Annotated in this window: 95 protein-coding genes, 2 tRNA genes, 1 other RNA gene and 1 other annotated feature (1 of these 99 running past the window's edge); of the genes, 64 read left to right on the plus strand and 34 right to left on the minus strand. The window is 46.3% G+C overall.

Annotation, left to right across the window (positions count from 1 at the left end; translation table 11 throughout):
- The 5 genes from leuC to VNE01S_RS04305 all read right to left on the minus strand — a co-directional run.
- A partial coding sequence (leuC, locus tag VNE01S_RS04285; protein ID WP_061781627.1) for a 3-isopropylmalate dehydratase large subunit occupies window positions 1-946 on the minus strand: 946 nt, incomplete at its 3' end.
- 134 nt (window positions 947-1,080) lie between these two features.
- Window positions 1,081-2,172, minus strand: a complete 1,092-nt coding sequence (gene leuB, locus VNE01S_RS04290; protein ID WP_053396571.1) for a 3-isopropylmalate dehydrogenase — start codon at window positions 2,170-2,172, stop codon at window positions 1,081-1,083.
- Window positions 2,173-2,233: 61 nt separating this feature from the next.
- The gene (leuA, locus tag VNE01S_RS04295; RefSeq protein WP_053396572.1) at window positions 2,234-3,781 is read right to left on the minus strand and encodes a 2-isopropylmalate synthase; all 1,548 of its coding nucleotides are present in this window, start codon (window positions 3,779-3,781) and stop codon (window positions 2,234-2,236) included.
- A 297-nt stretch (window positions 3,782-4,078) separates the two neighbouring features.
- Complete coding sequence (locus tag VNE01S_RS04300; protein WP_053396573.1) at window positions 4,079-5,680, minus strand: ABC transporter transmembrane domain-containing protein; 1,602 nt, start codon at window positions 5,678-5,680, stop codon at window positions 4,079-4,081.
- Complete coding sequence (locus tag VNE01S_RS04305) at window positions 5,677-6,732, minus strand: P-loop NTPase family protein (RefSeq protein ID WP_053396574.1); 1,056 nt, start codon at window positions 6,730-6,732, stop codon at window positions 5,677-5,679. The genes VNE01S_RS04300 and VNE01S_RS04305 overlap by 4 nt, the downstream gene beginning before the upstream one ends.
- A gap of 149 nt (window positions 6,733-6,881) precedes the next feature.
- Here VNE01S_RS04305 and VNE01S_RS04310 point away from each other — a divergent pair, with 149 nt between their 5' ends.
- The 11 genes from VNE01S_RS04310 to ilvN all read left to right on the plus strand — a co-directional run bounded on the left by VNE01S_RS04310 (window position 6,882) and on the right by ilvN (window position 18,938).
- A complete protein-coding gene (locus VNE01S_RS04310) occupies window positions 6,882-7,280 on the plus strand; it encodes a hypothetical protein (RefSeq protein WP_156309897.1) in 399 nt (132 codons plus the stop codon).
- Between the two features lie 17 nt (window positions 7,281-7,297).
- A complete protein-coding gene (locus VNE01S_RS04315; protein WP_053396576.1) occupies window positions 7,298-7,960 on the plus strand; it encodes a response regulator transcription factor in 663 nt (220 codons plus the stop codon).
- A 1-nt stretch (window position 7,961) separates the two neighbouring features.
- Window positions 7,962-9,323 (plus strand): ATP-binding protein, encoded by a 1,362-nt coding sequence (locus VNE01S_RS04320; protein ID WP_162208413.1) that lies wholly within the window; start codon window positions 7,962-7,964, stop codon window positions 9,321-9,323.
- On the plus strand, window positions 9,313-10,107 hold the full coding sequence (locus tag VNE01S_RS04325) for an SH3 domain-containing protein (protein WP_053396578.1): 795 nt from the start codon (window positions 9,313-9,315) through the stop codon (window positions 10,105-10,107). Before VNE01S_RS04320 ends, VNE01S_RS04325 begins: the two co-directional genes overlap by 11 nt.
- A 103-nt stretch (window positions 10,108-10,210) precedes the next feature.
- Complete coding sequence (locus VNE01S_RS04330; RefSeq protein WP_053396579.1) at window positions 10,211-11,251, plus strand: porin; 1,041 nt, start codon at window positions 10,211-10,213, stop codon at window positions 11,249-11,251.
- Between the two features lie 147 nt (window positions 11,252-11,398).
- Complete coding sequence (locus VNE01S_RS04335) at window positions 11,399-11,923, plus strand: phosphatase PAP2 family protein (protein WP_053396580.1); 525 nt, start codon at window positions 11,399-11,401, stop codon at window positions 11,921-11,923.
- A 9-nt stretch (window positions 11,924-11,932) separates the two neighbouring features.
- The gene (locus tag VNE01S_RS04340; RefSeq protein WP_053396581.1) at window positions 11,933-12,979 is read left to right on the plus strand and encodes an MJ1255/VC2487 family glycosyltransferase; all 1,047 of its coding nucleotides are present in this window, start codon (window positions 11,933-11,935) and stop codon (window positions 12,977-12,979) included.
- A gap of 371 nt (window positions 12,980-13,350) precedes the next feature.
- On the plus strand, window positions 13,351-14,310 hold the full coding sequence (leuO, locus tag VNE01S_RS04345) for a transcriptional regulator LeuO (RefSeq protein WP_053396582.1): 960 nt from the start codon (window positions 13,351-13,353) through the stop codon (window positions 14,308-14,310).
- 162 nt (window positions 14,311-14,472) lie between these two features.
- The gene (locus tag VNE01S_RS04350; RefSeq protein ID WP_053396583.1) at window positions 14,473-16,281 is read left to right on the plus strand and encodes an AMP-dependent synthetase/ligase; all 1,809 of its coding nucleotides are present in this window, start codon (window positions 14,473-14,475) and stop codon (window positions 16,279-16,281) included.
- 436 nt (window positions 16,282-16,717) lie between these two features.
- Window positions 16,718-18,442, plus strand: coding sequence for an acetolactate synthase 3 large subunit (locus VNE01S_RS04355; protein WP_053396584.1), 1,725 nt, complete (start codon window positions 16,718-16,720; stop codon window positions 18,440-18,442).
- Between the two features lies 1 nt (window position 18,443).
- Window positions 18,444-18,938, plus strand: coding sequence for an acetolactate synthase small subunit (ilvN, locus tag VNE01S_RS04360; RefSeq protein WP_053396585.1), 495 nt, complete (start codon window positions 18,444-18,446; stop codon window positions 18,936-18,938).
- 73 nt (window positions 18,939-19,011) lie between these two features.
- Here the strand turns inward: ilvN and serA are convergent, their stop codons facing one another.
- The 5 genes from serA to zapA all read right to left on the minus strand — a co-directional run bounded on the left by serA (window position 19,012) and on the right by zapA (window position 22,331).
- Complete coding sequence (serA, locus tag VNE01S_RS04365; RefSeq protein ID WP_053396586.1) at window positions 19,012-20,241, minus strand: phosphoglycerate dehydrogenase; 1,230 nt, start codon at window positions 20,239-20,241, stop codon at window positions 19,012-19,014.
- A 238-nt stretch (window positions 20,242-20,479) separates the two neighbouring features.
- Window positions 20,480-21,136: a ribose-5-phosphate isomerase RpiA gene (rpiA, locus tag VNE01S_RS04370; RefSeq protein WP_053396587.1), complete on the minus strand. Its 657-nt coding sequence runs from the start codon at window positions 21,134-21,136 to the stop codon at window positions 20,480-20,482.
- Between the two features lie 61 nt (window positions 21,137-21,197).
- Window positions 21,198-21,785 carry a 5-formyltetrahydrofolate cyclo-ligase gene (locus tag VNE01S_RS04375; RefSeq protein WP_053396588.1) on the minus strand — a complete coding sequence of 196 codons (588 nt, stop codon included), beginning with the start codon at window positions 21,783-21,785 and terminating at the stop codon, window positions 21,198-21,200.
- Between the two features lie 32 nt (window positions 21,786-21,817).
- Window positions 21,818-22,001, minus strand: a non-coding RNA gene (gene ssrS, locus VNE01S_RS04380) — 6S RNA.
- A 21-nt stretch (window positions 22,002-22,022) separates the two neighbouring features.
- On the minus strand, window positions 22,023-22,331 hold the full coding sequence (gene zapA, locus VNE01S_RS04385) for a cell division protein ZapA (protein WP_053396589.1): 309 nt from the start codon (window positions 22,329-22,331) through the stop codon (window positions 22,023-22,025).
- Window positions 22,332-22,557: 226 nt separating this feature from the next.
- Between zapA and VNE01S_RS04390 the strand changes: the two genes are divergently transcribed.
- The 3 genes from VNE01S_RS04390 to VNE01S_RS04400 are packed head-to-tail and all read left to right on the plus strand — an operon-like array spanning window position 22,558 to window position 25,576.
- Window positions 22,558-23,133, plus strand: coding sequence for a YecA/YgfB family protein (locus tag VNE01S_RS04390; protein ID WP_053396590.1), 576 nt, complete (start codon window positions 22,558-22,560; stop codon window positions 23,131-23,133).
- 12 nt (window positions 23,134-23,145) lie between these two features.
- The gene (ubiH, locus tag VNE01S_RS04395) at window positions 23,146-24,324 is read left to right on the plus strand and encodes a 2-octaprenyl-6-methoxyphenyl hydroxylase (RefSeq protein WP_053396591.1); all 1,179 of its coding nucleotides are present in this window, start codon (window positions 23,146-23,148) and stop codon (window positions 24,322-24,324) included.
- A 25-nt stretch (window positions 24,325-24,349) separates the two neighbouring features.
- Window positions 24,350-25,576, plus strand: coding sequence for an FAD-dependent 2-octaprenylphenol hydroxylase (locus VNE01S_RS04400; protein ID WP_053396592.1), 1,227 nt, complete (start codon window positions 24,350-24,352; stop codon window positions 25,574-25,576).
- A 52-nt stretch (window positions 25,577-25,628) separates the two neighbouring features.
- Here the strand turns inward: VNE01S_RS04400 and VNE01S_RS04405 are convergent, their stop codons facing one another.
- The 3 genes from VNE01S_RS04405 to ygfZ all read right to left on the minus strand — a co-directional run bounded on the left by VNE01S_RS04405 (window position 25,629) and on the right by ygfZ (window position 27,882).
- Entirely contained in the window at window positions 25,629-25,835 is a 207-nt protein-coding gene (locus VNE01S_RS04405; RefSeq protein WP_053396593.1) for a DUF1107 domain-containing protein, read from the minus strand.
- A 612-nt stretch (window positions 25,836-26,447) separates the two neighbouring features.
- Window positions 26,448-26,924 carry an aminoacyl-tRNA deacylase gene (locus tag VNE01S_RS04410; protein WP_156309903.1) on the minus strand — a complete coding sequence of 159 codons (477 nt, stop codon included), beginning with the start codon at window positions 26,922-26,924 and terminating at the stop codon, window positions 26,448-26,450.
- Window positions 26,917-27,882, minus strand: a complete 966-nt coding sequence (gene ygfZ, locus VNE01S_RS04415) for a tRNA-modifying protein YgfZ (RefSeq protein ID WP_053396595.1) — start codon at window positions 27,880-27,882, stop codon at window positions 26,917-26,919. The genes VNE01S_RS04410 and ygfZ overlap by 8 nt, the downstream gene beginning before the upstream one ends.
- 221 nt (window positions 27,883-28,103) lie before the next feature.
- Here ygfZ and VNE01S_RS04420 point away from each other — a divergent pair, with 221 nt between their 5' ends.
- The gene (locus VNE01S_RS04420; protein WP_053396596.1) at window positions 28,104-28,364 is read left to right on the plus strand and encodes an FAD assembly factor SdhE; all 261 of its coding nucleotides are present in this window, start codon (window positions 28,104-28,106) and stop codon (window positions 28,362-28,364) included.
- On the plus strand, window positions 28,333-28,731 hold the full coding sequence (locus VNE01S_RS04425; RefSeq protein ID WP_156309898.1) for a protein YgfX: 399 nt from the start codon (window positions 28,333-28,335) through the stop codon (window positions 28,729-28,731). Before VNE01S_RS04420 ends, VNE01S_RS04425 begins: the two co-directional genes overlap by 32 nt.
- 27 nt (window positions 28,732-28,758) lie before the next feature.
- Here the strand turns inward: VNE01S_RS04425 and nadB are convergent, their stop codons facing one another.
- Window positions 28,759-30,378, minus strand: a complete 1,620-nt coding sequence (nadB, locus tag VNE01S_RS04430) for an L-aspartate oxidase (protein ID WP_053396598.1) — start codon at window positions 30,376-30,378, stop codon at window positions 28,759-28,761.
- Between the two features lie 403 nt (window positions 30,379-30,781).
- On the opposite strand from nadB, the gene rpoE reads away from it, so the two are divergent.
- The 14 genes from rpoE (at window position 30,782) to VNE01S_RS04500 (ending at window position 43,045) form a co-directional block, all read left to right on the plus strand.
- A complete protein-coding gene (rpoE, locus tag VNE01S_RS04435; protein WP_053396599.1) occupies window positions 30,782-31,360 on the plus strand; it encodes an RNA polymerase sigma factor RpoE in 579 nt (192 codons plus the stop codon).
- A gap of 26 nt (window positions 31,361-31,386) precedes the next feature.
- Entirely contained in the window at window positions 31,387-32,013 is a 627-nt protein-coding gene (locus VNE01S_RS04440) for an RseA family anti-sigma factor (RefSeq protein ID WP_053396600.1), read from the plus strand.
- Entirely contained in the window at window positions 32,010-32,975 is a 966-nt protein-coding gene (gene rseB / locus VNE01S_RS04445; protein ID WP_053396601.1) for a sigma-E factor regulatory protein RseB, read from the plus strand. Before VNE01S_RS04440 ends, rseB begins: the two co-directional genes overlap by 4 nt.
- Complete coding sequence (locus VNE01S_RS04450) at window positions 32,972-33,442, plus strand: SoxR reducing system RseC family protein (RefSeq protein ID WP_053396602.1); 471 nt, start codon at window positions 32,972-32,974, stop codon at window positions 33,440-33,442. Before rseB ends, VNE01S_RS04450 begins: the two co-directional genes overlap by 4 nt.
- Window positions 33,443-33,579: 137 nt before the next feature.
- The gene (lepA, locus tag VNE01S_RS04455; RefSeq protein WP_053396603.1) at window positions 33,580-35,373 is read left to right on the plus strand and encodes a translation elongation factor 4; all 1,794 of its coding nucleotides are present in this window, start codon (window positions 33,580-33,582) and stop codon (window positions 35,371-35,373) included.
- 87 nt (window positions 35,374-35,460) lie between these two features.
- Window positions 35,461-36,357 (plus strand): signal peptidase I, encoded by an 897-nt coding sequence (lepB, locus tag VNE01S_RS04460; protein ID WP_053396604.1) that lies wholly within the window; start codon window positions 35,461-35,463, stop codon window positions 36,355-36,357.
- A gap of 15 nt (window positions 36,358-36,372) precedes the next feature.
- Complete coding sequence (gene rnc / locus VNE01S_RS04465) at window positions 36,373-37,050, plus strand: ribonuclease III (RefSeq protein WP_053396605.1); 678 nt, start codon at window positions 36,373-36,375, stop codon at window positions 37,048-37,050.
- Window positions 37,043-38,020, plus strand: coding sequence for a GTPase Era (gene era, locus VNE01S_RS04470; RefSeq protein ID WP_053396606.1), 978 nt, complete (start codon window positions 37,043-37,045; stop codon window positions 38,018-38,020). The genes rnc and era overlap by 8 nt, the downstream gene beginning before the upstream one ends.
- A gap of 93 nt (window positions 38,021-38,113) precedes the next feature.
- Window positions 38,114-38,839, plus strand: coding sequence for a DNA repair protein RecO (gene recO, locus VNE01S_RS04475; protein ID WP_053396805.1), 726 nt, complete (start codon window positions 38,114-38,116; stop codon window positions 38,837-38,839).
- Window positions 38,836-39,567, plus strand: coding sequence for a pyridoxine 5'-phosphate synthase (pdxJ, locus tag VNE01S_RS04480; RefSeq protein WP_053396607.1), 732 nt, complete (start codon window positions 38,836-38,838; stop codon window positions 39,565-39,567). Before recO ends, pdxJ begins: the two co-directional genes overlap by 4 nt.
- A gap of 5 nt (window positions 39,568-39,572) precedes the next feature.
- Window positions 39,573-39,953: a holo-ACP synthase gene (gene acpS / locus VNE01S_RS04485; protein WP_053396608.1), complete on the plus strand. Its 381-nt coding sequence runs from the start codon at window positions 39,573-39,575 to the stop codon at window positions 39,951-39,953.
- Window positions 39,954-40,102: 149 nt separating this feature from the next.
- Entirely contained in the window at window positions 40,103-41,377 is a 1,275-nt protein-coding gene (locus VNE01S_RS04490) for a hypothetical protein (protein ID WP_053396609.1), read from the plus strand.
- Window positions 41,378-41,385: 8 nt separating this feature from the next.
- Window positions 41,386-41,796: a hypothetical protein gene (locus VNE01S_RS04495; protein ID WP_053396610.1), complete on the plus strand. Its 411-nt coding sequence runs from the start codon at window positions 41,386-41,388 to the stop codon at window positions 41,794-41,796.
- Between the two features lie 94 nt (window positions 41,797-41,890).
- On the plus strand, window positions 41,891-43,045 hold the full coding sequence (locus VNE01S_RS04500; RefSeq protein ID WP_306304696.1) for a GGDEF domain-containing protein: 1,155 nt from the start codon (window positions 41,891-41,893) through the stop codon (window positions 43,043-43,045).
- Window positions 43,046-43,124: 79 nt separating this feature from the next.
- Here the strand turns inward: VNE01S_RS04500 and barA are convergent, their stop codons facing one another.
- Entirely contained in the window at window positions 43,125-45,905 is a 2,781-nt protein-coding gene (gene barA / locus VNE01S_RS04505; protein WP_053396612.1) for a two-component sensor histidine kinase BarA, read from the minus strand.
- A 172-nt stretch (window positions 45,906-46,077) separates the two neighbouring features.
- Here barA and rlmD point away from each other — a divergent pair, with 172 nt between their 5' ends.
- From rlmD to eno, 5 genes are all read left to right on the plus strand, one after another.
- Window positions 46,078-47,397 (plus strand): 23S rRNA (uracil(1939)-C(5))-methyltransferase RlmD, encoded by a 1,320-nt coding sequence (gene rlmD / locus VNE01S_RS04510; RefSeq protein ID WP_053396613.1) that lies wholly within the window; start codon window positions 46,078-46,080, stop codon window positions 47,395-47,397.
- A 69-nt stretch (window positions 47,398-47,466) separates the two neighbouring features.
- On the plus strand, window positions 47,467-49,686 hold the full coding sequence (relA, locus tag VNE01S_RS04515; RefSeq protein WP_053396614.1) for a GTP diphosphokinase: 2,220 nt from the start codon (window positions 47,467-47,469) through the stop codon (window positions 49,684-49,686).
- Between the two features lie 120 nt (window positions 49,687-49,806).
- Complete coding sequence (gene mazG, locus VNE01S_RS04520; RefSeq protein ID WP_053396615.1) at window positions 49,807-50,598, plus strand: nucleoside triphosphate pyrophosphohydrolase; 792 nt, start codon at window positions 49,807-49,809, stop codon at window positions 50,596-50,598.
- A gap of 219 nt (window positions 50,599-50,817) precedes the next feature.
- Window positions 50,818-52,458 (plus strand): CTP synthase, encoded by a 1,641-nt coding sequence (gene pyrG / locus VNE01S_RS04525; protein WP_053396616.1) that lies wholly within the window; start codon window positions 50,818-50,820, stop codon window positions 52,456-52,458.
- A 78-nt stretch (window positions 52,459-52,536) separates the two neighbouring features.
- Window positions 52,537-53,835 (plus strand): phosphopyruvate hydratase, encoded by a 1,299-nt coding sequence (gene eno, locus VNE01S_RS04530; RefSeq protein WP_053396617.1) that lies wholly within the window; start codon window positions 52,537-52,539, stop codon window positions 53,833-53,835.
- A 278-nt stretch (window positions 53,836-54,113) separates the two neighbouring features.
- Here the strand turns inward: eno and VNE01S_RS04535 are convergent, their stop codons facing one another.
- On the minus strand, window positions 54,114-55,325 hold the full coding sequence (locus VNE01S_RS04535) for a multifunctional CCA addition/repair protein (protein ID WP_053396618.1): 1,212 nt from the start codon (window positions 55,323-55,325) through the stop codon (window positions 54,114-54,116).
- A gap of 90 nt (window positions 55,326-55,415) precedes the next feature.
- Between VNE01S_RS04535 and VNE01S_RS04540 the strand changes: the two genes are divergently transcribed.
- Both VNE01S_RS04540 and VNE01S_RS04545 read left to right on the plus strand, forming a co-directional pair.
- Window positions 55,416-57,026: an AAA family ATPase gene (locus tag VNE01S_RS04540; protein WP_053396619.1), complete on the plus strand. Its 1,611-nt coding sequence runs from the start codon at window positions 55,416-55,418 to the stop codon at window positions 57,024-57,026.
- Window positions 57,026-57,772, plus strand: a complete 747-nt coding sequence (locus VNE01S_RS04545) for a general secretion pathway protein GspB (protein ID WP_053396620.1) — start codon at window positions 57,026-57,028, stop codon at window positions 57,770-57,772. The genes VNE01S_RS04540 and VNE01S_RS04545 overlap by 1 nt, the downstream gene beginning before the upstream one ends.
- Before the next feature lie 67 nt (window positions 57,773-57,839).
- Here the strand turns inward: VNE01S_RS04545 and VNE01S_RS04550 are convergent, their stop codons facing one another.
- From VNE01S_RS04550 to VNE01S_RS04560, 3 genes are all read right to left on the minus strand, one after another.
- Window positions 57,840-58,451: a TIGR04211 family SH3 domain-containing protein gene (locus VNE01S_RS04550; RefSeq protein ID WP_053396621.1), complete on the minus strand. Its 612-nt coding sequence runs from the start codon at window positions 58,449-58,451 to the stop codon at window positions 57,840-57,842.
- Between the two features lie 151 nt (window positions 58,452-58,602).
- A complete protein-coding gene (locus tag VNE01S_RS04555; protein ID WP_053396622.1) occupies window positions 58,603-59,865 on the minus strand; it encodes an inorganic phosphate transporter in 1,263 nt (420 codons plus the stop codon).
- A gap of 131 nt (window positions 59,866-59,996) precedes the next feature.
- On the minus strand, window positions 59,997-60,677 hold the full coding sequence (locus VNE01S_RS04560; RefSeq protein WP_053396623.1) for a TIGR00153 family protein: 681 nt from the start codon (window positions 60,675-60,677) through the stop codon (window positions 59,997-59,999).
- A gap of 205 nt (window positions 60,678-60,882) precedes the next feature.
- Here VNE01S_RS04560 and VNE01S_RS04565 point away from each other — a divergent pair, with 205 nt between their 5' ends.
- Window positions 60,883-62,400, plus strand: coding sequence for a CYTH and CHAD domain-containing protein (locus VNE01S_RS04565; protein ID WP_053396624.1), 1,518 nt, complete (start codon window positions 60,883-60,885; stop codon window positions 62,398-62,400).
- Between the two features lie 39 nt (window positions 62,401-62,439).
- On the opposite strand, the gene VNE01S_RS04570 is transcribed toward VNE01S_RS04565, so the two are convergent.
- Window positions 62,440-63,204, minus strand: a complete 765-nt coding sequence (locus VNE01S_RS04570; RefSeq protein WP_053396625.1) for a potassium channel family protein — start codon at window positions 63,202-63,204, stop codon at window positions 62,440-62,442.
- A 113-nt stretch (window positions 63,205-63,317) separates the two neighbouring features.
- On the opposite strand from VNE01S_RS04570, the gene VNE01S_RS04575 reads away from it, so the two are divergent.
- The 3 genes from VNE01S_RS04575 (at window position 63,318) to hldE (ending at window position 69,091) form a co-directional block, all read left to right on the plus strand.
- Complete coding sequence (locus VNE01S_RS04575; RefSeq protein ID WP_053396626.1) at window positions 63,318-64,574, plus strand: methyl-accepting chemotaxis protein; 1,257 nt, start codon at window positions 63,318-63,320, stop codon at window positions 64,572-64,574.
- 133 nt (window positions 64,575-64,707) lie between these two features.
- Window positions 64,708-67,548 carry a bifunctional [glutamate--ammonia ligase]-adenylyl-L-tyrosine phosphorylase/[glutamate--ammonia-ligase] adenylyltransferase gene (glnE, locus tag VNE01S_RS04580; RefSeq protein ID WP_053396627.1) on the plus strand — a complete coding sequence of 947 codons (2,841 nt, stop codon included), beginning with the start codon at window positions 64,708-64,710 and terminating at the stop codon, window positions 67,546-67,548.
- A 112-nt stretch (window positions 67,549-67,660) separates the two neighbouring features.
- The gene (gene hldE / locus VNE01S_RS04585) at window positions 67,661-69,091 is read left to right on the plus strand and encodes a bifunctional D-glycero-beta-D-manno-heptose-7-phosphate kinase/D-glycero-beta-D-manno-heptose 1-phosphate adenylyltransferase HldE (RefSeq protein WP_053396628.1); all 1,431 of its coding nucleotides are present in this window, start codon (window positions 67,661-67,663) and stop codon (window positions 69,089-69,091) included.
- Between the two features lie 112 nt (window positions 69,092-69,203).
- On the opposite strand, the gene arcA is transcribed toward hldE, so the two are convergent.
- A complete protein-coding gene (gene arcA / locus VNE01S_RS04590; RefSeq protein WP_053396629.1) occupies window positions 69,204-69,920 on the minus strand; it encodes a two-component system response regulator ArcA in 717 nt (238 codons plus the stop codon).
- 327 nt (window positions 69,921-70,247) lie between these two features.
- On the opposite strand from arcA, the gene VNE01S_RS04595 reads away from it, so the two are divergent.
- Together VNE01S_RS04595 and VNE01S_RS04600 are read left to right on the plus strand one after the other, a co-directional pair.
- Window positions 70,248-70,637, plus strand: a complete 390-nt coding sequence (locus tag VNE01S_RS04595; RefSeq protein WP_053396630.1) for a DUF3293 domain-containing protein — start codon at window positions 70,248-70,250, stop codon at window positions 70,635-70,637.
- 29 nt (window positions 70,638-70,666) lie between these two features.
- Entirely contained in the window at window positions 70,667-71,152 is a 486-nt protein-coding gene (locus VNE01S_RS04600) for a putative 4-hydroxy-4-methyl-2-oxoglutarate aldolase (protein WP_053396631.1), read from the plus strand.
- On the opposite strand, the gene VNE01S_RS04605 is transcribed toward VNE01S_RS04600, so the two are convergent.
- Entirely contained in the window at window positions 71,149-71,610 is a 462-nt protein-coding gene (locus tag VNE01S_RS04605; protein WP_053396632.1) for a translocation/assembly module TamB domain-containing protein, read from the minus strand. The genes VNE01S_RS04600 and VNE01S_RS04605 overlap by 4 nt on opposite strands.
- 253 nt (window positions 71,611-71,863) lie before the next feature.
- Here VNE01S_RS04605 and thrL point away from each other — a divergent pair, with 253 nt between their 5' ends.
- The 4 genes from thrL (at window position 71,864) to thrC (ending at window position 76,739) form a co-directional block, all read left to right on the plus strand.
- On the plus strand, window positions 71,864-71,941 hold the full coding sequence (thrL, locus tag VNE01S_RS19565; RefSeq protein WP_281178087.1) for a thr operon leader peptide: 78 nt from the start codon (window positions 71,864-71,866) through the stop codon (window positions 71,939-71,941).
- Window positions 71,877-71,996: a sequence feature (Thr leader region), on the plus strand. It overlaps the preceding gene by 65 nt.
- A 29-nt stretch (window positions 71,997-72,025) precedes the next feature.
- The gene (gene thrA, locus VNE01S_RS04610; protein WP_053396633.1) at window positions 72,026-74,485 is read left to right on the plus strand and encodes a bifunctional aspartate kinase/homoserine dehydrogenase I; all 2,460 of its coding nucleotides are present in this window, start codon (window positions 72,026-72,028) and stop codon (window positions 74,483-74,485) included.
- A 17-nt stretch (window positions 74,486-74,502) separates the two neighbouring features.
- Window positions 74,503-75,459, plus strand: a complete 957-nt coding sequence (thrB, locus tag VNE01S_RS04615) for a homoserine kinase (protein WP_053396634.1) — start codon at window positions 74,503-74,505, stop codon at window positions 75,457-75,459.
- Window positions 75,456-76,739, plus strand: a complete 1,284-nt coding sequence (thrC, locus tag VNE01S_RS04620; protein ID WP_053396635.1) for a threonine synthase — start codon at window positions 75,456-75,458, stop codon at window positions 76,737-76,739. Before thrB ends, thrC begins: the two co-directional genes overlap by 4 nt.
- A 61-nt stretch (window positions 76,740-76,800) precedes the next feature.
- On the opposite strand, the gene VNE01S_RS04625 is transcribed toward thrC, so the two are convergent.
- The 4 genes from VNE01S_RS04625 to mtnN form a co-directional block, all read right to left on the minus strand.
- Window positions 76,801-77,421, minus strand: coding sequence for a TRIC cation channel family protein (locus VNE01S_RS04625; protein WP_053396636.1), 621 nt, complete (start codon window positions 77,419-77,421; stop codon window positions 76,801-76,803).
- Window positions 77,422-77,492: 71 nt separating this feature from the next.
- On the minus strand, window positions 77,493-78,314 hold the full coding sequence (gene btuF, locus VNE01S_RS04630; RefSeq protein ID WP_053396637.1) for a vitamin B12 ABC transporter substrate-binding protein BtuF: 822 nt from the start codon (window positions 78,312-78,314) through the stop codon (window positions 77,493-77,495).
- Entirely contained in the window at window positions 78,315-79,268 is a 954-nt protein-coding gene (locus tag VNE01S_RS04635; RefSeq protein ID WP_053396638.1) for a cobalamin biosynthesis family protein, read from the minus strand.
- Window positions 79,269-79,282: 14 nt separating this feature from the next.
- Window positions 79,283-79,978 (minus strand): 5'-methylthioadenosine/S-adenosylhomocysteine nucleosidase, encoded by a 696-nt coding sequence (gene mtnN, locus VNE01S_RS04640; protein ID WP_053396639.1) that lies wholly within the window; start codon window positions 79,976-79,978, stop codon window positions 79,283-79,285.
- Window positions 79,979-80,163: 185 nt separating this feature from the next.
- Here mtnN and rpsO point away from each other — a divergent pair, with 185 nt between their 5' ends.
- The 5 genes from rpsO to VNE01S_RS04665 all read left to right on the plus strand — a co-directional run bounded on the left by rpsO (window position 80,164) and on the right by VNE01S_RS04665 (window position 85,796).
- The gene (rpsO, locus tag VNE01S_RS04645) at window positions 80,164-80,433 is read left to right on the plus strand and encodes a 30S ribosomal protein S15 (RefSeq protein WP_005380094.1); all 270 of its coding nucleotides are present in this window, start codon (window positions 80,164-80,166) and stop codon (window positions 80,431-80,433) included.
- 299 nt (window positions 80,434-80,732) lie between these two features.
- A complete protein-coding gene (gene pnp, locus VNE01S_RS04650) occupies window positions 80,733-82,865 on the plus strand; it encodes a polyribonucleotide nucleotidyltransferase (RefSeq protein ID WP_053396640.1) in 2,133 nt (710 codons plus the stop codon).
- A gap of 106 nt (window positions 82,866-82,971) precedes the next feature.
- Window positions 82,972-83,895 (plus strand): lipoprotein NlpI, encoded by a 924-nt coding sequence (gene nlpI, locus VNE01S_RS04655; RefSeq protein ID WP_053396641.1) that lies wholly within the window; start codon window positions 82,972-82,974, stop codon window positions 83,893-83,895.
- Window positions 83,896-84,002: 107 nt separating this feature from the next.
- Window positions 84,003-84,416 (plus strand): MarR family winged helix-turn-helix transcriptional regulator, encoded by a 414-nt coding sequence (locus VNE01S_RS04660; RefSeq protein ID WP_053396642.1) that lies wholly within the window; start codon window positions 84,003-84,005, stop codon window positions 84,414-84,416.
- A gap of 42 nt (window positions 84,417-84,458) precedes the next feature.
- Window positions 84,459-85,796, plus strand: coding sequence for an MATE family efflux transporter (locus VNE01S_RS04665; protein WP_053396643.1), 1,338 nt, complete (start codon window positions 84,459-84,461; stop codon window positions 85,794-85,796).
- 45 nt (window positions 85,797-85,841) lie between these two features.
- Here VNE01S_RS04665 and VNE01S_RS04670 read toward each other — a convergent pair whose 3' ends face one another.
- The 3 genes from VNE01S_RS04670 to VNE01S_RS04680 form a co-directional block, all read right to left on the minus strand.
- The gene (locus VNE01S_RS04670) at window positions 85,842-86,720 is read right to left on the minus strand and encodes a U32 family peptidase (protein WP_053396806.1); all 879 of its coding nucleotides are present in this window, start codon (window positions 86,718-86,720) and stop codon (window positions 85,842-85,844) included.
- Window positions 86,721-86,740: 20 nt separating this feature from the next.
- Entirely contained in the window at window positions 86,741-87,754 is a 1,014-nt protein-coding gene (ubiU, locus tag VNE01S_RS04675) for a ubiquinone anaerobic biosynthesis protein UbiU (RefSeq protein WP_053396644.1), read from the minus strand.
- A gap of 115 nt (window positions 87,755-87,869) precedes the next feature.
- Window positions 87,870-89,909 carry an EAL domain-containing protein gene (locus VNE01S_RS04680; protein ID WP_053396645.1) on the minus strand — a complete coding sequence of 680 codons (2,040 nt, stop codon included), beginning with the start codon at window positions 89,907-89,909 and terminating at the stop codon, window positions 87,870-87,872.
- A gap of 178 nt (window positions 89,910-90,087) precedes the next feature.
- Here VNE01S_RS04680 and ubiT point away from each other — a divergent pair, with 178 nt between their 5' ends.
- The 10 genes from ubiT to truB all read left to right on the plus strand — a co-directional run bounded on the left by ubiT (window position 90,088) and on the right by truB (window position 98,299).
- Complete coding sequence (ubiT, locus tag VNE01S_RS04685) at window positions 90,088-90,615, plus strand: ubiquinone anaerobic biosynthesis accessory factor UbiT (RefSeq protein ID WP_053396646.1); 528 nt, start codon at window positions 90,088-90,090, stop codon at window positions 90,613-90,615.
- Window positions 90,599-91,102 (plus strand): GNAT family N-acetyltransferase, encoded by a 504-nt coding sequence (locus VNE01S_RS04690; protein WP_053396647.1) that lies wholly within the window; start codon window positions 90,599-90,601, stop codon window positions 91,100-91,102. Before ubiT ends, VNE01S_RS04690 begins: the two co-directional genes overlap by 17 nt.
- 279 nt (window positions 91,103-91,381) lie before the next feature.
- The gene (gene secG, locus VNE01S_RS04695) at window positions 91,382-91,717 is read left to right on the plus strand and encodes a preprotein translocase subunit SecG (protein ID WP_053396648.1); all 336 of its coding nucleotides are present in this window, start codon (window positions 91,382-91,384) and stop codon (window positions 91,715-91,717) included.
- Between the two features lie 17 nt (window positions 91,718-91,734).
- Window positions 91,735-91,818 (plus strand) — tRNA-Leu (locus VNE01S_RS04700).
- Between the two features lie 58 nt (window positions 91,819-91,876).
- Window positions 91,877-91,953: transfer RNA gene (locus tag VNE01S_RS04705), tRNA-Met, on the plus strand.
- 203 nt (window positions 91,954-92,156) lie between these two features.
- On the plus strand, window positions 92,157-92,612 hold the full coding sequence (gene rimP / locus VNE01S_RS04710; RefSeq protein WP_053396649.1) for a ribosome maturation factor RimP: 456 nt from the start codon (window positions 92,157-92,159) through the stop codon (window positions 92,610-92,612).
- Window positions 92,613-92,636: 24 nt separating this feature from the next.
- Window positions 92,637-94,124 carry a transcription termination factor NusA gene (gene nusA, locus VNE01S_RS04715; protein WP_053396650.1) on the plus strand — a complete coding sequence of 496 codons (1,488 nt, stop codon included), beginning with the start codon at window positions 92,637-92,639 and terminating at the stop codon, window positions 94,122-94,124.
- A 23-nt stretch (window positions 94,125-94,147) separates the two neighbouring features.
- On the plus strand, window positions 94,148-96,850 hold the full coding sequence (gene infB, locus VNE01S_RS04720) for a translation initiation factor IF-2 (RefSeq protein WP_053396651.1): 2,703 nt from the start codon (window positions 94,148-94,150) through the stop codon (window positions 96,848-96,850).
- Window positions 96,851-96,965: 115 nt separating this feature from the next.
- The gene (rbfA, locus tag VNE01S_RS04725) at window positions 96,966-97,361 is read left to right on the plus strand and encodes a 30S ribosome-binding factor RbfA (protein ID WP_053396652.1); all 396 of its coding nucleotides are present in this window, start codon (window positions 96,966-96,968) and stop codon (window positions 97,359-97,361) included.
- On the plus strand, window positions 97,361-98,299 hold the full coding sequence (gene truB / locus VNE01S_RS04730; RefSeq protein WP_053396653.1) for a tRNA pseudouridine(55) synthase TruB: 939 nt from the start codon (window positions 97,361-97,363) through the stop codon (window positions 98,297-98,299). The genes rbfA and truB overlap by 1 nt, the downstream gene beginning before the upstream one ends.
- A 60-nt stretch (window positions 98,300-98,359) precedes the next feature.
- Here truB and VNE01S_RS04735 read toward each other — a convergent pair whose 3' ends face one another.
- From VNE01S_RS04735 to gltB (VNE01S_RS04755), 5 genes are all read right to left on the minus strand, one after another.
- The gene (locus VNE01S_RS04735; RefSeq protein ID WP_053396654.1) at window positions 98,360-98,788 is read right to left on the minus strand and encodes a DUF1499 domain-containing protein; all 429 of its coding nucleotides are present in this window, start codon (window positions 98,786-98,788) and stop codon (window positions 98,360-98,362) included.
- A 115-nt stretch (window positions 98,789-98,903) separates the two neighbouring features.
- Window positions 98,904-100,316 (minus strand): glutamate synthase small subunit GltD family protein, encoded by a 1,413-nt coding sequence (locus VNE01S_RS04740; RefSeq protein WP_053396655.1) that lies wholly within the window; start codon window positions 100,314-100,316, stop codon window positions 98,904-98,906.
- Window positions 100,317-100,337: 21 nt separating this feature from the next.
- Window positions 100,338-104,801 carry a glutamate synthase large subunit gene (gene gltB, locus VNE01S_RS04745; protein ID WP_053396656.1) on the minus strand — a complete coding sequence of 1,488 codons (4,464 nt, stop codon included), beginning with the start codon at window positions 104,799-104,801 and terminating at the stop codon, window positions 100,338-100,340.
- Window positions 104,802-105,233: 432 nt separating this feature from the next.
- Window positions 105,234-106,703, minus strand: coding sequence for a glutamate synthase subunit beta (locus VNE01S_RS04750; protein WP_053396657.1), 1,470 nt, complete (start codon window positions 106,701-106,703; stop codon window positions 105,234-105,236).
- Window positions 106,703-111,244 carry a glutamate synthase large subunit gene (gene gltB / locus VNE01S_RS04755; RefSeq protein WP_053396658.1) on the minus strand — a complete coding sequence of 1,514 codons (4,542 nt, stop codon included), beginning with the start codon at window positions 111,242-111,244 and terminating at the stop codon, window positions 106,703-106,705. The genes VNE01S_RS04750 and gltB (VNE01S_RS04755) overlap by 1 nt, the downstream gene beginning before the upstream one ends.
- Window positions 111,245-111,775: 531 nt before the next feature.
- On the opposite strand from gltB (VNE01S_RS04755), the gene mnmL reads away from it, so the two are divergent.
- Complete coding sequence (gene mnmL / locus VNE01S_RS04760; protein WP_053396659.1) at window positions 111,776-112,720, plus strand: tRNA modification radical SAM protein MnmL/YtqA; 945 nt, start codon at window positions 111,776-111,778, stop codon at window positions 112,718-112,720.
- 345 nt (window positions 112,721-113,065) lie between these two features.
- Window positions 113,066-115,343, plus strand: partial view of an aerobic respiration two-component sensor histidine kinase ArcB gene (gene arcB / locus VNE01S_RS04765; protein WP_053396660.1) — the 5' portion only. It continues 65 nt past the right edge of the window; only the first 2,278 of its 2,343 coding nucleotides appear in the window; the start codon lies at window positions 113,066-113,068; its stop codon lies beyond the right edge, outside the window.

Genomic DNA, 115,343 nt, shown 5'->3' on the forward strand with positions numbered 1-115,343 from the left:
TTTCTACGGGATCGGCAAAGCTTTCTGGAGAAGGAATCGGAGCATCGACTGAAATTACCTGACCTGGGTTAGTCCCCCAAGTGACCTGCGGTTTAATGTCCGCTGCGTTCAATGTTACAACCGCATCAAATTCAGCGTCATCGTCTGTTTTTAGTGTTTTCCAGTACTCTACGGCTGCATCAAAGTCAGAGCCTTTTGGTGAGAACTTACGGTCTTTGATGTATTCGAACGTTGTTTCATCCGGTGCGATTAAACCTGCTTTAGCACCTAATTCGATCGCCATGTTACATACCGTCATACGACCTTCCATTGAAAGATCGCGGATGGCTTCACCACAGAACTCAACCACGTAACCGGTACCGCCAGCCGCCGTAGTTTCACCAATGATCGCTAGTACGATGTCTTTGGCGGTAATTCCCGGAGCCACTTTGCCTTTGACTTCGATCTTCATGGTTTTTGCACGAGCTTGTTTTAGCGTTTGAGTTGCCAATACGTGCTCAACTTCAGACGTACCGATACCGAAAGCCAGTGAGCCGAAGGCACCATGAGTCGCAGTATGTGAATCACCACAAACGATGGTCATACCAGGAAGGGTGATCCCTAGCTCAGGACCCATAACGTGGACGATGCCTTGGTATTTGTGATTGATGTCGTAAAGGGTAACGCCAAACTCTTCACAGTTCTTAGACAGCGTTTCCATTTGGATACGCGCCATTTCACCAGAGGCATTAATATCTTTAGTGGTGGTCGATACGTTGTGGTCCATCGTGGCAAACGTCTTGTTCACCTGACGGACTTTACGCCCTTTTTCGCGCAGACCATCGAACGCCTGAGGCGAGGTCACCTCATGCACTAAGTGGCGGTCGATATATAGGATCGGGTTTTCCCCTTCGGCTGCTACGGCAACGTGTGCGTCGTAGACTTTTTCGTATAGTGTTTTGCCCATGATTGCTTCCTTTCCTCGTCGTCCTTATCACTAAAACGGTGTTTGCGGCGTTCTAGCACCAATGACTGAGAGTTAAGCCATTGGTTTGTATCGCACAGAGCGAGGGTTTGTATTTATTATGAATTTGGTCTGTATTACGAGTTCAAGATGTACTCAGCGATCTTATCGCCCATCTCTGACGTCGATAGTGCTGGCTTATCTCCGGCTAGGTCAGCCGTCAACTCACCTGCTGAAAGTGCTTTGGATACCGCTGCTTCGATATCTTGCGCTGCCGCTTCTTCGCCTAGGCTATAACGTAACATCAGTGCTGCTGATAGGATTTGCGCCACCGGGTTAGCGATGTTTTTACCTGCGATGTCTGGTGCACTGCCGCCTGCTGGTTCGTATAGACCGAACTTGCTTTCGTTAAGGCTTGCGGAAGGTAGCATGCCCATGGAGCCAGTGATCATCGCACATTCATCAGAAATGATGTCACCGAAGATGTTTGAACAAAGCATCACGTCAAACTGAGCAGGATCTTTGATTAGCTGCATGGTCGCGTTGTCGATGTACATATGAGATAGCTCAACATCTGGGTAACCTTTCGCGATCTCTTCAACCACTTCGCGCCATAGAATAGAGCTTTGTAGAACATTCGCTTTGTCGATAGAGCACACTTTCTTGCTGCGTAGACGAGCGGATTCGAAAGCGATTTTCGCGATGCGTTCGATTTCAAAACGGTGATAAACCTCAGTATCAAACGCTTTCTCGTTGGCACCTTCGCCTTCACGACCTTTTGGTTGGCCGAAATAGATGCCACCGGTTAGCTCACGAACCACAACGATGTCAAAACCACGCTCAGAAATATCTGCGCGTAGAGGAGAGAATGCTTCTAAGCCTTGATGGATTTGAGCCGGGCGTAGATTACAAAACAGTTGGAAGTGTTTGCGTAATGGAAGTAGTGCACCGCGTTCAGGTTGATCATTAGGTGGAAGGTGTTCCCATTTTGGGCCGCCTACCGAGCCGAATAGTACCGCGTCAGATTCTTCACACGCTTTAACTGTACTCTCTGGCAACGGACAACCATGGTTATCAATCGCGATACCACCAACATCGTGTTGGTCGCGCTCGAACGAGATACCGTGTTTAGTTTGAATCGCATCCAGCACTTTATGTGCTTGTTCCATTACTTCTGGGCCAATGCCGTCACCTGGAAGAACGGCAATCTTATAGGATTTGTCTGTCATGTTAGTCCTTTAATTCTAATTATTTAGATGACTAGGGACGACTCACGTCCCTGGAGTCTGTCTATACTGTTGCGATTTTCTTTTGTTTGATCTCGGCAATCTGGTCGGCACGATGGATGCTGTTGATCACGTGCAGTAGTGCTTGACCTGACGCCTCGACAATATCGGTAGAAACCCCAGTACCATGGTACTTACGGCCTTTATAGTTCGCGATAATATCTGCTTGGCCAAGACCGTCTTCACCTTCACCTTTTGCGGTTAGGTCAAACTTATCCAACACAATATCATAACCTGTCACGCGATAGATACATTGGTAAAGTGCATCAACAGGACCATTGCCAACCGCTGCTTCACACTTCTCTTCGTCACCACATTGAATCTTGATGCTGGTTGTTGCCATCACGCTACCTGATTGAACGCTTAGGTAGTTCAATTTGTAGAAGTCGTCTTCTTCACGAAGGTTAGAGAAGTGCATCAATGCTTCTAGGTCGTAGTCGAACACTTGCCCTTTACGATCCGCCAGTTTCAAGAAGTCGGCGTACAATGCGTCTAGGTTGTATTCTTCCTCTTTATAACCCATCGCGTCCATGTGGCTCTTCACCGCGGCGCGGCCCGAACGGCTAGTTAGGTTTAGCGCTTGGTTCTTAAGGCCAATCGACTCAGGCGTCATGATTTCGTAAGTGTTTTTGTTCTTCAACATCCCATCTTGGTGGATACCTGAAGAGTGGCTAAAGGCGTTCGCGCCGACGATCGCTTTGTTGCTTTGGATCGGCATATTACATAGTTGGCTCACCAGCTTACTGGTGCGGTGGATCTCGTCATGTTTAAGGCCGGTATGAACGCCCAAAAACTCTTGGCGAGTCTTGATGATCATCGCGATTTCTTCTAGAGAGCAGTTGCCGGCACGTTCTCCGATACCATTGATCGTGCCTTCGATCTGGCGTGCACCTGCCTGGACTGCGGCGATAGAGTTGGCTACCGACATACCCAAGTCATCGTGGCAGTGAACCGAGATAATCGCTTTATCGATGTTCGGGACACGGTTAAATAGTGTTTGGATAATACCGCCAAATTCACTTGGTACGGTGTAGCCAACGGTATCTGGAATGTTGACTGTGGTTGCACCCGCATTAATCGCCGCTTCGACCATACGACATAGGTTGTCGATTGGTGTACGGCCAGCATCTTCACAAGAGAACTCAACATCATCGGTGTAGTTACGCGCATGCTTTACTGCTTTTACCGCCATGTCGACTACGTCGTCGTAACTACGGCGCAGTTTGTCTTCTACGTGGATGGTGGAAGTCGCCAAGAAGGTGTGGATACGGAACTGATCGGCCACTTTTAGGGCTTCGGCGGCGGCATCGATGTCTTTCGCAACGGCACGCGAAAGAGCACAAATTCGGCTGTTTTTAATGTTTTTTGCGATGGTTTGTACGGACTCGAAATCACCTGGAGAAGAGATAGGGAATCCCGCCTCGATCACATCAACGCCGAGCCTTTCAAGCGCATAGGCAATTTGCAGTTTCTCTTTAACCGTCAAGCTTGCTGACAACGCTTGTTCGCCATCACGCAATGTGGTGTCGAAAATAATGACCTGATCGTTCATGTGTGCTTCCTTATTTGATTTTTGATGCAATCTGCATCAGTTAATCGTTTACTTCCGGTATTTAGATATAAAAAAACCCGCATCGGATGCGGGTTTTAGGAAATCTTGTTTGTGGTTATTTTTCTTCCACAGCCTACCCGCGCGATGATGTCACGATAAGGAGGAGGCTCAGCAGAATAGAAAAATGAGTTGTCATTGTTATAGAAACCTATATCGGTGTTAAATAAACCACAAATTCGAGTTAACAAATTAGTACCGCACTCTCTCTGGCGCGTCAACCGTAAAAACAGAAAAGGGCTACTTTTTTTCCATCGCCGTGAAAAAGCCAGGTTCAGTATGTTCAGTTTTTATTGACTTTAGTTCTTTTATATCAATGTCTTGTAGCCTTTCCGAAAGATGGCTGGATACATGACCGACAACCAGTAAAGTAAATCGGACCTTCTCTTGCCAAATTAACACTTTATCCATCAGCTCTGAGTTTGCGCAGATATCGGGATGAGAAATAATAAGTAACCCAGGCTGTCGAAGTAGGGCTTGTATCACGAGTAATCGAGCATACTGTAATGAGGGCAGGTTGCGTCCTAGCTCACTAATTGTTTCGTTGAGATGTTCTTCTGATAATTCAAAATGCGCTAAAAGAGAGTGCAAAAAGTTCAGGTTCTCTTCTGATACTCTCAAGTTAGATTTCATAGTGCCCCTAAGTAGGTAGCTCGCTCGGCTAAGTGTGATTATGCTTTTGTTTACACTTTGCCTAGAAAGCCAGTCTAGTCTTCGCCCCGAAACTGTGACTCGGCCAGAAATAGGCAACTGATGCTTAGAGAGAATCTCAACCAATCGTTCAGATGGCTCACTGATTGGGATATGGATAGCAGAGCCAGGAGCTATAGACTGACTGATTGGTGCAGAATCTTCCGTTAGCTGGACTCTTTTTAGCTGAATAGCATGGCTGTACTTGGAGGTGAGTTTGGTTTCTTTGGCTGGTTTTCTTGGCGCTGCGTTATTGAGTGCCAATTCAAGGCGAAGCTTGGCGGCATAAAACGTGATGGCGTAAACCCAGCTGGTATTGAGCTGTTTGAGCGAGTTAAAAAGCAGCCCAAGAGTGAGCATTACCACTGCTAACTCTTGGTTGGGGAGGGTATTTTCCCATAAGAACAGCACCAGTACACAGAGAGTCATCACTTGCGAGATGAGATGGCTGAAATGCTTCGAAGCCGCAGTCAAAAATGCTTGTGTTACTGAGCTATTTGCTAGCCTATCGTTGTGACGAGCCAAGCGTCTGGTTTCTCGGTTGAGTAAATTGAACTGGTTAACGGTTTGGCTGGCGATAATGCTTTCACCCAAAAAACCACTCAATCTTCCGCGATCTCGACGGATTTCCAGTGCAATTTGATACATTTTTGGAGTTAAGGTCGCCATAGACAATAGGTAAATAATGCTAAAACCCGTAGCCAACCATCCGATTTTTCCCCAGTGTAGGCACAAAAAGACAGTTAACCCTATAGCTGAAATCGAATGGATGGTCAGCTTTGGTATCCCAATCGATGCCCAATTTTTTATCTGATTACTGTCGGTAATCATTCGGCTCATGACGACCCCGACGCGTTTGGGGGCTAAGTAGCTTGGTGCTCCGACGAGCCCTTGGTATAGCTGGCAACGAATCGCTTTAACATAATTTTGCCCTAACCTCTCCGCGCAGTATGCTTCTAGCACGGAAAGAGCAAACACCAAAATACCGATAGCCACGAACCCGAATACAAGATGAGTAAACGAGCTCGATTGCCAAAGCGTTTTCAATAGCAGCACACCGGTAATGTTGGCGATAGCAATACTGACCCCGACACCAATAAGAGTCAGAAGCCAGTATTGGCGGCTACCAGAAAATATTGGAACTAATTTCATGCTGTCGCGCTAAAAGTTTGGCAAGTTGATAGGAGTGATTTAGCGGTATCGGCGTTAACGAGATCTTCAAGATCCAGGATTGGAAGCTGTACTTGAGTGGCGGCTTCACGCGCCGCAAGTGGTGAGCAGCAGATCATGCCGCTAATGGCGGGAACATGGTAACCCTCGCTCTTTAACCAAAGCGCCCCTGACGTCGCGCCTAATGATTCTCTGGCCGTAAACACCACGTTGTTAAACTGTGATTTGTATTCTGGGTCTTGCAGAAGGGCGCGAGTTTCCTGCTGATAGACACCGTCTGCGATTTCTACCACGATGGCATCACAGCCTTGGTTGATAAGGGTTTGGGAGAGCTTTTTCACAATATTCATTAGCTCTGCCTGATCCACTTTGAACGAGGTAGGAAATCCAGCATCGGTAAAATCTACGGCACATATTGCGCCAGCATCTTGCATTAGCCATAAGTCACCGCCCGCGCCAGTGCCAGTCACTTTCATTGCACCCACTTTATAACCCGCTTTGGTTAAACCGTGAATAATGTGCGCCGCAGTCGTGGTTTTGCCCGCGTTCATTGACGTTCCGACTACGGTGACATTTGGCACGTTTGGTACCGAAAGAGCTTTAGGTACAGAATAGTCTGAAAGGTTAATGACCTTGCCATTTTTATCGGCAACTAACCCTATCGGCGTAATTTCAGTAGGAAACTCAATTTTAGCGTGCCAAGACAGTGCTTTTGCCGCAATCCCCCCAGCAGCTACCATATGACATGGCGACAAATCTTCAGGGATTACGGCTTCAAACTGGTCGGGAGCATAACGGTTGCCATAGGCCAAAATCACTTCATCCCCTTCAAACAGCTTTGCCTTACGTCCGTCTACTCGTTCAGTACGAGTGTGGTGCCCAATCAAACTGACTTTAGCCAAGATAAGATCGCCTGCTCTTGGTGTGTAACTTAAATCTTCAATGAGGTTCTCCATCGATTCTTTGGTGACTCGGCGAGTAACAAAGGATTGTTTGGCGGCCAGAAGACGTGTCTTAGAAGTTGTCATGTTCATGATTTGTTTCCTTTTTTAATGTGCGGTTTGTTTGAACGATTACATTCTAAGACGGTTGTGCTGACGGAAAGCTGATAGGGTTTGTAAGGTGATCGTAAGGTTTCTAATGCTATTTTTATCCTGAGTTTTTCTGCCCCAAAGGTTGTCACTTGCGTCGAATTTATTCTCTCTTGTTTGTATGGCTATGTAGTGTGCTGTTGCTGTTTTCAGGCATGGCACAGGCTAGTTGCAGTGATAAACCATCGGCAGCCACCTTTTTTAAGTTTATGAAAGAGGTGAAAAAAAATGCACATCAACGAGGAGATACGTTACTGAAAGCTTCGGCGATAAATAAGGAATGCAAACCCGTCTTTGAACTGAAGATATTGGATGCGCACGGCAGGGTGATAAATCGTTATTACGATGCCGTCACGTACAAAGAGCTGTATAAGCCTAAACCCATTTTAAATAACAATGATCGTGATAAATCGGACTCTTCGTCTGGCGGAGGTCGCTCTTCTTCGCGGGATGACGATGACGACGATGATAATGACGACGATGATGATTAGTCAGTTGAGATCTTAGGATGAGAGCACTAGTAGTTGAAGATAACGTTCAAGCCGCGGAGCAAATATCCCGCGCACTAAGTAGCCATGGGTTCGCAGTCGATTTAACCCATGATGGCAACGAGGCTTGGTTTCAGGGAGATACAGAGGAATATGATATTGCCATTTTAGACTTGGGCCTCCCAGGCAAAGATGGTTTAAGTGTATTAACCGAGTGGAGGAGAGCTGGGAATAAGATGCCTGTCATTATTCTTACCGCGCGCGATACGTGGAGAGAAAAAGTCACAGGCCTGAGAACGGGTGCGGATGACTATTTAGTCAAACCTTTCGAAATGGAGGAGTTGCTTGCGCGTGTGGAAGCCCTCGTCCGGCGCTCAAATGGTCACGCAAGTACCATCTTGACCTGTGGAGAGCTTGAGCTGGACTCTACTTCTCAGCGTGTATCGCTATCGGGTGTACACCTTGATTTAACCTCATTGGAGTATCGATTGGTTTCGTATTTGATCAACCGCCCAGGTGAAGTGATTTCTAAAGCCACGCTCACCGAGCACCTTTATCAAATGGATTATGAGCATAATTCCAATGTTATTGAAGTGCTGGTTAACCGCGTACGAAAAAAAATGGGGACACAACATATTCAAACTCGCCGAGGTCAAGGGTATCAGTTGCATGAGCGTGGCTAGTGTGAATTTGACAAAAAGGAACTCGTTGCTTCGTCGCGTTATTCGAACTGGTGTTGGGTGGTATTTGCTCGCGATACTTAATGTGGGTGCGCTGCTGATGTACATGTTTGAACAACATATTGAGCAGCGCTTTGATGACGTTTTACGCAATCAGCTTTATGACATGGTGGCTGCTGTTGAGGTTCGTTCAGGTGGTCAGGTGATTATGGGCTCTTCATCCAGTAACCCTGTGTTTAGCCAGCCTTTGTCCGGGTGGTATTGGCAAGTGATAGATCACAACAACCAAGTGCTATTCCAGTCGGACTCGCTTTACAGTGAGCAACCTCTCCCGCTGGTGGAGCATGATGAAGGATATAATTTCCATCACATCGAAATAATGGGGCCAGTACAAGAACTCAGAATGGGGATCCAAACCGTGGAATTCTCACGGGAGGACATGCACTTGCAGTTTGTGGTCTCGGGGCCAGTGAACGACATTACAAAAGATGTATATGCGTTTGGCCAGTTATTGTTTTTTGTTCTATTGATCTTAGTACTTGCAGTGATGGTTTCGATTTGGAATCAAGTTCGCCAAGTGCTCAGACCGGTAAAACAGCTAGAAGATAATATTGCTGCGATACGTCGTGGAGAAAAGACAGAAATCGACGCAGATTTACCGCAGGAACTACAGAACTTTGGTGAGGAGATCAACCTCTTACTCGCTCACAATACGGCGATTCTTGAACGTTCTCGTTTGCAGGCGGCCAACCTGGCTCATGCGTTGAAAAATCCGATTTCAGTACTTAGGCACGAGATGGAAAACCTCAGTGATAGCTCGGCGAGCGTGATGAGTGAACAGCTCAACAGATTAGCTCAAAACGCGCAAACACATCTAGCGCGGGCAAGATTGGCAGGCTCGATGAATCAGTTGGCGGCGCAAACCAATGTATCTGAAAGCGTTAGTGACATCCTCTTTTCTATGGAACTCTTGTATAAGCAAAAACAGTTACAGCTGGGTTTTCGTTGCCATGCAGGGATCTATTTTCGTGGCGACCAGCATGACTTAGAAGAAGTACTTGGTAATGTCATTGACAATGCCTGTAAGTGGGCGAGAAACCGAGTTCAAGTCAATGTTGAGCTGAAAGATAAGCGCATTTCGATTGCTATAGAGGATGATGGCGTGGGGATCCCCGAAGCCAAGCGCGAGCATGTATTTAAACCAGGACGTCGTTTAGACGAGACAACGGAAGGGTCGGGGCTGGGGCTCAATATCGTACAGGATGTCGTGATGCTCTACGGGGGGAACGTCGGTGTTGAATTATCAAAGTTGGGAGGGGCAAAAGTGTATTTGGAACTGCCAGGAGGAATAAACGATGCAGTTTAAATCTCAGGCGCTATTGTTATCTTGTTTTGCTTTAAGCGGTTGCCAGCTACTGCAAGGATCAAAGATTGAGGCCATTTCCAATGAAGTGATGCTCTCCCACGCGCGAAAAGTACAACGTATTAGTGATGACATTGATTTGTTTTTCAGCCAGCAAGAGCGCGACAAGATGTTGAAGCAACTTGTTCAAGGGCTAGAAAACCAGAACAGTACCCGATTAAAAGGCAAAGACAGGCGGACGGCGGCAAGGTGGGTGATAGAGTTAGAACCAACCGAGTGGCTTGCTATCGACGTTCAGCGACAATCTGTTGCTCAGGTCGATGAGCAACAGGACTTTGAGTTTATGGATGTACCGTATCGCGCAACCACCACGCTAAATATTCGCCACCGACCTTCGGCGTCGGGGGCGAAACTTGGGGCACTTAGCAGAGGGGATGTTTTTAATGTTATTGCCAAAGTCTCTGAGAAACCTTGGTATTTAGTGACTCAAAATGGAGTCATTAAAGGGTATGTGCACAGCAAATATGTGGCGTCCAACATTTCTTACCGCGATCTGTTATCGACTCAGCCCAATCCTTTAACAACGCCGAAATACCTCATTCAACCAGACGCTGGTGCGAATAGACAAAAGGTGAATAAAAAAATCACTGGTATCTTTACGTGCCGCCAATTCCAATATTTCTTTTCAAAGCTTGGAAGCACACAGCAGGGAGTGTATACCGCGTGCCGCAAGCAAAAAGAAACGTGGTATATCGAACCGACGGCCGCTCGTTCTAAATACGGTTAAACGCCCATAAGTGAGCTGACAGGAGGCTTACAATCCTACTCAGCTTCTTGTCAGCTAAGCTGTTTTATCTTGTTCCCATTAGATCAATACTTTTGGGAACACTATGAAACGCCACTCTTTTCTCTGCATTTTTTCTCCGCTTATTCTGGTTAGTCAGGCTTCATTGGCTGATATAACCGTGTATGAAAATGATCTCTCTGAGCTTGAAGCCTACGGTAAGCTAAAAGCGGTCTTGCATTATCAACAGCACCGATCACCCGCGACGAAATTGAAAGATGATTCAAGCCGTGCTGGCTTAAAAGGGAAATATGATCTCACCCCTGATCTCAGCTTGCGTGCTCTTGTCGAAGTTGGTAGCCATATCAATCACTCGAACAAAGAAGACGTGCTTTCGTTAAGGTTGGCGCGCATCGGGGCAAAAACGGACCTTGGTCAAATCGCTTGGGGTAAGCAGGAGGCGTTGATCCATAATCTCGATAACTACGATTTTACCAATAAGCTTGGTGGGGTCGCACACTACACGCGAGATGAAATGAATAACAAGCGCAACGAAAGTACCTTCAGCTACCGACTTGATTGGCAAGACTTTCGAGTAGAAGCCCAGCTCAACGGCAATCGCGACTTAGACAAGCGTGCACGTTTGCGTGCTGGTGGTGAATCGTTCAAAGTGAATGAACGTGAGATTGAAAATGGGCTGGGGCTTGGTGTGCGTTATAAGCGAGATGCGCACAACGTCCAAGTTCGCGTAGCGTCACAAATCACTCACTACCAGCAGGACGCGAAAGCAATCAGTGTCGCGACCACGGGCGTCAAAACCGGAAAGCTCGGCGAGGGGAACCTGTGGCGATTAGGTGCTACGCTTGGGCATTATACTTTGAAAGACAGTCGCGCATCGGCATCGGCGTACACCTTAGGTGTGAGTGGTAAAGTGCAGCTTTTTTCTCCCGTCCACGCGTACCTAACGGTAGAAACGATACGTGGCACCAATGATCTCTCCGCTGGTTTTGAAAATGCACTGACGGCAGGGGCTGAGTATCGTATTACTCAGGATGCCAAAGTGTACACCGAGGCGCAGCAGTCTTGGTTTGACCGTAGCAAGGAAGACCGGAGTCAGTGGGTTTTGGGCGGTATTTACGAGTTCTAAACAATACGGCAGAGAAAATTTACCAAGGGGGCTGATTGCCCCTTTTGACGTTTATCCACGGTGTCATCTTAATACCCTTAAAGCGTCACTGATTTGTCATTGTTATCTTTTACATTGAAGCCAAATCGACCGAGTTGGGAGTGGGTAATGCGTTCTATCGAACCAATTGCCAAACTGGATTTGGCTTTTTCACTATTTTGTCTACGACACCGTTTTTCTCACCCAGTATCTAGACTGAGCAAAGCAATATCTCATACAGGAGATGGTCACCTTTATCTTGTATTTGGAGGGCTTGCTTGGTGGTTACATGGCGAGCATGGATTGATGTTTCTTTTGGTAGGGTTACTGGCTTTTAGCATCGAACTGCCTATTTATTGGACCGCGAAAAACCTGTTTAAACGCCGTAGACCTGAAGAGTTATCAGAGCTTGTCACTTCTTTTGTCACGCCATCAGATCGTTACAGCTTACCTTCTGGGCATACTGCTGCGGCATTTTTGATGGCGACGTTAACGAGTTATTTTTATCCGAGTTTAGACACTTTCACCTTTGTATGGGCGATATTGATAGGAGCATCCAGAATTTTACTGGGTGTCCATTTTTTAACAGATGTGGTTTTAGGCGCTTTGCTAGGCATCGGTTGTGCTCAACTGGCATTAGCAATCCTTGTCTGAGGTGAATGAATGAAAATATTGTACGGTGTGCAAGGAACAGGGAATGGTCATATTGCTCGCGCCAGAGCGATGTGTCGTGCGCTAAAAAATAGTGGTGTGGAAGCCGACTTTTTGTTTTCTGGTCGAGAGAAAGAGAAATATTTTTCGATGGAAGAGTTTGGTGAATATCAGACTCGTCGCGGGTTAACGTTTGTCACTCATAACGGCCAAGTGAGCTACCTGAAAACCAGCTTGAGCAACAATATCTTCCACTTCATTAAAGAGGTAAGTGAGCTGGACTTAAGTGGCTATGATCTGGTTCTTAACGACTTTGAACCCGTCTCCGCTTGGGCAGCAAAAAAGCAAGCTATCCCATCGATCAGTATTAGCCATCAAAATGCGTTTCGTTATTCTGTGCCGCTCAGAGGCGCCAGTTGGTTAGACAAAAAGATCATTGAGCATTTTGCACCTGCCCAGCACCGCATCGGTCTCCATTGGTATCATTTTGATCAACCAATTTTGCCTCCAATTGTTCACACGCCAGAAACCCAGAAAGAAAACGAAGACTTTGTTTTGGTGTATTTACCATTTGAAAACATGAATGACATTTCGGATCTGCTGTTTCGGTTCACCCGTCACCGTTTTATCTGTTATCACCCGGAAGTGATCGAGCCGGATGTGGTCGAAAACGTAGAATTTAGACCGTTGAGCTTTGATGGTTTTCAGTTCCATTTACATCGTTGTAGTGGCGTGATTGCGAACGGCGGGTTTGAGTTACCATCGGAAGCGTTAACCCTTGGCAAGAAGTTGCTGCTCAAGCCATTGGCTGGGCAGTTCGAACAAATGAGTAACGTCGCGACATTGGAAGACCTCGGCTTGGCGACGGGGATGGATGTGCTGGATGCGTCTATACTTCGCTGTTGGTTGGATGAAGCTCAAGCTGAGAGCGTGAATTACCCAGATGTCGCCCAGTCGATCGTCGACTGGATACTCAAAGGGGATTGGGATAATCAATCCGAGCTCACCACCCACTTGTGGGATAAAGTTGACTTCCCAAGTTACGTTACCAATATTTAGCTGACTTCTTACTCAATCAGAAGGCTAACCTATACGTTAGCCTTTATGGGGTTTGCTTGTGGTATTTTCTTAACTAATGGGAATTTATTACTTTTACTTTGCTTATATTGCCTCACTTTTCTTTTTTTTCAGTCGGTTACCTCTGCATTTATAAATTTTTAGATAATTTCTATCTCATTGATTATTAATATTTATCTATTGGCTTAGATAAAAAATACTGATTAATTATCAATCCAGTTGCTTTGGAGTTATTGATTCGCGGATATTGTTGGCTCGCTGGGAGGTATCCAGCAGATAAATATAACCACATAGGTTTTTATTCCTGAACGCTACATTTAGCAAATGGCATTACCTATTGATGAGGCTGAGCAATGACCGATAAAAAAGAGTCTGTTGGGACTGTGACCAACTACCGTATGGAAAGCACTTTACGCGGAGTGGATTTAAACCTTCTCACTGTCTTTGATGCTGTAATGCAAGAGCAAAATATTACCCGAGCTGCACACAACCTGGGCATGTCTCAACCGGCAGTCAGTAATGCCGTCGCTCGCTTAAAAGTCATGTTTAATGATGAGTTGTTTATGCGTCAGGGGCGAGGTATTCAACCAACCCAACGTGCACGCCAGCTGTTTGGTCCTGTTCGTCAGGCGTTGCAGTTAATTCGTAATGAATTACCAAGCTCGATTTTTTATCCGGAAACATCGACGCGTTTGTTTAAATTGGCGATCTGCAGCCCGTGTGATATGCGTTTTGCACCGAAGATTATGTCGAGTGTCTATGAGCAAGCGCCAAATGTTCAGCTTCACCTCGATGCGGAGTTTGATCGTCAACTTGCAGAGCGTATGCGTTATCAAGAAATCGACTTTGTGATTGATTATGCACGTTTTGACGGAGCTGGGTTCTCCAGTACCGAAATCTTCAAAGATGAGTTGGTGGTCGTAGCTTCGAAATCTCACCCAAGAATTCAAGAGAGTGTGACTGCTGATCAGCTATTGTTAGAGCGTCATGCGAAGCTTTCTCGTGCTCATGGTCAACGCAGTTTCTCAGAGCAAGCTTATCGAGAGTTGGATGTGTCGGCCGATTATGAAGGAAGCAGCTTAAGTAACTTGTTATACGTGGTTGGTCAGTCTGAACTGGTGACGATCGCACCGCGTTGGATGGTGGAAAACGCGGTGAATAAAGACCAACTTCAGGTACTTGAATTCCCATTTGAAAACGGAAAAATCAGTGGTTATTTGAGTTGGCATGAATCGAATGAAAAAGACAAAGGCCACATTTGGCTGCGCGATTGCCTTATGTTGACTTGCGGTGAAGTGGTCGCTATTTCTTAGAAAATACGGATTAATGAGTTTAAAAGCCTTGAGTGTGCGAGTGCCATTCAAGGTTTTTTACCATTTAATTGATAACTTTGATAAGCGTCAGTTGCCTTTTAGCACCTGAAATGTACACTTGTGCGCTCAAAAGCTTACAGGTGTAAGCTAAAGGTAGAAAAGATGACCAACTTAGATTTTCATATCGTAAAAAAAATTCGCGAACAGATTGCTAAAGGCGGTGATCGTATTGCGCTTAAACACAAAGTTAGCAATATGTGGAACGGCATCAGTTGGAAGCAGTTTGGTCAGCAAGTGGATGCTTTGTCGCTTGCTTTACTGGCTCATGGGTTACGAGTTCAGGATAAAATAGGGATTTTCTCCAACAACATGCCGCAATGGACCGTGGCTGACTTTGCCGCGCTGCAACTGCGTGCGGTAACGGTACCTATTTACCCAACCAATACAGCCGCTCAGTCTGCTTATATTTTACAAAATGCCGATGTGAAAGTTTTGTTTGTTGGTGAGCAGCCACAGTTTGATGCGGCCATCAGTATCTTCGACACATGTGAACAGCTAGAGCTGATTGTGGCTATGTCAGACGATATTGACGTTGGTGAACATGAATTTGTGATGAGCTGGGATCAGTTCGTTGCAAAAGGAAAAGCGGACGATAAACAGGAGTTTGAGCAACGTCTTGCCGATGCGAATTTCGATGATCTACTGACTTTGATTTACACCTCGGGTACGACGGGACAACCGAAAGGCGTCATGCTTGATTACGCTAACATTGGAGCTCAGCTAGAAGGGCACGATAAGCGTTTAAGCCTATCTCAAGACGATGTTTCGCTGTGTTTCTTGCCTCTATCGCACGTATTTGAGCGTGCTTGGTCATTTTACGTCTTGTACAAAGGTGCGACGAACTGTTACCTGCAAGATACCATGCAAGTACGTGATGCATTGAGCGAAGTACGCCCTACCGTGATGTGTGCAGTACCGCGTTTCTACGAGAAAATCTTCTCTGCCATCCATGAAAAAGTTGCCAAAGCCCCTTTCATGCGCAAAGTGATGTTTACTTGGGCTGTCAACATGGGCGCCAAGATGTCGGTCTGTCATCAGGAAGGGCGCACCCCTTCTTTTGCTTTGCAGAAGGCACATAACCTCGCCGATAAACTGGTTTTATCTAAATTACGTGCATTGCTTGGGGGAAACATTAACTTCATGCCATGTGGCGGCGCAAAGCTGGATGAAACCATAGGCCGCTTCTTTCATGCGATCGGGATAAATGTGAAGCTTGGCTACGGCATGACGGAAACCACAGCGACCATTTCATGTTGGGACGATCAGTGCTTTGACCCAGACTCGATCGGTATGTCGATGCCGGGTGCAAAGGTGAAGATCGGGCCCAACAACGAGATTCTGGTTCGTGGACCGATGGTGATGCGTGGTTACTACAAAATGCCAGAAGAAACGGCGAAAACATTCGACGAGCACGGCTTTTTGAAAACTGGTGATGCGGGTCATATTGACGAAAACGGCAACCTGTTTATTACCGATCGTATCAAAGAGTTGATGAAAACATCGGGCGGTAAGTACATTGCACCGCAAATGATCGAAGGCGCGATTGGTAAAGATCACTTTATTGAGCAAATCGCCATTATTGCGGATACGCGTAAGTTTGTGTCTGCGTTGATCGTACCGTGTTTCGACAGCCTTGAAGAGTATGCCAAAGAGCTCAACATCAAATACCATGACCGTGTAGAGCTTATTAAGCACAATGAAGTGGTAGAAATGCTCGAAACGCGAGTGAATGAACTGCAGAAAGAGCTCGCGAAATTCGAGCAGGTTAAAAAGTTCAAGTTATTACCAAAAGCTTTTTCGATGGATGAAGGTGAGTTAACGCCGACTCAGAAATTACGTCGCAAAGTCATTAACGATAAATATCAGGACGAAATCGAAGAAATGTACACTGAGAAAGGCGATAAAAAGTAGCTTTTCCAGCGGTTAATTTTCGGTTTGTTTAAAAATCCCCCAGCTCAATTTAGCATTGGCTGGGGGATTTTTTATGTCGGGCTCCGACTATTCAAGCTGGCTTTATCCTCGGTGTTGATGTTCTGTTGTGTAATATTATCTTCTGAATTTTTGGCTAAAGATCAGGAATTAGTCTGGCTATTGTTTATTGTGTAGTTCTCTTTTCTCTCATTGGTTTAATAAGCAGCATCTTGTTTAAATTGCGATGAATATCGCATTAGACCGCTTGATAATAAAACGTTACATTTGTTTCGTTACCTTGCTTTTTGTTATCGCGAAGCAAGACATAGCCGAAAACTGGAATTATTTCGAATTAGGCTACGAATAAGCCCTAGACTATGTAAAACCAGACCAATTAGTTGACCTTATTAATTGGAATACTGGTAAGGAGAAAAATATGGCAGCAATGTTGTCCGGCGCAGAGATGGTGGTGCAATCTCTGATCGAAGAAGGCGTTGAACAGATCTTCGGATACCCAGGTGGTTCCGTGTTAGATATCTACGATGCGCTGCACGCAAAAACAGAAAACATCAAACACGTTTTAGTACGACACGAGCAAGCCGCGACTCACATGGCCGATGGCTATGCGCGAGCAACGGGTAAACCGGGTGTAGTGCTTGTTTGTTCTGGTCCAGGTGCGACCAATACCATTACGGGTATTGCGACGGCATACATGGACTCTATCCCAATGATTGTGATTTCCGGCAACGTGCCTAACAGCCTTATCGGTAATGATGCATTCCAAGAGTGCGATATTGTCGGCGTGTCTCGCCCGGTGGTAAAACACAGTTTTCTTGTTAAGAAAGCAGAAGACATTCCAGAAACCGTTAAAAAAGCTTTCTACATCGCGACAACTGGCCGACCAGGTCCTGTTGTCATTGACCTGCCCAAAGACGTGATGAACCCGCAGATCAAACTGCCTTACGAATATCCTGAAAGCATTTCAATGCGTTCTTACAAGCCAACCACGTCAGGTCATAAAGGCCAGATCAAAAAAGGCCTTAAAGCGCTGCTAGAAGCGAAAAAGCCAGTCTTGTATGTCGGTGGCGGTGCGGTGATCTCTCAAGCCGATGATCACTTACTTAAGCTTGCTGAAGATTTGAATTTACCGGTTGTGAGCACCTTGATGGGGTTGGGCGCATTCCCTGGCACGCATAAAAACTCGCTAGGCATGCTGGGTATGCACGGTACCTACGAAGCCAATATGGCGATGCACAATGCGGATCTGATTTTTGGTGTTGGGGTACGTTTTGATGATCGTACGACCAATAACCTTGAGAAATACTGCCCAAATGCGAAAGTCATGCACATCGATATTGATCCTTCTTCGATCTCGAAAAACGTGAAGGCGGATCTGCCAATTGTTGGTTCGGCAGACAAAGTCCTGCAAAGCATGGTGACTTTGCTTGAAGAGCAGGGCGCGATCAATGATACCCAAGCACTAGAAAGCTGGTGGGATGACATCCAAGTGTGGCGTGATCGCCAGTGTTTGTCTTACGAAACCTCTCCAGAGCGTATTAAACCTCAGCAAGTGATCCAAACGCTGCACAAGCTGACCAATGGTGAAGCGTACGTTGCGTCGGATGTGGGCCAGCACCAGATGTTTGCTGCGCTTTACTACCCATTTGCCAAATCTCGCCGTTGGATCAACTCGGGTGGTTTAGGCACGATGGGCTTTGGTTTACCAGCCGGCATGGGCGTAAAATTCGCCAAACCAAACGAAGAAGTGGTGGTGGTGACAGGCGATGGCAGTATCCAGATGAATATTCAGGAGCTATCGACGGCAATGCAGTACGATATCCCTGTCAAGATCATCAACTTAAACAACCGTTTCCTTGGTATGGTAAAACAGTGGCAAGACATTATTTACCAAGGTCGCCACTCTAACTCGTATATGAGTTCTGTTCCTGATTTTGCTGCGATCGCAGAAGCTTACGGCCATGTTGGTATCCGTATTGAAACGCCTGATCAACTTGAGTCTGGCCTGAAACAAGCACTAGAGATGAAAGATCGCTTGGTGTTTGTGGATATCAACGTAGATGAAACTGAGCACGTGTACCCAATGCAGATCAAAGGCGAGGGTATGGATAAGATGTGGCTAAGCAAAACGGAGAGAACTTAATATGAGACACATTATTTCGCTATTGATGGAAAACCAACCTGGTGCTTTGTCTCGTGTTGTTGGCCTGTTCTCACAACGTGGTTACAACATTGAATCTCTGACCGTATCGCCAACCGACGATGCAACGTTATCGCGTTTGAACTTGACCACAATTTCGGACGATATGCAGCTTGAACAGATTCAAAAGCAGCTCAACAAGCTGATTGATATTCTAAAAGTTCAGGAAGTGACGGAATACGAACATATTGAACGTGAACTGATGATGGTGAAAGTCAAAGCCAGTGGGTTTGCACGCGCAGAAGTAAAGCGTACGGCTGATATTTTCCGTGGCCAAATCGTGGATGTGACGGCATCGCAGTATACTGTTCAGCTTGCTGGGACCAGTGAAAAACTGGATGCTTTTATTCAGGCTATTTCGGAAGTAACGGAAGTGATCGAAGTGGCGCGTAGTGGCGTGGTGGGGATCGCCCGTGGAGAGCGAGCACTTAAGCCATAAAACGTGTTTCGTTAAATCGAAGGCAATAAAAAACCACCGTTAGACGGTGGTTTTTTTGTATGGCGTCTTGTGCTTAGTGAAGAATACGTGCGCGAATAGTGCCTTCGATCTTCTTCAGTTTTGCTAGTGCTTCTTCAGAGCGGTTCGCTTCCACATCAATTACTACGTAACCGATATCCGCGCTGGTTTGCAGGTACTGACCCGCAATGTTGATACCATCTTCCGCAAAGATGGTATTGATTTGCGTTAGGATACCAGGGCGGTTTTTGTGAATATGAAGCAGGCGTGAGCATTCACGATGTTCTGGTAGAGATACCTCAGGGAAGTTCACACTTGATAGCGTTGAACCGTTGTCTGAGTATTTAGCCAGCTTGCCCGCCACTTCTACACCGATGTTCTCTTGTGCTTCTTGAGTTGAGCCACCAACGTGTGGAGTCAGAATCACGTTATCAAACTTAGTTAGTGGAGACTCAAATGAGTCGGCGTTGGTCTTTGGTTCAACTGGGAATACGTCAATTGCAGCGCCAGCTAGGTGACCAGATTCAAGCGAGTGACAAAGCGCTTCGATATCGACAACGGTGCCACGAGCGGCGTTAATGAAGATAGAACCTGGCTTCATGCGTGCAAATTCTTCTGCACCCATCATGTCTTTTGTTTCTGGCGTTTCAGGAACGTGCAGAGAAATAACATCACATTTGTTCAATAGCTCGGTCATGGTGTGGACTTGCGTCGCGTTACCAAGTGATAGCTTATTCTCGATATCGTAGTAGTAAACACGCATACCGAGGTTTTCAGCGATAATACCTAACTGAGTACCGATGTGTCCGTAACCAATGATACCTAAGCGTTTGCCGCGTGCTTCATAGGAATTCTCGGCACTCTTCTTCCAAATACCACGGTGAGCCAGTGCGTTTTTCTCTGGAATACCGCGAAGGAGTAGCAAGATCTGACCAAGTACAAGCTCAGCAACACTGCGCGTGTTTGAGAACGGTGCGTTGAAGACAGGAATACCGCGAACTGCAGCAGCATTGAGGTCAACTTGGTTGGTGCCGATACAGAAGCAACCGATCGCAACCAGTTTCTCTGCTGCATTGATGACTTCTTGGGATAAGTTGGTGCGCGAGCGAATACCAATAAAATGCGCATCTTTCACTGCTTCCAGCAGCTCGTCCTCAGGTAAGGAACCTTTGTGGTATTCGATGTTGGTGTAACCAGCGGCTTGCAGCACTTCTACAGAAGATGGGTGTAGACCTTCTAAAAGGAGGATCTTAATTTTGTCTTTTTCCAGTGAAACTCTGGCCATTATCTTCATCCTTAAAATGGAAAATTGGGGCTTAACTGGCGCACATTGTAAATGGATAACGTTTTCGTAGGCTTATGCGTGACGCAAACGTTTTCCTTGGCGTCTTCTGTATTCTAAGTTAACAAAAAAAAGACGGTTTGGGTAAGAAAATTACGGAATAAGCAATAATTTTTATAGGGGAGAAAGGAAATGGCACCAACTGGTGCCATTTGTCATGAACTAACTGGAATCCAGTTAATTATTCTTCGATTTTTGCGCCTTCAGGAGTACCTGTGATAACCACATCTGCGCCACGGTGAGCAAACAAACCCACAGTCACGACACCAGCAAATGCATTGATTTTGTCTTCCAGTGCTTTTGGATCAGTAATCTTTAGACCATAGACATCCAAAATCACATTGCCGTTGTCAGTAATGACACCTTCACGGTATGCCGGGTCACCACCCAGTTTAACTAGCTCACGTGCTACGTAAGAGCGAGCCATTGGAATGACTTCAACAGGAAGTGGGAATTGGCCAAGAACATCGACAGCTTTGGTATCATCAACAATACAAATGAACTTATCAGAGATAGCGGCAACGATCTTTTCACGAGTAAGAGCAGCACCGCCGCCTTTGATCATGTCGCGTGTTGCGTTGATTTCATCTGCGCCATCAACGTACACATCCAATTTAGCGACTTCGTTGCAGTCGAAAACCTCGATCCCCAAGCCTTTTAGCTTTTCGGTTGATGCTTCTGAGCTTGAAACCGCACCTTTAATATCATCTTTGATAGTACCTAGTGCATCGATGAAGTGATTCACTGTCGAGCCAGTACCGACACCAACAATGCTGTCTTTCTCAACATACTTAAGCGCTGCCCAACCAGCCTCTTTCTTCATCTCATCTTGAGTCATGCCCATCTCCTAAATGCGGTTATATTAACGTTTGCGGCGCGATTATATGATCATTCAGGCGTTATTCCCAATCCCAGATCTGGCTTGGCGTCACTATTTTAGGTAATGGAATATCCCAAGATTCTATGGGCAGTTTATTAACGTGTTGGCAGTCATGGGCAAGTCCTATCGGTTTGGGGCCATGGCCTGTCTTAAACCAAGGTTCGAGAGTACGATCGTAGTAGCCGCCTCCCATACCTAGGCGATGACCTGTAGAGTCAAAGCCGACAAGCGGAGTACAGATCAGATCGAGTTGCTGAGCGGGGATAATTTGTGTCTTATCCAGTTTGGGTTCTGCAATATAGTAACGATTGAACACCATAGGAGTGTTGTGATCGTAATGGAGAAACAGAAGGTGTCCTTTGGAGAATGGATGAATAACCGGTAAGTAGGTTTTTTTACCCTGACGCCATAACCACTCGATAAGTGGGGTAGTGATTAACTCACCGTCAGCAGAAAGATATAGAGCAATATTTTTAGCGCTCGCTAATTCAGTGAGTGTCGAGAATTGCGTGACAATGTCTATACTCGCCTGATATTGGGCTTCATTACTGAGTTGATTACGTTGGTGACGGATTTGCTTGCGAAAATCTTGACGAGAGAGAGTCATGAAAATACCCATTCTGTTAAAGGGTATCGAGGGAATACCCCAGAGTGCCGTTGGAGATTATTGACCCTTGAACCAGCTGGTTCAAGGCGGATCAGCAGAGATAACCGTAGGCTTCTCGGTTCAAGCCGAGCTTGCTCAATAGCTATCAAGTACTAACCCTTAGGTATTGCTTATCGGCTCAGGGACGTAATCCCCTCACGCACACTCCAGGGTAAATTCTTGTTTTTGCTGTAAAGGCTACTGCTGTCCTGGCTTCACTTTACTTAATGCATCACCTAGGGATGCTGAGAGCAGTTCCATTCGCTCTGTTAACGCGCTTTGTTGCTCTTCCTTAACACTATCACGGCTCTCTAGCTCATGACAAAAGTTAAGTGCAACAAACATGAGTAATTGAACTTCGTTGGTGATTTTTGTCTTAGTGGCCATGTCTTCTAGGCTATCATTCAGGCGATCAGCCGCTCTCAGCAAAGACTCTTCTTGTCCTGCTGGGCAGTTTACTCGTGTTATCTTTCCTAAAATTTCTACTTCAACCGCTTGACTACTCATATCAACTCTGTACGCGTTACTAGGGGTGACTCTGCAGTTTGTCACCGAGGGGGAAACTATAGAAAAAGCACTGTTAAGATTCAAGCTTTTCACATTCAACTCTGTGGTAATAACACAGTAATTGGACAATTTGTGTAAAAGCTACTCATAATTACTGAATCGCTCGTTTCCGCATTCTTTGGTAAGTGGTACGATTGACTTTATTTACAAATTTTTAGGTCTCTTCATGAGTGAATCCCATCTTCCTGATTACCTGACACTGGCGAGCGAGCTGCAATCAGCAGGTATTGCCGTAAACCCTTCAGAGCTGCATGGTCTATTGGCTGGCATGTTAAGTGGTGGTTTAAGTCTTACAGATAAAAGCTGGCAACCTATGGTGTTTGATTACACTAATGATGGTATGGGATGGCCGATGCAAGTCCTGAAACTTGCAGAAAAAACATTGGATGCAACCATTAGCGACCTAACGGGATCGGGTATGGATATCGATATCCTCCTACCGGACGCAGAAGCAAGCGCGAGTCTGTTTGATATGGCGGATGGCCTTGCGGAGTGGGTTAACCATTTTATTTCAGGTTTAGGCTTAGTAAACGCCGAGCTGAAAAAAGCCTCTAAGGATGTCAAAGAAGCTCTCGCGGATTTAGAAGAAATTTCTAAGCTGGGCATTGATGAAGATGATGACATGGAAGAGCAGGCACAGCTGCTTGAGCAGGTTGTTGAACATGTAAAAGCTTGTGTCTTGACTATTCATGCAGAGTTTGGCCAAAAACCTGTAGAACAAAAGGCTCCGACTATTCACTAATCAGGTAATTTCATGAAGCAGTTTGATGTTGTGATTGCTGGTGGCGCGATGGCGGGGATGACCCTAGCGCTTGCTATCAATAAACTGTCTGATAAGCCTCTTTCAATTGCGGTGGTGGAACCATTCAAGGCCGACCATCAAGCACATCCAGGCTTTGATTCGCGCTCTATTGCGCTTTCTTATGGCACCGTCAATACTCTAAAAAAGCTGACACTTTGGGATGAGATTGCTGAGGTGGCGACGCCCATTCGGCATATTCATGTATCTGATCGTTCCCACGCAGGGATGACGGATATCACTACCGAAGAAGTGGGCGTGGACGCGCTGGGTTACGTGGTTGAGCTTGCCGATGTGGGTAGGATTTATCACTCCCGAGTGGAGCAAGATGAGCACATCGAATTGTTGTGTCCTGCGTCAGTGAAAAAGGTTGAACGTTCACTAAGTGAAGTGACCATTACTCTGGATAACGGTGAAGTGGCTCGCGGGAAACTGTTAGTGGCGGCTGATGGCGCGATTTCTACTTGCTGTGAACAAGTGGGATTAGAGCTTGTTGAGCACGATTTTGAGCAAATAGCCGTTATTGCAAACATCAAAACGCAACAAGATCCTGCGGGGCGGGCATTTGAACGCTTTACCGAGTCTGGTCCCGTTGCTTTGCTTCCAATGAGTGAAGGGCGAATGTCGCTAGTTTGGTGTTTGAAGCCCGAAGAGGCGAGAGCGGTCATGGCGCTAGAGGATGATGCCTTTCTCGCTAAACTTCAGGATGCGTTTGGCTGGCGACTGGGGTTAATGAAGCAAGTCGGCCAACGTTCAAGTTATCCGCTGACGCTTCGCTATCGCAAGCAGAATATCTCTCACCGTTTTGCCATTGTAGGTAATGCTGCGCAAACGCTTCACCCGATTGCGGGACAAGGTTTTAACTTGGGTATTCGTGATGTGGCGACACTTGCCGAGCAAATTGCGGTATCGGCGGGCGATCCAGGAGCGTACCAGGTTCTGAACCAGTTTAAAGGTCGTCGAGAATCAGATCGAGAAGCAACTATCTCTCTGACTTCTTCCCTTGTGCATATTTTTTCAAATGATTATCTGACCATGCGCGTTGGTCGCAACTTAGGTTTGGCTGCGATGGATAATCTGTCAGTACTGAAAGCGCCACTTTTAGCTCGAACACTAGGCTTAGTCGCTAGATAGCAGCTTATATAAGGAAAAGAATTAGATGATGCAAAGCGTAGATATTGCCATCGTGGGTGGTGGCATGGTTGGACTGGCTCTGGCCTCTGCATTTAAAGGTACAGACCTGCGTATCGCTGTTATTGAAAGCCAAGAGCCTAAAGGTGATTTGGCTGAGTTGCCAGATGTCCGCGTTTCTGCTTTAAGCCGTTCCAGCGAAAATATTTTGCGTAATTTAGGTGCTTGGCAAGGCATCGTTCAGCGCCGCGCTGCGCCTTACTCTGCAATGGAAGTGTGGGAGCAAGACAGTTTCGCACGTATTGAGTTTGATGCACAAAAGCTGGCGCAACCGGATCTTGGACATATTGTTGAAAACAGAGTGATTCAACTAGCGTTGCTAGACCAAGTTAAACAGCAGTCGAATGTGTCATTATTTATGCCGGTGAAGTGCACAAGTCTGGCGATTGGTGAAAGTGAAGCCTGGCTCTCTTTAGATAATGGGCAGGCCCTAACGGCAAAACTGGTGGTGGGTGCTGATGGCGCAAACTCTTGGGTTCGTAAGCAGCAGGATATACCTTTAACGCATTGGGACTATGGCCATAGTGCCGTGGTGGCAAACATTCGCACCGCAGAAGCTCATCATGGGGTGGCTCGTCAGGTATTTACGCCTCAAGGTCCGCTGGCATTTCTTCCGATGGGAGAAAGCCATATGAGCTCGATTGTTTGGTCTACGGAACCTTCGCGTGCCGAAAAGCTGGTGTCGATGTCATCAATCGAATTTGATAAATCGCTGACTGCCGAGTTTGATGCGCGATTAGGGTTATGTGAGGTGGTAGGGGAGCGCTTTGCTTTCCCATTGAAAATGCGTTACGCCCGCGACTTTGTTGTCGAACGCGTTGCGTTAGTGGGTGACGCTGCCCATACCATTCACCCACTTGCTGGCCAAGGCGTTAACCTTGGTTTGTTAGATGCAGCCAGCTTAGCGCAAGAGATCATGGCGTTATGGCATCAAGGTGAAGATATTGGTACAAAACGCAATCTGCGAGGGTATGAGCGTTGGCGTAAGGCTGAAGCTGCTAAGATGATTGCAGCAATGCAAGGTTTTAAGGATCTGTTCTCGGGCAATAATCCGGCTAAAAAGCTGGTACGCGGATTGGGTATGAGCCTGGTGGGTCAATTGCCGGGAGCAAAAGATGAGATAATGAAGCGTGCGTTAGGACTAAAAGGGGAGCTCCCAGGCCTAGCAAAAACGCGAAAGTTATCGCTCAATTAAAGTGACAAAGGGTTGGCAAATGCCAACCCTTTTTAATCTGTAGTATAGAATACTAAGCGTATGCACAGCGCAGTTTCATGATTTCTTGGTTAACTTCTTTTACTGCTCTAAAGTGCCTTTTCTCTGCTCTCTCTGGCAGTATCAGTTTCCCATTATCAAACTCAAATTTACCAACACCGTAAATATAAATTCTTCCCTTAAATAATCGACTTACGTGTTTAGCAATCATACCTGGTGTATAGCGCTTAAACAGTCTCATATATAGATCCTTATGGTTATCGAGCACTGCAGATTATACAAATATCCCTCCTGAAAATGTGTGATAGCCTTGGAGGAATATGCAGTATTTTTGAATTAATTAGATATTTGTGTTGTTGTGGGCAAATGTGCGGATAAATATCCACTTTAGTGTGACAACTGCCTCAATTATGTTCTGGCGTTGAAACTTTGTCCTCATTCAACTCAGCGCACATTAAGCCAGAGCAATATGACAGTTTTAAGAATAGTCGAAGAAGTTGTAAAGGCATGTTCAAGAAGGGTGATTTTTTTGCAAAAAAAAGCCCGCTCAGTGCGGGCGAATAGTCACAGATGCATTACACAAAAAGTGGATGTCCTGAAACAATCAGTGGATTCACTTTTTTGTTGTCGCTAAAGCTCTGGGCTGAAACCACTACTAAAGTGCCTTCTAGCCTTACCGCAAGAGTTTATTCTTGCACGAACTTTAACCAACAAAACCAGCATAAAGCAAAAATACACTCGTGACTATATATGCTTTTAATATGAATAATAATTTACTGGTAAATGATCATTAAGTGTGGAATGGATCACTAACTGATGCAAACTAGTGATCTATATCCGAGATATTGGGTGTCTATTCACGACAAATATCAGCAAAAACTGGATCACAGAGTTTGACGAGATCTTCTGGTTTCATTGCTATTCCAGCCATATTAGATCCGCTGCTGATCGTTACTTCGTCTTCAAGCAAAATCTTATGATCAAATATGACTGACATTGGGGTTTTGAGCAGCAATGGGGTGACAGTGCCTATTTGGTAACCTGTTAATTCCGGTACCAGATTCAAATCAACACAAGTCATACGCCTGCATTCAAGTAGGGCTCGTACTTTTTTAGGGTCGACCGATTGGTCACCGGGCGCACAAGCAAGCGCATATAGGTTGCCCATGTCTCGTAGTACAATCGACTTAACCATTTGGCTCGTACGAATACCACGTTGTTTGGCGGCGTCTTCGATAGTGACGGCAGGCGTTTCATGAAGCAGCAAGCGAAAACTCACCTGCTGCTCTGCTAGGTAACGCGTGATCTTGGTTTCAAAAGTATTATTCATCATCGAGAGAGTATGGGAGTGGCGCCATTTCCCACACAGAGTCTGGTGCATCTTTTAGGCGGAACTGGGTGTCCGTGTCTAAATTATTAGGGAGTACAACGAGCCCGATAGCGTGGCTATCGCTAAATTGGTAACTGGCCAGCAGTTTGCCAGCGCCGCGCCAATTATCTCCTACCGCACGTTCCAGGTCGGTATCCACTGCAGGTGTCTGTTCCGATGGCCCTGAGACAATACACATCGCACGTTTATTCATGCCACGGTATTTTGCTCTCGCGACGGTCTCTTGGCCCGTATAGCAACCTTTGGTAAAGCTTATGCCACCTAGGCCTTGAAGGTTCAATGCCTGTGGAATATGTTCATTTTGTTGTGCTGCGGTTAAGGTTGGCAGACCTGCCTCGATATCTAATCGAGTCCATAGTGATTCTTCAATCAACTGAGCTTCAACGTTATCAATAAGTTGCATCGCGCTGTCTTCGTTCACGAGTAGTAACCAACGCTGCGCATCAATTTTAACGGCCGTACCGCCTGTGATAGGACGAACATCTTCTTGGCTATCCGATAGTTGGTCGACAAAGGCCTTTGCCTTAGCGCCGATCAGACCCAGTGCCACCTCATTGCTTTCTGTGATCTCAACTTTCGAAAAAATAGCGTATTTCTTTAATTCGGTTAGCTCAACGGGAATGACAGGTTTGGCTTGAAACATAGCGTAGCCATCATTGTGATGGAACAGGCGAAATACGCTCCATACTTTTCCTTTCGCATCACAGTGCGCGCCCAATGTTGAAGCGCCAGCATCCAATGCCACGACGTCACATGTCACTTGTCCGCTTAAGTAGGACTTTTTGTCGTCGCCAACCATATTAATCGCACCCCATGAGGTAAGGTGAGTTAGGGCTAGCTCAGGTAGAGCATCAGTCGTAGAAAGTGAAAGGGGCGCAAATTTGTTTTGCCAATCCATGATAGTTACCTGCTTTATGTTTAATATTGCTATGTTAAATCCGAATGGCCCTATGAAACAACCTTTGGTGTAGTAGGCATTTAGCGAGGCTTCTTCTCTAATAATTATAGGTTCATCCACTTATCTTAACTGCTATCACCCGTTGTGTGACTGAGTTACTAGTTGTCATAGGCTTTGATTGGTACACTCGCGGAAAACAACCGGAAAGGTGAGGAAGTAGAATGTACACCACGGAAGAAAAAGCGCGTATTAAATGGGCGTGCCGTCGAGGAATGTTGGAGCTCGATGTAGTGATCATGCCTTTCTTTGAAGAGTGTTTTGATGAACTACAAGAAAACGAACAGCGCGACTTTGTTTCTCTGCTGGAGTGTGACGATCCAGATCTGTTTACTTGGATTATGGGTCATGGCCGTAGTGAAAACTTAGGGCATGCTGCCATGGTAGATAAGATTGTTGCTCACAACCTCAGCAAAGTGCGTTAGGTTCTTAGCGACACCGTCGTATTTATCCCAACAGGCCAATATCGTCTTACTCGTGTTGGCCTGTTCTGTCATTATCCTATCTAATTTTCCTCTTGCCCCCTCTTTTGTATTCATCTCTTTCTGCTATCAGATATTTCATGAACGTGGCTTTTGGGTTCCAGATCTAGCAGGTGAAGCCGCTTTTTATCGTTCGGGGCAGCATGAATATCTTCAACAACCGTTTTTGCTGAAAAAAGTGGTGTTCTTAATCGATAAAGTGGGTTTGCTTTTTATTCTAAAGGATGGACGTCGATTTATGTTGTGGCGAGATAGTGTCGATGAAGCGATGTACCGTCACCTGATTGTATGGTTAAAAAGGGAGCTCTGAGCTCCCTTTGTTATCTATTGGTATGTTCTATTTCAGTTGTTCCGGAACCAGGATAGTTGGGCCACTGTTTTCTGCCGGTTCTGGATAATCGAGCGTGTAATGTAAACCACGACTCTCTTTACGCTCCATAGCACAACGAACCATGAGTTCGGCAACCTGAAGCAAGTTACGCAGCTCAAGTAAGTTGTTAGATACACGGAAATTGCTGTAATACTCGTGTGTCTCTTGTTGCAATAACTGAATACGGCGTAGCGCACGTTCTAAGCGTTTATCAGTGCGCACAATACCCATGTAATCCCACATGAATAAGCGTAACTCATGCCAGTTATGGTGGATGACGACTTCTTCATCTGAACAGCTAACTTGGCTTTCATCCCATGCAGGCAGGCTAGGCGGCAGTTCGGCATCTTTTAGTTTGCTGAGGATGTCTTTTGATGCCGCCCACGCGTATACCACGCACTCTAACAGCGAGTTAGAAGCCATGCGGTTTGCACCGTGAAGTCCGGTGTAACTTACTTCGCCGATAGCATACAACTGAGAAAGGTCTGTTTGTCCTTTGAAGTCAACCATCACACCGCCACATGTATAGTGAGCGGCTGGTACGATTGGGATTGGCTCCTTAGTCATATCAATGCCAAGGTCGAGTAAACGCATATTAATCGTCGGGAAGTGTTTCTCGATGAAGTCCGCTGGTTTATGGCTGATGTCTAAGTACATGCAATCCGCACCTAAACGCTTCATTTCAAAGTCGATCGCGCGTGCAACAACGTCACGAGGTGCCAGTTCTCCACGCTCGTCAAAGTCCGGCATAAATCGGCTGCCGTCTGGTCGGCGCAGATAAGCCCCTTCACCACGGAGTGCTTCAGTCAGCAAGAAATTTCTGGCTTCAGGGTGGAACAGACACGTTGGATGGAACTGGTTAAATTCAAGGTTTGCCACACGACAACCTGCACGCCAAGCGATCGCAATACCGTCACCAGAAGAAACGTCTGGGTTTGAAGTATATTGGTAAACTTTTGAGGCACCGCCAGTTGCAAGAACCACAAACTTAGTGCGCACGGTTTCAACGTGCTCTTCGTTACGGTTCCAAATATAAGCCCCGACCACTTTCTTGCTGTCACCACCTGCTGTTACTTTGTCTTCAGTAATCAGATCCAGCGCGTTGTGACGCTCTAATACGGTGATGTTTGGATGGTTGTGTGCGTTATCTTGCAATGAGGTTTGCATTGCCATGCCTGTCGCATCAGCAGCGTGAAGAATGCGGCGGTGACTGTGACCACCTTCGCGGGTTAGGTGATAACGCGGCTCTTCGTCATTATCATCTTCTTCACGGTCAAAAGGTACGCCACCATCAATAAGCCACTGAACGCATTTTTTCGCATTCTGAGCTATAAACTCAACGGTTTCTTTTTCGCAAATGCCGCCCCCGGCAATCAGTGTATCTTGGACATGAGACTCGATACTGTCTGATTCGTCAAAGACTGCGGCGATACCGCCTTGAGCATAGTAAGTAGCCCCTTCGTTGCGAGGGCCTTTGCTCAATACAATGACTTTGCCGTATTCTGCTACACGTAACGCCAACGATAGCCCTGCAGCGCCACTACCTACCACTAACACATCACATTGATGTTCACGGTTTGCGTTCATAAAACTTTTAAATTCCCGAGTTAAATTATCTCGATGCACGCAGCAGCCCTAAATTAAGGGTGATTAGGTGCGTCGAACCAAGAGCTATCCCACTCTTAACCACTTTGCCTATGGCAAATATGGCCCTGAATATTTCAGAGTCAGCTCACTATAATAGCACTTGCTCACATGCAATTCTTTGTAAATAACATTGCTTTTGTTGACCTACGTCCTCACAATTCGAATCAGAAGGTATTTATTCAACTACTTGCTAAAATTAAGTGTAAAGAAAGTTTGAACTTTATATTTTTTGCTAGGTCACAATAGTGCTCAAGTAAGCAGTGGTGTCAATACTACATTTTGCATAATTAATGCTCATATCTGACAAGGTATGTAGCGAAGAACAATAGGAGTACCCGCTCGAATGAACGAGCAGCTGACCGATCAAGTATTAGTTGAGCGAGTTCAGAATGGAGATAAGCAAGCATTTAATCTATTGGTAATGCGATATCAAAACAAGGTTTGTAACCTTATCTCTCGCTACGTCAATAACCCCGGCGATGTGCCAGACGTAGCACAAGAAGCATTTATTAAAGCGTATCGAGCAATTCCTAATTTTCGAGGTGAAAGTGCCTTTTACACCTGGTTGTATCGTATCGCGGTTAATACTGCTAAGAACTACATTGTGGCACAGGGGCGTAGGCCTCCAGCGCAGGATGTAGACACTGAAGAAGCTGAATATTACGAAACGGGTAGTGCGTTAAAAGAAATTTCGAACCCTGAGAACTTAACGTTGTCCAAAGAATTGAAACACGTAGTTTTCAGTGCGATTGAAGCACTGCCTGATGATTTAAAAACTGCAATGACACTGCGAGAGCTGGATGGCTTAAGCTACGAAGAAATTGCGGCAGTAATGGATTGCCCAGTCGGAACGGTACGCTCGCGTATCTTCCGAGCACGTGAAGCGGTTGAGAAGAAAATACAACCTCTTTTACAACGCTAATACCAGCAACATTTATGGTGAAAATAATGGCTGACAAAGAGAAACTTTCAGCACTCATGGATGGAGAGTTGATCGACAAAGCTTTAATTAATGAGCTGGAACACGATCAAGATAGCCAGCAAGCTTGGAAAAGTTACCACTTGATTGGTGACGTAATGCGAGGTGATGCGCCGGAAAAACCGGAGTGGAATATTGCTGAAAGTGTCGCCTTGGCGCTCGAAAATGAACCTGCTCATTCGGCAATTGGCTCACAACGGTCAGTGGTTGACTTGGAGTCGAGAGTGGAGTCTCAGCCGACGCCAGCGCAAGCCCGTCGTCAATTGCCTGCTTGGCTAACACAGTTTGGACAGGTCGCGGTCGCCGCTTGCGTCTCTCTGGTTGTAATACTCGGTGTGCAGCAATATGGTGGCAGTAACCCTGCGGCGCCGGAATCTAATCAGCTTCCAGTGCTACAGACCGTTCCTTTTGCTGGTAGCGCAGAACCAGTAAGCCTGACTCGCGAATCTCTGGAACATCAAAACCAGAATAATGCTAACGTGCAAGAGCAGCGTCATCGAATTAATGCGATGCTTCAAGATTATGAACTACAACTGCGTTTAAACAGTGAAAGTAGTACTGGACATAATGAACATCCAGAAACGGTAGTTGAATGAAGAAACTCCTGATCAGTGCGCTGACACTGCTCAGTTTAAATATGCCTCCGGCCTTTGCAGATAAACCCGCTGCAGAGGCTTTGTTGCATCAAATGAACGGAGCCAGTCAGCGTCTCAACTTTGAGCTGTCTTATATCTTAATTGAAAAGAATAGCATCGAACCTTTGCTATACCGACACGCGGTGTTGGAGGAGCAGCAGTTAGAGCACCTGGTGTATTTGAGTGGCCCTATTCGTGAGGTCATTCGACGTGGGACTGAAGTCAGTTATATCGAGCCGGGTATTGAGCCATTTACGATTGAATCTGGCAGCATGGTCGCTCCGATTATTCCGTTCCTAAACGCTGATGTCGATTATCTCAGTGAATACTACGACTTCATTCCGCTTGGCCGAGCTCGTGAAGCTGGGTCAGCTTGTCAGGTCTTACGCGTAGTGCCCAAAGACGGTTTGCGTTATTCCTACGTTGTTTGGGTTGACGAGAAGAACAAGCTGCCATTGCGAGCAGATTTGATCGACCGCGATGGTGAAGTGTTAGAGCAGTTTAGAACGATTTCCTACAGCGTTAGTGACCAAGTGGTGGATATTCTAAGTGCACTAAACGATGTCAAATTACCGCAAGTTCTGTCTTTGCCTAAAGGGCAGGTAACGGAGTCGTATTGGCGAGTGAATTGGATTCCTAATGGCTTTGAAGCGAAAGAGCTAAACCGTTATCGTATGGCGAATACGGAGCGCATGGTCGAAAGCCAAATGTACAGTGATGGATTATTTAACTTTTCTGTGTACGTGGCGGACAGCGATAATTTATCGCTCAAAGGTCAGTTGATTCGACAAGGCAGACGAACACTGCACAGTTTGGTTTCTGGCGATCTAGAAATATCTGTGATTGGTGATATTCCGCCTGCAACAGCCAAACGTATTGCACAGTCTGTGGTGATTTCTCAAACAGTGAGTACAACCCGATGATGACGGCATTGGCGACGGTTTCAGACGTCAAAGAGAGTGCGGCAGGTTTTGAGGTTGAGTTGAACTGTGAGCAGCAAACCAGCTGCAATAGCTGCTCTTCTCAGAAAAGCTGTGGCACTGGTATTGTTTCCAAAGCAGTAGGCAGTAAATCTTTGCATTGGCACTTGGTGACGTCTAAAGCGGTAAAAAAAGGGCAGGTGGTTGAAATTGGCTTGCCCGAAAAGAGCTTGCTTCAGTCGGCAGCAGTTGTGTATCTCATTCCTCTGTTTGCCCTTATCATCGGAGCAACGTTGGCCCAGTGGGCTCTAGTTCCTTGGTTAGGGGGCGGTGAAGGGCTTGTCATTCTATGCTCTGCTATATTTGTAGCAGCAGGGATATATTTAGCCAAAGTCTTAGCGGTTAAATTTGAGGACCTCTCATCAAGGCAAGTAACCTTGCTGCGCATCTTGGGAGAACCAATTAGCTAGTGCGTAGTGCCTAGAAATTGGGTAGAATCTGCCAACTTGATTGAAATGCCGTCAAACGACGGCTTTTCTGTACCCATGTTATGTCATTGTGGGTATGTTTTTTTCCTTATTTTAAAAGAGTTTAGTCACACCAAATCATGAAGCACATTCGTAACTTTTCGATTATCGCCCACATCGACCATGGTAAGTCGACCCTATCTGACCGTTTGATCCAAGTTTGTGGTGGCTTAAGCGACCGTGAAATGGCAGCTCAGGTTCTTGACTCAATGGACCTAGAGCGCGAACGTGGTATCACCATCAAATCTCAGAGTGTGACATTAGACTACACCGCAAAAGATGGTGAAACTTATCAGCTCAACTTCATCGATACTCCTGGACACGTAGACTTCGCCTATGAAGTTTCTCGCTCTCTGGCAGCATGTGAAGGTGCACTGCTGGTGGTTGACGCGGGTCAGGGCGTAGAAGCTCAAACTCTAGCTAACTGTTATACCGCGATTGAAATGGATCTAGAGGTTGTGCCAATCCTGAATAAGATTGACCTTCCGGCTGCGGATCCAGAACGCGTAGCAGAAGAAATTGAAGAAATTGTCGGTATCGACGCGATGGAAGCGACGCGATGCTCCGCGAAAACGGGTATCGGTGTCGACGATGTTCTAGAGAACATTGTTTCTGCAATTCCAGCACCAGAAGGCGATCCAGAAGCACCTCTTCAAGCTCTGATTATCGACTCTTGGTTTGATAACTACCTAGGTGTTGTTTCTCTAGTGCGTATCAAAAACGGCGTACTGAAGAAAAATGACAAGATCAAGGTGATGAGCACTGGTCAGGTTTGGGGCGTCGATCGTTTAGGTATCTTCACACCAAAACAAATTGATACTACAGAGCTAAATACCGGCGAAGTAGGCTGGGTTGTGTGTGGTATTAAAGACATTCTTGGCGCACCAGTAGGTGATACACTGACGCTGGCAAAAAATGGTTGTGAAGAACCGCTACCAGGCTTCCAGAAAGTAAAACCACAAGTATATGCTGGTTTGTTCCCTGTTTCTTCAGATGACTATGAAAACTTCCGTGATGCGTTAGGTAAGCTAAGTCTGAACGACGCATCATTATTTTATGAGCCAGAGAACTCGGCAGCACTTGGTTTTGGTTTCCGCTGTGGTTTCCTTGGTATGCTGCACATGGAAATCATCCAAGAGCGTCTAGAGCGTGAATACGATCTAGATCTAATTACGACGGCACCAACGGTAGTCTACGAAGTGGAACAAACGGATGGTGAGTTGCTGTACGTGGACAGCCCGGCGAAGTTGCCAGCCGTCAATGATATCGAAGAGATTCGTGAACCGATTGCTCGCTGTAATATCTTAGTACCTTCAGAATACCTAGGTAACGTTATCACGTTGTGTGTTGAAAAACGTGGTACTCAGGTGGATATGGTTTATCACGGTAACCAAGTAGCTGTGACTTACGATATTCCGATGGCAGAGGTAGTACTGGACTTCTTTGACCGTCTGAAGTCGACATCACGTGGTTATGCGTCTCTGGATTACAACTTCCAACGCTTTGAAGCGTCCAACATGGTTCGCGTTGATGTACTTCTGAACGGTGATACGGTTGACGCGCTAGCGATGATCACACACAAAGACCAATCTCAGTCTCGTGGTCGCCAGTTGGTAGAGAAGATGAAAGAGTTCATCCCTCGCCAGATGTTTGATATTGCGATTCAGGCAGCGATTGGTAACCACATCATCGCGCGTTCTACGGTTAAACAGTTACGTAAGAACGTTATCGCGAAATGTTACGGTGGTGACGTGAGCCGTAAGAAGAAACTTCTGAAGAAACAGAAAGAAGGTAAGAAGCGTATGAAGCAGATCGGTAACGTAGAACTGCCTCAAGAAGCGTTCCTTGCGATTCTGCACGTTGGTAAAGATTAATTTGTTGAGTGTTGCTCAATAATAACATCATTTAAGTGAAAGGGTTTCGGCTCTTTCACTTTCGTATTTTTAAGATAAGGGAAGTCAATGGCGAACACATTTTCACTGATCCTCGTTATCGTCACACTTGTTACGGGAATCGTATGGGCTTTAGAGAAATTGGTTTTTGCGAAAAAACGCAAAGTTCAGATTGCTGAAGTAGAAGCTCAAACAACAGGTCTTGATGCAGCTACGCTAGAGAAAGTGAAAAGACAGCCATGGTGGATTGAGAACAGTGTTTCTATCTTTCCTGTGATTGCTGCCGTGTTGGTGCTGCGCTCTTTTATTTACGAACCGTTTCAAATTCCATCTGGCTCGATGATGCCAACATTATTGGTCGGGGATTTTATTCTGGTTGAGAAATACGCTTATGGCCTAAAAGACCCAGTGTGGCGTACTCAGCTGGTGGAAACTGGTGAGCCAGAGCGTGGCGATATTGTGGTGTTTAAATACCCACCTCAGCCAAACATTGATTACATCAAGCGTGTCGTCGGTTTGCCAGGTGATACGGTTCGTTACAACAGCAGTAAAGAAATTTGTATTCAATCGGCGGGCGAGAGCGTTTGCCAACCGGTAGAATTATCTAATGTAGAACAGAGCCCGTTTCCTCAGGATGGCATTTCATTGATTCAGATGGATGAAAAATTGGGTGAAGTTGGCCACCAAATCCTAGTCAACCCACTGCGTCGTGATCGCGTTCAAGCGTATCATCCTCGTAGCGGAGTGAACGAGTGGGTTGTACCAGATGGTCAGTACTTTGTGATGGGTGATAACCGTGACAACAGTGCAGATAGCCGTTACTGGGGCTTTGTACCAGAGGCAAACTTGGTAGGAAAAGCAGTAGGCATCTGGATAAGCTTCGAGTTTGAGCGTGATGCTAACAGTGTTCTACCTTCTTGGATCCCAACTGGTGTGCGTTTCAACCGCATCGGTGGTATTAACTAAATAAATCGAGAGAGCATGAATTCTCCTATCGCAAAATTAGAAAAAAAGCTCGGCTATCAGTTTAATGATGCTGAGCTAATCAACTTAGCGCTGACTCATCGCAGCGCTAACGGTAAACACAATGAGCGTCTTGAGTTTCTGGGCGATTCAATTTTAAGTTTTGTCATTGCTGACGATCTTTATCATCGCTTCCCTAAAGTAAATGAAGGGGATATGAGCCGCATGCGCGCAACGTTGGTGCGTGGTAATACATTGGCGGAGCTAGGTCGAGAATTCGAACTAGGAGATCACTTAAAATTAGGTCCAGGTGAGTTGAAGAGTGGCGGTTTCCGTCGTGACTCTATTCTTGCCGACGCAGTTGAAGCCATCATTGGCGCTATCTATCTAGATAGTGATATTGAAATGGTTCGTGGCATTATTCTTAGCTGGTACAAGCAGCGTCTTGAAGCAATTCAACCAGGTGTTTCTCAGAAAGACCCGAAAACGCGTCTTCAAGAGTTCCTGCAAGGCCGAAGAAAGCCACTGCCTGTTTATACAGTGACTAATATTAAAGGTGAAGCACACAACCAGGAATTTACTGTGGCGTGTGAAGTTGCAGGTATCGGAGATCCTGTAATTGGTAAAGGCACCAGCCGCCGCAAGGCAGAACAAGCGGCTGCGGAAATAGCACTGGAGCAATTAACCAATGGCTGATTCAACAGACAACAATGAATTTGATATCGATGCGTTTTTCTCATCAAGCAATGAGCCAGCGAGCTCACCTGAGAACCAGCATTGTGGCTTTGTCGCGATTGTAGGTCGCCCAAACGTCGGCAAATCGACCCTTCTGAACCGTATTCTGGGGCAGAAAATTTCGATTACATCTCGTAAACCACAGACGACTCGTCACCGTATTATGGGGGTCGACACCGAAGGGGATTACCAAGCGATTTACGTGGATACCCCAGGCTTGCATATTGAAGAGAAACGCGCGATCAACCGCTTGATGAACCGTGCGGCGAACTCATCATTGAGTGATGTTAACTTGGTATTTTTCCTTGTTGATGGTACTCACTGGACAAATGATGACGAAATGGTACTGACTAAGCTTCAAAAGTCGAATTTCCCAGTCGTGCTGTGTGTGAACAAAGTTGATAATGTCCAAGACCGTAATGAAGTCATGTTACACATGATGGACATGTCGAAGAAGATGGACTTTGTTGATGTTGTGCCGATTTCAGCGAAACATGGTAAGAACATTGATGTACTGCGCAAGCACGTGCGCGAGCATCTGCCCAAAGCGACGCACCACTTTCCAGAAGAGTATGTAACAGACCGCTCACAACGTTTTATGGCGTCAGAGATTGTCCGTGAAAAACTGATGCGTTTTACTGGTGAAGAACTGCCTTATTCGGTAACTGTTGAGATCGAGCGCTTTGACTACAACCCAGAAACGGATGGTTTCCACATTAACGCGTTGATCTTAGTTGAACGCAATGGCCAGAAGAAAATGGTGATTGGTAAAGGCGGTGAGAAGATCAAAACTATTGGTCGCGAAGCGCGTCTCGATATGGAAGAGTTATTTGGTCGCAAGGTTTACCTGGAAACTTGGGTGAAGGTGAAATCTGGCTGGGCTGATGATGAGCGTGCTCTTCGCTCTCTTGGTTACATTGACGATTTATAAGGAATGCGGGGCAGTTAGCTTCGCTCCTCATCACACGAAATAAGGAGCCAAGTGGCTCCTTATTTTTTTAGTAACATTTTTCTGGCACATTCTATGTCTTCTGAAGGCTTACAGCGTTGTTTTGTTTTACATCGTCGCCCTTATAGCGAATCGAGCTTAATCCTCGACGTGTTCAGCGAGGAATACGGCCGCATTACACTGATGTCGAAAGGGGCGAGAAGCAAGCGCTCAAATTTGAAAGGTGCATTACAACCTTTTACGCCTTTATTGCTAAAGTGGTCGGGTAATGGCTCAATGAAAACGCTGAGGCAAGCCGAACCGATTAGCCTTGGCTTGCCGCTCATGGGGATCAACCTTTATTCTGCCATGTATATCAATGAACTGGTTGGTCGAGTCCTAGTGGCAGAAGTTGCCATGCCAGCGCTTTTTCATGATTACCTGCATGCATTGACAGAACTTGCCCAGGCGGATAATCCGGAACCAGCACTTCGCCGTTTTGAACTCGCAATGCTGTCGGCGATGGGATACGGAGTGGACTTTCTTCATTGTGCCGGAACGGGCGAACCTATTGACCCAGAGATGACTTATCGCTATCGAGAGCAAAAAGGATTTATTGCCTCGGTTCGCAGAGATAACCTGACGTTTTTGGGCAACGAGTTGATTGCTATCAGCGAACGTAGGTTTACCACAAAAGAACAACTTAAAGCGGCAAAACGCTTTACACGCATAGCCTTAAAGCCGTATCTTGGCGGCAAACCCTTAAAAAGCAGGGAACTATTTTTGTCTATGGTTCCCAGAGCACGGAGTATTGGAAAATGAGCTCAATTTACCTAGGTGTTAACATCGATCATATCGCGACTTTACGTAACGCACGTGGCACAAAATACCCAGACCCTGTACACGCAGCTGAAATTGCCGAGCGTGCCGGCGCGGATGGTATTACGATTCACCTACGTGAAGACCGTCGTCATATTTTGGACCGAGATGTTCGCATTCTTCGTGAAACGCTTCAGACTCGTATGAATCTAGAAATGGCAGTGACAGACGAGATGGTTGAAATCGCGCTAAAGACGCAGCCTGAATATGTTTGTTTGGTGCCTGAAAAACGTGAAGAGCTCACCACAGAAGGTGGTTTGGACGTAGCTGGCCAGCTAGAAAAAATAAAAGCGGCGACGCAAAAACTGACCGAAGCTGGCATTAAAGTTTCTCTATTCATCGACGCAGACCGAGAACAAATTAACGCAGCGAAAGAGTGTGGCGCACCGTTTATTGAGTTACATACAGGCCATTACGCCGATGCAGAAACCGAGGCGGAGCAACAAAACGAGCTTAAGAAAGTTTCTGCCGGGGCAAGCTATGCTGCTGATCTTGGTATTACGGTTAACGCGGGTCATGGTCTGACATACCACAACGTGGCAGCAATTGCGGCTATTCCTGAAATTTATGAGCTGAACATTGGTCACTCAATCATTGGCCGAGCCGTATTTGATGGTCTAGGTAAAGCCGTTGCTGATATGAAAGCACTTATGGTTGAAGCGCGTAAGTAACGACGATGGCTATTGTTGGATTAGGGACCGATATTGCTGAGATCGAGCGGGTAGAGAAAGCACTCGCTCGAACGGGTGAAGCCTTCGCTCGTCGCATTTTAACGGAAGATGAGCTAGAAAAGTTTCATCGTCTTAAGCAGCAGGGACGGTTTTTAGCCAAACGCTTTGCTGCCAAGGAAGCAGCGTCAAAAGCGTTAGGTACCGGAATCGCGTTGGGGGTGACATTTCATGACTTTTCGATTTCCAACGATGACTATGGCGCTCCTATACTGACCCTGTCCAACAAAGCGCTTGAAATCGCGCAAAGCAAACGGGTACGACATATTCATTTGTCGATATCCGACGAGCGGCACTATGCAATGGCGACAGTAATCCTGGAACAATAAGCGACGTATAGTCGCTTTTTTTATGTCTAATTTCATACTTTGGTGTTAGGTGTATTGCATGTTAGCAATTAATGATATATCTGCTAGTACAAGTAACATGCAATAAATAAAACTAAAAATAATAACGTATTTGCAAAGGACTAAGGTCTATGCCGAAAAATAATACGATTTCGTTTGCGCGCAGTGTTCTTTTCGTGACTCTTCTCGCTTCTAGTACTTATAGCCAAGCTGCTCAATGGTCGGTGTCCGGCTTCGGCACTCTGGGCTATACCTATGAGAGTGAAGATAACATCGCCTACCTCAGAGATAACACTCAAACTGCCGACCCTGATGATGACGGCACCTTCATGAGTGATTCCAATCTGGGTTTGCAAGTCGACGCTACATTCAACAGGCAATGGTCTGCCACGGCACAGGTGCTTCTTAACAATAGCGTCGATTACGATCTGGAAGATATTACCGAGCTTGCTTTTGTCCGTTATACACCGAGCGCCAACTGGAGCTTTCGTGCTGGCCGCATTGGGATCAGTGCTTATGCTGCAGCCGATAGTCGTCATATTGACTATGCCCACTTATGGGTTCGTCCTCCTCAAGAGTTATATGGCAGTGTGTCTTTTAACAATCTTGATGGGGTAGGGGTCAGTTACTTTTCAAACAACCCTAATTTTAACTGGAGTGCCACTGTTGAATATGGCCAAAACAAGCAAACCGGCGAGCTCGCGGCGGCTAATCAAGGCTACCGAACCAAATTGGATGACGTGCTGAGCTTATCACTGGCATTGGATCAGGATGAGTGGCAGTGGCAGTTGTCGTATGCTCAGGTGGGCGGTTTAAGCGTGGAGCACGATGAGCTACTTGCATCCTTACACGCGCAAGTTAAAGGGGTGGCCGATTTAGGCGTTCCCGGTATTAGCGCTGATGCACAGCAGGTGTATGACTACCTAACCGTGAATAATGAGCCAGTCAATTATCTGCAAGCCGCTGCAAGTTACTTTGATGGTCGATGGTGTTTTGAGTCGGAGATTTTTAAAATTTCCGCGGATCAAGAATCCATTCCCCAAGGCGTGGGTGGTTATGCATTGTTAGGCCGAGCATTTGACAACATAACGCCTTATGCGATGTATGGTCGTGTTAAACAATCTAACTCCCGTTATAACTCAAGCAGTGATTGGGGGGCATTAAACCCCGCTTTGGCTCAATTACAACAAGGTGCGCTGCTCGGCATTGATTCTATTCGTATAGACCAGTCTACCTATTCCGTTGGCGTTAGGTGGGATCTGTTGCCTAATCTGGCATTAAAAGCGCAAATGGATCATGTAGAGATTGATCCCTATGGTTATGGGCTGTGGGCAACATCGGGGGAAGGGATCGATAAATCTCGTGACGCACAAGTCTACACCCTTAACATGAATTTTATTTTTTAGGGGGCCTTATGAAGTATTTAAGCCTTCTATTGTTGTTTGTTGCCAATGTTGCCTGTGCTGATATTTATATCGTGGTGCACCAGAATAGCCCAATCCAAAGTGTCGATATTGAAGATATTGCAGATGTTTATTTAGGGCGCAGAAAGAGTATTGGGGAGCTCTATATCGACCAGGTATTAGATCGCGCTGGAGAGGAAAGGCGTCGCTTTTTTGAAAGTACGACTCACATGCGAATCAGCCAAGTTAATGCGTATTGGGCTAAGCTTAAGTTTTCTGGGCGTATGCGAGCTCCAGAAGGCATTGCATCTCGCGTTCAGCTGGTCGAAAAGCTCAAACAAAACCCACAAGCAATAGGTTATATGCTAGAAAAACCACCCAATAACTCTGGAATCAGAGTGGTATTACATATAAATGAATAAACCAAAACTGAAGTCGTTATCAGGCAGGCTACTCAAGATAGTTTCTGGTTTGGTGATGTTATACATCGTTTGTATATTAATGATAATGATACCAATGGGCTTTTCCCAAGCTGATAAAAATCATCAGGAGCTTGAGCGAAAACTGGTGTTGTCATTATCGAATTCCGCCGCGATAGCACTTTACGTCAATAACGAAGAGATCGCTGACGAGGTGATCTCGTCATTATTGCTGCATGAAGAGATTGATGCAGTCAGGCTGGAAAGCGATGATGGTATTTTATTCTCTTCAAATCGCTTGCTCCAAGACGAAAAATTACTCTGGCAGCATTCGAATCAATACCGTTTGTACACGCCAACGGATGGCGAGCCCTTCGCTACCTTGTATATCCACAATAATCATTCGGCGTTACAGCGAAAAGCGTTGTCGATGGTGTTAAAGCAAGTGGCGTTCACTGTCGGGCAGTTTTTGGTTACGGTGATTGCATTAGTGTGGATATTTGAACGTATCGTGGGTAAACCACTGACCAACTTATCGAATGCACTAAAATCGGCGACGCCCGAGCATACTCAGTTAATCCCCATTGAAACCAAAAATAAAGACAATGAACTGGGTGTAGTTGTGCACAGCGTGAATACCTTTATCAATAACTCACGTCGTGCGATAGAGCGCGAGCGTGGCTTAAGATCGCAATTGGAACATTGGGAACAATATTACCGAAACTTGGCTGAACAGGACGTACTGACCGGTTTAAAAAACCGACTGGGTTGTGAAAAGTATATAGAGCAAGTGTCGGCATCAAACCAGTATATTGCGTTACTTTTGGTCGATTTAGACGGCTTTAAAGAGGTTAATGACCAGTATGGTCACGCAGCGGGGGACCAAGTATTAAAAGATATCGCGACGCGTTTCTCTGAGTTACAAGAGCAGAGCCGTCTACCCGGTGTCGTTGGCCGTATCGGTGGGGATGAGTTTGTTATTTACCTCGCGTTGCAAAACAATGATAAGGATTTGCTCGAAGAGTTGGCTTCTGAGGCAGTGGTCTTAGGGAACATGCCCTTTTACTATCAAAACCATACTTGTCGCATAGGCTGTAGTGTGGGCATTTCGGTTGTTCCTGCTCAAGAAGTGGATATCGAAAAATTGGTACACCAAGCAGATCAAGCGATGTATGCGGTTAAGCAGGCAAGCAAAAATGATTACCAGTTTTATCAACCTGAGAGTAACGTCAAGACTCTCACATACCTCTAAATATTCTTGTGGCTAAGACGAAAAAGAGAGCGAACCATGGTTTGCTCTCCTTTTTTGTTGAAACTACGTAATAGCGTTACTACAAATAGAGTTTGGCCGTGGCGATCACTTTGGTCATCTCGTCTTGTAGCTCAAACATTTCCGGCTCAATATCTTCAATGCTGGCACCAGAGCGTAAAGATTGCTCTAGTGTCGCGCATAAGCTTTTTAGAATAGGCACTCCACAGTAAGAGCTGCTGCCATGAAGTTTGTGAATCACATGGATAAGCTCATCACGAGAAAAATCTTCTTGTTCAAGCGCCTGCTCGACTACTTCTTCCACTTCCGGAATGTAATCGACCAGCATTTTGAGCATATCTGTGGCTAAATCGGCTTTATTGGCGGATTGCTTCAGTGCTGCGTCCCAGTCAATACTGATATTTTTCTGAATCGGTGAAGCTGGCGCCGGCACTTTGTCATCGTCTTGCTCGATATAAGATGGTGCGATTTTCTCGATGGTTTCTGCATCCGTATGAGGACTCCAGTGAACCAGCACTTGTTGCAGCACATGTTCCTCAATGGGCTTGGTCAGGTAGTCATCCATCCCTGCATTAAGCAGCCTGTCTCTCTCGCCACTCATGGCATGAGCAGTAACAGCAATAACAGGGGTATGCGCGTTTAATTCCGTCTTTTTGATCTCTTCGCAGGCAGTAACACCGTCCATATGCGGCATTTGGATATCCATTAAGATGATATCAAAGAGCTGGGATTGCGCTTGTTTGACGGCATCTAAACCGTTGGTGCAAGTGATGACTTTTTCGACCCGCTCTTGCAGTAGCGCACTGATCAATTTTAAGTTTGCTGGGTTGTCATCGACCGCCATGACAGTCAGAGGCAGCGTTTCGCTCTGCTGTACGACAACTGGCAACGCAGGTAAGTGGTCTTGGTTGGCAGATAACGTTTGTAGCAGACGCTTACGTGACAACGGCTTAGTAATGCAGTGGATCTGATACTTCTGAATCAGGTGATCCGACAGGGCCAACGTGGTACTTGGTGTTCCCACCACCACATGCGGTGAGCAGCGAAGCGCTTGTTCGACTTTAGGCTCTACATTGTCAATGTCATGCTCTTGGTTTGGTGCAAGGTTGAGGAGCACATAATCGAAACTTTCGACCTCTTCCGGTAACGAAGAGCGATAGGTCACAACCAAACCTTCCTGAGCCAGAATTTGCTGCGTGATCGACGCGGCTTGCATATTTGGCTCGACTAATAGCAGGGTTCTTTGCATCAAGCTTTGCGTATCGATGATTTCCGACACTGGCATATCTGTCGCGTGGAGACGCAACGTAAACCAGAACGTTGAACCTTGGTGCAGGCGACTGGTTAGACTAATTTCACCACCCATTTGGCTGACCAGTTTTTGGGTGATAACCAAGCCTAGACCAGTTCCCCCATAGCGGCGAGAGATGCTGGCGTCTGCCTGACTAAACGCTTGGAAAAGCTGCGCTTGTTGGCGCTCGGAAATGCCGATACCCGTATCTCGTACCATAAACTGTAGCTCGACCATATCCTCTTTTTGCGAACGTAGCTCGACGCTGATGTCGATGTTGCCGCGTTCGGTAAATTTAATCGAGTTCCCGACTAGGTTGGTGAGTACTTGCTGAATACGCAGTGAGTCACCCACCAAGCCCGGCGGGATTTTAGGATCGATCTTCAGGGTCAGCTCGAGCCCTTTCTCGTGCGCGCTGGTGGCTTGCAGGCTCACCACTTCCTCTAGCGACTCCTGGAAGTCAAACGGGATATTTTCTAGCGCCAGCTTACCGGCTTCCAGTTTCGAGAAGTCGAGAATGTCATTGATGATGTTGAGTAAGTTCTTGGCAGACTTTTCGATAGTTTGCAGATAATCCATCTGGCTATTGGTGAGCTGCGTTTTCAACATCTGACGGGTAAAGCCAATCACGCCGTTCAATGGTGTACGTAACTCGTGCGACATATTGGCTAAAAATTCAGATTTTACCCGCGCGGCTTCTTGCGCACGCTTTTTGGCGATATCCAATTCAACGTTCTGAATTTCGAGCTGCTCTAAGGTTTCCCGTAGGTCAGAGGTTGCCTGGTCAATACTGTGCTGCATCTCAACATGGTATTCAGACAGCGAAACGGCCATGGCGTTGATACCGTTTTTCAACGAATCCAGTTCGCCGTGCATTTTTCCCTCGATACGAACATCTAAGTGGCCGCGACGAATCCTATCGACCATGTTCTTCATATGCGAGATCGGCCGTGTTACGTCATACATCAAGCGATACGCAAATACGCCCGCCAGACCTAAGCCGACAAACAGAACCAATACTGCTGAAAAGACTTCCTGATATTGTTGCAAGCGCAGCGATGATAGATCGAGTTCAACGGCAATATAACCGAGGGCTGGGGTGTTATCTTGCCCCTCGGAAGTTGCAATAAGCCCCGACTCCGGAATGACTGGCGCACGCAGGATCAGTGTGTTTTCCTGTTGAGCCGCGCTGACTAACAATGGAATCGGCTCATTTTTGGGGAATGTTAAGGATTCAAAATTAGGATGAAAGTTGGAGGTGACGAACAGTTCGTGGTTGTAATCAAACACCGCGATACTGCGAACAAATTTAGAATTTTTACGGTGCGCATAACTGATGATGCGGCGTACCGATTCTCGACTATTCTTTTTTAAGCCCTCTTCACTCGCAATCGCCAAAGGTTCAACGATATTCAGACCAGAATTAACCACTTGCGTCTCTAAATCGTGGTAACGGTTAAAAGAGAAAAACGCACTTAAAAGTAATCCGATAATTAACGTTGGCGCGAGGGTAAGGGTAATAACGCGGGCACGTAAGCCATATCTTGTCATTATTGTCTAAACATCGTGGTGTGGATATGGGAAAATAGTCGCAATATAAGCTGAGACTGTCGAATGGTTAAGCATAATCAACTCGGTCGTCCCAGACAATGATTCAGGCACAAAAGGTGGAACCTGAACAGCAAATACTGGCACTTAAGCACAAACAAAATAGGCACAGAGCATGGCGCGCTTTTTCCAACCGAAGAAGAAAACTCAACTTAACACTAAGCATCAATCCGTAAAGGTTGAAAAACTGGATCATCATGGCGCGGGCATCGCCTATCAGAGTAAAAAGCCAATGTTCATTGAAGGTGCCTTACCTGGTGAGCAGGTATTGGTGCAGCTCACCGAAAGCAAAAGCAAGTTCTCGCGTGCGAATCTGATTAAGGTCCAAACGCCGAGCCAGCAGCGTATCGAACCGTTTTGTCCTTACTACCAGGAGTGCGGTGGGTGTAATATGCAGCACCTTGGCATTGAGCATCAACGCGAATACAAACAGCAGACGCTTAGCCAATTGATGACCAAATTTGCCGGGCAAACCGCTCAGCTAGATGCACCAATTATTGGAGCAGAGCAGGGCTATCGTCGCCGAGCTCGCATCAGCTTGCACATCGATAAAAAGAGCAAACAACTCCAGTTTGGCTTTCGTAAAAAGCAAAGCAAAGAGATCGTTACTGTTGCGCATTGCCCGGTTCTAACGCCAGAGTTAGATGAACTGATCTCGCCGTTGTACCAGTTGTTTAAAGGTTTCTCTCATCAAGAGTGTTTAGGCCACGTTGAGCTGGTCAAAGGTGATAACACGCGAATAATTGTTTTGCGTCACTCGAAAGCTCTTAAAGACAAAGACCAGCGTGCTCTGGTCGAGTTTGCTAAAGCCAACCAAGCTTCACTGTATTTAATGCCACAAAGTGATCAGCTAGATTTAGTCGAAGGGCCACAAGGGCATTACCTAGAAGCTGGGGTGACAATTCCATTTGAACCCAATAACTTTATCCAAGTTAACCAGCAGGTGAATGAAAGTATGGTTAACCAAGCGATGGACTGGTTAGAGCTGGCTGACAGCGATCGCGTATTAGATCTTTTCTGCGGTTTGGGTAACTTTAGTTTACCTATCGCCAAGCAAGTAAAAAGTGTTGTTGGTGTGGAAGGCATTGACGCCATGGTGAAAAAAGCCACGGACAATGCCAAGCTCAATAAACTGGATAACGCGCACTTTTACCAAGCCAACCTCGAAGAAGATTTTTCTGGTCAGTCTTGGGGAAACGAAAAATTTGATAAAGTATTACTCGATCCTGCACGAGCTGGTGCAAGTGGGGTTGTAGAGCAACTTTCTGAGCTAGGTGCAACGCGAGTCGTTTATGTTTCCTGCAATCCTGCTACCCTAGCCAGAGACTCGCAAAGCTTACTGAACCAAGGTTATCAATTGCAGAAATTAGGTATGTTGGACATGTTCCCACATACCAGCCATCTAGAATCGATGGCACTTTTTGTTAAGGATTAAACTTATCTCTTAAGCGTAAGTCTTACTGAGATAAGCAAAAGATAAAAATAAAGAACTAGGACGAAAAAGATGGTTGCGGTTAGAAGCGCACATTTGAATCAAGATGAACAGTTTGAGCTAGATAAATGGATAGCTAGCCTAAATCAAGATGCTAAGGTATCGGCGCGCCTCAAAGAGGTGTACCTCCACTGCGAAACCATTTTAAAAGATAACGAACAAGGCTCGCTGTTGCTGTGGCGCGGCCGCGAGATGATTGAAATTTTAATCACTCTTTCTATGGATAAAGCCACTTTGGTTGCGGCGATGCTATTTCCGTTGGTGTCTGCCAACGCCTATCCTCGAGAGCAATTTGAAGAAGACTTCGGCAAAGAAACCATCAAGCTGATTGATGGTGTTGAAGAAATGGCGGCGCTTGGTCAACTTAACATCACCATGGAAGGCAGTGCGGCTTCTGCGCAAGTGGACAATGTTCGCCGTATGTTGCTGGCGATGGTCGATGACTTCCGCTGTGTGATCATCAAGCTGGCGGAACGAATCTGTAACCTGATTGAAGTGAAGCAGGCACCGGATGAAGTACGTCGCGCGGCAGCGAAAGAATGTGCCAACATTTATGCGCCACTAGCAAACCGCTTGGGTATCGGTCAGTTGAAGTGGGAAATCGAAGACTACGCTTTCCGTTATCAGCAGCCAGAAACCTACAAACAGATCGCTAAGCAACTTTCCGAGCGCCGTATTGTGCGTGAAAAGTACATCAAAGACTTTGTTGATGACTTATCGAAAGAGATGAAAGAGTCAGGCATTAACGCCGAGGTCAGTGGCCGCCCTAAACATATTTACAGCATTTGGCGCAAAATGCAGAAGAAAGGCCTCGCGTTTGATGAGCTGTTTGATGTGCGCGCGGTGCGAGTCATCGCTGATAAACTGCAAGACTGTTACGCCGCTCTTGGTGCCGTTCATACCAAATACAAACACCTTCCTAGTGAATTTGATGACTACGTAGCGAATCCGAAACCGAACGGTTATCAATCTATTCATACTGTCATTCTGGGCCCAGAAGGCAAAACCATCGAAATCCAAATCCGTACCAAGCAAATGCACGAAGACTCGGAGTTGGGTGTGGCGGCACACTGGAAATACAAAGAAGGTGGCGCTGGTCGAAGCGGTTATGATGAGAAAATTACCTGGCTACGTAAGCTACTTGATTGGCAAGAAGAGATGTCCGACTCTGGTGAAATGTTGGATGAAGTTCGTAGCCAAGTGTTTGATGATCGCGTTTACGCCTTTACTCCACGTGGTGATGTGGTTGACTTGCCAATGGGCGCAACGCCACTCGACTTTGCTTACCATATTCATTCTGAAGTGGGGCACCGTTGTATTGGAGCCAAAGTTGCGGGGCGTATCGTACCGTTTACTCACAAACTGCAAATGGGCGATCAGGTAGAGATCATCACCTCCAAAGAGCCTAACCCGTCTCGTGATTGGCTAAACCCATCATTAGGCTTTGTTCACTCAGGCCGGGCACGAGCGAAAATTAATGCTTGGTTCCGTAAGCAGTCGCGCGAGAAAAACCTTGAAGCCGGGCGTGAAATTCTTGAAGTCGAATTGACGAAAATTGGCGCTACGCTAAAAGACGCAGAGCAATACGCACTTAAGCGTTTCAATGTTAATACGGCTGATGAGCTGTATGTGGGGGTTGGGAGCGGTGATTTGCGTATTAACCAGATCATCAACCACATTAACGCTTTAGTGAACAAGCCAACGGCGGAAGAAGAAGACAAGCAAGCACTTGAGAAGCTGCAAGGCGCCGTACACAAAGCACCAGCGCAGAGCCGTCCGAAAAAAGACGCGGTTGTCGTTGAAGGGGTCGATAACCTGATGACACACCTAGCGCGCTGTTGTCAGCCTATCCCTGGTGATGAGATCTGCGGTTATATTACGCAAGGGCGCGGTATTTCAGTGCACCGTGCAGACTGTGAGCAGTTGGAAGAACTTCGCCACCATGCGCCTGAGCGTATCATTGATACCGTATGGGGCAGTGGCTTTGTGGGTTCTTATATTCTGACTGTTCGAGTGGAAGCGATGGAGCGTGGTGGCCTGTTAAAAGACATCACTACTTTGTTTGCCAATGAGAAAATCAAAGTGACCAGCATGAAGAGTCGTATGGACTATCGCAAGCAGTTGGCGATTATGGACTTTGATTTGGAATTGACGAATATCGAGGTATTGAATCGCATTAATAACCGTGTCGAACAAATTAAAGATGTGGTGTCGGTGAAACGCCTAGGCTAACACTCTTGTCGGCGTTATCGCTGAGCTACAACGTTGGCTATTTAGAGTTGAGATAACGAAATAAATTCAAAAGGTGAGTGGTTTTACTGCTCGCCTTTTTGCTTAAAGGAGCAAAGTAACATGAGCCATCCAATTGAACAGCTTGAAGAAATAATGACTAAGCTACGTGACCCTGAAGGTGGTTGCCCTTGGGATTTAAAGCAGAGCTTTGACACCATTGTTCCGCATACGATAGAAGAAACTTATGAAGTCGTTGATGCGATCCAAAATCGCGATTGGCCGAATCTCAAAGAAGAGCTTGGGGACTTACTGTTTCAGGTGATCTTCTACAGTCAACTGGCCAAAGAACAAGAACTGTTTGATTTTTCAGAGGTTGTTGAAGCCGTCAATGAAAAGCTGACTCGCCGCCACCCGCATGTTTTCTCAGACATTGAATTTGATAATGACGAGCAAATTCACGCCAACTGGGAGGCAGAAAAAGCCAAAGAGAAAGCCGAGGCAGGCAAAAAAGAAGAAAGTATTCTAGACTCAATATCAAACTCTCTACCTGCACTTTCTCGTGCCACAAAGATCCAGAAGAAGTGCGCCAAATATGGCTTTGACTGGGACTCTCTTGGCCCGGTAGTTGGAAAGGTGCAGGAAGAAGTTGATGAAGTGATGGAAGAGGCGCTTCAAGTTTGCCCTGATGAGAGTAAAGTCGAATTAGAGCTTGGAGATTTGCTGTTTGCGACGGTGAATTTGGCACGTCATTTAGGTAAAGATCCTGAAGTTGCTTTGGCCAAAGCAAACCTGAAGTTTGCCAAGCGTTTCAGACAGGTCGAATCGAAAGTGTCGCTGTCTGGAAGAGAATTAACAAACTGCTCGTTAGAAGAGCTTGATGAATATTGGAACCAAGTGAAGCGCGAAGAGTGAATCTGGTTCAAAAATAGGCAAAATGTATAATATGAGGCAAATGTGACTCAGAACAACCTGGCTCTATTCATGCTCTCTTTGTGCACTTTGATTTGAAGCAAAAAATTAAAAAAGGCAGTGTGATAGATTTCACGTTGTGGCGGTTAGGGTCTTCTGGTATATTTTTCTCCCGTCCAGATGAAAATCCATTTCCCTCATTCAACCAATTTCAGGTTAAACATGACGACAAATTACATTTTTGTTACTGGCGGGGTTGTATCCTCTCTAGGTAAAGGTATTGCAGCAGCATCTCTTGCAGCGATTCTAGAAGCTCGTGGTCTTAAAGTGACTATCATGAAGCTTGACCCATACATCAACGTTGACCCAGGCACAATGAGCCCAACTCAACACGGTGAAGTATTCGTTACGGAAGACGGCGCAGAAACTGACCTAGACCTTGGTCACTACGAGCGATTCATTCGCACCAAGATGACTAAGCGCAACAACTTTACAGCGGGTCGTGTTTACGCCGACGTACTGCGCAAAGAGCGCCGTGGTGATTACCTAGGTGCGACTATTCAGGTTATCCCTCATATCACTAACTCGATCAAAGACCGCGTAATCGCTGGTGCTGAAGGTCAAGACGTTGCTATCGTTGAAATCGGTGGCACAGTTGGTGATATCGAATCGCTACCATTTATGGAAGCAATCCGTCAGCTAGCGGTTGAGCTAGGTCGCGATCGCGCGATGTTTATGCACCTGACTTTAGTTCCTTACCTAGCAGCAGCAGGTGAAGTAAAAACTAAGCCAACTCAGCACTCTGTAAAAGAGCTTCTTTCTATCGGTATCCAGCCAGATATCCTAGTTTGTCGTAGCGATCGCATTATTCCTGCGAACGAGCGTAAGAAGATTGCACTTTTCTGTAATGTTCCAGAAAAAGCAGTAATCTCAATGAAGGATGTGGACTCTATCTACAAGATCCCTCAGCTTATTAGAGCGCAAGGCCTTGATGATCTTGTGTGTGCACGCTTTGGCATTACTGCACCTGAAGCCGATCTATCTGAATGGGAACAAGTTATCTATGAAGAAGCGAACCCAACAGGTGAAGTAACGATTGGTATGGTTGGTAAGTACATTGAGCTACCAGACGCATACAAATCAGTAAACGAAGCGCTTAAGCACGCTGGCCTTAAGAACCGTCTAAGTGTGAACATCAAGTATGTTGATTCTCAAGACGTTGAATCAAAAGGCGAAGAAATGTTTGCTGGCCTAGATGCTATTCTTGTTCCTGGTGGCTTCGGTGATCGTGGTATTGAAGGTAAGATTTTTGCAGCGAAATACGCTCGTGAAAACAACATCCCTTACCTTGGTATCTGTCTAGGTATGCAAGTAGCACTGATTGAATACGCGCGCAACGTCGCGGGTATGGAAGGTGCACATTCAACAGAATTTAACAAAGAGAGCAAGTACCCTGTGGTAGGTTTGATCACAGAGTGGGTGGACGAAACTGGTAACGTTGAAGAACGTACTGAGAAGTCTGACCTTGGCGGTACTATGCGTCTAGGTTCTCAGCTATGTCACCTAGAGAAAGGGACTAAAGCTCGTGAACTATACGGTAGCGCAACGATTCATGAGCGTCACCGTCACCGTTACGAAGTGAATAACGTGCTTCGTCCGCAAATTGAAAAAGCTGGCCTGAAAGTATCTGGTCTGTCTGCGGACAAGAAGCTAGTGGAAATGATTGAAAACCCAGCACACCCATGGTTTGTTGCGGCTCAGTTCCACCCTGAATTCACTTCGACACCTCGCGATGGTCATCCACTATTCGCAGGGTTCGTGAAGGCTGCTGGCCAGTACTCACGCGGTGAATTCGAGAAGTAAAAAGGATATGGGCAGTGGCGAAGGTTGTGCCGCTGCCTTTTAAGTTTGACATTTATATTTGAACGAGAGGAAACATTAATGTCTAAGATCGTTAAAGTTCTAGGTCGTGAAATCATCGACTCACGTGGTAACCCAACTGTAGAAGCTGAAGTACACCTAGAAGGCGGTTTCGTAGGTATGGCTGCTGCTCCATCAGGTGCATCAACTGGTTCACGTGAAGCTCTTGAGCTACGTGATGGCGACAAAGCACGTTTCCTAGGTAAAGGTGTTCTTAAAGCTGTTGAAGCAGTTAACGGTGCAATCGCAGAAGCGCTAGTTGGTAAAGATGCGAAAGACCAAGCTGCAATCGACGCAGTAATGATCGACCTAGACGCTACTGAAAACAAATCTAAATTCGGTGCGAACGCTATCCTAGCTGTTTCTCTAGCAAACGCTAAAGCTGCTGCAGCGGCTAAAGGCATGCCTCTATACGAGCACATCGCTGAGCTAAACGGCACTCCAGGTCAATTCTCTATGCCTCTACCAATGATGAACATCATCAACGGTGGTGAGCACGCAGACAACAACGTTGACATCCAAGAGTTCATGATCCAACCAGTTGGTGCTAAGACTCTTAAAGAAGGTCTACGTATCGGTGCTGAAGTATTCCACAACCTAGCTAAAGTTCTTAAAGCGAAAGGCATGAGCACTGCAGTTGGTGACGAAGGTGGTTTCGCTCCTAACCTAGAATCTAACGCTGCTGCACTAGCTGCAATCAAAGAAGCGGTAGAGCTTGCTGGTTACGAGCTAGGTAAAGACGTTACTCTAGCTATGGACTGTGCTGCATCTGAGTTCTTCGACAAAGAAGCTGGCAACTACAACATGAAAGGCGAAGGTAAAGTATTCTCTTCTGAAGAGTTCAACCACTACCTAGCTGGCCTAGTTGAAGAGTACCCAATCGTATCTATCGAAGACGGTCTAGACGAGTCTGACTGGGATGGCTTCAAGCACCAGACTGAACTTCTAGGCGGTAAGATCCAGCTAGTAGGTGACGACCTGTTCGTTACTAACACTAAGATCCTAGCGGAAGGTATCGAGAAAGGCGTTGCTAACTCTATCCTTATCAAGTTCAACCAAATCGGTTCTCTAACTGAGACTCTAGCTGCAATCAAGATGGCTAAAGACGCAGGTTACACAGCAGTAATCTCTCACCGTTCTGGCGAAACTGAAGACGCAACTATCGCTGACCTAGCGGTAGGTACAGCTGCAGGTCAAATCAAGACTGGTTCTATGAGCCGTTCTGACCGTGTTGCTAAGTACAACCAGCTAATCCGTATCGAGGAAGCTCTAGGTGAGCGTGCTCCTTACAACGGTCTTAAAGAAGTTAAAGGTCAATAATTTCCCTAGGTTTTAAACTTAGTGAATTATTAGCTTAAGCTTTGAAAACGCCTCGTTTTTCGGGGCGTTTTTGTATGTGGAGGAAGTTCTCGGTGAGCGTGCTCCGCTACATGACAAGAAAGCGGTCTTAAAGAAATTAAAGGTCAATAATTCCCCTAGGTTTTAAACTTAGTGAATTATTAGCTTAAGCTTTGAAAGCGCCTCGCTTCTGCGGGGCGTTTTTGTATGTTGGAGGAAGTTCTCGGTGAGCGTACGTCTTTGACGTGTAGTGCGGCTTTTTAAGCGTCTGCTATCGCCTGAACTCTTCTCTTTTCCATTTCTTCACGAATCGCCGCGCCCTTAAAGCCATCTTTGATGATGTCTTGTACATTGACACTCAGAGCGGCTTGGTAGGCAGCTTCAAAGATGTCTTTTTGAGGGTAATCGATATCGTCATATCCCGCTCGTCCACGGCTATCGGCCATACAACAGAGTAAGATATCGTTTAAACGATCCGGTTTACGCCATACGTCGAACTTATTGAGGATCTTGAGTTTTGTTTCTGCGCGAAGCTCGGCTGCGCGATGAATGTTTGAGTGTTGCTCGCATACCATCAAGGCCAAATCACGATACTCATTGGGAACTCTCACGCGTTCGCATAGAGCCCGAATGAGTTTTAATCCTGTATGGCAGTGCATTTTATGGCTTGGCCACTCTTTTTCTGGGGTGATCCCTTTGCCTAAGTCATGCACCTGAGCGGCAAACCTCACAGGTAACGAGTTACTTAGTAAAGCGGCTTGTTTGGCGACTAAGAGTGTATGTTGACCTGTATCGATTTCAGGGTGCCATTGTTCAGGCTGAGGAACACCAAACAGTCGGTCGAGTTCCGGTAGTACAATCTTCAACGCATCACATTGTTTCAGGACATCAATGAATACTTGCGGGTCTTGTGTAGAAAGGGATTTTTGCCATTCTTGCCATACGCGCTCGGGAGTTAGGTGATCGAGCTCTCCAGATTGAGCAATGCTTCGCATGAGGTCTAGCGTTTCATCTGCGATAGTGAAACCTAAGTGAGCTAATTTGGCGGCAAATCGAGCGACGCGAAGCACGCGCAATGGGTCTTCAATAAAAGCGTCAGAAACGTGGCGCAATATACGATCATGCAGATCTCTCTGGCCGTTAAAAGGATCGATAATGTTGCCGTCAGGATCTTGTGCCATGGCATTGATCGTCAGATCGCGGCGTAGCAAATCTTCTTCAAGCGTCACGTCAGGAGCAAAGTAGCATTCAAAGCCGGTATAGCCAGCACCGACTTTTCTTTCGGTTCTTGCTAATGCATGCTCTTCTTTGGTAGACGGATGGAGAAACACAGGGAACTCCTTACCCACCGCAACATATCCCTGTTGGATGAGTTGTTCGGGTGTAGCGCCGACGACCACCCAATCCCTGTCATAAACATCAATTTTTAGCAGTTGATCGCGAACTGCGCCTCCAACAAGGTATCTATGCACTAAACACACTCTCAATTATGTACTTAATAATTGGTTATTATTGTAGGTAATGGTACTTTCCTTATCACTAAATTCCCAGAGACGAGATGCATGTATAAGCAATATTTTGGATTTTCAGAACTGCCATTTTCGATTGTTCCTAACTCTCGTTTTCTCTATCAAAGCCAAAGGCACAAAGAAGCGATTCTTCGCCTAACCGCCGGGCTTGGTGAAGGCGGCGGGTTTGCCATGCTGACCGGTGAAGTCGGCACTGGAAAAACAACGGTTGCCCGTGCCATGCTCAATGGGTTGGATCACAGTGTGCATGCTGGTCTTATACTCAACCCGACTTTTTCCAACCTCGAGTTATTGGAAGCGATTTGCGATGAGTTTGGTTTAGATTATCAACCAGAGTCTTCCCTCAAGCAGTTGAACCAAGTGATCCATCACTTTCTGCTCGGTAATCACGCCAACGGTACTCAAACTCTGCTTGTTATTGATGAAGCTCAGCATTTATCAGCAGAGGTACTTGAACAACTCAGGCTACTCACCAACCTAGAGACGGAAAGTCAAAAGTTGCTAAAAGTGCTGCTTATTGGTCAGCCTGAATTGCAACTCAAGTTACAAATGCCTCAGCTCAGGCAGTTAGCACAGCGAATTACTGGGCGTTATCATTTGCTTCCTCTTGATAGTGCAGAAACGGCCAACTACATTCGCCACCGACTAGAGCTCGCGGGTGGGGATAAAAACCTGTTCAACGCGAAGTCTTTAAAGCTTATCGCAAATAGGACGTTAGGTATTCCTCGGTTAATTAACCTGGTGTGCGATTCGGCTTTAAAGTTCGCTTACAGCCTGGGTGAAAAGACACCTCAGTATTCAACAGTACAAGATGCTTGCAACGAGGTGATGAGTTTCCAGCCTTCCTTACAGCAGCAGGCTGATCCGAAGCCTGCTACTCCAGCTTATCTGACTTACATTGGGGCCGGGGCGCTCGGTACGATTTTAGCCGTGGCCAGCTATTTTTATACCCCTAGTTTGTTGGAGCCGACGATCGACCGTTGGGGGAACGAGTACTATCCCCAGCAGGAAGCGGAACTGATTGAGCGAGAGGTTTTTCCTAGTGCTTTAGCAATGCAAATTGAACGCGCAAAAGATTTCGAGCAAGGAATGGGGGACCTCTACCGCGTGTGGGGCTTTCAACCTTCCATGTTAGATAAGCTCTGTTTGCAGGAAAACGAGGGGGCATTCAGTTGTGATCGTGTTCGAGGGGATATTCAAGAATTAAGAGCGGCCAATGTCCCCGTTTTGCTGACGCTTGAACGTGATAATTTGGAAAGCTTTGCGGTGTTATACAAGCTGAATGATGATAAAGCTCAGCTATTGATGGCGGGAAAGAACGTCGAGTTATCGCTCGATAAACTTGAGCAACTTTGGGGTGGAGAGTATCACAAAATCTCACGACGTTATTGGAATCAAACGATGAAGCTGGGGATGCGTGGTAAAGCCGTTGCCTTGCTTGATAAACGCTTATCTCAAGTGCTAGGTAAGCCTTTAGGTAAAGGCGACGTTTATGATCAGGTGCTTAAGGAAAAGGTTATTACATTTCAGCGTTGGCAAGGTTTAGCCGCAGATGGAATCGCAGGGCGTAAAACTCTACAGCGGTTGGAAGAAGTGGCACAGATTGACGCGCCATCTTTAAGTATCAATAAGGAGGAAAGCTGATGTCTAGAGTGATGAAAGCATTAGAGCTATCTGAGCAAAATTACCGAGCGGCGTCGTTTTCACCTTCGAATTCCATGGCTCAAGTTCAGGTCAGGGAAGAAAAAACAAGCAAGTGGCTGGTGGTGGGGCTAATCATTGTTCCTGCTCTTTTAGTTGGTGCGATTCGTAGCTACCAGCTATTTGAGGAAAAGTTGCTTGCTTGGCAAACCTCGTCACAGCAAGAACCAATAGTGCTGGAAGTCCCTTTCTCGTATGAAGTGGTGCCGTATCCAGTCTTTGGTCAATTGCAGGCGACGTACGAGCTGTTGGCCCCGGTGTACAATGAGCCTCCAGCGGCAGCTGAGCCTGTTGCCCGAAAACCAGCACCGAAGAAGAAAGCCGTCGAACAAGATCCTCTACTTGGTGATCTCGATTTGTCGCAACTTTCGCCTGAATTAGCGCTGCATGTGCAATCTGTTCTAGGTAGTGAGAGCCCATCATCTAAGGACACTGCACCCGTTAAAGTTTCCAATCTATCGACTCATGCTGATCGTTGGTATGGCAAGTTGCCAGCGATGAACTTCGAAACGCACGTTTATTCCAGCAATCCAGCCAAGCGATGGGTGAAGATAAATGGTCATGAATACAAAGAGGGCGATTGGGTTACAAGTGCAATTAAATTGGACAAAATTGAGCAGCACAACTGCTTAATAAGTTTCAGTGGAGAGAAAATAGAAGTGCCCGCATTGTATGACTGGAAAGGGTAGTGGTAGTTTAAAGCAAAGGACAAAAAGAAAGGTCGCGTTGAGCGACCTTTCCTTATATAGCGTATCGTTAGGCCCAGCCAGATGGCGAGCGGCGTTTACGCGGAATAATATGAGGCAGTAGTAAACCAAACAGCAAACCAAAGCCAGCGACACCACCCCCATACATAAAGTATTTCAGTAGCAGATCGTCTTTTTGAGTATCTAGTTTCGCTCTTAGGTTACGAACTTCTTCTTGAGCTGTAGAAAGCTGTTGGCTCATGTCGCTATAGCTTTCTTCCATTTCAGAAATCTGGCGATTACGAATTTCTAGAGAATCCACTAAGCCTGCTTTTTCTTTGTCTGAGATCGCTCTAGCGTTTGCCAGCTTTTCTTTTGTTTCAGCCAGCTCTTGCTCCATTTTTGGCAAGCGCAGAGCCATGCTCTCTTCGCTGGTTACAAAGCGGCTTTCTACCCAACCTTTACGGCCTCGGTTATCTTGAATTTGGCTGTAACCAGAGTCCTTATTGGTAGAGATAAGAGTGACCTTATCGCCAGCATCGATGCTGCCGATAATACGGTATTGATTACTAGGTCCTGAGTGCATGTAAGTAAATAACTTATCAGCAATGTATCGATCTTTAGCAAATGCAGCTGGTACCACTACCAGAGATGCTAAGACCAAGCAAAGCAGTCTTTTCACGGTAAATCCTTTAACAGTTTTGTGTCTATATTTCGCTAGTGCCAAATAGTAAAAATTTTCAAGAGTGACTGCAACAAAGAAGGGAGGCTTAGCCTCCCTTTATGCGTTTTTGAGTCAATAATGACAGTGCGTTTACACTGTACTGACGAATCTATGAAGCAAAAGAGGCCTGAATTGCGTAGAAGAACACAACCGCTAGCAGTGCACCTGCTGGCAGTGTGACTACCCAAGAAGCCACGATGTTGCGCACAACGCCAAGGTTCAGTGCTGCAATACCGCGAGCAAAACCAACACCAAGAACCGCACCCACGAGTGTTTGTGTGGTAGAAATTGGCAGGCCAGTACCCGACGCAAGCACCACGGTACACGCTGTTGCCAACTGAGCAGCAAAGCCGCGGCTTGGCGTTAGCTCAGTAATACCGGTACCAACGGTTGCCATTACTTTATGACCCAGTGTGGCAAGACCAACGACAATACCCAAGCCGCCTAGTGGAAGAATCCACCATGCAATCGAGCTTTTCGCTGTGATTTCACCCATGTGCTCTACTGTTGAAACAACCGCAGATAGTGGACCAATCGCATTTGCAACATCGTTTGAACCGTGCGCGAATGCCATCGCACAAGCAGTGATAACCATCAGTACGCTGAAGATGCCTTCTACACCAGCAAACCCATGGTCGTCCTCGCGGCTAGCAAACTTCTTCTGGATGTACAGGTAACCACCAACCATAACGATAGAAGAAACGATAGCCGCCCACATCCAAGCTTCACCATCGCTTAGGTGAAGACCAACGTGCTTAAGGCCTTTTTTGATCGTAACTAGTGCAATTACCATCGTGGTAATAAACATGTAAACAGGAACAAAACGCTTTGCATTAAAGAGCGGTTTTTCTGTATCGAAGATTAGACGTTGCGCGCTGACAAAGATGATGTAAGCGAAGAAGCCTGAAATAATCGGAGTAATGATCCAGCTACCCACAATACCTTGAACACTGCCCCAGTCGACCGCTTCAGTACCAACCGATACACAAGCAAAACCGATGATGGCGCCGATGATTGAGTGAGTAGTAGAAACAGGCCAGCCCATGTAAGACGCTAGCAGCAGCCAAGTGCCTGCAGCTAGAAGAGCTGACATCATGCCATAGACAAGGACGTCAGGCTGAGATGCAAAAAGTGACGTTTCAATAACGCCTTTACGGATAGTATCGGTTACTTCACCGCCTGCAAGGTAGGCCCCCGCAAATTCAAAAATCATCGCAATGATGATAGCTTGTTTTACGGTTAGCGCTTTAGAACCCACAGATGTACCCATCGCATTGGCCACGTCATTCGCGCCAATACCAATCGCCATCAGGAAGCCAAAAAGGGCTGCAACAATAATCAGGACAGTGCCGTAGTTCGCAAGGATATCCATCGTAATACCTAGTTGTTGATAACAAGCGGAGCAAATTAGGCACGACAAAGCCCCTTCGGCGCTTTGGTTATTTATCGCCTAACAGGGGGAGTGCTTATAAAATGCTCTTCGTTATTTGGTTAACTTATGATTTATGAGCGAGACAACATTAACTCAAGGCGCGCACCTACACGTTGCGCTTGATCAGCAATGCCACCTACCCACTCTAAAATTTTGTAAAGGAACATAACATCGATAGGATTCATATCCTGTTCAAGCTCCATCAATTGTTGACGAAGTTGGATTTGCATCGCATCGGTGTCGTCTTCGATAACATCCAATTGGTGGATCATTTCAGCCACAAGTGTTACTTCACGGCCTTTAAATCCAGTTTCCAATAACTCATCGAGCTCGTTGATAACATTTTGCGCTTGATTGGCAGCGTCAAGGCAACGCTTAACGTACGCAATAAAGTTTTCTTGAAGTGGCTCTGGGATGACTAATTGACGGCCGTAAACACGACCAGCAATATCTTTTGCGAGGTTTGCAAGTTTGTCTTGCTGTGTAAGTAGCTCTAGCATATCGCTACGGTCTACAGGCATAAACAAACCACGAGGAAGTTTTAGACGAATTTCGCGCTTTAACACGTCGGCTTCTTTCTCTAGGTGAGAAATCTGTGCGCGAATTTCAGATGCTTTTTCCCAATCCCCCTTTGAGCTTACTTCAAAGAAGTTAATGAGATGCGAGCAACACTCATTCACACACACAACGTGGCGTTGCAAAGGCTTGATAGGGGACTTTGCAAATAACCCCATAATTGTATTTACTGGCATGGTCATTCAACCTAATTAATATAACCTAAAAATAACATACACCAATCTACGGCGAAATGTTGAACGATGGCTATAAAGGCGCGCATGGTAACGCATTAAATCACTCATTAAAACTGTTTTAGATCATCAATCCAACGATATTTCTTCCTTGCCGTGTAAGAAGATTGGCAATATCCTGTTTCTATCTGCTTCGAAAGGTATAACTATGGAAACCGAGATAGAACTGAAGTTTTTTGTTTCTCCTGAATTTTCAGATACTTTAAGAGAAAAAATTGCTCAATCAAAAGTACTTCAGCACAGTTGTCGAGAGCTAGGGAACACGTATTTCGATACTCCTGATAATTGGTTACGCCAGCATGACATTGGCTTGCGTATTCGTCGATTTGATGATGTTTTTGTTCAAACTGTCAAAACTGCAGGACGCGTCGTAGCTGGGCTTCATCAACGTCCGGAATATAACGCTGAGCACAACAGCAATATTCCAGACTTAACCCTGCATCCAGGTGATATTTGGCCGAATGGCAAAGACGTTGCGACGCTTCAACAAGAGTTGAGCCCGCTTTTCTCTACTAACTTTACGCGCGAGCAATGGCTGATCAGTATGCCGGATGGCAGTCAGATTGAAGTGGCATTCGATCAGGGAAAAGTAGAAGCCGGAGACAAAGAAGACCCTATTTGCGAGGTGGAGCTGGAATTAAAGTCAGGCCAGACAGACGCGTTATTCACTTTGGCTCGCGATTTCTCGGATTCTGGCGGTATGCGTTTAGGTAACTTAAGCAAAGCGGCAAAAGGTTATCGCTTAGCGATGGGTTATGAAGGGGATGACATCAAAGAAATGGCTTTGGTGGAGACCGATAAAAATGACACTGTTGAGTCCTGTTTGATCTACTCCTTAGAGCATGCGCTGTCTCATTGGCATTACCATGAGCAAATTTACTCAGAAAGAGAGTCCATCGACGCTCTGCATGAGATAAAAAACTCAGTGAGCTTTATTCGCCAAATTTTGACCGTGTATGGTGGCATCGTCCCTCGTCGTGCGAGTGCGATTCTACGTCAAGAATTGAAGTGGCTAGAGCAGAGTCTAGAATGGTTAAAAGAGTACGACTATTTAGAAGACTTACTCGAAGATAAAGGCCACGCTCTGAGAAAACTGGATGCGCGCAAATTCCTAGTCGCGGAACTGAAGCTAGAGCAAGAAATGCTGCCACCTAGGGAAGAAATCTTAGAGCAGCTTCACTCTGCCCGCTATACCGGCTTATTGCTTGATTTGAGCCGCTGGATCCTGACACGCGGTTGGCAGCCTTTCTTGGATGATAAGTCACGTGAGAAAATGGCGCTAAACATCGAACATTTTTCTGTGCAGCAGTTGGACCGTACTTGGGCTGATTTAATGGAAGCCTTTCCGCCTGAACGTAGCCTTACAGGACAAGACTACATTGAGCAGCAGTATCGATTGATGCGTAATTTATACACTGGTGTCAGCTTTGCCAGCTTGTATGATGCGGAAGAACGCAGAAGTTTTCGAATGCCTTGGAGTGATTTGTTGCACGGCATTGATGATTTAATCAAGCTAAAAACCTTGCATAAACAAGTGGAGAAGCTTGAAGGCGAAGAAAAAGAGCAACTAGAACGTTGGCTGATTCGTCAGGAAAGCTCCATTCTTCATGCGATGGAGCAAACCAGAATCATCTGTATTGAAGCTGAGCCATACTGGCGCGATTAAGTACTGAGGGAGCATCACTGCTCCCTTTTTTGATCCAATTTAAGAATGTTTTTGTTTTTCTAGTTGCGCCTCGAGTTCATCCAGTCGCTTTAGGATTTGGTCTTGCTTTTGTACTGCCTCTAAAAGCAATCGCTCTTTGTTTTCGGAGCGTTTTGTTTGTGTGGTGGTCGGTGAAGTAAGAAATGATGTGATCAAACCTGAAATCATACCAAATAAGCCGACACCGCAAATAATGAGTGCGGCAGCCAGAGTTTTACCGCCATCCGTTACGGGATAGTGGTCGCCGTAGCCCACGGTAGAAATTGTCACTAACGCCCACCACAACGCATCCCCTCCGGTTTGGATATTAGCTTCCGGTGCTTTGCCTTCGATGAACAGCATCATACTTGCGCCGATGGTGAGCAAAACAACCAACAGCAACAAAATGGACGCCAGTGTTGTCTCTCGGCGATTGCTGGTAAGCTGCCTAAACATAAATCGGCTAGAGCGAATGACCAGAATTACCCTTAAAATATGAAACAAACGAGCGAAGCGCAGGGGCTCAATCATTGGGATACTGGCAAGGAAATCGATCCAGTGGCGTTTAAGAAACTCAACTCTGTCGGGCGAGCGAATGAGGTCAATCATCAGTTGTAGGATAAAAACACTACAGATAATAAAGTCTAAGCCGATAAGAACTTGACGCGACTCTGGTTGTAATGGGAAAAACAGTAAGCCAGAAATCACAAATAGTGCCATAAATGACAAGATTAGTGACAACAAGCTCATCGGCTTTGTATCGTATTTGATATCATCTTTTTTCATACGAGGCTCGAAATAAATAATGAATACTGCTGTAACGGCAAAATAAGAGCGAATTCGTGTTCATATTTTGAATCAGAATTAAACAATATATAAAACTTAGTGGAGAACGAACAATGACCAAAATGGCATTTAAGCCATGGGAACGTGTAATTACGGATATTCGTCTAGTTCCCAAAATGGTGTTGCTGATGGTATTCAGTACCGTGCTGATCATTTCAAAACAGCTGTGGGACGCGAATACGTTTTATGAATCCCTGCTCGCGGCAACCAATAACCTAGCGGTTGCGCAGCAGCATTATGATGCCTACATTGTTCAAGTGGTATGGCAAACCGCCATTATGATTGTGGTGTTTGTTGTGCTGCTACTGTTTGCTGCACGAATCATGCTACGCCAGACGCAATATTTGAGTGACTCCATTAAATTAATGGCTGAAAAAGACCTTTCTGTCCAAATTCAAATGGACTGCAAAGACGAATATGGTGATGTAGCGCGAGAGTTAGAAAAAACGCGTATGCAATTGCAAGATATGATAAAGCTTCAGGTCAGTTCATCGCAAGAGTTGTCTGGGTTGACTGAGGTAATGACACTGAGCATGTCAGAAACCAAAGAGTCTGCACAAGAAGAGTTTAATGAAATTGATCAGCTTGCTACCGCAATGAGTGAGATGAGCTCAACGGTTCAAACGGTCGCGGAACATGCGCAGAGCGCTTCATCTCTGACTGAAAATGCTTCGGGGCAAGCAGAAACAGGTCAGCGTTTCGTTCAGGGCACTGTGTCTAAAATTAGTGATTTGTCGCAAGACATCGCGGCTTCGGCGCAAGCCGTGAATGAGGTCGAAGAAAGCGTTGAAGCGATCGGTAGCGTGGTTGGCACCATTCAAGGCATTTCAGAGCAGACTAACCTGCTTGCATTAAATGCGGCGATTGAAGCGGCACGCGCTGGGGAAGCTGGTCGAGGCTTTGCCGTGGTTGCTGACGAAGTACGTAACCTGGCGCAGCGTACTCAACAAGCGACAGTAGAAATCCAAGACATGATCACCCAACTGCAGTCCAGTGCGACTTCTGCGGTTGATCTGATGGAAAAAAGCGTGGTGGAAGCCGCGGAAGGTGTGGAGTTGGTGACCAATGCGGGAAGTGAACTGGATGGCATTGTTGGTCAAGTCAAACAAATCAATGACATGAACTTCCAGATAGCGACGGCGGCAGGCCAGCAGAGCAGTGTTGCAGAAGAAATGAGCCAGAACCTCACTAACGTTCGAGAGCTGGTGGAAGCGTCGGTAACTGTGGTGTCGGAACTGCTCGAAACATCAGAAATTATGCAGCAAAACGCGGAAGAACTGGATAAGAAGATCACCTCGTTTAAAGTCTAACAAGGCCAGAGAATCATGAACAAACGCCCACTAGTGATAGTGGGCGTTTTTTATTAGGCCAGTTTTGATATATAACTAGTCCATTACCATTTAAATCGTTATCCAGATTGGTATTTTTACACAAGGAAGATACATGCAACTGCCAGAAAGCCTCATCCCTATTTCTCAAGCCGCACTCGAACCGCTAAACCAATCTGACATTGTGGCCAACTGGCCAGAAACGCTGCGTGCAAAGCTCGTTTACGTAGCAGGCTTAAGCCAGTTCATCACCGATACCTTTCAGACTGATGAGCATCTGTTGCAAGCATTTCCTGACATGTTGGAAGAGTCGTCTCGCTGTCATTCATACCGAGAAAGGTTGGCCACGTTACTGGCTGGCTGCAGTGATGAGCTTCAAGGGCATCGAGTGCTCAGACAATTCCGCAATCGTGAAATGGTCTATATCGCCTGGCGTGATTTTACAGGAACGTGGAGCTTAGAAGAGAGCCTAGAGCATATCTCTCAGCTTGCCGAAGCGATGATTTTCGAAACCTATCAATGGCAATACAAAGCATGTTGTGAACTATGGGGCACACCGTGTAACGCAGAAGGCGAAGCGCAACCAATGCTGATCATGGGGATGGGCAAACTGGGTGGAGGGGAGCTTAACTTCTCATCGGATATCGACCTTATTTTTACCTACCCTGAAAATGGTGAGACGCAAGGCGCACGCCAGAGCATCGCAAATGCCCAATTCTTTACCCGATTAGGTCAGCGGATCATTAAAGCACTCGATCAGCAAACATTCGATGGTTTTTGCTATCGCGTTGACATGCGTTTACGTCCATTCGGAGACAGTGGCCCTCTGGTGATGAGCTATGCCGCGCTTGAAGACTATTATCAAGAGCAAGGGCGCGACTGGGAGCGCTACGCGATGATCAAAGCACGGGTGATGGGCAGCGAAATGTATCCTCAATATCAAGAGCTGCGCAAAATGCTTCGCCCGTTTGTGTTTCGTCGTTACATTGACTTCAGCGCCATCCAGTCTTTGCGCCGTATGAAGTCGATGATCAGCAGTGAAGTACGTCGTCGGGGTTTGAGTAACAATATTAAGCTCGGGGCAGGGGGCATTCGCGAAATCGAGTTTATCGCCCAAGTATTCCAGTTAATCCGTGGTGGCCGTGAGCCGAGTCTGCGTCACCGAGGTCTGTTGCATACGTTAGATGCCATCGAAGAATTGGAGCTACTGGAAGCGGGTGGGGCTGGCCATTTGCGAGACGCGTACAAGTTCTTACGTCGCCTTGAAAACCTTTTGCAAGCGATGGCCGACAAGCAGACTCAAACATTGCCAGACAGTGATACCGAGCAATTGCAACTGGCGATAGCGATGGGGTATAGCAGTTGGGATGAGTTGATGGGCGATGTGCGCCATCATATGGCCGCAGTGCATCAGGTATTTACGAACCTGATTGGCGATGAGGAAGAAGAATCTTCCGATGTCGCCAGCCACTTCCATGAATTGTGGGACATGATAGAAAATCCGGAAGTGATCGAGAACGTGCTGAGCCAAGATATCGGCGTGCAGGAACCTCAGGTCATGGCGAATACCATTCTTCAGTTTAAAAAGGACTTGGCGAAAAAGACCCTTGGCCCGCGAGGGCGCGAAGTATTGAATAGGCTGATGCCTAAAGTGTTTGCAGCCATTTATGCACACCCAGAGGCGGAATTCGGCTTATCGCGCGTGTTACATCTGTTACAAAAAATCGTCACCCGAACCACTTACCTGGAGTTACTGGACGAGCATGCTGCCGCGCTGACTCAATTAGTACGCTTATGTACAGCGAGCCCAATGATTTCTGAACAGTTGGGCCGCTATCCTATTTTGCTTGATGAGCTCATCGACCCTCAGCAGCTATACAATCCAGTCCCGCTGGAAAGCTATCGTACCGAATTACGTGACTTTTTAGCGCGTATCCCCGAAGACGATATGGAGCAGCAAATGGAAGCGTTGCGTCAGTTCAAGCAGATTTGTATCCTCAGAATTGCCGCCGCAGATATCGCGGGCGTACTTCCAGTGAAGAAAGTGAGTGATCACTTAACCTATCTTGCTGAAGCTATTGTTGAATCTGTCGTTCACCAAGCCTGGTTACAAATGGCTGAAAAATACGGGGAGCCGACTCACCTCAAAGATCGTGAGGGGAAAGGCTTCGCGGTGATTGGTTACGGCAAGGTTGGTGGCTGGGAGCTGGGTTACAACTCTGATCTGGATATCGTCTTTATGCACGACTGCCCAGTGCACGCATACACGGATGGTAAAAAAGAAATCGACGGACGACAGTTTTATTTGAGACTGGCCCAGCGCATCATCCATATTTTCTCGACCAGAACAGCATCGGGCATTCTATACGAAGCGGATACTCGCTTACGTCCTTCAGGTGCGTCGGGGTTATTGGTAAGCCCTGCTGAAGCGTTTGATGAATACCAACATAACGAGGCTTGGACGTGGGAGCACCAGGCATTAGTCCGAGCTCGCATGATTTATGGCGATGAGCCGCTACAACACAGTTTTGCGAAAACGCGCCACGAGGTACTCGCTCTTGAAAGAGATGGAGATAAGCTCAAGAAAGATGTGGTTGAGATGCGAATCAAAATGCGTGACCACCTCGGCGGTAAAAAAACAGGGCGTTTTATGCTAAAGCAAGACCCTGGTGGCATTACGGATGTGGAGTTTTTAGCGCAGTATTTAGTGCTACGTTATAGCCATGAAAAACCAAAACTCACCCGTTGGAGCGACAATGTCCGCATCTTTGAATCAATGATTGCACAAGGAGTGATGGACGAAGGCCAAGCGATGGCAATTACTCATGCTTATACCGCAATGCGAAACCAAATCCATCACCGTAATCTACTCAATCTTGATGCGGATGTGGCTGCTGATAAGTTTGCGGCTGAGCGTGAACTTGTGATCCAACTGTGGAACGAGTGGCTAGGCTAATTTAGCGAATAGAAAATGAACGCCGCGTTGCATTGTTCGCAGCGCAGCAAAGGGTTTAGGGCAGAAAAACGCTGTGCTAAACTCTGGCCAGATTTAATTGTGGAGATCGACGATGAAACCAATCCTACCTAACTACAAGGATTCCGGTGTATTGATTATTGGTGATGTAATGTTAGATCGCTATTGGTATGGACCAACAGGGCGAATCTCACCAGAAGCACCAGTGCCTGTAGTAAAAGTAGAAAACAACGAAGAGCGCCCAGGTGGAGCTGCTAACGTTGCGATGAACATCGCCTCGCTGGGTGGACAAGCTCATATCGTAGGTTTAACAGGGATCGATGAACCAGCTAAAGCATTGAATGAAACACTGACTGCGCTCAACGTTAAGTGTAATTTTGTTGGTCTGCCTAACTACCCGACTATCACGAAGTTGCGTGTAATGAGCCGCGGTCAGCAACTGATCCGCCTCGACTTTGAAGATAAATTCGAGAATATTGAACCAGCTCTGATCCTAGAGCGCATGGAGCAGGCACTGCCAAAAGTGAAAGCCGTGGTGCTTTCTGATTACGCGAAAGGTGCACTAGAACACGTTCAACAGTTCATCCAGAAAGCGCGTGCTGCCAATGTGCCAGTTTTTATTGACCCAAAAGGCGCTGATTTTGAACGCTACCGCGGAGCTACGCTGCTAACACCAAACATGTCTGAGTTTGAAATGGTGGTGGGGAAAGTCAAATCTGATCAAGATCTGGTAGAAAAAGGCCATCAACTGATCGAAGAGTATGATTTTGAAGCGCTACTGGTAACACGTAGTGAACACGGTATGACGTTACTTCGCCGCAACCAGAAGCCATTCCATTTGCCAACTCAAGCCAAAGAAGTGTACGACGTAACAGGTGCTGGTGATACGGTTATATCAGTGCTTGCTTCATCGGTAGCGGCGGGCAAACCAATGGACGAAGCGTGTGCGTTGGCAAATGCAGCCGCAGGCGTGGTGGTTGGTAAGCTCGGTACTTCAACCGTGTCGACCATCGAACTTGCAGAAGCCGTTCATGGAAGCCAAGACACAGACTTTGGTGTGATCACAGAAAAAGAACTGATTGAAGCGGTGAAGAAAGCGCAATCGAAAGGTGAGAAAGTGGTCATGACCAACGGTTGTTTCGACATTCTTCACGCAGGGCATGTGTCTTACTTAAATCATGCTGCTGAATTGGGTGACCGTCTGATTGTTGCTGTAAACACTGATGAGTCAGTTAAGCGCTTGAAAGGACCTGGTCGTCCAGTTAACCCAACAGATCGCCGTATGGCGGTACTTGAGGGCTTAGGAGCGGTAGATTGGGTTGTTCCTTTCGGGGAAGATACGCCACAACGCTTAATTTCAGAAGTGCTGCCAGACTTATTAGTGAAAGGTGGTGACTACCAACCAGAAGAAATTGCTGGTGGAAAAGAAGTGATCGCGAATGGTGGTGAGGTCAAAGTGCTGAACTTCGAAGATGGTTGCTCAACAACTGAAATCATTGATGCCATTAAAGGTGGTAAAGGGTAAAGAATGCCCTTTAAACATTCAAAACGTCCACGCTTGTGGGCGTTTTTTGTATATGCCGAAAACAAAAAATGGAGCCAGTTGGCTCCATTTGCTATGAACGAGTAGAAGAAGATTAGTCTTCTAGATCACCACAGAAGCGGTAACCTTCGCCGTGAATCGTTGCAATGATCTCTGGTGTACCAGATACAGATTCAAAGTGCTTACGAATGCGACGAATGGTTACGTCTACAGTGCGATCATGTGGCTTAAGCTCACGACCTGTCATTTTCTTCAGCAGGTCTGCACGAGTTTGAATCTTGCCTGGGTTTTCACAGAAGTGAAGCAGTGCACGGAACTCAGAACGTGGCAGCTTGTAGCTGTCACCACTTGGGCTTACCAAAGAACGACTGTTGATATCCAGCACCCAACCATTGAACTCATATTTTTCTACGCTGCGTTTTTCTTCCGTGACAGCGTTAGTGCTCATCGAGCGGTTCAGTAGGTTGCGAGCACGGATAGTCAGCTCGCGCGGGTTAAACGGTTTAGTGATGTAATCATCTGCACCGATTTCAAGACCTAGGATCTTATCAACTTCATTGTCACGACCAGTCAAGAACATCAGCGCCACGTTTGCTTGTTCGCGAAGCTCGCGAGCCAACAGCAGGCCGTTTTTACCTGGAAGGTTGATGTCCATAATGACCAAGTTTACTTGGTTGTCGGACAGAACCTGGTGCATCTCTTCACCGTCACTGGCCTCAAAAACAGCGTATCCCTCTGCTTCAAAAATACTCTTAAGAGTGTTACGAGTTACTTGCTCATCTTCGACAATAAGAATGTGCGGGGTTTGCATTGGCGGTACCTAAACTTGTGAAAAAAATGTGCTAATGGAATAAATTTTAGGCAAAAACATAACATACGGGTAATGTGATGTTGATAATAAACCAAAGAACATAATATTTCACTTCTTTGATTGCCCGCCGTCCTTGGATTTTACTGTGTATCCTGCGTGAGGTTCCGATTCCTCAACCACTCCATTAGTCTTTGAAGCGGATTTTATAATGTTAACAGCATGCTAACAACGTAGAACTTTTAATTCCAATCACTTTGTTGATTTATATCAAGAGTTAGAATGTAACAAATATTAATAGTACTAAGTAAATGTAAAACTGCAATTTATATGAACATTGATTCTCAACTCTGGGCTGCTTACTCAGACCCATACTTTCGTTTTAGTGATGAATATTCATGTGATTCTTTTGCTATCATCACGGCTTGGAACCCATCAAGCCATTTACTGCCCAAAGACGAAAATAAAAGAAAAAATCAGCAGTTAAGTCAGGAAATCAACCATAATTACAGTGTTGAAGTCTTAGTCGGAGACAAAACATTTTCCTGGGTTGAAGAAAGTTTTGCAGTTGAAATGAGCGAATCCCACGCTATTTGGCTCGCGCGTAAGTTTGGTCAAAATGCGATTTATTTTGTTGAAGGTGAAATGCTGTATCTCATTTCATGTCTTGAAGACAATACCAAATTAGCTCTGGGGGATTGGCGAATTCGTTGTAGATAAAGGATTACTTACTATCTCATGGAGGAATAATGAAAGATATAACACCAGATATTTGTGATAAGCATGCGGATAAGGTCACCCTTGTTGCTCTGCCTTTGCTTAACTTTGGTCACAAGAGTGCATTTTTTGGCGAGATAGTCACAATACGGTGCTATCACGATAATTCAAAAGTACGAGAAGTGTTGAGCCAAGATGGAACCGGAAAAGTGTTGGTTGTTGACGGTCATGGCTCTTGTCAAAAAGCCTTGTTAGGTGATCAATTGGCCATTTTAGCCATAGACAATAATTGGGAAGGGGTGATAGTCAACGGGGCTATTCGAGATGCAGTAGCAATGGCCGAAATGGATTTGGGTGTGAAAGCTTTGGGCACTAACCCGTTTAAAACTGAAAAACGTGGTGTCGGTGATGTGAATGTCACGCTGACCATCCACAACCAGATGATTCAGCCGGGTGATTACATTTACGCAGATTGGAACGGGGTGTTAATGTCTACTGAAAAGTTGGAGTGGAATTAAAAGCGAAAGCCTAATCCAAATTCGACTTCCTGTTGCCACTCTTGGTAGTCAAGAGTGGCATGTAAATCTAAATTTTCAGTCAACCTTACGCGGCTGGAAACCTCCGCAGACAAGGCGGGTTCTTTCTTTTCATCCACGGTTTCTGAGCTGTAAGAGTGCAATGTACTTGCCAGTGAAACTCTTGGTGTTATTTGGTAGCTGACTCTGCTCAATAGCCCGGTTTCATTGGCTTTAGCGCTATTGTTGACGCGTGCACCCACGTAAACATCAAGATTGTCGAATACGCTGTATGCGTACCCGCCATCCACTTTCCAAGTATCGAAATCTCGTTGGTCATTCTCGCTTGAAAGAAACACTTTGTGCGGAGAAGTTAGCTTTTGGGAAGGGAGCTTCGGAAGCTCTGTCGCGCATAAGGAACCAGCGAATAACACTGTTGAAAGGCAAAGATATCTTTTCATCCACTGTTCCTTATGATTATTTTATGCACTATAGGGTTAATTAAAGCATAAAACTTTTGGGTGGGGAGTTTTTATGTCGTAATCCGTGATTCATTCACCTTCTAGCGTGTTATACCGTTCTGTATTTCTTTTATTTATGGAGGTATGTCATACCTTGCTAGGTTAACTTTTTGAAAGTTTTAATTGACTCCTGCTCAAGAAATAGGTTAAACGTATGGGTAAGCAAACACATAAGCGTATTAGATTTTTACTCATGCTCAATCACAGCCTAACCGTAATGACCACAACCATTATTATTACCGACATCACACATGTTGGGGCAGGCTGCTAAGCGAAAGAAATTCACAAAAAAGGCCTGTATCCAACAAGATACAGGCCTTTTTTTGTACCTATTTATAAATATTTGGAGGAAGGGATGCGAGTTTTAAAGTTTGGAGGCTCATCGTTAGCTGACGCAGATCGCTTTTTAAGAGCGGCAGATATCATCGCTAATAATGCTCAACAGGAAGAAGTAGCCGTTGTGCTATCAGCCCCAGGAAAAACGACCAATAAACTGGTTGCTGTTATTGATGCAGCATTAAAAACGGGTGATGCAGAACTACAAATCGCAGAGTTGGAAGACTCGTTCCGCGATTTATTTCAAGATATTAAGCAAGTACTGCCAGAGCTAAATAGCACTGGCTATGATCATCAGGTAAAAACCTCTCTTTCTCAACTTCGCCAGTTTGTACACGGTATCAATCTGCTAGGTATGTGCCCAGATAATGTCAACGCACGCATTATTAGCAAAGGTGAGCGTGTTTCTATTCAGCTAATGAAAGCGGTACTCGAAGCGAAAGGCCAGCCAGCGAGCCTAATTGACCCTATCGAATACCTATTTGCTCGTGGTGAACACTTGGAAGCGATGGTTGATGTTGATATTTCAACGCAAAACTTCCGCCATAAGCCGCTTCCTAAAGGCCACGTTAATATCATGCCTGGCTTTACTGCGGGTAATGAAAAAGGTGAATTGGTGACGTTGGGCCGCAATGGTTCCGATTATTCAGCTGCGGTTCTTGCCGCGTGTTTACGTGCAGATTGCTGTGAAATCTGGACAGACGTTGATGGCGTTTACAACTGCGATCCGCGTTTGGTTGATGATGCGCGCCTACTGAAATCCTTAAGCTACCAAGAAGCGATGGAGCTCTCCTACTTTGGTGCATCGGTTCTGCATCCAAAAACCATCGCCCCGATTGCTCAGTTCCACATTCCTTGTTTGATCAAAAACAGCTTTAACCCACAAGGCGCAGGTACGTTGATCGGCCAAGATACTGGTGAAGATAACCTCGCTATCAAAGGCATCACTACCCTGAGTGACCTGACAATGGTGAACGTCTCTGGCCCGGGTATGAAAGGTATGGTGGGTATGGCAAGTCGCGTATTTGGCGCGATGTCTGCGGCGGGTGCCTCCATTGTCCTCATCACGCAATCATCTTCTGAATACAGCATCAGTTTTTGTATCGAATCTCAGGATAAGGCTCTGGCTGAACAAGCGCTGAGTGATACCTTCGAACTTGAGCTGAAAGATGGCTTGCTTGAGCCTGTTGAATTTATTGATGATGTTGCCATCGTTACGCTTGTCGGTGACGGTATGCGTACATCTCGCGGCGTGGCTTCGCAATTCTTCCTTTCTTTGGCACAAGTTAACGTGAACATTGTGGCAATTGCGCAAGGATCGTCAGAGCGAGCGATTTCAGCTGTGATCCCAGAAGATAAAATTTCTGAGGCGATCAAAGCATGTCACGAAAACCTCTTTAACTCGAAACACTTCCTTGATGTCTTTGTTGTTGGTGTGGGCGGCGTTGGCGGTGAGCTGATCGACCAAATTGAGCGCCAACAAGTGAAATTGGCTGAAAAAGGCATTGTGTTACGCGTATGTGGTTTAGCAAACAGCAAAGGATTGTTGCTGGATAGCCAAGGTTTACCGCTAGAGCATTGGCGTGACCGCATGAAAGATGCGACAGAAGAATTTAGCCTGGCGCGTTTGATCTCGTTAGTACAACGCAACCACATCATTAACCCAGTGCTGGTGGATTGTACTTCCAGTGAAGCGATTGCCAACCAATATGCCGACTTCCTTGCCGCGGGTTTCCACGTCGTCACACCAAACAAGAAAGCGAATACAGCGAGCATGGCGTACTATCACCAATTGCGTGATGTGGCACGAAGCTCTCGTCGTAAACTTATGTACGAAACAACGGTTGGTGCAGGCCTACCAGTTATCGAAAACCTACAGAACCTGATCTCAGCCGGCGATGAGCTTGAGCGATTCAGCGGTATTCTTTCGGGCTCACTCTCTTACATCTTCGGCAAGCTGGATGAAGGAATGACGCTGAGCGAAGCGACCAATATTGCCAAAGAAAATGGCTTCACTGAACCGGATCCTCGTGATGATCTGTCGGGTATGGATGTGGCGCGTAAGCTTCTAATCTTGGCTCGCGAGGCTGGCATGAATTTGGAACTGGAAGACGTGATCGTTGATCAAGCTCTGCCACCAGGTTTTGATGACTCTGGAAGTGTTGACGAGTTTATGGCTCGCCTTCCTGAAGCCGATGCTTACTTTAAAGAGCAGTCAGCTAAAGCGGCAGAAGAAGGTAAAGTATTGCGTTATGTTGGTGAAATCTCTGAAGGTCAGTGCCGTGTGAGCATAGCGGCAGTGGATGAGAACGATCCAATGTTTAAGATTAAAGACGGTGAAAACGCGTTAGCCTTCTACAGCCGATACTACCAGCCAATCCCGCTTGTATTGCGTGGCTATGGTGCAGGTACAGAGGTAACGGCAGCAGGTGTGTTCTCAGATGTGATGCGTACATTAGGTTGGAAATTAGGGGTATAAGCAGAATGAGTAGTGGTATGGATGTGGTGGTTTATGCCCCAGCGTCAATCGGAAATGTCAGTGTAGGTTTTGATGTATTGGGGGCGGCAGTGTCCCCAATGGATGGCACCTTATTAGGCGATCGCGTGTTGGTGAAATCAGGCAATGCTCCGTTTGATCTTAAAACTGCGGGTAGCTTTGTCTCTAAGTTGCCGGATAACCCAAAAGAGAACATCGTTTACGATTGCTGGCAGGTGTTTGCGCGTGAGTTAGACAAAAAAGGTGTCGTACTGTTACCGGTGGAAGTCACGCTCGAAAAAAACATGCCCATTGGTTCTGGTTTAGGCTCCAGTGCATGCTCGATTGTTGCGGCTCTTGATGCACTAAACCGTTTCCATGGTCAGCCTCTTAATGAAATGGAACTGTTAGCCCTCATGGGCGAAATGGAAGGCAAAATTTCCGGTGGTATTCACTACGATAATGTCGCGCCTTGCTATCTTGGTGGCTTGCAGTTAATGCTTGAAGAGTTAGGTATTATTAGCCAGGAAGTGCCGTGTTTTGATGATTGGTACTGGGTAATGGCTTATCCGGGCATCAAAGTCTCGACGGCGGAAGCGCGTGAGATTTTACCATCTCAATATCGCCGACAGGATGTGATCGCACACGGTCGTCATTTAGCGGGCTTTATTCACGCTTGCCATTCTGGGCAACCAGAGCTTGCAGCCAAAATGATCAAAGACGTGATCGCAGAACCATATCGTGAGAAACTGCTTCCTGGCTTTGCTGAGGCTCGAAAATACGCAGCGACAGCAGGTGCATTAGCGACAGGGATCTCTGGTAGTGGCCCGACACTATTTAGCATTTGCAAAGAAAAAGACGTTGCAGAGCGAGTTGCTCGCTGGTTAGAAGAAAATTACGTACAAAATGAAGAAGGATTTGTCCACGTTTGTCGTCTAGATAAACAGGGCTCGATCGTTACAGGAAGTGAGCTATGAAGCTTTACAATATAAAAGAAAATGATGAACAAGTTTCCTTTGGCCAAGCCGTTCGCCAAGGGTTAGGTCGTAACCAAGGCCTATTTTTCCCATCGGAATTGCCTAAGTTTGAAGATATCGATGCGCTGCTAGCAGAAGATTTTGTGTCCCGTAGCACCAAGATCTTGTCTGCACTGATCGGTGACGAGCTGGCTGAAGACAAAGTCAACTCAATGGTTGATGCGGCGTTCCAGTTCCCTGCACCAATTAATAAAGTGAAAGACGGCGTTTACGCGTTAGAGCTGTTCCACGGCCCAACGTTAGCATTCAAAGATTTTGGTGGCCGTTTTATGGCTCAATCTTTAGCGGCAGTTTCTGACGGTGGCAAAATCACTATTTTGACAGCGACTTCAGGCGATACTGGTGCTGCTGTTGCGCACGCTTTTTACGGTATGGAAGACATTAACGTTGTTATCCTATACCCGAAAGGCAAGATCAGCCCGCTGCAAGAAAAACTGTTCTGTACACTTGGCAAGAACATTCACACTGTCGCGATCGACGGCGATTTCGATGCATGTCAGGCGTTAGTTAAGCAAGCATTTGACGATGCGGCACTGCGTGAAGAGATCGGTCTGAACTCGGCAAACTCAATCAACATCAGCCGTTTGATGGCGCAGATCTGCTACTACTTTGAAGCAGCTTCTCAAATGAGCAAAGCAGAGCGTGAGAATCTCGTCATCTCGGTACCAAGTGGCAACTTTGGCAACCTGACGGCGGGCCTACTGGCAAAAGCTCTCGGTCTGCCGATTAAGCGCTTTATCGCTGCAACGAACGCGAATGACACTGTGCCACGTTATCTGGAAACGGGTCAGTGGGATCCAAAACCAACCGTCGCAACAACATCAAACGCAATGGATGTTAGCCAACCAAACAACTGGCCGCGTATTGAAGAGCTATGCCGCGTCAAAGAGTGGGGCCTAGAAACTCTAGGTAAAGGGGCGGTAACGGACGCGCAAAGCGCTGAATCAGTCAAAGCACTTTACGATCAAGGTTACCTATGCGAACCACATGGTGCGATTGCGTATCGCGTACTTGAAGAGCAACTGCAAGAAGGTGAGACTGGTCTGTTCTTGTGTACCGCTCACCCAGCCAAGTTCAAAGAAGTGGTGGATGAGATCTTAGAATCTGACATCGATTTGCCAGCACCACTGGCGAAACATGCAGTAATGGATTTGCTTTCTGAAGATTTGGATAATAACTTCGACGCGCTAAAAGAAGTTTTACGTCGTGTTCAGAAATAAGTTGTTCCCATATTAAAAAAGGTCGCTCATGCGACCATTTTTTGATTTTTGGTATTTTTTCCTATCGATTGATAGCGAAGGTAGGCAAAGACAAGTGCCAACGTATTGCTCCTAATCGAATCAGTAAGGTCGCAAATATACCCGCTAAAAAAGCGGTGTTGCTATCTTGGCCAATCGACAACGCGGTTGTCTGGAATACGCCACCTATAATACATGCGGTGGCGTACACCTCACTTCTAAGAACCATTGGAACTTCGCGAGCGAGGACATCGCGAATAATGCCACCCCCGCAGCCTGTAATCACGCCCATGATGATCGCAACCAGTGCGGAGTCTTGATAAGACATCGCTTTGTCTACGCCGATGCCAACAAAGACAGCGAGCCCAATCGCATCACACACAGGAAGAATCCACCATGGCAGACGTTTTGGTCGTCTGATGATGACCATAGTGGCGAGACAGGTGAGCAGTATCACCCAAAGATAATTGGTGTCTGTTATCCAAAATACAGGAGTAGCACCGAGCGCCATATCGCGGATGGTTCCCCCACCAATTGCCGTCACGCTGCCTAAAACGGCAACCCCAAATGGATCCATCTTTAGCCTGCCCGCCAGCAGAACCCCAGAAATGGCGAAAATTGCAGTCCCAAATAGGTCTATGCTATAGAGCAGCATTGAGTCCATGTTGCTAAAATCTCATACAAAATTAATAAATAGAACACTTACAAAGGTGTTCGAGCTAATGTACTCAATCGTTAACGGTTTTGTCTAACTGTTTCTAAATGGTTGCACACTTGTTCTATTGCAAGCAGGGTTCTTGGTGTGGGCCGGTTGAGCCAGTCAGAATTAAGCTGCCAGATATATCCATCTTTAACCGCTGAAAGTTGCTCTGACCAGTCTTGCCACATGTTGCCGTTTTTTATCGCGTGTTCTGAGGTAAAAATAACTTCGGGCTGTTTAACAATGACTTGCTCTGCGCTCACTTGAGGGTAGGGAGCCGAACTCTGCTCAAATATATTGACGCCGCCACAAAAGCTGAATACTTCACTTGGCCAATTATTTTGTGCCACGGTGATGATTGGCTGCTCACTCAACTGATAGAAATAACGGACTGGAATCTCAGTATGGTATTTTGCTTTGAGCGCTTGCAGTGACTGTCTAAATTTCTTTGCTGAGCTTTCCCCCACACTAGGGTCGTCTGCGTACTGACTGAGCCGTTCAATATTCGCCGCAATATCATTTAAGGAACTCGAATGAGAGTAGTAAATATTGAGGCCAAATTGCTTTAGTTTCTCTATCTCTCTGGCCGGGTTCCCTGAAGGCCACGCCAAAATCAAGTCGGGCTGAAGAGCGATGATACGCTCTATTTTTATTCCTTGGTAATTGGCGACTTTCTCTATTTGGGTTGCCGCGGGTGGATAGTCACTGTGCTCACTGACCGCCACAAGTTTATCGCCTAAACCTGCGGCAAAAGCAATTTCGGTCGCATGTGGTGCCAAGCTAACAATACGCTCGGCGGGTTTAGATATCGCACTGCATGGCAAGAGTGCCGCCAATAGGTAAAACAGTTTTCTCATCTATATTCCTTGATAGATCGCAGCCATAATGAGGCTTTGGATTAGGATCCAAGCTAATATGCGCCACGCTAACAGCTTTTGAACCTGCGCGAGGTGCAATGCCGAAGGTGCAATGCGTCCGCCGAGCTTGGCTCTGACCGCTTTTTTCCCTTCGTAGATGGCCGGTCCACCAAGAGATAACTCAAGTTTTGCCCCCACTGCGACCAGTAACCAGGAAGGTCCGGGCAGTGGCCATGAACTGGCTTGCTGTTTGATTAGCGAGAATACGACATGCGTTTTGTGGCCTACAGCAACCATTATCGCGAACAGTCTGAGCGGAATAATCTCCAGCGTGGCAACCAATCGTGTAGCTGGTAAACCAAATGGCGAAAAGCGCTCACGAGAAGGAGACCAAGCTCGTGCTAATTCCACAGCCATGCGATAGGCGAAAGCCGCGGTGCCCCCACCAATAGCGAACCAAAAGAGAACGGCAATCACGTTTCGTCCGTACGACATGATCAGTGTTTCGGCCCCTGCTTTGCCAAGACCGAGCGGGGAGAGTGATTCCGTTGAGCGATTAACGATAGGTTGCAGTAAGAGCTTGGCTTGCTGTTTGTCTTCACGAGCGAGCGCTGCAATAAACTGAGCCGTAAATTTATCCGTGTTACGCCAGTCAATCGCTAGGAGCAGGAAAGCTAGCTCGAAAAGCTGCGGCTGCCAAACTAACGGCTTTAATGCGATGAGTACCGCCAGTAGCGGTAGCATCATCAGCAAAAACGCGAGCGTGCCGGAGAGTAGGCTCTGTGAATAGCTGGTATTATTATTGACCTTGTCAGCTAACAGTTTTGCAAACTGCCGCCAAAGCATGGCTGGGTGTGCTTCGCGTGGAAAAGGAAGTAAAAAGTGACATAACAGCGCACCCCATAAAGTTAGGAGTGCGCCGTTTGAATAGAGTTGGTTGAACAGATCTTCCATGATGTATGTTCAGCTTATTTCAATAGCTCAACCATTTTGAAGACCATTTCTGAAGAGCTTTTCGCTGCAAGCGGCAAGAACTCTTCAAAGCTCATTGGAGATTCTTTGTCAGCAACGTCAGAAATAGCGCGTACGACAACAAACGGTACGTTGAACTGGTGACAAGTTTGCGCAATCGCTGAGGCTTCCATTTCTACCGCAATAACGGATGGGAAGTGCGTGCGGATAAATGCTTGGCGCTCTGCGGTACATACAAAAGCATCGCCGGTACAGATTAGGCCACGTACCGCGTGTTTATCTTCCATTTGCTCGAGTGCTTTTTCTGCCACATCCATAAGTTTTGCGTCTGCGATGAACGCTGCTGGTTGTTGCGCCATTTGTCCCATTTCGTAGCCAAATGCGGTCACGTCCGCATCGTGGTGACGGACTTCAGTGGAAATCACTACGTCACCCAGGTTCAAGCTAGAATCGAAGCCGCCTGCTGAACCTGTGTTGATCACAACATCGGGTTGGTATTCATCAAGCAGAATCGTCGTACCAATCGCGGCGGCGACTTTACCAATACCTGATTGAAGCAGAACAACATCTACACCGTTAAGTTGACCAGAGAAGAAAGTACAGCCTGCTTTGGTGACTGTCTGACAGTTTTCAATAGCTTGTTTAAGGATGGAAACTTCTTGTTCCATTGCACCGATGATGCCGATTTTCATAGTGAATCCTGTATGTTCAATTAGGTATATAATTTAGGTCGCTAAGTGTACCAGAAATCAAATAAGTTCCTAGAAAATACCTATTGCTTAAGCCCTATACATCCCATATAATCCGCGCTTCGCGTAGTGGCTGAATCAGAGATTGGCTGCTACAACTTTAAACCTACTCTTATTAGGAGAGAATTATGTCTCTGAATGCAGAAACTAAAGCAGCAATCGTTGCAGAATACGCACAAGGCGAAGGCGACACTGGTTCACCAGAAGTTCAAGTAGCTCTACTTACAGCTTCTATCAACCACCTACAAGGTCACTTCAAAGCACACAAAGGCGATCACCACAGCCGTCGTGGTCTTCTACGTATGGTTTCTCGTCGTCGTAAGCTTCTAGATTACCTAAAAGGTAAAAACCTAGCTCGCTACCAAGACCTAATCAAACGTCTAGGCCTACGTCGCTAATCAGCGACTGCATAGCAGTTTGTCTAAAAAGGGGCTTTATGCCCCTTTTTTGTTGGCTAAATTTAGCCAAATGCCTATCTTCCCGTTATACTACGCACGACTAAATCCCAATTCTTGGGGTTTTCATTAAAAAAAACTCATTGCATTACAGTCAACCTCGTCGACCAAAAGGTCGCGACTATTAAAAAGAAATTTAGCGAAGTTTCTTTTCACTAGTCGCGATTCGTAATGCCTTGAGTGTTAATTAACACACTCTAATCTCTCGCTTGTTTTAGGGAGCTTAGAAACAAGGAATAACAATGTTCGAAAAACCAGTTGTTAAAACGTTCCAGTACGGTAACCACACAGTTACCCTAGAAACTGGCGTTATTGCACGTCAAGCTACAGCAGCAGTTATGGTCACTATGGACGATACAGCAGTATTCGTTTCTGTAGTTGGTAAAAAAGAAGCTGTACCGGGTCAAGATTTCTTCCCTCTAACAGTAAACTACCAAGAGCGTACTTACGCAGCAGGTAAAATCCCAGGTGGTTTCTTCAAGCGTGAAGGTCGTCCTTCTGAAGGTGAAACGCTAACGGCTCGTCTAATCGACCGCCCGATTCGTCCACTTTTCCCAGACGCATTCAAAAACGAAGTTCAAGTTATCGCAACAGTTGTGTCTGTTAACCCAGATGTACAGCCAGATATCCCAACAATGATTGGTACTTCTGCGGCACTTGCTATTTCTGGTATCCCATTCAACGGTCCTATCGGTGCGGCACGTGTTGGTCACATCGACGGTCAACTTGTTCTTAACCCAAGCCAAACTGAACTAGAAGCATCTAAGCTTGACCTAGTGGTTGCAGGTACAGAATCAGCGGTTCTAATGGTTGAGTCTGAAGCGGACAACCTAACAGAAGAAGAAATGCTAGCGGCGGTTGTATACGGTCACGACCAACAGCAAGTCGTTATTTCTGCTATCAACGAGTTCAAAGCTGAAGTTGCTACTCCAGCTTGGGAATGGGAAGCACCAGCAGTAAATGCTGAACTTAAAGCGAAAATCGCAGATCTTGCTGAAGCGCGTCTAACTGAAGCGTACCAAATCACTGAGAAGATGGCGCGTTACGAGCAAGTTGGCTCGATCAAGTCTGACGTTGTTGCTGCGATTCTTGCAGAAGACGAAGAGCAAGACGAGCAAGAAATCAAGAAGATGCTTGGCTCTCTAGAGAAGAACGTTGTACGTAGCCGCATCATCGCTGGTAACCCACGTATCGATGGTCGTGAGAAAGACATGGTTCGTGCGCTAGACGTACGTACAGGTATTCTTCCTCGTACACACGGTTCTGCACTATTCACTCGTGGTGAAACTCAGGCGATCGTAACTGCGACTCTAGGTACGCAGCGTGATGCTCAAATCATCGATGAACTAACGGGTGAGCGTAAAGATCACTTCCTACTGCACTACAACTTCCCTCCATACTGTGTAGGTGAGACTGGTTTTGTAGGTTCTCCTAAGCGTCGTGAAATCGGTCACGGCAAATTGGCTAAGCGCGGTATTGCGGCAGTAATGCCATCTGTGGACGAGTTCCCATACACAGTACGTGTAGTATCGGAAATCACTGAATCTAACGGTTCATCTTCAATGGCTTCTGTATGTGGTACGTCTCTAGCTCTTATGGATGCTGGTGTGCCAATCAAGTCTTCTGTTGCGGGTATCGCAATGGGTCTTGTGAAAGAAGGCGATGATTTCGTTGTTCTTTCTGACATCCTTGGTGACGAAGACCACCTAGGTGACATGGACTTTAAAGTAGCAGGTACTAACACTGGTATTACCGCACTTCAAATGGACATCAAGATCGAAGGTATCACTAAAGAGATCATGCAAATTGCGCTTAACCAAGCTCAAGGCGCACGCAAGCACATCCTATCTGTAATGGATGAAGCTATCTCTGGTGCTCGCGAAGATATCTCTGAGTTCGCTCCGCGTATCCATACTATGAAGATCAGCGCTGAGAAGATCAAAGACGTTATCGGTAAAGGTGGTGCAGTTATCCGTGCTCTAACTGAAGAGACAGGTACAACTATCGAAATCGAAGACGACGGCACAATCAAGATCGCTGCAACTGAAGGCACTGCTGCGAAAGAAGCAATCCGTCGTATTGAAGAGATCACTGCTGAAGTTGAAGTTGGCCGTATCTACACAGGTAAAGTTGCGCGTCTAGCTGACTTTGGTGCATTCGTTACTGTTCTTCCAGGCAAAGATGGTCTAGTACACATTTCTCAAATCGCAGACAAACGCGTAGAGAAAGTGTCTGACTACCTAACTGAAGGTCAAGAAGTTCAAGTTAAAGTACTTGAGATTGACCGCCAAGGCCGCGTGCGTCTAAGCATGAAAGAAGCGGTAGAAAAAACGGAAGAAGCCGCTAGCGAAAAGCCAGCAGCAGATGCTGAATAAAGCGAATTAGCTTATTTAGCAAAAAGCATGATATAAAGGGAGCGTAACGCTCCCTTTTTTTATGCGGATGATGCTAAGCTAAACTTAGCAACAGGAGTACCGAATTGTGAAATGGTTAAAAACTTCGACGCTTAGTCTAGTAGCTGTATTGACGACCGCTGGCTGTGCTTCCAATGCAAACGAAAATGCAGAGTGGTTATACCCACCCATGGCTGTTCCTTTGCAGGCTAGTGTTCAGCAAGAAGTGCAAATTGCTCGTTTGAGTCAATTATTGCTGCGACCAGATCTTTCAAATGAAGTTCGCGCTAAGATGTATTATGAACGTGGTAGTTATTACGACAGCGTTGGTCTGCGTGACTTAGCTCGTATGGACTATAAACAATCTTTAGCGATCAATCCGCTACAGCCACATCTTTTTAATTTGCTAGGTATGCATTTTACCCAAGTGGGTGACTTTGACGCCGCCTATGACGCATTTGGCTCAACACTAGAGTTAGATCCGGCTAACTCGTACGCTGAACGAAACCGTGCTATTGCTTTGTATTATGGTGACAGGCTGAACTTGGCGCTAGAAGACATCCAAAAGCACTATGATGAAGACCCTTCTGATCCATTTCGTGCATTATGGATGTACTTAATTAAGTTGGAAGTGGATCCGGCTCAGGCCAAAGGCGAACTGCTTGCGAGTTACCAATCTCGCACAGACGAGTGGGGCTGGGTACTGGTCGCCATAACCTTGGGAGAAATGTCTGAAGAGCAGGCGTTTAGCGTAATTCTTCAGTCAACGCCAGACAACACATTGTTGGCTCAACGCCTAACGGAAGCGTATTTCTATCTAGGTAAGCGTTACCAAAGTAGTGGAGACTTCGCTAGCGCAGTTTCACTGTATAAGCTGGCGATTTCTTTTAACGTTTATGAGTATGTGGAACATCGTTATTCGTTCTTGGAGTTGACTCGGATTTACACCCAAGTTCAAGAAGAGAGGATCGCCAAGGCGAAATTGGCTGAAAAGCACGCCTCAACGAATTAAGCGCTTTCCTACTATTTTAAAAACCACCGTCAATCACGGTGGTTTTTTATTGCCAAATTATAGGCTTTGATTAGAATAGTTAGTCAAGCTAATTAAAATGGTATGGTATGACTCTAGAGACGAATCTGATCGAGTTAGAGCGATTTTGCGCCAAAGCATGGCGTGTGTATGCGAAAGAAGACCCTCTTTCCTCACTGAGCTTTAATGAATTTGATTATTTGAGGGTAATTCAAGATTACCCTAAAGGGATCCGGATTACGGATCTCGCAGAAGAAATGAAGGTTACTAAGCCTTCCGCTTCCAATATGGTGGCGAGACTAAAGAAGAAAGGATTAGTCCAGCGCGTAGCATGCCATGAAGATGGGCGCTCTAAGCGTGTGATGCTGACAGCTCAAGTGATTCAGGACTTGTCATTAGAACAAGTCGTATATAAATCGATTGCTGACACAATGAAGCAAAAGCTTTCTTGTGAAGAAGCGAATCAGCTTGCTTACCTATTGGAAAAATCTCTTAAAAACTAATTTTAACTATTTGGTTAGCCTAGCTAACCTTTGGTGGGAAAGATGCAAATATCTATTTATAAGCAGTTTTGGCGCTATACCATTCCGACTGTCGCAGCGATGCTCGTCAATGGCTTATATCAGATTGTTGATGGTATTTTCATTGGACGATATGTAGGGGCCGATGGATTAGCGGGTATTAATGTTGCTTGGCCAGTGATTGGAGCCATTCTTGGCATCGGGATGTTAGTTGGGGTTGGGACAGGGGCATTAACCTCAATTAAACAGGGAGAAAAAGACCGGGAAGGTGCCAAACAGGTATTGGCGACTGGTTTACTTTTACTCTGTCTCCTGACCCCTATAGTGGCTTTGGTCCTATGGTTTTTCGCTCAAGACTTTTTGATCTGGCAAGGAGCTGAAGGCCGAGTATTCGAGTTGGGACTCCAATATTTACATATCTTGATTGGTGCTTGTGTGTTCACCCTTGGCTCCATTGCGATGCCGTTTCTGCTGCGAAACGATGAAAGCCCTAAATTGGCAACCATGCTGATGATGCTGGGAGCTGTGATCAACATCGTTCTGGATTACGTGTTTATCGCCTGGCTTGAGTGGGAGCTGACAGGGGCCGCGATTGCAACGGGCGTTGCTCAGATGATCGTAACGCTACTCGGCGTGTCGTATTTTTTCTCGGCTAGGGCCAATTTACGTTTAACACGTCGAGAAACACGCTTCCAGCTTTCTGCCATCCCACAGATTTTTACTATTGGTGTTTCGAGCTTTTTTATGTATGCCTATGGTTCGGTCATGGTAGCGTTACACAACGGCCTATTCGCCGAGTACGGTAATCAGCTAATGATCGGTGCCTATGCAATTTTGGGTTATATCGTCACGGTTTATTATCTTGCTGCTGAAGGGATTGCGAATGGTATGCAGCCGTTGGTCAGTTACAACCACGGAGCAAAGCGGTTAGATAATACAAAGAAATTGCTCAAGATCGCGATGCTAAGCTCTATTTTATTGGGTATCGGGTTTGTCGTAGTGCTGAACTTATTCCCATACCGCTTTGTTTCGGTATTTAACTCACAGAGTAGCGCATTGATTGATTACACAGTGACAGGAATACAGCTCCATTTGTTTGCCTTGGCCTTGGATGGTTTTTTAGTGGTTGCCGCGGCTTACTATCAAGCCATTAACCGAGGCAGCAAGGCGATGTTTGTGACAGTTGGGAACATGTTAGTGCAACTGCCATTTCTTTATATTATGCCTAAATTATACGGCGTGACGGGTATTTGGTTGGCGTATCCGTTGTCGAACATCGCATTAAGTGTGGTAGTGGTCATTATGCTCTTGAAAGACGTGAAGCGATATCAAAAGCAATCTTTAGATCATGTGATGGTTTAAATTCACATATAAGAAAGGGCTCAATGAGCCCTTTCTGGTTTTTGTTTAAATGTTTTTGACTTCTAGACCAGCAAGTTGATGCCAGTAGCCATTACACTGTCGACTGGTTATCGGTAGCGGTTTTTGTCCAAATTCATTAGCACGGAAGTTATCCAGATCAGAAAAAGTTTCCACACCGAGTGGGCTTAAGCGCACGACATCGACCAAGCCTTTCATGGTTGGCAAATCGTTGATCAAGTTATAGCAGTAACCAGATTGGGTTTGGATACCGTTAAGGTTAAAGACCTCTTGACCTTCCTGGCTACTTACTTGAATACCTGTAGGGTACTTAATGCAGCAGGTCTCACAGTCATCTTTCGCTTTATTTTCTGCTCGAGCGGTAAAGCAACGTGCGGAGTAGGCGAGAGGAAGGTAGCCGTGGCTAAAGACTTCTACTTCAAATTGACCTTTGATACCTATCTCGTCGCATTGAGTTAATACTTTACTCAGCCAATCGCGTGATAATTCCACAGGCATACACCAGCGAATCATGCCTTGTTTAAGGAACAAGTTCAGGGTGTGTGCGTTATATGTGTTGACGGCGGGCCCAACGACAAACGGCACTTTCTTTTCTGAGGCGAGCTGAATCGCGGATACATCGTTCGCTTCAATCGCAAAGTCGCCGTTATCAATGTACTTCTTCATAACGTTAACTTCACTTGGTGCTTCTAATAGCGCCATGGTTGACAGCACGACTTGTTTGCCTGTCGCGCTCAGCTCTTTGGCGATATCAAACCAATGCGCAGGCTTTAGCTCACGACGCTTGGAGCAAACACTTTCCCCAAGGTAGACAATATCTGCCGAACTTGTTTTGGCCTGATTGTAAAAATCTTCGACGTTTTGCTTTGGCCAAAAGTAGAGTAGTGGGCCTAGTGCGTATTTCATGTTGTTTTCCATTTTAACCTCTACTGCCATTTTCGATGGTACGCGCCTAATGTGGTTTGAGTACCTTCCGAGACGTTCGCTAGTGTCGCGTTCCAAGCCGCATCAACTTGATACGCTTCCGGGTTGGCCTGGTAACGATCAATGGCAGCTCGCCAAGTACGCGTCACTTGTTCAACATAAGCAGGGCTGCGCTGTCGACCTTCGATTTTTACTGATGCCACATTGGCAGCAAAGAGTTCCGGCAGCATAGACAATGTGTTTAGGCTCGTTGGTTCTTCTAACGCGTGGTAAGCCTTGGTTTGCTCTTCAAGATCTGCAGTAAAGCGGCCTTTACACAAGGTCGGGTACCCCGCGTTTTCGCCCTCAGAGTAACGATCGATTAGGATGTTATTTAGACGAGATTCTAGCCCTTGCTCTGTTTCTTGCCAGCGAACGTATTTCGCAGGGGAGCAGGCGCCGACAGTATTTGGCGATTCACCCGTCATGTAGGAAGAGAGGTAGCAGCGACCTTCAGACATGATACACAGGCTACCAAAAGCGAAGACTTCCAGTTCGACATCGCTAGTGATGTTGCGCGATAACTGCTTAACCTGATGAATCGACAGGACTCGTGGCAATACCACTCGTTCTACATTGAAGTTGTTCTTATAAAAATCGATCGCAGGGACGTTGGTTGCAGAGGCTTGGACAGACAGGTGCAACTCCAAATTTGGATGTTTGCGTGATGCATATTCCAACACTGCAATATCAGACACAATTAATGCATCGACACCATGATCGGCGGCGCGATCTACCGCGTCAGTCCAACGCTCAAACCCATCTGGGTGAGCAAACGTATTGAGTGCAACGTGTATTTTTTTATCATGGTCGTGCGTGTACTGAACCGCTTTTTCTAACTTTTTGCCGGTGAAGTTCAAACCAGCAAAGTGGCGTGCGTTGGTGTCATCTTTAAATCCGATATAGACCGCGTCAGCACCACAATCAATGGCGGTTTTTAGGGCAGGTAAGTTTCCTGCTGGGCATAGGAGTTCCATTGCTCTTTACCAGACTGTCTCTTCAAAGTGGTTCGCATTTTATGAAGATATATGAACGGCGAACTTGATATAAGGCAGGTTTAAGTGAGTTTCTAAGTGAAATACTTACTTGGGGTTAGTTTTTGTGGCGGCGATTTTGCGCAAACAGTTCTTCGACCTCTTGTTTAGGTTGAGGGCGATAAAAATGGAAGCCTTGAATGGAGTTGCAGTTTAGGTTGGATAGCAAGGTGGCTTGCTGTTGAGTCTCGACTCCTTCTGCTACGACGGTTAAGTTTAGAGATTTACCTAGGTTAATGATGTTTTCAATTACGGTCACTTGTTTCGGTAGGGTGTCTAGTTCAGTAATGAAGGCACGGTCAATCTTTAACTCATCGATAGGGAAGCGAGCCAGATAAGAGAGCGAAGAGTAGCCTGTACCAAAATCATCAATCGACAGGGCGAAGCCCAATTTCTTAATAGCATTAAGCATTTGCAGCGTATGTTCGCTATCGCTCATCACAGCGCTTTCGGTCAGCTCAAAGGTAATGCAGCTCGGGTCCAACTCCGTGGTTCGAAGTAGCTTCTCCATAAAGTCAATCAGCTTAGGGTTACCAAACTGCTCTGGAGATAAGTTGATCGCCACGCGGCCAGGTAGAATGCCTTGCTGCTTCCAGCGTTTAACGGTGTTAAATACCTCGCGCATAACCACGCGCCCTAAGTGCTCGATTAAACCAGCGCGTTCTGCAACGGGAATAAAGGCTGCAGGGCTAATGTAGCCTTCCACTGGGTGTTTCCAGCGGATCAGTGCCTCGGCGCCGTTAATGCTAAAATCACGCGCATTCACTTTCGGTTGGTACCAAACATCCAAGCCATTCTGTTGTAGGGCTTTTTGCAGCTCTATTTCAAGCCACAAGCGCATGCGGGCTTCTTTGTTCATCTGATCATTAAACTTGATAAGACGATTTCGACCTCGGTCTTTGGCTTCGTACATGGCCGTGTCGGCGTTTTGCAGCAGAATTCGCGCGTCGTTACCGTCACCCGGATACATGACGCTACCAATAGAGCACGCAAGGCGTTTACTAAAATGGTGCAAATCGAAGGGCTGGTTGATCAGCGAGATAATACGTTCAGACAGCACTTCTGCCATTCGATGGTTTTCTGGCTCAGGTAGGATAATACCGAACTCATCTCCTCCTAAATGCCCGAGTACCGCTTGACGAGGTAAAAGACGCTTAAGACGAGAAGAGACCTCTTTAATGACTTTGTCACCAATATGGTGGCCTAAAGAGTCATTAATGTTTTTAAAATTATCGATATCTAAGTACAACAACAGCAGGGGAGTTTCATTGCTAATGAGTTGTTCCAAACGCTTAGTGAATCCACTGCGGTTGTACAGCCCTGTGAGTGCATCGGTGTGAGCATCTTCCTGTAACTTGCTAGAGAATTGCTTTGGTGTCGATTCTGCGTCTTGGATCAGAACTAACTGTGAATTACTGCCAAATAGGGTTGTGTTATCCGCGTTTAGTTGGACACGTCGTTCAAAGCCACAACGTGGTCCAGTTGAACAGATTAATGGCGCTTCACCTAAAGTTGAGCCCAGTGCTTTAGAAAAGACGGTTTTGGTCTTTTCATCAACAAACAGTCGAGACAGGCTTTCGCCTAAAAGGTCTTGAATTGCGTCAAACCCAAGCAAACGGATAGCGGCCGGGTTAGCAGAGATAATGGAATCATCTTCTACCAATAGTAACCCGTCGGGGAGCAAATTGGTCAGAGTCGAAAACTTACCTTCAGATTCTTCTAAAGAGCGAATCAGAATGCTCTTCTCTGAAGTGTCTATTGCATGAAATAGGATATGCGTTATCCCATTCTCTTGTTCAAATGGAGATAAGCAGATATGCAGGCTGGTTTCTAAATCGATGCCATCCAGCGTGATTTCTGATTCAAGAGATTCACCACGAAAAGCTCGCTCATAATATGGCTTGAGATGGGTGTAGAACTGTTCACCAAGGATCTGGGCATCATTCATGCCCACTAGCTCTTCAGGAGGAAGGCCGGATATATCGCAATAACGCCCGTTCGCCAAAGCATAGTTATGCTGGCAATCGAGAATGGCGAAAAAAAACGGGCTATGTGCCGTTATTTTTGAAAACCAGTGATGTAATTGTGGCGATAGCATCAAGGTGTTACCGATTTTCCTAAGAGCGAGATATTCACAATATAATAATATAGTGAGAATTAATTCGATATGAAAGACATAGTCAGTGAACGCTGATTCTTTGACAAATAACAGGAATCGGCGTTTGAACATCCACTATTATGGCTAATTACAGTTAACAAAGTAACGGATAATTCGCGTGATTAACAAGATTCGCACCCAAGTAGTTCAGAATGCCGCATCAATTTTGCGATCTCCAGTCCACTTATTACCTCAATCTGTACAAAAAAAAGCCTTGCTGGAAGGGCTTAAAATGGTCTTTAAAGAAGCCCTAGAAGATGGTGATTTTGACTTCCTTGAAGGCAAGTGGTTAAAAGTGTCAGTCACAGATATGGAGCTGAGTTGGTATATTAGCTATGAAGCTGACAAGCTGGTCGTTGCTGATTGCCCTATAAAAGAAGACGTTTCGTTCAGTGGTAACTTAAATGATCTTGTTTTAATCGCTGGGCGTAAAGAAGATCCAGATACTTTGTTTTTTCAACGTCGATTGTCAATTGAAGGTGATACCGAGCTTGGTCTAGAGGTTAAGAACCTAATGGATAGTGTTGATCTTGAATCATTGCCACAACCGTTACAAACTTTGTTAAATCAACTAGCCGACTTTGTGCATAAAGGCTTACAATCGCCAACAACACAAAGTGAGGTAATTAATGCTTATTCGAACTGAAGCTCCGGCTGATATCCTAACGGTTGATCAATTGCTGAAATCGGCGTTTGAAACAGACGCAGAAGCGAAATTGGTGATGCAGTTAAGAGAAAACGGCCATCGCACCCTGTCATTGGTAGCATCGACAGATGATGGAGAAATTATTGGCCACGTCATGTTTAGTCCTGTCACGTTAAAGGGTGAAGATTATAACTGGCAAGGGTTAGCTCCTTTGGCGGTTAAAGAGGAATACCGTGGCCAGGGTATTGCTAAACAGCTGGTTGAAGAGGCATTTTCATCACTTCTTGAACTGGGTTATCCAGCCTGTGTTGTTTTAGGTGATCCGGCTTACTATGGGCGTTTTGGATTCGTGCCCGGTGAGCAATACAATATGCAGTGCCAGTGGGATGTGCCGAAAGGCGCTTTTCAGGTAATCGAACTTCGTTCAGGTGAGTTTGAAGGTAGAAATGGAGTGATTGAATACTGCCCCGAGTTTTTAAAACTCTAATTGGGATAGTATTGGCCTAAAGGCGTGTTTACTTTATTTTATCGGTACTTATCGCCAGTGAGCATTTCTAGTTTATCTAGGACTATGAGGTAAATGTTATCTTTTGTCCCTTTTTTGACCGCTTGATGCGTCGGGAATGTTTTTTTGTAAATTATCTCTTGTCAGCGCCCACGTGTTTCGCTAGTATTGCTCCGCCTTCGAAAAGGAGGTCGCTAGCCTTGTTCTGAAATGCAATTTCGAGCGGCGCTGGCTCAACAATTTGGAACATAGGTGGAAATAATGTTTACAGTTCTACTTGTGATTTACCTGTTGGCAGCGATTGGTGTAATCGGCCTAGTGTTGATTCAACAAGGTAAAGGCGCAGATATGGGAGCCTCATTCGGTGCAGGCGCATCAAACACAGTGTTTGGCGCAGGCGGCTCAGGTAATTTCCTAACCCGAATGACTGCAGTTTTTGCAACAGTATTTTTCGTTCTTAGCTTAGTACTTGGTAACATGTCAACTCATAAAACTGAATCTCAGTGGGTTGACCCGACTCAAGGTCAGGTTATCGAACAGGCTGAAAACGTAGTGAGTGAAGTTCCAGCTCAAGAGAGCAGTGAAATTCCTCAATAAGCTAAAGATTTAGCTGTGCCGAGATGGTGAAATTGGTAGACACGCTAGCATGAGGTGCTAGTGCCTTAGGTGTGAGGGTTCGAGTCCCTCTCTCGGCACCATTGATTTACAAACTTGTAAAATACCTTGTGGAGCGCTTATAATGCTCAACAAGTCGGACGCGGGGTGGAGCAGCTTGGTAGCTCGTCGGGCTCATAACCCGAAGGTCGTCGGTTCAAATCCGGCCCCCGCAACCAATCCTTTAGGATGTGGACAAGTTTGCGCAGTGCTAGCACTGTGAGTTAAGTAAGCTTGATTACTTAACACATCAGGGTCCAGCAACAAAAAACCCCGACTATCGGGGTTTTTTGTTATCTAAATTTCGTTACGGAGAAATTTAGAGAATGCTTGGAATTTAAATTGGGCTCTGAGCCCTTTTTTTGTTTCTGGGGTGGTTTAAATGACTGGTTTAGAAAGACAACTTACTGAAATGCTTGAAGCTCCAGTAGCGGCCTCAGGTTATGAGTTAGTTGGATTAGAATTTATTCGCGCAGGCGAACATTCAACGCTACGTATCTATATTGACCACGAAAATGGCATCACAGTCGATGACTGTGCAGAAGTTAGCCATCAGGTTAGTGCTGTCATGGACGTTGAAGATCCAATCACTGTGGCTTACAACCTAGAAGTGTCTTCTCCAGGTTTAGAAAGACCACTTTTCAAAGCAGCACACTATGAACAATTTATTGGTCACGAGGTAAGCATCGTTTTGAAAATGGCTGTTGGCAACCGTCGCAAGTGGAAGGGTACTATCCACTCTGTTGAAGGTGAGACAGTGACAGTTACTGTTGATGGTAACCAAGAAGAGTTTGCTCTGAGCAACATTTCAAAAGCTAACCTAATCCCTAAGTTTTAAGCAGAGTCTTAGAGGCTATTTAAAATGAGTAAAGAAATTTTAGCGGTAGCGGAAGCGGTATCGAACGAGAAAGCGGTGCCTCGTGAGCGAATCTTTGAAGCACTAGAAATCGCGCTGGCTACATCTACTAAGAAAAAGCACGAAATTGAAATCGATGTGCGTGTAGAAATCGATCGTAAAACGGGCGAATTCGAAACTTTCCGTCGCTGGTTAGTGGTAGAAGAAGTAGAGCATCCAACCAAAGAGATCTCTATTGAAGCAGCTCGCTACGACGATGACTCAATCGAGTTAGGTGATTACATTGAAGATGAAATCGAATCTGTAACATTTGACCGTATTACGACGCAAACAGCGAAGCAAGTTATTGTACAAAAAGTACGTGAAGCTGAGCGCGCGCAAATTGTAGAACAGTTCATCGATAATGAAGGTGAACTAGTGACAGGTGTGGTTAAGAAAGTTAACCGTGACACAGTGGTACTAGACCTAGGTAACAACGCAGAAGCGGTAATCCTACGCGACGACCAACTTCCACGTGAAAACTTCCGTCCGGGTGACCGTGTACGTGGTCTTCTGTACCGCGTTGCGCCAGAAGCTCGTGGCTTCCAGCTGTTCATTACTCGCTCTAAGCCTGAAATGCTAGCTGAACTATTCCGTGTCGAAGTGCCAGAGATCGCTGAAGAGATCATCGAGCTTAAAGGTGCTGCACGTGATCCAGGTTCTCGCGCTAAAATTGCAGTGAAGACAAACGACAAGCGTATCGACCCTGTAGGTGCGTGTGTTGGTATGCGTGGTGCACGTGTACAAGCAGTATCTGGTGAGTTAGGTGGTGAGCGTATCGATATCGTTCTTTGGGACGATAACCCAGCGCAATTTGTTATCAATGCAATGGCACCTGCAGATGTTGCTTCTATCATCGTTGATGAAGATGCGCACGCAATGGACATCGCAGTTGAAGCAGACAACCTAGCGCAAGCTATCGGTCGTAACGGTCAGAACGTACGTCTAGCGTCTCAACTGACTGGTTGGGAACTGAACGTAATGACGGTTGCGGATCTTCAGAAGAAACACGCTGAAGAATCACAAGCTTCTATCGAAAACTTCATGAAGTACCTAGATATCGAAGAAGACTTCGCTCAACTGTTAGTTGAAGAAGGTTTCTCTACTCTTGAAGAAGTTGCATACGTACCGGTTAACGAGTTGCTTGAAGTTGATGGTCTTGATGAAGACATTATCGAAGAGCTACGTAGCCGTGCGAAAGAAGCTCTAACCACAATTGCTCTTGCTAAAGAAGAGTCTTTTGAAGGTGTAGAGCCAGCTGAAGATCTATTAGGACTTGAAGGTCTTGAGCGTGAAATGGCATTCAAATTGGCAGCGAAAGGTGTAGCAACACTAGAAGATTTGGCTGACCAAGGTATTGATGACCTAGAAGGCATTGAAGGTCTAACCGAAGAGCGTGCAGGTGAACTTATCATGGCAGCTCGCAACATCTGTTGGTTCGGCGACGACGAATAATTTTTCAGCAAGGAGGAAGCGGCATGACACAAATGACTGTAAAAGCATTAAGTGAAGAAATTGGAACACCAGTGGACCGCTTAGTTGAACAACTTGCTGATGCTGGCATGAAAAAAGCGAGCAACGATCAGATTACAGAAGATGAAAAACAGCAATTGCTGACGCATCTTAAGAAAGAGCACGGCGATAACTCAGGTGACGCCGCGCCTACTCGCTTGACTCTGCAACGTAAAACTCGCAGTACACTGAGTGTAAATGCTGGTGGCGGCAAGAGTAAGAATGTTCAGGTTGAAGTGCGCAAGAAACGTACCTACGTGAAGCGCAGTGCAATCGAAGACGAAGCCAAACGCGAAGCTGAAGAAGCAGCCAAACGTGAAGCTGAAGAAGCGGCCAAACGCGAAGCTGAAGAAGCAGCCAAACGTGAAGCTGAAGAAGCAGCCAAACGTGAAGCTGAAGAAGCGGCAAAACGTGAAGCTGAAGAAAAAGCGAAACGTGAAGCTGAAGAAAAAGCAAAACGTGACGCAGACGAGAAGGCTAAACGCAATGTAAAAGATACAAAGCGTGAAGCTGAAGAAAAATCAAAGCAAGAAGCAGCGCAAAAAGAGGCCGACGAGCTTAAACGTCGTCAGGAAGAAGAAGCTAAACGTAAAGCTGAAGAGGAAAGTCAGCGCAAGCTTGAAGAAGCGCGCGAATTGGCTGAGAAGAATAAAGAGCGTTGGTCTGCTGCAGAAGAGAAAAAGGGTGATATGGAAGATACAGATTACCATGTAACGACTTCACAATACGCACGTGAAGCCGAAGATGAAGCAGATCGTCGTGAAGAAGGTGGTCGTCGTAAGAAGAAGAAAGCTGCTGCTAAAAACGATCAAAACCGCGGTGGTCGCAACCAGCGTGGTGGCAGAGGTCGTAAAGGCAAGCTAGCTAAACCATCTTCAATGCAACAAGCTTTCGATAAGACAGCAACGGTCGCTAAATCTGATGTTGTTATCGGTGAAACTATCGTAGTTTCTGAACTTGCGAACAAGATGTCCGTTAAAGCCACTGAAATTATCAAAGCGATGATGAAGATGGGTGCAATGGCAACTATTAACCAAGTGATCGACCAAGAAACTGCTCAGCTAATCGCTGAGGAGATGGGTCACAAGGTGATTATTCGTAAAGAGAACGAGCTAGAAGAAGCAGTACTTAGCGATCGTGATAGCGACTCAGTAGCGACTCCTCGTGCGCCAGTAGTGACTATCATGGGTCACGTTGACCATGGTAAAACATCGACACTTGACTACATTCGTCGTACGCACGTTGCATCTGGCGAAGCTGGTGGTATTACACAGCACATTGGTGCATACCACGTTGAAACTGACAACGGCATGATCACGTTCCTTGATACTCCTGGACACGCGGCGTTTACTGCTATGCGTGCTCGTGGTGCTCAAGCGACAGATATCGTTGTTCTTGTTGTTGCTGCTGACGATGGCGTTATGCCTCAAACAAAAGAAGCAATTCAGCACGCGAAAGCGGCTGGTGTGCCTCTGATCGTTGCTGTGAACAAGATCGATAAAGAAGATGCGAACCCAGATAACGTTAAGAACGAGCTGGCTCAATACGATGTAATCCCTGAAGAGTGGGGCGGTGAGAACATGTTTGTTCACATCTCTGCAAAACAAGGTACTAACATCGAAGGTCTTCTAGAAGCTATCTTGCTTCAATCAGAAGTACTTGAGCTAACAGCGGTTGCTGATGGTATGGCGTCAGGTGTAGTTGTGGAATCTCGTCTTGATAAAGGTCGTGGTCCTGTGGCAACTGTCCTAGTTCAATCAGGTACGCTAAACAAAGGCGATATCGTTCTTTGTGGTCAAGAGTATGGCCGTGTTCGTGCAATGCGCGATGAATTAGGTCAAGAGATCACTCAAGCAGGCCCATCTATCCCAGTAGAGATTTTAGGTCTTTCTGGTGTGCCTTCTTCAGGTGATGAAGCAACAGTAGTACGTGATGAGCGTAAAGCGCGTGAAGTTGCTAACTACCGTGCTGGTAAGTTCCGCGAAGTGAAACTGGCTCGTCAGCAGAAATCTAAACTGGAGAACATGTTCTCGAACATGGCTGCAGGTGAAGTTGCTGAACTGAACGTAGTACTGAAAGCAGACGTACAAGGTTCTGTAGAAGCGATTGCAGATTCACTACTGAAACTATCGACTGATGAAGTTAAAGTGAACATCGTTGGTTCTGGTGTTGGTGGTATCACAGAGACTGATGCAGTACTTGCTGAAGCATCTAACGCAATCATCCTTGGCTTTAACGTTCGTGCTGATGCATCTGCTCGCCGCGCAATTGAAGCTGCAAGTGTTGATCTACGTTACTACTCAATCATCTACCAGCTAATCGACGAAGTGAAACAAGCGATGGGCGGTATGCTTGCTCCAGAATTCAAGCAAGAGATCATTGGTCTTGCTGAAGTTCGTGACGTATTTAAGTCACCGAAACTGGGCGCAATCGCTGGTTGTATGGTTACTGAAGGTCTGATTAAGCGTAACAACCCAATCCGCGTTCTACGTGAAAACGTTGTTATCTACGAAGGTGAACTTGAGTCACTACGTCGCTTTAAAGATGATGTTCAAGAAGTTAAGAACGGCTACGAATGTGGTATCGGCGTTAAGAACTACAACGATGTTCGCGTTGGTGACCAAATCGAAGTCTTCGAAACAGTGGAAATCAAACGTACACTGGACTAATTGACTAAAATTACTCACGATGTCTGATAAAGATTAAGTGGTAATTGGTTGTTGAATACACCATGGGGGGGCTGGGTTGACCATCCCCCCATTCTTTCTATTTGTGAGAAAAGATATGTCAAAAGAATTTAGCCGCACGCAGCGCGTTTCTCAGCAGCTGCAAAAAGAATTGGCGATGATCCTGCAACGTGAAGTTCGTGATTCACGTCTAGGTATGGTAACGATCTCGGACGTAGAGGTTTCTCGTGATCTAGCCTACGCTAAAGTATTCGTCACTTTCCTTTGTGTCGGTGAACAAACGCCTGAGTCGTGCCTTGAAGCATTACGTGAGCACGAAGTGCACATCCGTATGATGCTAGGTAAGCGTATTCGTCTACGCCTAACGCCAGAAATTCGCTTCTACTACGACAACACACTCGTTGAAGGTATGCGTATGTCTAACCTTGTGACTGAAGTTGTACAGACAGACAAACAGAAGCAAAAAGATTCTGGTCGTGAGGACGAGGAATAATGGCTCGCCGTCGTAAAGGTCGTCCTATCGATGGTGTGATCCTGCTGGATAAACCAACCGGGATTTCATCTAACGACGCATTGCAAAAAGTGAAGCGAATTTACTTTGCTGAAAAAGCCGGCCATACCGGCGCACTTGATCCGTTAGCAACGGGCATGCTGCCAATTTGCTTGGGTGAAGCGACCAAATTCTCTCAGTTTTTGCTTGATTCAGATAAGCGCTACCGAGTGATCGCTAAGCTAGGCGAACGTACTAACACGTCGGACTCCGACGGTGAGGTGGTAGAAACGCGTCCAGTTGACGTGGATCTGGCTAAGTTAGAAGCGTGCATCGATAAGTTCCGCGGTGAATCGGATCAAATCCCATCAATGTTTTCGGCGCTGAAATACCAGGGTAAGCCACTTTATGAGTACGCTCGACAAGGTATTGAAGTACCGCGTGAATCGCGCAAAATCACTGTTTACGAAATCGTTCTACACCGCTTTGAAGGCGATGAAGTGGAGATGGAAGTGCATTGCTCAAAAGGCACTTACATCCGCACGATTGTTGACGATTTAGGTGAGATGCTGGGCTGTGGTGCGCACGTAACTATGTTGCGTCGTACGGCGGTTGCTAAGTACCCATATGAAAAAATGGTGACTCTGGAACAACTCAACGAGCTGCTTGAGCAAGCGCATCGTGAAGAGAAAGCGCCACGTGAGCTTCTTGATCCGCTTCTGATGCCTATGGATACCGCGGTGGAAGATCTGCCAGAGGTAAATCTGATCCCTGATCTTGCAAACATGGTTCAGCATGGTCAGCCAGTACAGGTATTTGGTGCGCCAACAGAAGGACCCGTTCGCCTAACGATGGGTGAAGAGAAGCTGTTTATCGGGGTCGGTGAAATGAACGATGACGGTAAGATCGCACCTAAGCGACTTGTGGTATTTCGTGACTAACACCAACTAACGCCTCAATAGTAAAACCGAAGCCTTGGCTTCGGTTTTTTTATTTCTGAGTTATTTAATTAAACCCTCTGCTTCCAGCAGCTTCCTTAACTGGTTTGCACGCTTACGGTTAACTCCAAAATCAGAATATCCGACCCGTGATTCAGAGCGCACGATAAGTTTCCCGCTGTCGATTCGTAGCTCTAGGTCGTCAACAAATCGCATGATTCTAGAAGTGCACTCAATACGTAGATATTTGTCTTCTTTGAACGCAGTCTTGGCGCCTGGCAATTGAAGTGCGGCGCTTTCAATTTGATCAATATTGACGTCAGCCGTGAGCTCGTAGGGGACAAGTTTGAATTTCTCGCGATTATCTAGCGTTGATACGCAATTGGGTTTGTCTCCACAGGGTTGCATACTACGGTCTGTCATGGTCGATACTCCTTGGCTGCAAGCGGTTAAAGTAAGTACTGATAGAGAGAGGAGAGCAGCTTTGTTCATGTTCGGTGGCCTTATCTTGTTTTCTTTAATTATATGCTGAAACGTAAAGCGCTAAGTAAATAAAAAGGTTGGCGCTTGCACACCAACCTTTAGCTATAAATCAAAACGTTATGTTTTACACATCAAGGTAATCAAGTATCCCTTCTGCAGCTTTGCGCCCTTCATCAATAGCAGTCACAACCAAGTCAGAGCCTCGAACCGCATCGCCACCAGCAAAGATTTTTTTGTTACTGGTCTGGAACATAAAGTCTTGCTCAGAAGGAGCTTGGATACGCCCCCACTGATCCAACTCTACACCGTAAGGTTCAAGCCATTCCATTTTATGTGGCTGGAATCCAAACGCCATGATCACCGCATCTGCGTCTAACACGTGTTCGCTACCTGGAACAGGTTCAGGGCGACGACGGCCTGCTTCATCAGGCTCACCCAGCGCGGTTTTCACTACCTTAACGCCCGTTACATGACCAGAAGCATTGACTTCGACCCCAAGAGGTTGAAGGTTAAACATAAAGTTCACACCTTCTTCTTTTGCGTTTTTCACTTCGCGGCGAGAACCAGGCATATTCGCTTCATCACGGCGGTAAGCACAAATTACGTTAGACGCGCCTTGACGAATGGAGGTACGCACACAATCCATCGCGGTATCGCCACCACCCAGTACGACAACTTTCTTACCAGCCATATTGAGGAAAGGTTGGTTATCTTCCAGTTCCATCACTTTGTAGGTATTGGATACCAAGAATGGTAAGGCATCATAAACACCTTCTGCATCCTCATTGTCTAGCCCTGCGCGCATGTATTTATAAGTGCCGACGCCAAGAAAAACGGCATCATAATCATCGATCAGCTGCTGCATTGGCACATCTTTACCGACCTCGACATTCATGCGGAATTCAACGCCCATTTCACTGAAAACGCGGCGGCGGTTTTCCATTACGCCTTTTTCTAGCTTGAAAGAGGGGATACCGAATGTCAGTAGGCCGCCAATTTCAGGGTAGCGGTCAAATACGATAGGTTTCACGCCATTTCGAACTAAAATATCGGCAGCGGCAAGACCTGCTGGGCCGGCACCGATGATGGCGACTTTTTTGTCTGTCCATTCTACTTTTGACATGTCTGGTTTCCAGCCCATTTCAAAAGCTTTATCGGTGATATATTTTTCAATATTACCGATGGTTACCGCGCCAAAGTCATCGTTTAAGGTACACGACCCTTCGCACAACCTGTCTTGTGGGCAAACTCGGCCGCATACTTCAGGCAGACTGTTGGTTTGGTGAGATAGCTCGGCAGCCTCAATAATCCGCCCTTCATTGGCGAGTTTTAACCACTGTGGAATATAGTTGTGTACGGGGCATTTCCACTCACAGTACGGGTTGCCGCAGTCCAAACAGCGATCCGCCTGAGCGGTTGCTTGCTGTTTAGTAAAAGGTTCATAGATTTCAACGAACTCAATCTTACGAATTTTAATGGGTTTCTTCGCAGGATCTACACGTTGTACGTCGATAAATTGGTATACGTTCTGGCTCATGATTCAGACATCCTCCATGATTTACTGTGCTTGAACGCGTAGTTCTGCTGCGCTACGACTTTGGTGACCCAGCAGGGTGTTGAGGTCCGCTGCTTGTGGTTTCACTAGATAGAACTTCGGAATCCATTCGTCAAAGTTCGCTAAAATATTCTCTGCGTGCGATGAGCCCGTTTCTTCAAGGTGCTCTGCGATGAGACCGCGCAGGTGCTCTTGGTGGATATACAAGTCTGAGAGTGAAATAGCCTCGACTGACTCGTTGTTTACTCGGCCTTGGAAGTCTTCATTTTGATCCAACACGTAGGCAAAGCCGCCAGTCATACCGGCACCAAAGTTCACCCCAGTGGCGCCTAGAATAGCCACAATACCACCTGTCATGTATTCACAGGCGTTATCACCAGCGCCTTCAATCACGGCTATGGTACCTGAGTTACGTACACCAAAACGCTCACCGGCTGTACCTGCTGCAAATAACTTACCGCCAGTTGCGCCGTACAAACAGGTGTTACCAATGATGGTGGCTTCGTGGCATTTAAATGCGGTGCCTAAGTGAGGCTTGATCGCGATCTTACCGCCAGCCATGCCTTTGCCGACATAGTCGTTAGCATCACCAGTCAAGTAAAGCTCCACACCACCTGCGTTCCATACGCCAAATGATTGGCCAGCAGTGCCGTCAAGGTGGATTTTGATCGGCGATGCTGCCATACCTTGGTTGCCGTAACGCTTGGCAATTTCACCGGATAAGCGGGCACCAACAGAGCGATCGGTATTGATGACGTTATAGAATAAGTTGGCGGATTGATTGGCTTCCACACTGGCTAGAGCATCATCGACGATCTTCTGGTTGAGCTCTGCTTTATCGAATGGCGTGTTTGGCTGCGTCCAGAAGAGTGGGTGTCCTTCAGGAGAAACTGGGGCCTCTAAAATATTCGACAGATCAAGCTTAGATTGTTTGGCTGTGATGCCTTCCACGGCTTCAAGCAGATCGGTACGACCAATCAAATCTGTTAGCTTCTCTACCCCTAACTCAGCAAGCAGTTCGCGCACTTCTTCTGCAAGGCCTGTGAAGTAGTTGACGACCATTTCTGGCAGTCCTTTGAAGTACTCTTTACGTAGCGTTTCATCTTGTGTCGCCACGCCTGTTGCACAGTTATTTAAGTGACAAATTCGTAAGAATTTACACCCCATCGCGACCATCGGAGCGGTACCAAAACCAAAGCTTTCTGCACCAAGGATCGCCGCTTTTACAACGTCCAAGCCTGTTTTCAACCCGCCATCAACTTGCAGACGAATCTTATGGCGCAGGCCATTAGCTACTAATGCTTGCTGCGTTTCAGCCAGACCAAGCTCCCACGGACAACCCGCGTATTTCACTGAAGTTAGTGGGCTGGCGGCGGTACCACCGTCATAACCCGAAATCGTAATTAAGTCGGCGTATGCTTTGGCTACTCCTGTAGCGATGGTGCCCACACCTGGTTCCGATACCAGTTTGACGGAAACTAAGGCATTTGGGTTAACCTGTTTCAAATCGAAAATGAGCTGGGCCAAGTCTTCGATCGAGTAAATATCATGGTGAGGAGGTGGGGATATAAGCGTTACGCCCTGTACCGAGTAACGCAGCTTAGCGATCTCAGCCGTCACTTTGTGCCCTGGAAGCTGACCGCCTTCACCTGGTTTAGCACCTTGTGCCACTTTGATTTGCAGAACGTCTGCATTGGTTAAGTAGTGAGGCGTCACCCCAAAACGTCCAGATGCGATCTGTTTGATACGGGAATTACGATTAGTGCCAAATCGGCGAGGGTCTTCACCGCCTTCACCAGAATTCGAGTAACCACCTAACTGGTTCATCGCCATCGCCAGTGCTTCGTGAGCTTCTGGGCTCAAGGCACCAATCGACATCGCTGCCGAATCAAAGCGTTTGAACAGATCTGTGGTCGGCTCAATTTTCTCTAGTGGTAGTGGCTTGTCTGATTTTTTTAGCGTCATCATATCGCGTAGCATTGCGATAGGGCGATGGTTCACTTGTTCAGCAAAGCTCTTGTAATCGGAGTTTTCACCAGATTTGACAGCGGTTTGAAGTGTGCCGACAACATCGGGGTTGTAGGCATGGTATTCACCACCGTGTACGTATTTCAGCAATCCCCCGTGCTCGATAGACTTACGTTTTGCCCATGCTTTGCGTGAAAGGTTAAATAAGTCTTGCTGGAAATCGTCGAAGTTTGCCCCTTGAATACGCGTCGCGACACCGCTGAAACAGACATCCACCACATCTTGGCTTAGGCCGACTGCTTCAAAAAGTTGTGAGCAGCGATAAGACGCCACCGTTGAAATGCCCATCTTGGACATGATCTTGTACAGACCCTTATTGATGCCGTACTGATAGTTCTGCATCACTTCACGATAGGTTTTATCTAGCGCGCCATCATCGATGAGTTTGCTCAGTGCTTCATATGCTAAATACGGGTATACCGCAGTAGCACCAAAACCAAGTAACACTGCAAACTGGTGTGGGTCGCGGGCTGTGGCTGTTTCGACAATGATGTTGGCATCACAACGCAAGTTCTCTTCGATCAGACGAGTCTGCACCGCACCAACGGCCATCGCTGCTGGGATCGGTAATTTGCCTTTGACCAATGCGCGGTCTGAAAGCACGACCAGTACAGTGCCTTCGCGCACCACCTGAGTGGCTTGGTCACAGAGATCATTAATCGCTTGTGCTAGATCTTTTTCATTCGGGTCATAGTTAATGTCGAGAATGGTATTACGGTAGTGTGCATCCGCCAGTTCTAATAACTGCTGCATATCAGAATAAAGCAGAACAGGCGAGTCGAACGTCACTCGGTGTGCGTGGCCATCCGTTTCGCAAAAGACATTCATCTCCTGGCCGATACTTGTCGCTAACGACATGACATGCTTTTCACGCAGTGGATCGATGGGTGGGTTGGTTACCTGAGCGAACTTCTGGCGGAAGTAGTCAGTCACCAAGCGTTCTTTGGATGAGAGCACGGCCATCGGCGTGTCATCGCCCATCGAGCCTACTGCCTCTTGCCCCATATCACCGAGTACACGCAGCACTTGATCGACTTCTTCATTCGTCATCGCAAACTGCTTTTGATAGGTACTGAGCAGATCGTTTTCGAAAGTACGTTCGCCTACCTGATCATCAGGAAGGTCTTTAAATGACGTGAGTTTATGGACGTTATTTTCCATCCATTCACGGTACGGGTGGCGGCCTTTGAGATCGTTATCAATCTCACTGGATTGCCATAACTTGCCTCGGCGTGTATCTACGACCAGCAGCTCGCCAGGGCCAACTCGGCCTTTCTCGGCCACTTCATCAGGTGCGTAGTCCCAAATGCCCACTTCAGAGGCGAGGGTGATCAGCTTATCTTTGGTGATGACATAACGTGCCGGGCGAAGGCCATTGCGGTCTAAGTTACAGGCCGCATAACGACCATCAGATAAAACGATACCTGCTGGACCATCCCATGGTTCCATGTGCTTAGAGTTAAAGTCATAAAACGCGCGTAAGTCGGCGTCCATATCTGGGTGATTTTGCCATGCAGGCGGGACTAACATACGCATCGCACGGAAGATATCCATACCACCCGCGAGGAAAACATCCAGCATATTGTCTAGGCTTGAGGAGTCTGAGCCCGTTTCATTAACGAATGGCGCCGCTGTTTGCAAGTCTGGTAATAGCGGTGATGAAAACTTATAGGCACGTGCTCGTGCCCACTTACGGTTACCCTCGATAGTGTTGATTTCACCGTTGTGTGCCAAGTAGCGGAATGGCTGTGCGAGAGGCCAGCGAGGTTGTGTGTTGGTTGAAAAGCGCTGGTGGAACAAACAGATAGCAGATTCCATGCGCAAATCTGCAAGGTCTAGATAGAAACGCGGCAAGTCTGCTGGCATGCAGAGCCCTTTATAGACCATAACCTGAGTTGATAGGCTACAGATATAGAAATCACTGTCTTCGGTAATCTGTTTCTCGATACGGCGACGAGCAATATACAGACGGCGTTCAATGTCTCGCTCTCGCCAGCCTGCTGGAGCGGAAATAAAAACTTGTTGGATATTGGGTAAAGAGTTTAAAGCGATAGGACCAAGTACCGCGGAATTGGTAGGGACGTCTCGCCAACCTGCTACCGTGAGGGTTTCTTGAGCTAGCTCTTTATTAATAATATCTTTGGCTGATTGCGCCTTAACGGGATCGGGGCTAAAGAAAATCATACCTACGGCATATTGTTTGCCTAGGTTGAACCCATTTTCTTCGGCGATAAGGCGTAGATAAGAGTCGGGCTTTTGTAGTAGCAGACCACAACCATCACCTGTTTTACCATCGGCGGCGATACCACCTCGGTGAGTCATGCGATCGAGTGCTGAAATTGCTGTACGAACCAGCTTGTGACTTGGTTCACCTTCCATGTGTGCAATCAAACCAAATCCACAGTTGTCTTTCTCAAGACTTGGATCATAAAGAGCCATTGCAATTCTCCCTTTGCTTCGCTGTCTTCCAGACAGTACTACCAACATCAAAAGGGTTGGTATGTATGACTAACTATGTTTTCAAATTGTTAAATTCTGCATAATGATGCAGAAAATGTTTTGTTATAGTTTTACAAAATTAGACAAAATCATTTTCATCGACTTCACAACGTATAGCTTATTATGAAAAAGGTCAAGTTTTTGGTGAATAATCGCGCCAATGTGGGGTTTACCACTTAATGCACTAGAAAAGTTGTTTTAAATCAGAAGGATAGGTTTTCAATTGTTACACTTTTGCAACAATTGAATCCCGAAGAAATAAAAAAGGCCAGCACATTGTGCTGGCCAAATATAAAAGTTTGGAAGGAATGATTATTAATCGGTTATCACCCAGAATCATTGAAGGTCATTAGAGCCTGGGTGGTAACACTATTAAGCTGATAGCATAAGAGAGTCAGCTTTTGCTTCTAGATTGGTATTACCCATTAGATATTCATCCACAGCTCGAGCACATTCGCGGCCTTCATTGATACAGCGTACGACCAAAGATTGACCAGTGCGCATATCACCCGCAGCAAATACACCTGCTTGGTTAGTTTGGAAGTCTTGTGTTGCTACGTTACCGCGATCATCCAAAGTAATATCTAGCTGAGCTAATACGCCCGTTGGTTCTGGGTGTAGGAAGCCCATGGCCAGAAACGCCATATCACATGGGATCACGCGCTCGCTGCCTTCGACTTCTTTAAAACTTGGGCGCTCACCTGGTTTTGCGTCTTCCCAGACGATGTCTGCAAGACGTAGACCTGTGACTTCGCCTTTGTCATTGCCGATGAACTCTTTAGTCAGGATGTTCCAGTGGCGATCGACGCCTTCTTCATGAGAAGTCGAAGTACGCAGAATCATCGGGTACTGTGGCCAAGGCATATTAGCAGGGCGTTTCTCTGGTGGAATCGGCATGATTTCAACCTGAGTGATGCTTGCTGCTCCATGACGGTTAGATGTACCCACACAGTCAGAACCAGTATCACCACCACCGATCACCACAACATGTTTGCCCGCCGCGTGAACTTCTTCACCCTTCAGGTCCATATCGTTTGCACGGCGGTTGTTTTGCCCTAGGAATTCCATCGCGAAGTGAACGCCTTTTAGTTCACGACCAGGAACTGGTAAGTCACGTGGAACCGTTGAGCCACCAGTCAGTAGAACCACATCGAACTCTTGACGTAGTTGTTGAGCATTGACGTCAACACCGATGTGCTGGTTTACTTTGAACTCAACGCCTGCTTCTGCCATTAAGTTAATCTTACGGTCGATCACTTCCATGCTTAGTTTGAAGTCTGGAATACCAAAACGCAGTAGACCACCAACTTTCTCGTCACGCTCGAATACTGTTACGCTATGACCTGCGCTGTTTAGCTGCTCAGCAGCGGCGAGGCCAGCTGGGCCAGAACCGATGATCGCCACCGTTTTACCGGTGCGAGATCGTGGTGTTTTTGGCTTAGCGTATCCTTCACGATACGCCGTTTCGACGATAGTTTTCTCGATGTTACAGATGGTGATTGGGTCTTGGTTGATGCCCAAAACACACGCGCTTTCACATGGAGCAGGGCATACACGACCAGTAAACTCAGGGAAGTTATTGGTTGTACTAAGAATATTCCACGCTTCTTCCCAGCTATCACGGTAAACCGCGTCGTTGAATTCCGGGATGATGTTACCGATCGGGCAGCCGTTATGGCAAAACGGCACGCCACAGTCCATACAGCGAGAGGCTTGTGTATTGATCTTGTCGCCAAATTCGTCGTTTAGAACGAACTCTTTGTTGTTCTTAATACGCTCTGATGGGTCGATCTTTTGCGGTAATTCACGACCATGCTCTAAAAATCCAGTAGGCTTACCCATTACACTGCCTCCGCTTCTTGTTGTTGCGCTGCTTCTGCCTTGCGTTTTTGAAGTACGGCTTTGTAGTCGCGAGGCATGACTTTCACCATGCTTTGCAAGCTTGCTTCAAAGTTATCAAGGAACGATTGAGCAACTTCACTTCCTGTGAATTCGACATGCTTAGTCAGCATATCAAGTAGTAGATCTCTGTCTTCTTGTTCGATTGGGTCAAGGTCAACCAACTCTGGGTTCAGCTTCGACTCGAAGTCGCCTGATTTATCCCAAACGTAAGCGACACCGCCACTCATGCCAGCAGCGAAGTTACGACCAGTTGAACCTAGGATGATGGCTGCACCGCCAGTCATGTACTCACAACCGTGGTCACCAACGCCTTCTACAACCACTTTCGCGCCTGAGTTACGAACACAGAAACGTTCACCCGCCATACCGCGAATGAAAGACTCACCCGAAGTCGCACCGTAGAAACACACGTTACCGACCACGATGTTGTCTTCTGCGACAATGCTTGATTTCGCATCTGGGTATAACACCAAAGTACCGCCAGACAGACCTTTACCCCAGTAGTCGTTCGCATCGCCTTCCACTTCGAATTTCACGCCCTTGGCCAGGAATGCACCGAATGACTGACCCGCAGACCCGTTGAACTTCACATTCATTGGTTGAGGGAGACCTTGGTCTTTGTACACTTTCGAGATTTCGTTCGACAGCATGGTACCCGCAGAGCGGTCCGTGTTGACGATAGGGAACTCAGCATTGACCGCTTCGCCTTTCTCGAGTGCAGGGATAGCTGCTTGAATCAGTTTACGGTCAAGCACAGATTCTAGGTTGTGGTTCTGTTGCGTTTGGTTATGGATACCGTCTGACTCACGAGGCTGTTCAACATGAAGCACAGGAGACAGATCGAGGTTCTTGTATTTCCAATGAGAAACGTCTTGGCGAACTTTCAGTTTCTGGCCTTGACCGACCATCTCATCGATAGTGCGGAAGCCAAGTTCAGCCATGATTTCACGCAGACCTTGCGCCATGTACTGGAAGAAGGTTACGACGTCTTCTACGCGGCCATCAAAGCGCTCGCGAAGAGTCTTGTTCTGAGTTGCGATACCAACAGGGCAGGTGTTCTTATGACACTTACGCATCATTATACAACCTTCAACCACTAATGCTGCGGTTGCTACGCCCCATTCTTCTGCACCTAGTAGTGTTGCTACTGCAAGGTCACGAGGTGTCTTCATCTGACCATCCGCCTGAACCACGATACGGTTACGCAGACCGTTCTTGAGTAGCGTTTGGTGTGTTTCTGCCAAGCCAAGCTCCCAAGGAAGACCAGTATGGCGGATTGAAGACATTGGCGATGCACCTGTACCGCCATCGAAACCTGCGATCAGTACAACGTCTGCTTTTGCTTTCGCAACACCAGAAGCGATAGTACCTACGCCTGCTTCCGACACCAGTTTCACGTTTACGCGACCAGCACGGTTGGCGTTCTTCAAGTCGTAGATCAGCTGAGCCAAGTCTTCGATTGAGTAGATATCGTGGTGTGGCGGTGGCGAGATAAGACCGACGCCCGGAGTTGAGTGACGCGTTGCACCGATCCAGTCATCGACTTTATCGCCAGGTAGCTGACCACCTTCACCTGGTTTCGCGCCCTGAGCCATCTTGATTTGTAGCTCTTCCGCGTTGGTTAGGTAGTAAGAGGTGACGCCAAAACGACCTGAAGCAACCTGTTTAATAGCAGAACGTTCCCAGTCGCCGTTTTCTTTGCGCTCGAAACGCATTGGGTCTTCACCACCTTCACCAGAGTTCGATTTCGCGCCTAGGCGGTTCATCGCAACAGCCAGTGTTGAGTGTGCCTCGTAAGAGATCGAACCGAATGACATTGCACCCGTCGCGAAGCGTTTGACGATGCTTTCAATTGGCTCGACTTCGTCGATAGAGATGGAGCCTGCTGGGTTCTTAATAAACTCAAGTTGGCTACGCAGGGTGACTGCGTTGTCACCTTGTTTGTCTACCGCCGTCGCGTATTGCTTGAACTGATCGTAGTTCTTGTTACGCGTAGACTCTTGCAGTAGAGAAATGGTTTCTGGGTTGAATAGGTGTTTCTCACCACGTTGTTTCCATTGGTAAACACCACCCACATCCAGCATTTGGATTGGGATTTCACGTTGTGGGTAGCCTACGCGGTGACGAACGAGCACTTCTTTGGCGATATCGTCAAGCGTGAGACCTTGAATACGAGAAACCGTACCGGTGAAGTACTTCTCCACCACCGACTTATTGATACCTAGAGCTTCAAAGATTTGTGCGCCGTGGTAAGACTGAAGTGTCGAAATCCCCATCTTAGAGAAGATCTTCAATAGGCCGCCGTTTACCGCTTTACGGTAGTTGTCGAATAGCGTATCTAGTGATGCTTCAGGATCGAGCTTCTTGCGACGTTGCAAATCGACCAGTGTTTCTGTCACTAAGTATGGGTTGACTGCGTTTGCACCATAGCCGAACAAGGTAGCGAAGTGGTGTGTTTCTCGCGCGTCACCGGTTTCAACCACAATGCCACACTTGGCACGCAGGCCTTTGCGGATCAGGTGGTGGTGGACAGCGCCAACGGCTAGCATCGCTGGAATGGCAGCATGGTTTGAGTTCACCGCACGGTCTGTTAGTACGATGATTGAGTAACCGTCAACGACTGCGTCTTCAGCGTATTGGCAAATACGTTTTAGCGCGCGTTCTAGCTTGCCTTCTTCTTCACTGGCTTGGAAAACAATATCCAATGTTTTCGCTTGCAGGTGCTCGTTATCAATAGCACGTAATTTTTCTAACTCAGCGTTTGAGATGACAGGCGACTCAAGCTCTACCTTGCGACAGTGAGCCGGAGACTCAGATAATAGGTTCTGATCTTTACCTAGGTAAGTGTTCAGAGACATTACCATACGTTCCCGAATTGGGTCGATTGGCGGGTTGGTTACCTGGGCAAACAACTGTTTAAAGTAGTTAGATAGATGTTGTGATTGGTGTGAAAGCACAGCCAGTGGCCAGTCAGCACCCATTGCAGAAAGTGGTTCTTTACCATCATTCGACATAGGAACGATGATTTCATTCACTTCTTCTGTGCTGATACCAAACGCTTGCTGACGGTGAAGTAAACGCTCAGGCGTTGGCTGTGCGTGAGTGTTATCGGCTTCTGGAAGTTTGCTTAGGCTCAGTAGATTTTCTTTCACCCATTTTTCATAGGGTTGAGCGGTAGCAATGGTGTCTTTGACTTCTTCATCGGAAATGATTCGGCCTTGTTCAAGGTCGGCGACAAAGATACGACCTGGCTGCAAGCGACCACGGAATTCAACATTTTCAGGGGCAATTTCGACAACACCTGACTCAGAAGCCATCACTAGGAAGTCATCTTTGGTCACTGTGTAGCGTGAAGGACGTAGACCATTACGGTCAAGGGTTGCACCCACCTGAACACCGTCAGTGAAACAAACTGAAGCCGGACCATCCCATGGTTCCATGATATTCGCGTGGTATTGATAGAACGCGCGACGTGTAGGATCCATGTTTTTGTTTTCTTGCCATGCTTCTGGGATCATCATCATCAGAGCATGTGGCAGAGTACGGCCAGAAAGAACGAGGAGTTCCAGCGCCATATCGAAGTTGGATGAATCCGAGCTGCCTTCCTGACAGATCGGCAGTAGCATGTCGATCTCGGCTTGGGTAAACAAGTCAGACTGAATGATGGCTTCGCGCGCTTTCATCCAGTTCAAGTTACCGCGCACCGTGTTGATTTCGCCGTTGTGAGCAATGTAACGGAAAGGCTGCGCCAGACGCCATTTAGGGAAGGTGTTGGTAGAAAAACGAGAGTGCACCAGCGCCAATGCTGTCACCATCGTAGGGTTCTGTAAATCTAGGAAGTATTGAGGTACCTGCTCTGTGGTTAGCTGACCTTTGTACACCAACGTCTTGTAAGACATTGAGTTGATGTAAAAATCATCACCAATGTTTGACACGCTTTCAAGGCAAACACGAACTGTGTAGTTACGCAAAACGTAAAGTTTACGCTCAAGTTCTTCTGGTGTTGTGCTTGGCCCACCAGAGATAAATACGTGCTCAAATTGAGGTTCAGTGCTTAACGGATCAGAACCGATCATCGAGTTGTCGGTTGGAAGTACACGATAACCCAGTACTTCTAAATCAAGGCGTTTAGCGTTGCGTTCCAAAATATCGCGGCACTGAGCACGCTTATGCTCGTCCTTAGGAAACAGTACAACACCAACACCGTATTTTTCGAAAGAAGGCAGTTTAATGCCTAGCTTTACCGCTTCTTCCAAAAGAAATTCGTGTGGTTTTTGCAACAAGATACCCGCACCGTCACCGCTGCATGGGTCACAACCTTGACCGCCACGGTGTTCCATGCGTGCTAGCATATCGAGTGCTTGAGTCACAACGTCATGCGATTTACGGTTTTTAAGGTGAGCAACAAAACCGATACCACAAGCGTCGTGCTCCAGCTCAGGAGTATAAAGACCTTGGGCTTTTTGCTCTCTATCTACCATAGATACATCCTTCCAGTTCAATAGGCGCGCAAATACCAGTCGAAACCAGTTTTACGACCTGTCCTTTATTTTTATGATTCGAAGTCATCCTAGGTTGGCGACTTTGAGTCCATTCCGCCTCTCGCAGGAAAAATATTGCGAGATAAACAATCCTTGGTGATATCCGTTTTTTTTGTATCACTATGCAGTGATTTATATAGGTGGGGTGGGATTATCACCGAAGTTTTAGTCATTGCATGTGTAATTAAATACACAAAAAACACTAAAATCTGAAAGTATCCTACAATCTTGTCAGCTTTGAATGCAATCAAAATTCGTTCTGTCGCCCACATTTTTTGGGTTATAAATTGATTAATATGTTTAACTTTTGATTAACATAGTGCTTGAGGCACGGATTTTATGCATGTTTATTGACTTCGCATAACATTGCAGTTGTTTGAAACCGCTACATTTCTCCATCCTATATTTTCAGTATTGTAATTTTATTACAATGATCGCAATGATATTCATTCTCGCACTTTAGGGGTTAGCATGCAGTTACATGAGCTGGTGAACACAATCGGTCAGGACCTTCAACGTCGCTACGGTGAAAAAGTACACAAGCTAACCTTACATGGCGGATTTAGCTGCCCTAACCGTGATGGAACTATCGGGCGAGGGGGATGCACATTTTGCAATGTTGCCTCATTTGCTGACGAAGAAGCGCAGATCAAAAGCATTCATGAGCAGTTGAAAGATCGTGCTGGAGAAATCCATCGAGCAAAGCGTTATCTAGCGTATTTTCAGGCATACACGAGTACTTATGCGGAAGTACAGGTCCTGAAAAATATGTATGAAGAGGCGTTAAAAGCGGCCGATATTGTTGGTTTATGCGTTGGAACACGCCCAGATTGTGTGCCTGATTCAGTCTTAGATTTACTTTCTGAGTATGTGAATAAGGGGTATGAGATTTGGCTAGAGTTGGGTCTACAAACCGCAAATAATCAGACGCTGAAGCGTATTAATCGTGGCCATGATTTTGAGTGCTATGCTGAAATTACCAAGAAAGCCCGAGCTCTGGGGATCAAAGTTTGTACGCATTTGATCGTAGGATTACCAAAAGAAAGCCGCAATGATAACGTGGAAACAATGCATAAAGTGCTTGCTGTGGGGACCGACGGAATCAAGCTGCATGGGCTGCACATCGTTGAAGGCAGCACGATGGCCAAAGCGTGGAAAGCGGGTCGGTTAGAAGCGCCAACTTTGGATGACTATGTCACAATAGCCAGTGAGCTTATTCGTATGACTCCACCGGAAGTGGTTTATCACCGAGTTTCTTCAGCGGCGAGAAGGCCCACTTTGCTGGCTCCTCTGTGGTGTGAAAACCGCTGGTTAGCGATGACAGAGATCGGAAAGTCACTTAACCTAGAAGGTGCGCAAGGCTCGCTCTCAGGCAAACCGTTTGTATATAAAAAGCCAGTGCTCAAAGCGCGTTGATAAAGACTGCATCTTCTGCGTTTAACAGGTTACATATTCAACAATCATCAGGCCATTGTTATCGTCAAATATATACATATCACACATCCAACAATTACCATTCTAATGGCATAGGATTCTTTTAGCCGTGGGTAGATAAAACGGGTAACATTGGCCTGTATCTGTGTAAGTAGTTGTACAATCTAACCCGCTAGCGTTGCTAAGCTGAGACTATGTACTGCCTTCTTATGTATTTTATGTGAGTACAGCTTAAATTCTCTTTACTGACTTTGGCTTAGCAGAACACCATTTCAGTCATTACTTCTTCAGATCGCTACATTCTTTTGTTATCGCACGGAGCGCTTCATGAAGCCGATCAAAAATCTTGCCCAATATTATGTCGACCTCCTAGTTAAACTGGGTATTTTACGTTTCTCCATTTTACTTGCATTAGCTTTGGTTGCACTTGCTGTTGTCGTTCAGGTCGGCGTGACATTGGTGTTGACCGGGCATGTTGATGATATTGATATTGTCCGTTCGGTTTTCTTTGGTCTGTTGATCACTCCTTGGGCGGTTTATTTCTTGTCTGTAGTGGTCGATCAGCTTGAAGAATCTCGCCAGCGTTTAACCAAGTTGGTGTCTAAGCTCAAAGATATGCGTTCGCGAGATCAGGAACTAAATCAACAACTGCAAAAAAATATTATCAAGCTGAATCAAGAGATTGAAGAGCGTATTAAGGCGGAATCCGCTAGAGAAGAAGCGATGAAAGACCTTGAGAATGAGGTGTATCAGCGTGAACGTACTCAAGTGGAATTGGCCGAAAGAACGGCGCTACTTCGCTCCTTCATTGATGCTTCGCCGGACTTGATTTACTACCGCAACGCCGAGGGGGTGTTTTCTGGCTGTAACCGCGCAATGGAAGAGCTGACCGGTAAAAACGAAAATCAGCTGGTGGGGTTAACTCCTTGGGATGTTTACAGCAAAGAAGTGGCTCAGCAAATTGTTGATACCGACCAAAAAGTATTTGCAGACAACCAAACCCTGACTTACGAGCAGTGGCTTGAGTACCCAGACGGACGTCGAAATTACTTTGAACTGCGCAAAGTACCTTTCTACAGTAAAGATGGTCGCCACCTTGGCTTAGTTGGCTTCGGTCGTGATATTACTGAGCGTAAACGCCATGAAGAATCACTCGAAAAAGCCAGTCGCGATAAAACGACCTTTATTTCTACCATTAGCCATGAGCTACGAACCCCACTTAATGGCATTGTGGGCTTAAGCCGAATGTTGCTGGATACGCCGCTCAGTGAAGAACAGCGCCACCATATGCAGACCATTAACGTCAGTGCGATCACGCTTGGCAACATCTTTAATGACATCATCGATATGGATAAATTTGACCGCCGTAAACTGGAGTTGTACCCATCGGTACTGAACTTCGAGCAATTCGTCGGTGAGGTAGAAAGTATTGCGGCTCTGATGGCATCACAAAAAGGCCTGCGCTTTGATCTGGAGCGATTAAGTGATTTGCCTTCAGCGATAGAAGTTGACGCGACGCGCCTGCGTCAAGTGCTGTGGAATTTGATCAGCAATGCGATGAAGTTTACTAAGGAAGGCGGTGTGGTCATGTCTGTCAGTGCGGATGTGGAAGATGCGCTTGCGAACATTACCATCGAAGTGGAAGACAGTGGTATCGGCATTCCCGAGTCAGAATTAGATAAAATCTTTGCTATGTACTACCAAGTGAAATCGGGCAAAGACAACCTTCACGCGGTCGGTACAGGCATCGGGCTTTCCGTATCAAAACAACTGATCAATATGATGGATGGAGACATTACCGTTGCCAGTGAGGAAGGTTTTGGTAGCACGTTTACCGTCACGATTCGAGTGCCTTTAGCGGAGGCTGAAGAATCACAGCAAGTGGAACCTCAGCAGCAACCTGAGCTTAATATTTTTATGGTAGAAGATATTGAGCTCAACATCACCGTTGCACGCTCTTTGCTGGAAAGTATGGGGCATGAAGTGTCGGTGGCGATGACAGGTGAAGAAGCGATCGAAATGTTCGACCCAGAACTGTATGACTTGGTGTTCCTAGATATCCAACTGCCGGATATGACAGGCTTTGATGTCGCGGAGTTCTTCAGAAAAACTTACAGAGATTTGCCTCCTTTGGTGGCATTAACGGCAAATGTACTCAAAAATAAAACAGAGTATTTAGAGAAAGGCATGGATGACGCGATCAGCAAACCATTGTCAGTGACTGACGTGCAGAATGTTATTGCTAAATTTGCCCAAGGGGGGGCGAGCCTGCCTGTTCAACCTGTGGAGAAAGAGGTTGAAACAACTGACAGTAATGACAGCTACGCGCATTTACTGGATCTAGACATGCTTGAGTCGTATGTCGATATTGTTGGACCTCAGCCCGTATTAGACAGCATCCAAATGTTTGAAGAGATGATGCCGGAATATATCAATGTGTTGGATTCCAACATGGTAGCGAAGCACCAAGAGGGCATTGTTTCAGAAGCGCATAAAATCAAAGGTGCAGCGGGTTCTGTTGGGCTTAAACACATCCAGAGTGTGGCTCAAAAAGCGCAATCACCAGATTTACCCGCATGGTGGGAAAATATCGATGACTGGGTCG

Origin of the sequence: Vibrio nereis NBRC 15637 (assembly GCF_001591105.1) — a bacterium.
GTDB classification, from domain to species: domain Bacteria; phylum Pseudomonadota; class Gammaproteobacteria; order Enterobacterales; family Vibrionaceae; genus Vibrio; species Vibrio nereis.

Coding starts and splice junctions, on each gene's coding strand:
- leuB (WP_053396571.1), bottom strand. CDS start 2,172: ATGACAGACAAATCCTATAAGATTGCCGTTCTTCCAGGTGACGGCATT.
- leuA (WP_053396572.1), bottom strand. CDS start 3,781: ATGAACGATCAGGTCATTATTTTCGACACCACATTGCGTGATGGCGAA.
- VNE01S_RS04300 (WP_053396573.1), bottom strand. CDS start 5,680: ATGAAATTAGTTCCAATATTTTCTGGTAGCCGCCAATACTGGCTTCTG.
- VNE01S_RS04305 (WP_053396574.1), bottom strand. CDS start 6,732: ATGAACATGACAACTTCTAAGACACGTCTTCTGGCCGCCAAACAATCC.
- VNE01S_RS04315 (WP_053396576.1), top strand. CDS start 7,298: ATGAGAGCACTAGTAGTTGAAGATAACGTTCAAGCCGCGGAGCAAATA.
- VNE01S_RS04325 (WP_053396578.1), top strand. CDS start 9,313: ATGCAGTTTAAATCTCAGGCGCTATTGTTATCTTGTTTTGCTTTAAGC.
- VNE01S_RS04330 (WP_053396579.1), top strand. CDS start 10,211: ATGAAACGCCACTCTTTTCTCTGCATTTTTTCTCCGCTTATTCTGGTT.
- VNE01S_RS04335 (WP_053396580.1), top strand. CDS start 11,399: ATGCGTTCTATCGAACCAATTGCCAAACTGGATTTGGCTTTTTCACTA.
- VNE01S_RS04340 (WP_053396581.1), top strand. CDS start 11,933: ATGAAAATATTGTACGGTGTGCAAGGAACAGGGAATGGTCATATTGCT.
- leuO (WP_053396582.1), top strand. CDS start 13,351: ATGACCGATAAAAAAGAGTCTGTTGGGACTGTGACCAACTACCGTATG.
- VNE01S_RS04350 (WP_053396583.1), top strand. CDS start 14,473: ATGACCAACTTAGATTTTCATATCGTAAAAAAAATTCGCGAACAGATT.
- VNE01S_RS04355 (WP_053396584.1), top strand. CDS start 16,718: ATGGCAGCAATGTTGTCCGGCGCAGAGATGGTGGTGCAATCTCTGATC.
- ilvN (WP_053396585.1), top strand. CDS start 18,444: ATGAGACACATTATTTCGCTATTGATGGAAAACCAACCTGGTGCTTTG.
- serA (WP_053396586.1), bottom strand. CDS start 20,241: ATGGCCAGAGTTTCACTGGAAAAAGACAAAATTAAGATCCTCCTTTTA.
- rpiA (WP_053396587.1), bottom strand. CDS start 21,136: ATGACTCAAGATGAGATGAAGAAAGAGGCTGGTTGGGCAGCGCTTAAG.
- VNE01S_RS04375 (WP_053396588.1), bottom strand. CDS start 21,785: ATGACTCTCTCTCGTCAAGATTTTCGCAAGCAAATCCGTCACCAACGT.
- zapA (WP_053396589.1), bottom strand. CDS start 22,331: ATGAGTAGTCAAGCGGTTGAAGTAGAAATTTTAGGAAAGATAACACGA.
- VNE01S_RS04390 (WP_053396590.1), top strand. CDS start 22,558: ATGAGTGAATCCCATCTTCCTGATTACCTGACACTGGCGAGCGAGCTG.
- ubiH (WP_053396591.1), top strand. CDS start 23,146: ATGAAGCAGTTTGATGTTGTGATTGCTGGTGGCGCGATGGCGGGGATG.
- VNE01S_RS04400 (WP_053396592.1), top strand. CDS start 24,350: ATGATGCAAAGCGTAGATATTGCCATCGTGGGTGGTGGCATGGTTGGA.
- VNE01S_RS04405 (WP_053396593.1), bottom strand. CDS start 25,835: ATGAGACTGTTTAAGCGCTATACACCAGGTATGATTGCTAAACACGTA.
- VNE01S_RS04410 (WP_156309903.1), bottom strand. CDS start 26,924: ATGAATAATACTTTTGAAACCAAGATCACGCGTTACCTAGCAGAGCAG.
- ygfZ (WP_053396595.1), bottom strand. CDS start 27,882: ATGGATTGGCAAAACAAATTTGCGCCCCTTTCACTTTCTACGACTGAT.
- VNE01S_RS04420 (WP_053396596.1), top strand. CDS start 28,104: ATGTACACCACGGAAGAAAAAGCGCGTATTAAATGGGCGTGCCGTCGA.
- nadB (WP_053396598.1), bottom strand. CDS start 30,378: ATGAACGCAAACCGTGAACATCAATGTGATGTGTTAGTGGTAGGTAGT.
- rpoE (WP_053396599.1), top strand. CDS start 30,782: ATGAACGAGCAGCTGACCGATCAAGTATTAGTTGAGCGAGTTCAGAAT.
- VNE01S_RS04440 (WP_053396600.1), top strand. CDS start 31,387: ATGGCTGACAAAGAGAAACTTTCAGCACTCATGGATGGAGAGTTGATC.
- rseB (WP_053396601.1), top strand. CDS start 32,010: ATGAAGAAACTCCTGATCAGTGCGCTGACACTGCTCAGTTTAAATATG.
- VNE01S_RS04450 (WP_053396602.1), top strand. CDS start 32,972: ATGATGACGGCATTGGCGACGGTTTCAGACGTCAAAGAGAGTGCGGCA.
- lepA (WP_053396603.1), top strand. CDS start 33,580: ATGAAGCACATTCGTAACTTTTCGATTATCGCCCACATCGACCATGGT.
- lepB (WP_053396604.1), top strand. CDS start 35,461: ATGGCGAACACATTTTCACTGATCCTCGTTATCGTCACACTTGTTACG.
- rnc (WP_053396605.1), top strand. CDS start 36,373: ATGAATTCTCCTATCGCAAAATTAGAAAAAAAGCTCGGCTATCAGTTT.
- era (WP_053396606.1), top strand. CDS start 37,043: ATGGCTGATTCAACAGACAACAATGAATTTGATATCGATGCGTTTTTC.
- recO (WP_053396805.1), top strand. CDS start 38,114: ATGTCTTCTGAAGGCTTACAGCGTTGTTTTGTTTTACATCGTCGCCCT.
- pdxJ (WP_053396607.1), top strand. CDS start 38,836: ATGAGCTCAATTTACCTAGGTGTTAACATCGATCATATCGCGACTTTA.
- acpS (WP_053396608.1), top strand. CDS start 39,573: ATGGCTATTGTTGGATTAGGGACCGATATTGCTGAGATCGAGCGGGTA.
- VNE01S_RS04490 (WP_053396609.1), top strand. CDS start 40,103: ATGCCGAAAAATAATACGATTTCGTTTGCGCGCAGTGTTCTTTTCGTG.
- VNE01S_RS04495 (WP_053396610.1), top strand. CDS start 41,386: ATGAAGTATTTAAGCCTTCTATTGTTGTTTGTTGCCAATGTTGCCTGT.
- VNE01S_RS04500 (WP_306304696.1), top strand. CDS start 41,891: ATGGGCTTTTCCCAAGCTGATAAAAATCATCAGGAGCTTGAGCGAAAA.
- barA (WP_053396612.1), bottom strand. CDS start 45,905: ATGACAAGATATGGCTTACGTGCCCGCGTTATTACCCTTACCCTCGCG.
- rlmD (WP_053396613.1), top strand. CDS start 46,078: ATGGCGCGCTTTTTCCAACCGAAGAAGAAAACTCAACTTAACACTAAG.
- relA (WP_053396614.1), top strand. CDS start 47,467: ATGGTTGCGGTTAGAAGCGCACATTTGAATCAAGATGAACAGTTTGAG.
- mazG (WP_053396615.1), top strand. CDS start 49,807: ATGAGCCATCCAATTGAACAGCTTGAAGAAATAATGACTAAGCTACGT.
- pyrG (WP_053396616.1), top strand. CDS start 50,818: ATGACGACAAATTACATTTTTGTTACTGGCGGGGTTGTATCCTCTCTA.
- eno (WP_053396617.1), top strand. CDS start 52,537: ATGTCTAAGATCGTTAAAGTTCTAGGTCGTGAAATCATCGACTCACGT.
- VNE01S_RS04540 (WP_053396619.1), top strand. CDS start 55,416: ATGTATAAGCAATATTTTGGATTTTCAGAACTGCCATTTTCGATTGTT.
- VNE01S_RS04545 (WP_053396620.1), top strand. CDS start 57,026: ATGTCTAGAGTGATGAAAGCATTAGAGCTATCTGAGCAAAATTACCGA.
- VNE01S_RS04555 (WP_053396622.1), bottom strand. CDS start 59,865: ATGGATATCCTTGCGAACTACGGCACTGTCCTGATTATTGTTGCAGCC.
- VNE01S_RS04560 (WP_053396623.1), bottom strand. CDS start 60,677: ATGCCAGTAAATACAATTATGGGGTTATTTGCAAAGTCCCCTATCAAG.
- VNE01S_RS04565 (WP_053396624.1), top strand. CDS start 60,883: ATGGAAACCGAGATAGAACTGAAGTTTTTTGTTTCTCCTGAATTTTCA.
- VNE01S_RS04570 (WP_053396625.1), bottom strand. CDS start 63,204: ATGAAAAAAGATGATATCAAATACGATACAAAGCCGATGAGCTTGTTG.
- VNE01S_RS04575 (WP_053396626.1), top strand. CDS start 63,318: ATGACCAAAATGGCATTTAAGCCATGGGAACGTGTAATTACGGATATT.
- glnE (WP_053396627.1), top strand. CDS start 64,708: ATGCAACTGCCAGAAAGCCTCATCCCTATTTCTCAAGCCGCACTCGAA.
- hldE (WP_053396628.1), top strand. CDS start 67,661: ATGAAACCAATCCTACCTAACTACAAGGATTCCGGTGTATTGATTATT.
- arcA (WP_053396629.1), bottom strand. CDS start 69,920: ATGCAAACCCCGCACATTCTTATTGTCGAAGATGAGCAAGTAACTCGT.
- VNE01S_RS04595 (WP_053396630.1), top strand. CDS start 70,248: ATGAACATTGATTCTCAACTCTGGGCTGCTTACTCAGACCCATACTTT.
- VNE01S_RS04600 (WP_053396631.1), top strand. CDS start 70,667: ATGAAAGATATAACACCAGATATTTGTGATAAGCATGCGGATAAGGTC.
- VNE01S_RS04605 (WP_053396632.1), bottom strand. CDS start 71,610: ATGAAAAGATATCTTTGCCTTTCAACAGTGTTATTCGCTGGTTCCTTA.
- thrL (WP_281178087.1), top strand. CDS start 71,864: ATGCTCAATCACAGCCTAACCGTAATGACCACAACCATTATTATTACC.
- thrA (WP_053396633.1), top strand. CDS start 72,026: ATGCGAGTTTTAAAGTTTGGAGGCTCATCGTTAGCTGACGCAGATCGC.
- thrB (WP_053396634.1), top strand. CDS start 74,503: ATGGATGTGGTGGTTTATGCCCCAGCGTCAATCGGAAATGTCAGTGTA.
- thrC (WP_053396635.1), top strand. CDS start 75,456: ATGAAGCTTTACAATATAAAAGAAAATGATGAACAAGTTTCCTTTGGC.
- VNE01S_RS04625 (WP_053396636.1), bottom strand. CDS start 77,421: ATGGACTCAATGCTGCTCTATAGCATAGACCTATTTGGGACTGCAATT.
- btuF (WP_053396637.1), bottom strand. CDS start 78,314: ATGAGAAAACTGTTTTACCTATTGGCGGCACTCTTGCCATGCAGTGCG.
- VNE01S_RS04635 (WP_053396638.1), bottom strand. CDS start 79,268: ATGGAAGATCTGTTCAACCAACTCTATTCAAACGGCGCACTCCTAACT.
- mtnN (WP_053396639.1), bottom strand. CDS start 79,978: ATGAAAATCGGCATCATCGGTGCAATGGAACAAGAAGTTTCCATCCTT.
- rpsO (WP_005380094.1), top strand. CDS start 80,164: ATGTCTCTGAATGCAGAAACTAAAGCAGCAATCGTTGCAGAATACGCA.
- pnp (WP_053396640.1), top strand. CDS start 80,733: ATGTTCGAAAAACCAGTTGTTAAAACGTTCCAGTACGGTAACCACACA.
- VNE01S_RS04660 (WP_053396642.1), top strand. CDS start 84,003: ATGACTCTAGAGACGAATCTGATCGAGTTAGAGCGATTTTGCGCCAAA.
- VNE01S_RS04665 (WP_053396643.1), top strand. CDS start 84,459: ATGCAAATATCTATTTATAAGCAGTTTTGGCGCTATACCATTCCGACT.
- VNE01S_RS04670 (WP_053396806.1), bottom strand. CDS start 86,720: ATGAAATACGCACTAGGCCCACTACTCTACTTTTGGCCAAAGCAAAAC.
- ubiU (WP_053396644.1), bottom strand. CDS start 87,754: ATGGAACTCCTATGCCCAGCAGGAAACTTACCTGCCCTAAAAACCGCC.
- VNE01S_RS04680 (WP_053396645.1), bottom strand. CDS start 89,909: ATGCTATCGCCACAATTACATCACTGGTTTTCAAAAATAACGGCACAT.
- VNE01S_RS04690 (WP_053396647.1), top strand. CDS start 90,599: ATGCTTATTCGAACTGAAGCTCCGGCTGATATCCTAACGGTTGATCAA.
- secG (WP_053396648.1), top strand. CDS start 91,382: ATGTTTACAGTTCTACTTGTGATTTACCTGTTGGCAGCGATTGGTGTA.
- rimP (WP_053396649.1), top strand. CDS start 92,157: ATGACTGGTTTAGAAAGACAACTTACTGAAATGCTTGAAGCTCCAGTA.
- nusA (WP_053396650.1), top strand. CDS start 92,637: ATGAGTAAAGAAATTTTAGCGGTAGCGGAAGCGGTATCGAACGAGAAA.
- infB (WP_053396651.1), top strand. CDS start 94,148: ATGACACAAATGACTGTAAAAGCATTAAGTGAAGAAATTGGAACACCA.
- rbfA (WP_053396652.1), top strand. CDS start 96,966: ATGTCAAAAGAATTTAGCCGCACGCAGCGCGTTTCTCAGCAGCTGCAA.
- truB (WP_053396653.1), top strand. CDS start 97,361: ATGGCTCGCCGTCGTAAAGGTCGTCCTATCGATGGTGTGATCCTGCTG.
- VNE01S_RS04735 (WP_053396654.1), bottom strand. CDS start 98,788: ATGAACAAAGCTGCTCTCCTCTCTCTATCAGTACTTACTTTAACCGCT.
- VNE01S_RS04740 (WP_053396655.1), bottom strand. CDS start 100,316: ATGAGCCAGAACGTATACCAATTTATCGACGTACAACGTGTAGATCCT.
- gltB (WP_053396656.1), bottom strand. CDS start 104,801: ATGGCTCTTTATGATCCAAGTCTTGAGAAAGACAACTGTGGATTTGGT.
- VNE01S_RS04750 (WP_053396657.1), bottom strand. CDS start 106,703: ATGGGTAAGCCTACTGGATTTTTAGAGCATGGTCGTGAATTACCGCAA.
- gltB (WP_053396658.1), bottom strand. CDS start 111,244: ATGGTAGATAGAGAGCAAAAAGCCCAAGGTCTTTATACTCCTGAGCTG.
- mnmL (WP_053396659.1), top strand. CDS start 111,776: ATGCAGTTACATGAGCTGGTGAACACAATCGGTCAGGACCTTCAACGT.